The organism is Mesorhizobium jarvisii, assembly GCF_003601985.1.
Classification (GTDB): Bacteria; Pseudomonadota; Alphaproteobacteria; order Rhizobiales; family Rhizobiaceae; genus Mesorhizobium; species Mesorhizobium jarvisii.
This window is the reverse complement of sequence record NZ_QZXA01000003.1, coordinates 222,657-336,646: the sequence shown is the minus strand read 5'-3', so window position 1 is coordinate 336,646 and position 113,990 is coordinate 222,657. Positions and strand designations below refer to the sequence as shown.

Genomic DNA, 113,990 nt, shown 5'->3' with positions numbered 1-113,990 from the left:
CGGCCTCGCCGAGCGTTCGATCTTTGCCGGCCTCGGCCATATCCACGGTTTCGACGCGACGCTGCGGCATTTCTTTTCCAAGATCGTCCGGTACGCCATCCTGATCCTGGTCGTCATCATGGTGCTCGGCCAGTTCGGCGTGCAGACCGCCTCGATCATCGCCGCGATCGGCGCCATCGGCCTGGCCATCGGCTTGGCGCTGCAAGGCACGCTGCAGAACATCGCCGCCGGCATCATGCTTCTGGCGCTGCGGCCGTTCCGCATCGGCGAATCCGTCGAGGTCGGCGCCATTTCAGGTTCGATCGAGGAAATCGGCCTGTTCGCCACCAGGCTCAGGACCGCCGACGGCGTCTACATACTGGCGCCCAATTCGACGCTGTGGAACCAGCCGGTGCGCAATTTTTCGCGCAATGGGGTGCGCCGCAGCGACATCAGCTTGAGCATCGGTTCGTGGAACGACATCGACGGCGCCCAGAAGACATTGCTTGCCCTTGCCGGCGCCGAAAAGCGCATCCGTCGTGAACCGGCGCCGATCGCCTTCGTGGCCAGCCTCGGCGATACGACCGTTTTGCTTACCTTGCGCTATTGGACTTCGGCGGCCGACTACTTCTCCACGAATATCGACATGACGAAGCGTGCAAAGCAGGCTTTCGACAGCGAGGGCATCTCCATCCCACTGCCGCCACCGGAAGCGCCGGCGCCGGAGGCCCGCACACAATAGGCGATTGCGGGGCGCCCGGAGCGGTTTCCCTAAGGCCTTGCGAAGAGCAACAACCTTCAGTCCTTGGTCCGGCCTGCAATCTCGTCCGGCGCATAAGCGAGTTCGACCGGCAGCGGCGCCTGCGCCGTCATCGGTGCGAAGCTGCCGGTCTCGGTGGCAGGCACGGCCTGTGTGGTGAACACGCGCAACAGCACGAACAGGCAGAAGGCGCAGGCGATGACAACGGCCACATAGATGAAGGCCTGCGTGCCGAAGACGGCCGACAGCGCCGTCACGATGCCCGGCACCACGAACCCGGCCAGCGACCAGGCAAACAGGAGCGAGCTGGACAGCGCCACCATGTCGTCCTTGCCGGCGCGGTCGGCGGCATGCGCGCTGGACAGCGAATAGATCGATTCCGAGGCGCCGTCCCACAAGACATAGATCACCAGCAGCGCCGGCAGCGCGCCGCCGTCGAAACCGAGCGCGAACATGCCGGCCACCGCGGCCAGCGCGGATGCCCCGATCAGCACGTAGCGGCGATCGGTGCGGTCGGATATCCAGCCGAAGGGAAGCTGCAGGATCAGCGTGCCGAGCGGCATCACCGAAAGCAGCAATGCCACATCGGCCTGGCTATAGCCCTTGGCCGTGGCATGGATCGGCGCGAAACCGGAAATCGACATGGACAGGCCACCGACCGCCAGCATGCCGGCAACGCCGACCGGTGAAATCCGCCAGGCCCGGCCCAGCGCCACCGAGGCGGCCTGCGGCGCCGGCGGCTGCGCCAGCCGCGTCATGCCGACGGGCAGGATCGACAAGGCGGTGAAGGCAATGCCGATCAAGGGCGCGTCCGCGGTCTTGATGTCGACCAGCGCCAGCGTCGCATAGCCGACACCGAGCCCGGCGACATAGGCGACGTAGAAAAAGGCCATCACCCGGCCGCGTATGGCGTTGGCCACGGCATCGTTCAGCCAGCTCTGCGCGACGATGAACAGGCCGCATATGGCAAAGCCGTAGAGGGCGCGCGCGCCGATCCACAGCACGGGGTGCGGACCGGCACCGATGGCCGCGTTGGAAAGCGCGATCAGCGCCGACAGCACCATGAAGGCGCGGGCATGGCCGACCCTGCGCACCAGCGGCCCGGTCAGGATGCAGCCGGCAAGACCGCCGGCCGACAGGCCGGTGACGATCAGCCCGGCCCAGGTCGGATCGAAGCCCTCGACGCCGAGCCGCACCGGGATGTAGGCAAACATCAGCCCGTTGCCGATGGCGATCAGCGCCATCGACACGATGACACTGGCGATCGCGATCAGCGGCGTCGGCGCACTGCCATGCACCGGATCGATTTTGGTATTGTGCTTCACGGGAGTGGTCATGTTCAGACAAGATCGCCTATGCGGCAGCGAAAAGCCCCTGCAAAAACGACATCGGCGGTCTTCCCTTCTCCCCTGGGAGAAAGGAAGACCGTGCAGGTCCTACCCCTTCGCCATCTTGCGGATCGCGCTCGACGACAGCGACGAGCGCGGGCCGTGGATGAAGGTCCAGGCCGGCGCCTTCATGCGGGCGAGCAGCGGCGCGTCGCCTTCATCGATGCGGGCATAGTCGAAGGTCTTGGCGACGACCGACGACAGGAACGACAGCGTCGCGCCCGGCCGGTCGATGACCGCGATGGGGAACGTCAGCACGATCTCGCGCCAGCGCTGCCAGCGATGGAAATCGCGCAGACTGTCCGCGCCCATGATCCAGACGAAGTCGACACCCGGGTTGCGCGCCTTGACCAGCGCCAGCGTGTCGGCGGTATAGCGCACATGATGCGCCGCCTCGAAGGCGGTGACCTTGATCTTCGGGTTCTTGGCGATCTGCTCCGACAGTTGCAGCCGCTCGGCCAGCGGCGCCAATTCGCGCGTGCTCTTCAGAGGATTGCCCGGCGTCACCATCCACCAAAGCTGGTCGAGCGCCAGGCGCCTCAGCGCGATCTCGGCGACGAGGGCATGGCCGGCATGCGGCGGATTGAACGAGCCGCCGAACAGGCCGACGGCGAGACCTTTTTCGGCATGCGGCATCTTCAGGTAGGCGGAGGGGGCAGCCTGGGGGGAAGAGGATGGCATCGCGCTAGCCACCCCCCGCTGGCCTGCCGGCCATCTCCCCCGCAAGGGGGGAGATTAGCAGTTCGACTGCAGGAGCAAATCCTGCAACGCTGATGATTGGCGAAACCGGAAATTCCAGCCGATCTCCCCCCTTGCGGGGGAGATGTCCGGTAGGACAGAGGGGGGTGCCTGGGCGCAACGGTTCACGCTCTAGTGGCAAAATAAAATCAAGGCCTCACCTGTCCCGACCCGCGCACGCGATATTTGAACGAGGTCAGCTGCTCGACACCGACCGGCCCGCGCGCATGCATCTTGCCGGTGGCGATGCCGATCTCGGCGCCCATGCCGAACTCGCCGCCATCGGCGAACTGGGTCGAGGCATTGTGCAGCAGGATCGCCGAATCGATCTCGTTGAAGAACCGTTCCACGGCCTTCGCGTCCTCGGCGATGATCGCCTCTGTGTGATGCGAGGAGAAGGTCTCGATATGCTCGATCGCGCCACTGATGCCGTCGACCAGCTTCACCGCGATGATGGCGTCGAGATATTCGGTCACCCAGTCGGCATCGGTCGCCGGCTTGGCGTCGAAAAACACCTTCAGCACTTCTTGATCGGCATGGATCTCGCAGCCGGCGGCGCGCAGCGCATCGAGGATCGGTACCAGATGCGTGGACGCCACAGCGCGGTCGACCAGCAGCGTTTCGGCGGCGCCGCAGACCCCGGTGCGCCGCATCTTGGCGTTGACGGCGATCCTGACCGCCATGTCGAGATCGGCGGAGCGGTCGATGTAGAGGTGACAGATGCCTTCGAGATGGGCGAAGACCGGCACCCGCGCCTCGCTCTGCACCCGCCCGACCAGGCTTTTGCCGCCGCGCGGGATGATGACGTCGAGCGCACCGCCTAGCCCCTTCAGCATCTCGCCGACAGCGGCGCGGTCGGTGGTCGGCACCAGTTGGATGGCGTCTTCCGGCAGGCCGGCGGCCTTCAGGCCCTCGACCAGGCAGGCATGGATGGCAGCGGACGAATTGAGCGAATCCGAACCGCCGCGCAGGATCACCGGATTGCCGGCCTTGAGGCAGAGCGCACCGGCATCCGCCGTCACGTTCGGGCGGCTCTCATAGATGACGCCGACGACGCCGAGCGGCGTGCGCACGCGCTCGATCCGCAGGCCGTTCGGCCGTTCCCAGGCGGCGATCACGTCACCGACCGGATCCTTGAGTTCGGCGATTTCGCGAATGCCGTCGGCCACCGCGCGGATGCGCGCGGGATTGAGTTTCAGCCGGTCCATGAAGGAGGCGGAAAGCCCTGACTCCTCACCATTCGAGATGTCGATGGCATTGGCGTCGAGAATGTCCTGCTCGCGGGCGACGATCGCGTCCGCCATGGCAAGCAGCGCGGCATTCTTGGCGGCGGTGGTGGCGATGGCCAGCGGTCGGGCGGCGGCACGGGCGCGGCGGCCGATATCGGCCATCAACGCCACGGTGTCATCCCCGGATTTTTCATGCAGCTTCAGCATGGCTCATCCTCCGCTTATGTCGCCTCCCGCGTGACTCACCACGAGATCATCGCGGTGGATCATCGCCGAACGCGCTTCGTAACCGAGCACGGTTTCGATCTCGGCCGTCTTCAGGCCTGCGATCCTTACGGCATCGGCGGCATCATAGGCAACCAGCCCGCGCGCGATCTCGCGGCCCTCTGGCGACAGGATCGCAACCGTATCGCCGCGCGAGAAATTGCCGCTGACCAGTTTGACGCCGGCCGGCAGCAGCGATTTGCCCGATGCGAGCGCACCGACGGCGCCGGCATCGACCGTCAGCCGGCCGGCCGGTTCGAGCTGGCCGGCGATCCAGGTCTTGTAGCCCTTGACCGGATTGGCGCTCGGCCGGAAGAAGGTGGCGCGTTCGCCGCGCTCGATCGCCATCAGCGGCGACAGCCGCGTGCCCGAGGTGATGATCATCGCGGTGCCGGCGGCGGTGGCGATCTTGCCGGCATCGAGCTTGGTGCGCATGCCGCCGCGCGACAGTTCGGAGGCGGCAGCCCCCGCCATCGCCTCGATGTCCGGCGTAATGCGGTCGACCACCGGAATGAACTTGGCTTGCGGATCGCGCACCGGCGGTGCGGTGTAGAGCCCGTCAATGTCGGAGAGCAGCACCAGAAGGTCGGCGCCCATCATGGTGGCAACGCGCGCGGCCAGCCGGTCATTGTCGCCATAGCGGATTTCGGACGTGGCGACCGTGTCGTTCTCGTTGATGACCGGCACCGCCTTCATCTTGAGCAGCGTCGAGATCGTCGCGCGCGCATTGAGATAGCGGCGGCGCTCCTCGGTGTCGCCAAGGGTCAGAAGAATCTGGCCCGACTTCAGGGCGCCCTTGCCGAGCGCATCCGACCAGGCGCCGGCGAGCGCAATCTGCCCGACGGCGGCGGCCGCCTGGCTCTCCTCGAGCTTCAAGGCGCGCTTGCCAAGGCCCAAGATCGTTCGGCCAAGCGCGATGGCGCCAGAGGAGACGACGAGGATTTCGGCGCCGCCCTGGGCAAGCACCGTGATGTCGTCGGCGAGCGAGTCCAGCCAGTCGCGCTTCAGGCCGCTCGCGCGGTCGACGAGCAGCGCCGAGCCGATCTTGACGGTGATGCGCCGGTATTTTTTCAGCGACTGCATGGTCTTACTTTTCCCAGCGCGTCTCGACCATGGGCGCGGCCTCCGCGCGCGCCTCGGCAATCACCGTCATCAGCGCCCGCAGAACGGCCTCGACACCTTCGCCGGTGACGGCGGACAAAAGCATCGGCGCGCGGCCGGCGGCGCGCTTCAGCGAGGCGACCTTCTTCTTGCGCTCATCGGCATCGAGCGTGTCGACCTGGCTGAGCGCCAGGATCTCGACCTTTTCGGTCAGGCCATTGCCATAGGCATCGAGCTCGGCCCGCACGGTCTTGTAGGCCTTGCCCGGGTTTTCCTCCTGCGCCGAAACCAAATGCAGCAGCACGCGCGTGCGCTCGACATGGCCGAGGAAACGGTCGCCGATGCCAACGCCCTCATGCGCGCCCTCGATGAGGCCCGGAATGTCGGCGATGACGAATTCGCGCGCGTCGATGCGGGCGACGCCGAGGCCGGGATGCAGCGTCGTGAACGGATAATCGGCGATCTTCGGCTTCGCCGCGGTGACCGCCGCCAGGAAAGTCGACTTGCCGGCATTGGGCAGTCCGACCAGCCCGGCATCGGCGATCAGCTTCAACCGCAGCCAGATGTTAAGCTCCTCGCCGGGAAGGCCGGGATTGGCGCGGCGCGGCGCCTGGTTGGTCGAGGTCTTGAAATGTTGGTTGCCGAAGCCGCCATTGCCGCCCTTGGCGAGCAGGAAGCGCTGGCCGACCACGGTGAGGTCGCAGATCAGCGTCTCATTGTCTTCCTCGAACACCTGCGTTCCCGCCGGCACCTTCAGCGTCACGTCGGCGCCCTTTGCGCCGGTCATGTTGCGGCCCATGCCGTGGACGCCGGTCTTGGCCTTGAAATGCTGCTGGTAGCGATAGTCGATCAGCGTGTTCAGGCCATCGACCGCTTCCAGCCAGACATCGCCGCCGCGGCCGCCATCGCCGCCATCCGGCCCGCCGAATTCGATGAATTTCTCGCGCCGGAACGACACCGAACCGGCGCCCCCGTCACCCGAGCGGACATAGACCTTGGCTTGATCGAGAAATTTCATGGGATTGCAGTTTCTTTTATTGGCCTTGCGGCATTGCTCTAAACCTTGGGCCTTGCTCTAAACCAAGGCGCGGTCAAGGGCGAGACCGTTTTGTGACAATGGCCGCTTGGGGTCGGCCGGAGACATGTTGGCATGAAGCTTGTAACCTACAACATCCAGTACGGCATCGGCCTTGATGGGCAATACGATGTCGCGCGCATTGCCGACGCGGTGCGCGGCGCCGATGTGATCGCGCTGCAGGAGGTCACCCGCAACAATCCGAGGAACGGCGGGCGCGACATGGTCGCCGAGATCGGCGAGGCGCTGCCGGACTATTTCGCCGTCTATGGCAGCAATTTCGAGGCCAATATCGGCTCGCGCATCGACAACGGCCGCGCCATCACCACAACCTTCCAGCTCGGCAACATGATGCTGTCGAAGACGCCCATTCATCTGTCGCGCAACCTGCTTTTGCCGCGCAGCCGCAGCTTCGAGATGATGAACTTCCAGCGCGGCGCGCTGGAAGCGCTGATCGAGACGCCGCTTGGCTTTATACGCTTCTATTCCATCCATCTCGATCACCGCAGCCCGGTCGAACGCGCGAGCCAGATCCAGTTCCTGCGCCGGCGCCTTTTGAACTACGCGCTCGAAGGCGGCGCGCTGTCCGGCGTCGCCGAGATCGGACTGCCGGAATTGCCGCACCCCGAGGCCTTTGTCGCCATGGGCGATTTCAACATGCTGGCAGGCTCGCCCGAATATGTCGAACTGGCCGGCCGGCCGGATCACCAGTTCGGTATGCCGCTGACCGCCGACTTCGCCGTCGACGCCGCCGTGCGCCTCAACGTCGCCGGCGACGATCTCGCCAGTTGGGTCGACCCCAAGGACCCGGCGAACACCAGCCGCCACAAGCGCATCGACTACGTCTTCACCAGCGCCTCGCTTGCCAGATCGCTGAAGCGCCTGTGGGTCGACCACAAGGCAACCGGTTCGGACCACCTGCCGGTGTGGGCCGAACTGGGCTGACGCACCTCATCCGGCTGCGTTTTCGCGTTCAACGATCGCCATCATGATCGTATCGCCGTAGCGCCCGTCGATACGGATAGCGTCGCGCTGCACGCCCTCCCTGACAAACCCCACCTTGTCGTAAAGGGCGATTGCACGGGCATTGTCGGCATGTACGGACAGCTCGACGCGGGCAAAGCCGACCTTGCGTGCCTGCGCCAGGGTGGCATTGATAAGCCGCAGTCCGAGGCCACGCCCGCGATGGGAGGCAACAATCCCCATTCCGAGGCTGCCGCGATGCGCATGGATGAGCCGGTCATGGCGTGAGATATCGCACCAGCCGACCACCTCGCCGTGAACAACGGCGACGAAACCTGGATCGCCGGCCACGATACGGTCCAACACGAATCGCCGGGTTTGGTCGAGTGGCGGCGCCTCGAGGAAGGACAGGTACTTCCGCTCACGCGCAACGAGATCAAGCGCGCGATGAAAGCTTTCGATGCGACCCGGCGTTATCGGCGCGATCGCGATCGTTTCAATATCGTTGCTGTCATCGGCCATTGGCTTGCCCGGCGCCATCCATCAAAGCGCCATCCATCAAAAATGCACCCAGTTGCGCAGGCTGATCCACGTCTTCCTGTCGAGCCTGTAGCGCTCGACAGGCACCTGGCCGGCGACGATCGAGTTCAGCATGCCCTGGCCGGCATACTGGAAGCCGCACTTGTGGATCACCCGGCGCGAGGCCGGATTGATGACCCGCGTCGAGGCATGCAGCACCTGGACCGATGTCTTCTGGAAGGCGAGGTCGACCAGCGCGTGGGCGGCTTCCGTCGCATAGCCGCGCTTCCAGTAGGGTTCGCCGATCCAGTAGCCGAGCTCAAGCCCGCGATCGGTGGTGTTGAGCCCCGCGCAGCCGACGAAAGTGTCGGTGCCGGCCAGCGTCAAGGCATAGGCGATGCCGGCGCGGCGCGACCGTGTCATGGCCAGGAAAGCGCGGGCCTCGGTCTCGCCATAGGGGTGCGGCATGCGCGCCAGCATTTCGGCGACATGACGGTTGTCGGCAAGCTCGACCAGTTGCGCGATGTCGCTCTCGCGCGGCGCCCGCATCACCAGCCGCTCGGTGACCAGCACCGGGCAGTCTATCGCGTAACTTTCGTCTTCTGAGTCTTCCGCTTCGGCAACCATTTTAGTCCTCCAGGCAAGAAAAAAGGGGAGATGGAAACCCATCTCCCCTGATCCTTTTCCTGGCGTTGCCAGACACCGGTTCCCGAGATGGGCGCCGGTGTTCTAGTGCGGAACCGGCTACTCCGCGGCTTTGGTAATCGGGTTGACCGATACGTAGGTTCGGCCGTTGGCTTTTTTGTTGAAGGTGACTGCGCCGGATTCGAGCGCAAAAAGGGTATGGTCCGTGCCCATGCCGACATTGACGCCGGGATGCCAGGTGGTGCCGCGTTGACGAATGATGATGTTGCCCGGGATGACGGCTTCGCCGCCGAACTTCTTCACGCCCAGACGCTTGGAATGCGAGTCGCGACCGTTGCGCGACGAGCCGCCAGCTTTCTTGTGTGCCATCTAACTAACTCCGTTGCGCCGCAAGGCGCCTAAAAGGCCTTATGAACGCGTTCGCGTTCCGTTTCAAGTCCGATCCGGCGGATGTTTCGCCGGAAAAATTACTTCTTCGCCAGTTCCTTGGCCTGTTCGCGCCAGTCCTTGATCTGGTCGGCGCTGAACGGCATGTGCTCGTCGATCTTGGCGACATCCTTGTCGGTCAGCTTGGCGAGCTGCGCGAAGGTGATGATGCCCTGCTCGTTGAGATCCTTGGCGGCGACCGGGCCGATGCCCTTGATCACGGTCAGGTCGTCCGGCTCGCCCTTCGGCGCCTTGAACAGCGGCGCGGCGGCGGTCTCGGCCGTCACGTCTGCCTTGGGGGCAGCTTCCTTCTTGGCCTTGGCCTCCTTCGGCGCAGCCTCGGCAGCAACCTCGGCCTTGGCTTCCGCCTTCACGGCGGCCTTCTTGGCGGGCTTCGCGCCACCCAGCAGGATCTCGGAGATCCGCACGGTGGTCAAAAGCTGGCGATGGCCGATCTTGCGGCGCGAATTCTGACGGCGGCGCTTCTTGAAAGCGATGACCGTGCGGTTCTTGCCCTGCTCGACGACTTCGGCGGTGACCAGAGCGCCATCGACGAACGGCGCACCGAACGTCACATTCTCGCCCTCGCCATGCGCGAGCACGTGGCCGATCTCGACGATATCGCCGACATTGGCTTCGACTTTTTCGATCTTCAGGAGATCGTTGGCGGCAACGCGATACTGCTTACCGCCCGTTTTAATGACTGCGAACATTTTTTGCCTTTCGCTGTTCGGTCGGCCTCGATGAACCGCCTGAGGCGGTTCGGCCGTCTTTTTGTCAGTCTGCGGGTTCAAAAAACAAGCGGCGCGGAAGAACCCTCCACGCCGATTGCGCGCTGTCCCTAACCGAAGGTTGCGTGGGAGTCAAGGCAACAGCCGTTGCCGGGGAGGTCATTGGCCGGCAAAGACCAGGCATGTCGACTTGACCGACCGGCGTTGCCTTCACCTGGCGGCGGGTATGCGTGGTTGGCCCGTGAAACCGCGTGGGTTCGACCGCAAAGACCTGCCCTGTTTCAGCTGCTTGCCCGGCAGGCCGGATGACAAGCCAAATATCGGTGGATTTGGCCTTGTAACCTGCCCGTTCAGCCGTTATCTAGTGCGCCGCGCCGGCAACGGCCGACCATGACCGCGGAGAGGTGGCAGAGTGGTCGAATGCACCGCACTCGAAATGCGGCATGGGTGCAAGCCCATCGGGGGTTCGAATCCCTCCCTCTCCGCCACCAATGACCAATCGCATCGAGGATCGCGCACTCCGCGAGTGCTGATGACGCGATAAATTCGGCCAGTTGCCTGGGTTCCGTCGTCCGATTAGTCAATGGCGTCCTGTTTCAATGGATCTGTACGCCAAGCCGCTCGTTCTTCCTCCATCGCACCACCGCACGATATTCGACACCATCCGCAGGGACGTACAGGACGAACCGCTCGGGAACAACCACGCCCGGCTCCACCCGTAGCTCCGCACCATGAGCGTGCTGATTTCTGACGGAGCAAGCGATCGTCGTATCCTCCGTGATGATGGTTCCATCCTTTAGAACGGCCGCCCGGGGAAGTGAGCGTCGTTCGATTGGTGGATCATCGGGTTTGCCGCTCACCTTTTTCATTCCTCCCGAAATCTTGTGGCGAAACGCATAAACTGGCCGCGACAATCGCGATTCAATTAGCATACACTAAAATAGTTCCGAAACTTTTATTGCGACGCGAGGTCGAGCGGTCGCGACGAAGGTATTTGGTCTCCCCGGCAACTGCACGGCGGCGACCTTCCTCGAAAAAGCAGGGGACGAGCTGAGGATGCGTTCTTGCCCGGCATCGAAATGCTGGCGCCCAATAGGCAAAAAGAGCCCGCCCGGAATGGGGACCAAGGGCGGGCCAAGAGGTGGCCAGGGATCATCCCAGCTTAGGTCAACGAGCGGCGGAGGGGTTGGTTGCTTTGCGCAAGCCGTCAAAGCATTCACGCTGGTTTGATTCCTTGTATTTTAGCTAACACGATGCTGGGCCGCTTTCTAACTAAAGTTCCAACACAAAATCCCGCCGCTCATTCACGGTAGCGGCGGGTTGATCTAGCTTTTTGGGCGCGATGTGCGGAAGGCGAATTGAGGGGCAAACGCCCGCCTGACCGTCGATGGCGTCGATCCAGATGTGACGATTGCTGCAGGATCTGGTTAGGGCTTTCAGACCGATCCTTCGGACCGGTGCGCGGCAATCGCCTTCAGAAAAATCTCCCCGAACTCCTTGAGCTTGGCCCCTCCCACGCCATTGACCTCGGCAAAGGCGTCGAGGTCGCGCGGGCGGCGTTCGGCCATGTCGATCAGCGTGCGGTCGGAGAACACCACATAGGCCGGCACCTGGCGTTCCTTGGCGAGGCGCAGCCGCAGGGATTTGAGCGTCGCCAGCAGCGAAGCATCGACGCCTTCGGCACCCGAACCCTCCGCGGCTCGCATCTTGCGCAAGGCGCGGCTGCGCATCTCGACACGATAGTGGAACGGGATCTCGCCACGGCCGAGCGCATGGCCTTTCTCGGCGATGGCGAGGCCGCCATGACCGCTCGGATCCGGCTCGAGGAAACCGCCGGCGACGAGCTGCCGGATCAGCGATTGCCAGAGATCCTTCTTGTGCGCCGCGCCGCTGCCGAAGCTGGCAAGCTTCTGGTGACCGCGGGCCACGATCTTCTCGGTCTCATGGCCGAGCAGGATATCGATGACATGGGCGGCGCCGAAGCGCTCGCCGCTCTGCGCGACCGCGGCCAGGATGATGCGTGCTTCCGCGCCGCCATCGGCGCGCGGCACCAGCTCGAGGCAGTTGTCACAATTGCCGCAGGGCTCGGCTTCTTCTCCGAAATAGCCAAGCAGCACCTGGCGGCGGCACTGCGCAGTCTCGCAATAGCCGATCAGGGTGTCGAGCCGGCGATGCGCGCGCTTCTTGTGCTCGACCGCAGCATCCTCGTCGTCGATGAACAGCCGCCGCATGCGGATGTCGCCAAGCCCATACAGCATATGCGCCTCGGCCTTGCGCCCGTCACGGCCGGCACGGCCGATCTCCTGATAATAGGCCTCCAGGCTGCCCGGCATGTCGGTGTGGAAGACATAGGCGACGTCGGGCTTGTCGATGCCCATGCCGAAGGCGATGGTTGCCACCATGACGACGCCGGACAGCGTCATGAAGGCGTTCTGATTGGCCTCGCGCGCGTCCTTGCTCATGCCGGCGTGATAGGCGAGCGCGGTGACGCCGTTCTTCTCGAGGAAGGCCGCCATCTCCTCCGTCTTCTTGCGCGAAAGGCAGTAGACGATGCCGCTCTTGCCCGGGTGACGCTCGATGAAACGCAGCAATTGCCGCTTGCTGTCCTGTTTGGATTCGATCGCGAGCTTGATGTTTGGCCGGTCGAAACCCAGCACCAGCGTTTCGACCCGCTCGGCGAACAGCCGCGCCTCGATATCGCTGCGCGTGCTCTCGTCCGCCGTCGCCGTCACCGCGATGATCGGCACGTTGGGGAAGATGTGGCGCAGGCGCGACAAATCCTCATACTCAGGCCGGAACGCCGGACCCCATTGCGAGATGCAATGCGCCTCGTCGATGGCGATCAGGCTGATTTCGAGCCTGGAAAGCGCCTCGAGCATGCGCTCGGTCATCAGCCGTTCCGGCGCCAGATAGAGCAGCCGCGTCTGGCCTGATGCCACGCGTCGCCAGGCGGCGACATTGGCCTCCCGGTCGAGCGAGGAATTGATCGTATCGGCGCCAACGCCCGCCAGCCGCAAGGCCGCGACCTGATCCTGCATCAGCGCCACCAGCGGCGACACGACCAGGGTGAGCCCACCCATGACCAGCGCCGGCACCTGGTAGCAGACCGATTTGCCCGCACCCGTCGGCATGACGGCCAGCACATGGCGCCCGCCGAGCAGCGCGTCCATGACATCTGCCTGGCCGGGGCGGAAATCGTCGAAGCCGAACACGTCCTTCAGGACGCGCTGCTTGGGATCCTCCGCCCGAACACTCGCTGACTGTGCCGACATCAGGCGGACACCGGACGGGAAGCGATTTTTCGGGGATGGGAGAGGATGTGGGAATCGATCAAGATGCTCTCCGCGTGACGCTTTGGAGTAGCGCAGCCGCCCTCGGAACACAACCGGAACAGTCATCCCATGTTGACGGCGGACTGATTGGCAGCGGCTGGCGAAGGCACACCTTCCCCTGCGACACCCGCACCCTGCTGGATTCCTTCACGCGCCAGGATGTAAGCTTGGTCGGACGAGCCAGGGAGGGCGCGATGCTGCAGGTGAGACAGGATGTCCTGGGCGAACGGTTCCAGCTGCAACGCGCCGCCTTCGAAAAGCAGCCCTTTCCGGATCTAAGTGTTCGGAAAGACCGCCTGAAGCGCCTGTTGGCCCTGACCGAGCGGCATGAGGCCGACATTTGCGCCGCGATCGACGCCGACTTCGGCGGCCGCTCGGCGCATGAGACGCGCCTTGCAGAACTGTTTGTCGTGCGCGCCGGCATCCGCCACACACTGTCTCATCTGAGCGGCTGGATGCGCGAGCGTCGTATCGCCACCACCTTGCCGTTCCTGCCGGGCCGCAATCGCCTCCTGCCGCAACCGCTTGGTGTCGTCGGTATCGTCTCGCCGTGGAATTACCCCTTCCAGCTTGCCGTCGCGCCGGTCACGGCAGCGCTCGCCGCCGGCAACCGCGTGCTGGTCAAGCCGTCCGAACTGACGCCGGCCTTCTCGGCGCTGCTCGCCGGACTGGCCAGCGAACATTTTTCGCCCGACGAGTTGAGCGTCATCACCGGCGATGCCGAGATGGGCAAGGCTTTCGTCTCGATGCCGTTCGATCACCTGCTGTTCACCGGCTCGACCGCGGTCGGCCGACAGGTCGCGGTCGCCGCCGCCGCCAACCTGACCCCGGTCACGCTCGAACTCGGCGGCAAGTCGCCGGCGATCTTCGATCCCTCCTGCGATCTCGATGCGGCAACGGCCAGCATCGCCTATGGCAAGCTGCTCAATGCCGGGCAGACCTGCATCGCGCCGGACTATCTGCTGGTGCCCAAGGGACAGGCCGGCACGGTCGCCGCCAAGCTCGCTGAGGCGGTGGCGCGGCTCTATCCCACCTTGCGCGACAACCCCGACTACACCGCCATCATCAGCGACCGCCATTTTCAACGCCTGCGCGCCATGATCGCGGAAGCCCGCGATGCCGGTGCCGATGTCGTCGAAATCAACCCGGCCGGCGAAGACTTCGGCGCCACGAGCCGCAAGCTTTTGCCGACCCTGGTCAGCAATGCCGGCCCGGATTTGCGGCTGATGCGCGAGGAGATTTTCGGTCCGGTGCTGCCGATCGTCGAATACGCCGCCATCGACGAGGCGATCAGCCATGTGAACCAGGCCGACCGGCCGTTGGCGCTCTACTGGTTCGGCAAGGACAGCACCAACCGCCAGCGCATCCTGCGCGAGACCGCCGCGGGCGGCGTCACCATCAACGACTGCATGCTGCATCTGGTGCAGGAGAACCAGCCTTTCGGCGGCGTCGGCGCCAGCGGCATGGGCGCCTATCACGGCGAATGGGGGTTCCGCACCTTCAGCAAGGAGAAGCCGGTTTTCCTGCAGTCGCGCCTGAGCGCCGGCGCCCTGCTGCGCCCGCCCTACGGCAAGACGTTCGAGCGGCTTTTCGGCCTGCTCCGGCACATCACCTGACCCAGAGCAATTCCAGGAACCGCTCTGGGACAGCCATCGGTTGTACGGCGCATTAAGCTTATCTTCACCACGATGCGGCAGGCTTCACATCCTGCGGTCACGTCTTGAGTACCGCGGCGCCTCAAGCGCCCAGGCAACAACCCGCGCCTCTTTTGGGGCGCGGGTCATTCGCCCGCACTCCATCGTCCAGTCTTGGCTAGGCAAATCATCGGCCAAAGCATGATGCCGAAAAGTGTGAAGCGGCTTCGGACGACATCACGGGTTATCTCTTTGATTTATAGCAAGAAAATCAGCACGGTGCGGCGTAAAGCTATCGACCAGCCGTCCCGCTTCCAGCGCCTTGACGCCGTGCACCAGGCCGGACGGCACGATGAAGCTGCCGCCGGCTTCAAGGATCGCCGTCCTCCCGTCGATGGTCACCTCGAAACGGCCTTCGGCGACATAGCTTGACTGGACATGCGGGTGCGAATGCAAGGCGCCCACGCCGCCCTTGTCGAAGCCGAATTCGACCAGCATCAGCTCATCGGTGGAGAGGAGAACACGACGCCTGTTGCCGTCTGGCGTCGGAGTCCAGGCGCCCTCATCGGCATGCGCGAAGATCTTTGGCTTCGTCATCGTCCTCTCCTCATCGCGCCAGCCAGCCGCCATCCACCGGCACCGCCGCGCCGTGCATATAGTCGGAAGCCCGTGCCAGCAGGAAGACGGCGGCATCGCCAATGTCCGACGGCTCGCCCCACCGCCCCGCCGGAATGCGCCCGAGAATGGCGGCACTGCGGTCGGGGTCCGCGCGCAGCGCCTGCGTGTTGTTGGTCTCGACATAGCCCGGCGCGATGGCGTTGACGTTGATGCCCTTGGCCGCCCATTCGCAGGCGAGCAACCGGGTGATGCCGAGCACGCCATGCTTGGAGGCGGTGTAGGAGGCGACGCGGATGCCGCCCTGGAAACTCAGCACCGAAGCGATGTTGACGATCTTGCCCCGGCGACCTTCGGCAAGCGCGCGCCTGGCGAAGGACTGGCAAAGCAGAAAGACCGTCTTCAAATTGACGTCCATGACGTCGTCCCAGTCGGTCTCGGCCAGATCGACGGCATCGGCGCGCCGGATGATCCCGGCATTGTTGACCAGCCCGTCGAGCGGCCCGCTTTCGTCCCACACCCGATCCAGCATCGGACCGGCGGTCGCCGTGTCGGCAAGGTCGGCGCTCACCGCCTCGAACCTGGCACCGATGGCCGCGACCTTGCTCGCCGTCTCGTCCATCGACGAACGACCGACGCCGACCACCGCGCCGCCGGCGCGCGCGATCGAGAGGACGATGCCTTGTCCGATGCCGGTGTTGGCGCCGGTGACCAGGATGCGCTTGCCGGCCAGGCTGAAGGCGGAGAGACCGATGCCGGTGCTGTTCATGTCAGCCTGTCACGCTGATCCAACCACCGGCGCCGTTGGGATATTGGGCCGCCGCCATCAAAGCCGGTACGCCTTCTTCGCCAGCGTATAGGCCAATTCCCGTGCCAGCTCATGCGCCTCGTCCTCGCGCAGCCGATGCTCGGCGACGAGGCGCGCGAGGAAAGCGCAGTCGACTCGCCGCGCCACGTCGTGGCGGGCCGGGATCGAAGGAAAGGCACGGGTGTCGTCGTTGAAGCCGACAGTGTTGTAGAAGCCGGCCGTTTCCGTCGTCATCTCGCGAAACCGGCGCATGCCTTCCGGACTGTCATGGAACCACCAGGCGGGGCCAAGCTTCAGCGCCGGGTAGACACCGGCCAGCGGCGCCAGCTCGCGCGCGTAACTGCTTTCGTCGAGCGTGAAGAGAATAACCGTCAGGTCACGCTCCAGCCCGACGCAATCGAGCAGCGGCTTCAGCGCCGTCACATAGTCGGTCCGCATCGGGATATCGAAACCCTTGTCGCGGCCGAACCTCTGGAAGACAGAAGGCGAATGATTGCGCCAGGAACCGGGATGGATCTGCAGCACCAGCCCGTCATCCCGGCTCATCTTGGCCATCTCGGTCAGCATCTGGGCGCGGAACAGTTTGCGCTCGCGCTCATCCTCCGAGCCGCGGCGGATGCGGTTGAACAGCTCCTGCGCCGCCGCGTCGGAAAGATTGGCGGTCTCCGCCGTCGGGTGGCCATGATCCGACGAGGTCGCGCCATAATCCTTGAAGAAGGCGCGCCGCTGCCGATGCGCGTCGAGATAGCCGGCCCAGCCGCCGGTGTCGCAGCCGGTGATCTCGCCAAGCCGGTCGAGATTGGCCGAAAAGCCTTCGAAATCGGGGTCGATGACCGCGTCCGGCCGATAGGCGGTGACGACGCGGCCTTCCCAGCCGCTGTCGCGGATCATCTTATGCCATTTGAGATCGTCGAGCGCGCCTTCGGTCGTGGCGATGACCTCGATGTTGAAGCGCTCGAACAGGGCGCGCGGGCGGAAATTCTCCCACTGCAGCACCGTCGCGATCGTGTCGTAGTGGCGGTCGGCCGTCGTGGCATCCAGCGGGTCTTCGATGCCGAACAGATGCGCCAGCACATGGTCGAACCACAGCCGGGTCGGCGTGGCGCGAAACAGGTAATAGTGCTCGGCAAAGCGCCGCCAGATCGTCCTGCCGTCGGTCTCCACCGGCGCGCCATCCAGGCTGGCCACGCCGAGATCCTCCAGCCGCACGCCCTGGCTGAACAGCATGCGGAAGATGTAGTGGTCGGGCACGATGAGCAGTTGCGCTGGATCCGGGAACGGCTCGTTCAGCGCATACCAGCGCGGATCGGTGTGGCCGTGCGGGCTGACGATGGGAAGGTCCTTGATGCCGGCGTAAAGGCCGCGGGCAAGCGAGCGCGAATGCGCTTCGGGCGGAAACAGCAGGTCCGGATCGGTCAGCGCGACCATGGGGAAAGCGGCTCCTCCAGTCTGGATACCGGTACGTTCGGGCCTAGGCGATGTCAATGTGCGTCGGCAAAGCGGCATCCTTGCGGCAGGCTCGAACAGGTGTTACCCCGCCTGTCATCCACAGCCCCCAGCCCCGGTATGCTGATGACCAGAAGCCATCTATCCGACGCCACGCTCCACAAGCTGCCCGCCGGGACCAAAATCCCTGCTTATGACCGCGGCCGCGTTGCTCGAGGCATCGTGCATCTCGGCGTCGGCGCCTTCCATCGCGCCCATCAGGCCGCCTATGTCGACGAGTGCATGGCGGCGGGCGAAACGGGCTGGGGCATCGTCGGCGTCTCCTTGCGCAGCCCCGATACGCGCGACGCGCTGTCGCCGCAGGACGGGCTCTACACGCTGGCGATCCGCAGCAGTGGCGAGGAGGAGTTGCGCGTCATCGGCTCTATCCAGTCGATGCTGGTGGCGCCGGAAGATCCGGGCGCTGTGCTGGCCGCGCTGACCGATCCGCGCACCCGCATCGTCACGCTGACCATCACCGAAAAAGCCTATCTCAGGGCCGCGGGCGGCGGATTGGACACCGCCCATCCCGACATCATCCACGATCTGGCCAATCCGCAAATGCCGAGGACGGCGCATGGCTTCCTCGCCGAGGCGCTTACCCGCAGACTGGCCGCCGGCACCCCGCCCTTCACCGTGCTGTGCTGCGACAACCTGCCTGCCAACGGCGCCACGCTGCACCGGCTGCTGACCGAATTCGCTGCGTTGCGCGACGGCAGCCTCTCCGCAGCAGGCGACACCGGAATCGCCGACCATATCGCAAACCAGGTCGCCTTCCCGTCGAGCATGGTCGATCGCATCGTACCGGCAACCACCGACGCCGACCGGACACGCATTGCCGGCGAACTCGGTGTCGACGATGCTTGGCCGGTGATGACCGAGCCATTCCGCCAATGGGTGGTCGAAGACAATTTCTCCGCCGGCAGGCCGGACTGGGAAAAGTTCGGCGTCACCATGGTCGGCGATGTCGGCCCCTTCGAGGACATGAAGCTCAGGCTGCTCAACGGCGCGCATTCAGGCATCGCCTATCTCGGCCTGCTCAGCGGCCATGCCACCGTCGACCGCGCTTTCGCCGATCCGGCGATCCGGCGATTTGTCGACGGGCTCTGGGCCGAGGCCATCCCGACATTGCCTGAAGATGCCGGACTGGATACGGCGACCTACACAGCCGAGCTTGCCGAGCGTTTTTCAAACACCGCGCTCGCCCACCGCACGGCGCAGATCGCCAATGATGGCAGCCAGAAACTGCCGCAGCGCATCATCGCTTCCGCCATCGAGTGCCTCGAAGCCGGCACCGAGTTCGTGCATCTCACGCTGGTGGTGGCGGCCTGGATCGCCGCCTGCGCCGCGCGCGGAAAAACCTTGCCCGAAAACCATTTCACCGATCCGCTCGATGCGGCGCTGACGGCACTTTTGGACCAGCAATTGCCGGCGAACGAAACCGTAACGGCCGTGTTCGACCTGGCCGGCTTTGCCAGGGATCACGCCGAACGCCAGACGTTGATCGAGCTCACGGCGGTGCATCTGGTGCATTTGCGGCGGGACGGTCCGATTCTGGCCTTCGCCGCCTTGGGCATCTAAACGAAAAAAGCGAGGCAAAGCCCCGCTTTTCATCAAGTCATCTGATGCGGATTTCAGGCCGGAAGAATCGCGCCTTCCAGCGTGGTCAGCTGGCTGAGGAACTGCTCGGCCTTGCTGCGCGCCTGGTCGTCCTTGGCGTCGGCTGCATCTTCCTTGGCTTCCTGGATGCGGCGGGCGAGATCGGCCCGGTCGACATCTTTCACCGCGACAGCTGATTCCGCCAGCAGCGTACAGCCGGCTGGGACGATGTCGGCGAAACCGCCGAACACGACATAGCGTTCTTCGCCGCCCGAGGCGGTCTTCACCGTGACGACACCCGGCTTGATCGTGGTCATGACCGGCGCGTGATGCGCCATCACGGTCATCTCGCCTTCGGCGCCCGGAATGACGACGGATTCGACCTGCTCGGAAACCAGCAGGCGTTCCGGCGAGACCAGTTCGAATTTGAAAGCTTCAGCCATTATCGTATCCGTTCAACCCATTCGGGCGGCACCCACGCAAAATGTATGGTTGCCGATTGGCTCAGAGCGTTGGAGATCTCCAACTGACCGAGTTCCTCGTGCCACTCCTCCACAGTCCACTCCCGACCGATGAGGGTGTTTAGCTCTGCGACGTCCTCTTCTGGAAGACCAGAAAGAAACTCATCGCTGAGTCGAAGTAACCGGACCCGATCGCCTTGAGCGTATTCGGGTCCTCCATCTTTCATCAGGCCGCTTCGGCCGCCAGGCGCTGTGCCTTCTCGACCGCTTCCTCGATGCCGCCGACCATGTAGAAGGCAGCTTCCGGAAGGTGATCGTAGTCGCCGTTGCAGAGGCCCTTGAAGCCCTTGATGGTGTCGGCGAGGTCGACGAGCTTGCCCGGCGCGCCGGTGAATACTTCGGCGACGAAGAAAGGCTGCGACAGGAAGCGCTCGATCTTGCGGGCGCGGGCCACGGTCTGCTTGTCCTCTTCCGACAGCTCGTCCATGCCCAGGATGGCGATGATGTCCTGCAGCGACTTGTAGCGCTGGAGGATCGACTGCACCTGGCGGGCAACCGCATAGTGCTCTTCACCGACAACCATCGGGTCGAGCATGCGCGAGGTCGAGTCCAGCGGATCGACCGCCGGATAGATGCCCTTCTCGGCGATGGCGCGGTTCAGCGTCGTCGTGGCGTCAAGGTGGGCGAACGAGGTCGCCGGTGCCGGATCGGTCAAGTCGTCGGCGGGCACGTAGATGGCCTGCACCGAAGTGATCGATCCCTTGGTGGTGGTGGTGATGCGTTCCTGCAGCGCGCCCATGTCGGTGGCGAGCGTCGGCTGATAGCCCACGGCCGACGGGATACGGCCGAGCAGAGCCGACACTTCCGAACCCGCCTGCGTGAAGCGGAAGATGTTGTCGACGAAGAACAGCACGTCCTGGCCCTGGTCGCGGAAATATTCAGCCACCGTCAGGCCGGTCAGGCCGACACGGGCGCGCGCGCCCGGCGGCTCGTTCATCTGGCCGTACACGAGAGCCGCCTTGGAGCCTTCGCCGCCGCCCTTCTTGTTGACGCCGGATTCGATGAACTCGTGATAGAGATCGTTGCCCTCGCGGGTGCGCTCGCCGACGCCGGCGAACACCGAATAGCCGCCATGCGCCTTGGCGATGTTGTTGATCAGTTCCTGGATCAGCACGGTCTTGCCGACGCCGGCGCCGCCGAACAGGCCGATCTTGCCGCCCTTGGCGTAGGGTGCCAGCAGATCGAGCACCTTGATGCCGGTGATCAGGATCTGCGCTTCCGTCGACTGCTCGACATAGGTCGGAGCCGGCTGGTGGATGGAGCGCATTTCGATCGCGTCGACCGGACCCTCTTCGTCGACCGGCTCGCCGATGACGTTGATGATGCGGCCGAGCATGCCCGGGCCGACCGGCACGGTGATCGGCGCACCGGTGTCACGCACTTCCTGGCCGCGCACCAGACCTTCGGTGGAGTCCATGGCGATGCAGCGAACGGTGTTTTCACCCAGATGCTGGGCAACTTCGAGCACCAGACGATTGCCGACATTGGTCGTCTCGAGCGCGTTCAGGATCGCCGGAAGGTGATCGCCGAACTGCACGTCGACGACGGCGCCGATGACCTGGCGGACCTTGCCGACAACGCCGGTTGCCTTGGCGGCCACGGCCGAAGTCTTGGCCGCCGCGGCCTTGGCCGGCGCTGCCGCCGTCTTTGCCGGAGCTGCCTTCGCGGCGGCTGCCGGAGCCTTGGCCGCCTTTACGGGGGCTGCGGCCTTGGGGGCCGCCGTCTTGGGGGTCGCTGCTTTCGCCATCGTCTTTACCCTTTTTCGTCCTTTGTTTCTCACGCGGTCCTAGAGCGGGCCGATGGCCCGCGAACCGCGCCTAGAGCGCTTCGGCGCCCGAAATGATTTCGATCAGTTCCTTGGTGATCTGCGCCTGCCGCTGGCGGTTATAGGTGATCGACAGCTTGTTGATCATCTCGCCGGCGTTGCGCGTCGCATTGTCCATGGCGCTCATCTTGGCGCCCATTTCGCCGGCCGCGTTTTCGAGCAGCGCCCGGAAAACCTGCACGGAAATATTGCGCGGGATGAGGTCGGAGAGGATTTCGCCCGGCTCCGGCTCGTACTCGTAGACGGCATTGCCGCCATCCACCGCCGCGGCGGGAGCCGAAGCGACGCCGGCGGGAATGATCTGCTGCGCGGTCGGGACCTGGCTGATCACCGATTTGAACTGCGAATAGAACAGCGTGCAGATGTCGAAGGCGCCCTCGTTGAAGAGGTGGATGACCTTCTTGGCGATCGCGTCGGCATTGACGAAGCCGAGTGTCTTGACCTCGCGCAGATCGACACGGTCGAGGATCATCGAGGCATAGTCGCGGCGCAGGATATCGAAACCCTTCTTGCCGACGCAGATGATCTTGACCTGCTTGCCGTCGGCTAGAAGCCGCCGGATATGATCGCGGGCCAGGCGGGCGATCTGCGAATTGAAGCCGCCGCACAGGCCACGCTCGGCGGTGCAGACGACGAGCAGATGCACGTTGTCCTTGCCGGTGCCGGTCATCAGCGCCGGGGCATCGCCGCCGCCGCCGATTGCCTGGGTGATGTTGGCCAGCACGGAACCCATGCGCTCCGAATAGGGGCGCGCCGCTTCCGCTGCCTCTTGCGCACGGCGCAGCTTCGCCGCGGCGACCATCTGCATCGCCTTGGTGATCTTCTGCGTCGCCTTGACCGAGGCGATACGGTTACGAAGGTCTTTTAATGAAGGCATGCTTCAAACCTGATCCCGTCTTGTCGCTTCGCTCAGGCGAAGGTCTTGGCGAAAGCGTCGATCTCTGCCTTCAGCTTGGCGCGCAGATCGTCCGACAGCGCCTTTTCCTTGCGAATGGCGTCGAGAACGTCCTTGCCCGCCGCACGCATGTGGCTGAGCAGGCCATGCTCGAACTTGCCGACCTGGTTGACCGGCAGCTTGTCGAGATAGCCGTTGACGCCGGCGAAGATCACCGCGACCTGCTCTTCCGTCTTCAGCGGCGAGAACTGCGGCTGCTTCAGGAGTTCGGTCAGGCGCGATCCGCGGTTGAGCAGGCGCTGCGTGGCGGCGTCGAGATCCGAGCCGAACTGCGCGAAGGCCGCCATTTCGCGGTACTGCGCGAGCTCGCCCTTGATCGAGCCGGCAACCTGCTTCATCGCCTTGATCTGCGCCGAGGAACCGACGCGCGACACCGACAGACCGACGTTGACGGCCGGACGGATGCCCTGGAAGAACAGGTTGGTTTCGAGGAAGATCTGGCCGTCGGTGATCGAGATCACGTTGGTCGGGATGTAGGCCGACACGTCGTTGGCCTGCGTTTCGATGACTGGCAGCGCCGTCAGCGAGCCATTGCCCAGATCGTCATTGAGCTTGGCGGCGCGCTCGAGCAGGCGCGAGTGCAGATAGAAGACGTCGCCCGGATAGGCTTCGCGGCCCGGCGGGCGGCGCAGGAGCAGCGACATCTGGCGATAGGCGACGGCCTGCTTCGACAGATCGTCGTAGCTGATCAGCGCATGCATGCCATTGTCGCGGAAATACTCGCCCATGGTGCAGCCGGCGAACGGCGCCAGGAACTGCATCGGCGCCGGATCGGAAGCGGTGGCGGCGACGATGATCGAATATTCGAGCGCGCCGCGCTCTTCCAGCACCTTGACGAACTGCGCGACGGTCGAGCGCTTCTGGCCGACGGCGACATAGACGCAGTAGAGCTTTTCCTTCTCGGGGCCGTTGTCGTGCACCGACTTCTGGTTGAGCATCGTGTCGAGGATGATGGCGGTCTTGCCGGTCTGACGGTCGCCGATGACCAGCTCGCGCTGGCCACGGCCGACCGGGATCAGCGCATCGATGGCCTTGAGGCCGGTCGACATCGGCTCATGCACCGACTTGCGCGGGATGATACCGGGCGCCTTGACGTCGACGCGCTTGCGTTCGGTCGCCTTGATCGGGCCCTTGCCGTCGATCGGATTGCCGAGCGCGTCGACGACGCGGCCGAGCAGGCCCGGACCGACCGGAACGTCGACGATGGCGCCGGTGCGCTTGACGGTGTCGCCTTCCTTGATGTCGCGGTCGGCGCCGAAGATGACGACGCCGACATTGTCGGCTTCGAGGTTGAGCGCCATGCCGCGGATGCCGCCGGGGAATTCGACCATCTCGCCGGCCTGGACATTGTCGAGGCCGTAGACGCGGGCGATACCGTCACCGACGGACAGCACCTGTCCAACTTCGGAGACCTCGGCCTCCTTGCCGAAATTCTTGATCTGGTCTTTCAGAATTGCGGAAATTTCCGCGGCGCGGATGTCCATCAGCCGACCTCTTTCAGTGCAAGCTTGAGCGAATTGAGTTTGGTTTTGAGCGACGTATCGATCTGGCGCGAGCCCATCTTGACCACCAGCCCGCCGAGCAGCGACGGATCGACGGTGACGGAAATGGCCACGTCCTTGCCGGCAACACTTTTCAGCGCCGCCTTGAGTTCGGTCTGCTGGGCAGCCGTCAGCTCATGAGCCGACGTCACTTCAGCAGCGGTCTCGCCACGATGCTCGGCGGCGATCTGGCGGAACGCCTTGATCATGCCGGGCACGGCGAAGAGCCGGCGATTGCGGGCGACGACGCGCAGGAAATTACCGGTGAGGCCGGTGATCCCAGCCTTGTCGGCGATCGCCGCGATGGCCTTGGCCTGCTCCTCGCTGGAGAACACCGGGCTGTTGATCAGCCGGGTCAGGTCGGAACTGCCAGCCAGCATCGCCTCGAAACTGTTGAGGTCGGACTCGACCTTGGCCACGGAATTTGCCTGCAGGGCGAGTTCGAACAGCGAACCCGCGTAGCGTTCTGCGACACCTGAGATTGGCGATGACGATTGGGCCACGGACCGTCTTTTCTCTTGTCTGACAGGCCGCAGATTGTTGGCGCGAGCAAAAACTCTGGCTAAATCTTTGACCTTACTGCATTTTTTCAAGCACGGAGGCGCGGCTTCCGCTATCCCCGGCCGAAAGTCGATTGCCGTCTAGCACAGGCATTTTAAGACCGCAATGCGTCGTTCCGCATGCTTTTCAGGCACTATTGTCGCATCCGGCGAAAGAGTCTCGCCTCGCGCCACGGAATAGCTAGCGATTCAAGGCACAAAGCCGAAGGCAAAGGCAAGCGGCAACGCCGCCAGGACCAATTCCACCACAATGGAAACCCAATTGAAAGGTGTATTGGCGCCATCCGACATCATCGACAGCAGCCGGCCGAAGGCCGTGAACAGCCAGGAGAAGCCGAGCGCCATGTAAACCAGCGGCTGCGCCAAGAGGATGCAGCACAGGCCGACGCCGAGATAGAAGCCCGACATCCGGCCACGCCCCTCGGCGATCGCCGCCGCTTTCTCCGGCTTCGCCTGCAGGCGCAGGATGCGGAAGGCCAGGCTGGGTGCCAGGAAAAACAGAAGGCCGAGCAGCACGGTGAAGACTGCGCTCGACCAGGCCAGCCATTCGCCCTGGCTCGTCGGCCATGGAAGCGCAAAGTCCATTGTGTCCCCTCGAAATGCCTGTTTTGAAATTCCGGGCATTCTAGCCGAGGAAAAGCGCCGCGCCAGATGGCATCAGGCACTTTCAAAGCAATGCCAGGAAAAGTGTGAAACGGTTCTCCCGGGAAAAACGCGCAGCGTTTTCCCTAAGGAATTGCGTCAAAATCAAAAGAGAGCGCGTCAACCGAGCGCGAATTCCACCGCCGCCTCGGCATGGATGCGTGTCGTGTCGAATACCGGAATGTCGAAATCGTCCTGTCCGATCAGCATGGTGATCTCGGTGCAGCCCATGATGATGCTGTCGGCGGCCTCGTCGCGGCGCAGGCGTTCGGCCTCTTCGATATAAGCCGCCTTCGAGGCTTCGGTGACGATGCCTTGGCAGAGCTCCTCATAGATGACGCGATGCACCATGTCGCGCCCGGCCGTATCGGGCACCACTGGCGAGAGGCCGTATTTGTCGGCAAGCCGGCCCTTGTAGAAATCCTGCTCCATGGTGAAGCGCGTCGCCAGCAGCGCCGGGCGCTGCATGCCGGTGCGCTTGATCGCCGCCGCCGTGGCGTCAGCGATATGGATCAAGGGGATCGACACCGCCGCCTGCACCTGGTCAGCCAGTCTGTGCATGGTGTTGGTGCACAGAACCAGACCCTCCGCGCCGCCCGCCTCCAGCTTGCGCGCGGCATCAATCAGAAGCACGCCGGCGCCGTCCCAATCGCCATGATGCTGCCGCTCGGCGATCTCGGCGAAGTCGAACGACCAGAGCAGCAGCTTCGCCGAATGCAGCCCGCCAAGGCGATCGCGCACGATCTCGTTGAGCAGGCGATAGTAGATGGCGGTCGATTCCCAGCTCATGCCGCCGAGCAAGCCAAGGGTTTTCATGTGATCTTCCGTTTCTCGCTGGCCAGCAGCCTATCGCCGATATGGCGACCTTACAAAAAGCTCTGCGGGTCGATGTCGACCTGCACCCGGACCGAGCCGCGCTGCTTCGGCCCATTGGCCAGCATGGTGCGGATAAATCCTTGCATGTCGGCGCGCCGTTCGCCCTGGATCAGCAGGCGGAACCTATGGCGACCGCCGAGTAGGGAGAGCGGCGCTTCCGCCGGCCCCAGCACGAACAGGTCCGACGCCTCGGGCGCAGCGCGGCGCAGGCCGCGTGCATGCCCTTCCGCTTCCGCTCGCGTCACCGCGCTGACGATGACGCCGGCCAACCGGCCGAAGGGCGGCAGGGCCGCCCGCTCCCGCTCGGCGATCTCGCGCTCGTAAAAAGCCTCGGCATCGCCCGAGACGATCGCCCGCATCACCGGATGGTCGGGCTGGAAAGTCTGCAGCAGGCCGAGGCTCTTCTTGCCGGTGCGGCCGGCGCGGCCGGTCACCTGGCTGAGCAGCTGGAAGGTGCGCTCGGCGGCGCGCGGATCGCCATTGGCAAGACCGAGATCGGCATCGACGACGCCGACCAGCGTCATGTTGGGAAAATTGTGGCCCTTGGCCACGAGCTGCGTGCCGATGACGATATCGGCCTCGCCATCGGCGATCGCTTCCAGTTCCAGCCGCAGCCGCCGCACCCCGCCCATCAGGTCGGACGACAAGACGATGGTGCGCGCATCGGGGAAATGCGTGACGACCTCCTCGGCGATGCGCTCGACACCCGGGCCGCAGGCGACCAGATGGTCGAGCGTACCGCATTCCGGGCAGGCTTCGGGGCGGCGTTCATTGTGCCCGCAATGATGGCAGACCAGTTGGCCTCGAAAGCGATGCTCGACCAGCCAGGCCGAACAGACCGGGCAGCCGAAACGGTGGCCGCAGACGCGGCACAGCGTCAGCGGCGCATAGCCGCGCCGGTTGAGGAACAGGAGCGACTGTTCCTTCTTCTCCAGCGTCTTGCGCATATGGTCGATCAGCACCGGAGACAGGAAGCCGCCACGCGCCGGTGGCGCGCGCCGCAAGTCGATCGACTTCAGCTGCGGCAGCGCCGCCTCGGCGAAGCGGGCGGAAAGGATGGCCCTGTTGTACTTGCCTTGGCTCGCATTGACGCGGCTCTCGACCGAAGGCGTCGCCGACGCCAGCACCACCGGAAAGCCGCCAATATGGCCGCGCACCACCGCCATGTCGCGCGCATTGTAGAAGACACGGTCCTCCTGCTTGTAGGCAGGGTCGTGCTCTTCGTCGACGACGATCAGGCCAAGCTCCTTGAACGGCAGGAACAGCGCCGAGCGCGCGCCGGCAACGACGCGCACCGTGCCTTCCGCCACCTGCCGCCAGACTTTTTCGCGCATCCTGGGCGGCAGGTCGGAATGCCATTCGCCCGGCTTGGCGCCGAAGCGCTGCTGGAAGCGTTCGAGGAAAGCGTGGGTCAGCGCAATTTCCGGCAAAAGGATCAGCACCTGCTTGCCCTGGTCGAGCGCCGCCGCCACCGCCTCGAAATAGACCTCCGTCTTGCCAGACCCGGTGACGCCGTCGAGCAGCGCGACGTTGAAGGCGCCGGCCGCGACATTGGCGCGCAGCATCGATGCGGCGTCGCTCTGGTCCGGCATCAATTCCGGCACGGCATAGCTCGGATCAGGTGCTGCCACGACCGGGCGCGGCGGGATCATCACCGTCTCGAACACGCCTTGCGCCTTCAGCCCCTCGATCACCGTCGACGACACACCCGCCGCATGCGCGAGGCCCGACCGCGTCCAGGCCAGCCCGCCTTCGGCCGTTTCCAGCACGCGCGCCCGCGCATCCGTCATCCGGTCGGGAACGATAAGCGTGCGTTGCAATCCCTCGATCCAGGGCTCCGGGTCAAAGGCCTCCGGCGCTCTGAGCAGCATGCGCGCCACCATGCCCGGCGCCGACAGCGTGTATTGCGCCACCCAGTCGACGAAACGGCGCATCGAACGGTCGATCGGCGGGCAGTCGAAGACCTGTTCGATCGCGCGCAGTTTTTTCGCGTCGACAGTCTCGACCGCGCCATCCCAGACGATGCCGGCAACCTGGCGCGGCCCGAGCGGCACGCGCACGATCGACCCTGGCACGACGCGCATGCCGGCCGGCACGGCATAGGTGTAGGGGCGTTCGGCAGGCATCGGCACCAGCACCGGTGCGGCTGCGACAAAGGGCGAATCTTCGATCATGAGGCGTGACCTTGCCCCGACTTTGGTCTAGATCAAAGAGCAACGCTGAACGTGCCTTCCCAGGCACGACGAAATCGTCAGGAGACCCGCCATGAAATTTTTTGTCGACACCGCCGACATCAAGGATATCCGTGAGCTGAACGATCTGGGGCTGCTCGACGGCGTCACCACCAATCCGTCGCTGATTCTCAAATCCGGCGGCAAGATCGCCGACGTCACCAAGCAGATCTGCGATATCGTCGCCGGCCCGGTCTCGGCCGAAGTCGTGGCGACCGAATACAAGGACATGATGGCGGAGGCCGAGGTGCTGGCCAAGATCGCGCCCAATGTCTGCATCAAGGTGCCGCTGACGCTGGACGGCCTGAAGGCCTGCAAGACGATCCGCACCCAGATGAACCGCATGGTCAACGTCACGCTGTGCTTCTCGGCGAATCAGGCGCTGCTCGCCGCCAAGGCCGGCGCCTCGTTCATCTCGCCCTTCGTCGGCCGCATCGACGACACCGGCTCGGACGGCATGGAGCTGATCCAGGAGATCCGCCAGATCTACGACAATTACGACTTCCAGACCGAGATCCTGACCGCATCGGTGCGCACGGTGAACCACGTCAAGCAGGCGGCCCTGATCGGCGCCGATGTCATCACCGCGCCGCCGGCGACGCTGAAGGCGCTGGTCAAGCACCCGCTGACCGACAAGGGCCTGGAACAGTTCCTCGCAGATTGGGCCAAGACCGGCCAGAAGATCGGCTGAGATCGCACTGCTTCAATAGAAAAGGCCGGGCGACCGGCCTTTTTTATTACGCGTCGCAAGAAGCCCGATCGCCGAAAGGACCGCCGATCATTCCGTGCCGTCGTCGTCGGCCGCGGCTGCCTGCGGGCGCCGGCCCATGATGATTTCGCGCTTGCCGACATGGTTGGGCGCGCCGACCAGACCTTCCTTCTCCATGCGTTCGACCAGGGAGGCGGCGCGGTTGTAGCCAATGCCGAGCCGGCGCTGAATGTAGGACGTCGAACACTTCTTGTCGCGCACCACCACCTTGACCGCTTCGTCATAGCTGGAATCGCCGTCCTCGGCCGCGACCGATCCCTTGTCGAAGACCGCGCCCTGGTCGTCCTCGACCTCTTCCTCGTCCTCGTCGGCGGTCACGGTCTCCAGATATTCCGGGCGGCCCTGCGCCTTCAGATGCGCCACGACATGCTCGACCTCCGCGTCGGAGACGAATGGGCCGTGCACGCGTGATATCCGCCCGCCCCCCATCATGTGCAGCATGTCGCCCTGGCCGAGCAGCTGCTCGGCGCCCTGCTCGCCCAGGATGGTGCGGCTGTCGATCTTGGAGGTGACCTGGAAGGAAATTCGGGTCGGGAAGTTGGCCTTGATCGTGCCGGTGATGACATCGACCGAGGGGCGCTGCGTTGCCATGATCAGATGGATGCCGGCGGCGCGCGCCATCTGCGCCAGGCGCTGGATGGCGCCTTCGATCTCCTTGCCGGCGACCATCATCAGGTCGGCCATCTCGTCGACGATGACGACGATGTAAGGCATCGGCGCAAGATCGATTTCCTGCTGCTCGAACAGCGGCTCGCCGGTGCCCTTTTCGAAGCCGGTCTGCACCGTCATGATGACCGCCTCGCCCTTGTCGCGGGCTTGGGCGGCGCGCTCATTGTAGCCGTCGATGTTGCGCACGCCGAGCCGTGCCATCTTGCGATAGCGGTCCTCCATTTCGCGCACCGCCCATTTGAGTGCGGTGACGGCCTTCTTGGGATCGGTGACGACGGGCGTCAGAAGATGCGGGATGCCATCATAGACGGAGAGTTCCAGCATCTTCGGATCGACCATGATCAGCCGGCATTCTTCCGGCTTCAGCCGGTAGAGCAGCGACAGGATCATGGTGTTGATGGCGACAGACTTGCCGGAACCGGTGGTGCCGGCGACGAGCAGATGCGGCATCTTCGCCAGTTCGGCGATGACGGGCTCGCCGCCGATCGTCTTGCCGAGGCAAAGCGCCAGCTTGCAACTGGTCTTGCGGAAGCCCTGCGATTCGATCAGTTCGCGGAAATAGACGGTCTCTCGCGTCTCGTTCGGCAGCTCGATGCCGATGACGTTGCGGCCGGGCACGACGGCGACGCGCGCCGAAATCGCCGACATGGAGCGGGCGATATCATCGGCAAGACCGATGACGCGGGACGATTTGACGCCCGGCGCCGGCTCGAACTCATAGAGGGTGACGACCGGACCTGGGCGAACGTGGATGATCTCGCCGCGCACGCCGAAATCCTCGAGCACGCTTTCCAGCAGATCGGCATTCTGCTCGAGCCGCTCCTGCGACATGTAGAAACCCTGCCCTTCCGGCGGCTGCTGCAGCAACTCTTCCGAGGGAAGTTCGTACGCCTCGCCTGTCGTGGCCGGCACGATCTTGCCGGCCAAAGGCAGCGGCGAAGAGGGGCGCGCGGCTGGAACCTGTACGGTCTCCTCGGCGCCTTGTGCGATTTGCACCGGAGCGGCATCACCCGCGACGGCAGGGGCTGCGACCCGCGCCTGGGCTCGCTTCGGCACACCACCCGCCGCCGGCTGAACCGCCGCTTCGTTGGAGTTGGCCGGCCGGACATCCGGCAAAGCGGCAGGGGCTTGCTGGCCTGGAAGCCAGTCGATGACGCGGAACGACGCGGTCGGGTCGGCCGAGGGCGCGGCGCGGACATCGATCCGACCGGCGGCAACTGGCGCGGCGGCGCGCGGGATCGGGACGGCTCGCGACGTCTGCGACGAACCTTCGATCATGTAGGGCGCCATGAGCTCGAAGAAGACGTGATCCGACAGATAGGGCCAGCGGACGGTTTCACGGCCAGTCGTCTTGACCGGCGCCACCGTTCCCTGGGCAGACGCGGCCGGTGCGGGTGCCCGTACCGGCGCAGCGGTCCTCGGACCGGCCGTCACAACCGTCCGCGCCTTTTCGTTGGCATGCCTTGGCGGAACGGAGGCCGGTGATCTTTCATGCATCACGGCTTTGTTGCCGGCGGGCGGCCGGGCGGCTTCCACAGCGGCGTTCCGGCTTTTCATCGCCGCCGGCAATGACGGGGACGAGACCCCTGACGACGGCGCAGCCGCGGCAGGCTGTGCGACGGCTTGCCGCGCCGGCGGCGCCGGCGGTTCGCCTTGCTCGGAGGTGATCTGGCGCGGATGGCGCGGACTGGCTTCGTAGTCCGGCGTGCGGGTAAACCGCACATTGGGCGCCAGGAAGAAATACTCCTGCCAGGCGGGGCTTTCGTTGCCGCCGAGATCGACAGGTGGCGGGAAATTGCCGCCCGCGGTCGCGCCGGGCGGCTGGCCTTCCGCCTTGCCGCTCATGCCGCTGAAACGCTTTCCCTCGGGGTCATCGGGCGAAGCTGACTTCAATGAATTGACCCGAGGAAAACGCTTGGATTCCATTCTCAAGACTCACTCTGAAACGTCAGCTGAGCAATAGGGAGCGAGTGGTTAACAGTTGCTTCCCGTGAGCGCTTTTGGAGCGGCCGAAATGTATCTTTCGCGGCGATGGCGCACGAGCCGGATTCGAGCCGATGATCGTCACCCCACGATCGTCCACTCATGCATATGCTTCGAGTTAAAAAGAGAACCCTCGGCCATCGCGAAGTGGGCCGTGCATCAGGATCGAGGCAGCGTTTTCCGTGAAAAGAAGGTGGCGCTAGCTGGCCGCCTTGCCGTGCCGGACCAGATCCTGGGCGATGGACAGCTGCAGCGCCTCGGCCAGTTCGCGCGCGGCGCGGTTCTCGGCGTCGATCTGCGCCCTGTACGAGGCAAATTCCTGGCGCGGCCTGTCGAACGAAGAGGTAATCGAGCGCTTGCCGACGGTGATGACTGCGCCGCTTTTCGCATCGGTCAGCGTATAGTTGGCGGTCAGCGTCACCGAGCCGGCGGTCGGCTCGTCCTCATCGGTGCCGACCTGCACGAGGGCGGAGGATTCAACAGCTTCGGTCACGCTGAGATTAAGCGAATAGAGCGGCGACGCCGGTTCGCCGGCACCCCGCCCGAAGCCGAAGATCAGATTGTTGCGCACCTGCTGGGCATAACGCGTCTTGACCGGCTTGATGGCGATCGACGCCAGCTCGGCATTGGCGCTCGAGCCCGTCGACAACGGCGCGTTGGAATAGAGCGGCCGCACCGTGCAGGCCGAAACCAGAGCCAGCGAGCCGACAAGGCCGGCGAGCGCAACGCGGCGCAGCAAGCGGCTCAGCTCTGTCTTTTCCCGATCAGGCAACGACATTGACGATCCTCTGCGGCACGATGATCACCTTGCGCGGAGCCTTACCTTCGAGTGCTTTCTGCACGAAGTCGAGAGCCAATACCGCTTTTTCGACCGCACCTTGGTCCGCGTCGCGGGCAATTGTCAAATCCCCCCGCTTCTTGCCGTTGACCTGCACCGGATAGGTCACTTCGTTGTCGACGACCAGCGCCGGGTCGAAGATCGGCCATGGCCGTTCAGCGACCAGATCGGTGCCGCCGAGCGTCTCCCAGCACTCCTCGGCCAGATGCGGCATCACTGGCGCGATCAGATGCACCAGGATCTCCACCGCCTGGCGGCAGGCGCTCTGCAGGGCCGGCTCGGCCTTGCCTTCCGCCACCTGGTTGAGCGGCGTGGTCAGCACATTGGCCAGTTCATAGATGCGGGCGATGGCGCGGTTGAAGCCGAGCTTCTCGATATCCTCGCCGACCGCTTTCAGGATCTTGTGCGTGGCCTTCGAGACCACTCCCGCCTCGCCGGCGTCGACTGCTGCGGGCTTGACGCCGGCCAGCGTCTCGGCGGCCGTCGACACCAGCCGCCAGACGCGCTGCATGAAGCGGTGCGCGCCGGCGGCGCCATCGTCGGTCCACTCGACATCGCGCTCTGGCGGCGAATCCGACAGCATGAACCAGCGCGCCGTGTCGGCGCCGTAGCCGTCGGTGATGTCTTCGGGACTCACCGTGTTCTTCTTCGACTTCGACATCTTCTCCAGCGGGCCGATGGTGACAGCCTCGCCGGTGGCGATGTCGAAGGCGCGGCGTTCGCCGTCGACGCCCTCCAGCCGCACCTCGGTCGGCGCCAGCCAGCGGCCGTTCGAAGCCGATCCGACGCGGTAGGTCTCGTGCACCACCATGCCTTGCGTGAACAGGCCCTTGAACGGCTCGGCCAGGTCGACATGGCCGGTTTCGCGCATGGCGCGGGTGAAGAAGCGCGAATAGAGCAGATGCAGGATCGCATGCTCGATGCCGCCGATATACTGATCCACCGGCAGCCATTCATTGGCCGCCCTGGGATCGGTCGGCTCATGCGCCCAGGGCGCGGTGAAGCGGGCAAAATACCAGGACGAATCGACGAACGTGTCCATCGTGTCGGTTTCGCGCCGCGCGTCCCTGCCGCATTGCGGACACTTCACATGCCGCCAGGTCGGATGCCGGTCGAGCGGATTGCCCGGCCGGTCGAAATCGACATCGTCGGGCAGCTTGACCGGCAGGTCGGCCTTCGGCACCGGCACCACGCCGCAATCCTCGCAATGGATCATCGGGATCGGGCAGCCCCAGTAGCGCTGGCGCGAAATGCCCCAGTCGCGCAGGCGGAAATTCACCTTGCGCTCGGCCATCGGCCGGTTGCCGATCGTCTTCTGCTCCAGCAGCTTCGCCACTTCGTCGAAAGCGCGGTCCGGCTTCATGCCGTCGAGGAAGCGCGAATTGATCATCACGCCGTCGTCGACATACGCTTCTTCCGTGATCTGGAACGACTTGGCATCGCCGCCTTCCGGCATCACCACCGGGATCACCGGCAAGCCGTATTTGTTGGCGAAGTCGAGGTCGCGCTGGTCGCCGGACGGACAGCCGAATATGGCGCCGGTGCCGTATTCCATCAGCACGAAATTGGCGACGTAGACAGGCAGTGTCCAGCTGTCGTCGAAGGGATGAACAACGCGGATGCCGGTGTCGAAACCCTTCTTCTCGGCCGTCTCAAGTGCGGCCACCGACGTGCCCATATGGCGGACCTCGTCGATGAACTTCGCCAGCGCCGGATTGGTCTCGGCGGCCTTCCTGGCCAGCGGGTGATCGGCGGCGACGGCCATGAAGGAGGCGCCGAAGATGGTGTCGGGCCGCGTCGTGTAGACTTCCAGCTCATGCTCGCCGGCGATCGGTGCAGCCAGAGGCCAGCGGATCAGCAGACCTTCCGAACGGCCGATCCAGTTCTGCTGCATCAGCTTCACTTTTTCGGGCCATTCGTCGAGGCCGTCGAGCGAATCCAGCAGGTCCTGCGCAAAGTCGGTGATCTTGAAGAACCACTGCGTCAGTTCGCGCTGTTCGACCAGCGCGCCGGAGCGCCAACCGCGCCCGTCGATGACCTGCTCGTTGGCAAGCACCGTCATATCCTCCGGGTCCCAGTTGACCTTGGAGGATTTGCGCGTCACCAGCCCCTTCTCGACGAAATCGAGGAACAGCATCTGCTGGCGGTGGTAGTACTCGACATCGCAGGTCGCGAATTCGCGCGCCCAGTCCAGCGACAGGCCCATGACCTTGAGCTGCTCGCGCATGGTGGCGATGTTCTGATAGGTCCATTCCTTGGGGTGGACCTTGTTCTGCATCGCCGCGTTTTCGGCCGGCATGCCGAAGGCGTCCCAGCCCATCGGATGCAGCACGTTGAAGCCCTTGGCCCGCTTGTAGCGCGCCACCACGTCGCCCATCGTGTAATTGCGGGTGTGGCCGATATGGATGCGCCCCGACGGATAGGGGAACATCTCCAGCACGTAGTATTTCGGCTTCGGGTCGTCATTGCGCGCTTCGAACAGCTTCTTTTCGGCCCAGGCCTTCTGCCATTTGGGTTCTGACGCGCGCGGATTGTATCGTTCGGTTGCCATGGGACGTTTTTCACTTAAAAGCAGGCGCGAACCGCGGGCGACTGGCTCCGCGGTTCAGGGAATGTGGTCCGGGTGTTCACCATGGTTTGGCAAACCCGTCAACCATATGGGCTTCGCGGCGGCTAAAAACGCGGATCAAAACAGCGGGATTTGCATATGGGTGACACCGTTCAGCAGTTTTTCGCGGTCAAGGCGAAGATCGCCGCCGCCGAGCAGGAGGCCCGCCGCGAGGCCGGCGCGGTGACGCTGGTGGCCGTCTCCAAGACCTTTGACGCCGCCGACATCCGCCCCGTCATCGAGGCCGGCCAGCGCGTCTTCGGCGAGAACCGCGTGCAGGAAGCGCAGGGCAAATGGCCCGATCTGAAGCAGGCATTTCCTGACATCGAGCTGCATCTCATCGGTCCGCTGCAATCGAACAAGGCCAAGGAAGCGGTGGCGCTGTTCGACGTCATCGAGACGGTCGATCGCGAGAAAATCGCCGCCGAACTCGCCAAGGAGATTGCCCGGCAGGGACGCTCCCCAAAACTCTATGTCCAGGTCAACACCGGCTCCGAGCCACAGAAGGCCGGCATCGAGCCCCGCGCGGCGATCGCCTTCGTCGCCCGCTGTCGCGATGTCCACGGCCTCGCCATCGAAGGGCTTATGTGCATCCCGCCGGCCGACGAGAACCCCGGCCCGCATTTCGCCCTGCTGGAAAAGCTCGCTCGCGAGGCCGGCGTCGCCAAACTGTCTATGGGCATGTCCGGCGACTACGAGACGGCCATCGCCTTCGGCGCCACCAGCGTCAGGGTCGGCTCGGCGATTTTTGGTAGCCGCTGATACGCACGCCTTTGGGCCAGTTCGGCAAGCTGGCTGCGCCACGACTGGAAACGAAACGTACCGTTCCTATTTGTTTTGTGTCATCACAAATTTCTCCTGGAGCTTCGCCATGCGTTACAACCAGCTTGGAAATACGGGGATGTACGTCTCCGAACTGTGCCTCGGCACCATGACCTTCGGTGCCGCCGGCCAGAATGCCCAATGGGGGCTGATCGCCAGCCTCGACCAGAAGGGCGTCAACGAGATCGTCGGCCGCTCGATCGCCGCCGGCGTCAACTTCTTCGACACGGCCGACGTCTACTCCTTCGGTGAGTCCGAGCGCCTGCTCGGCCAGTCGCTCAGGGACCTCGGCGTCAAGCGTTCGGACGTCGTCATCGCCACCAAGGTGCATGGCGCAATGGGCCAGGGTCCGAACGAGCGCGGCTCCTCGCGCGGCCACATCATGGATTCGGTCGATGCCAGCCTCGAACGGCTGCAGCTCGACCATATCGATCTCTATCAGCTGCACGGCACCGACGCGGTGACGCCGATCGACGAGACGCTGCGGGCGCTGGACGACCTCGTTGCCAGTGGCAAGGTCCGCTATGTCGGCGTTTCCAACTGGGCGGCATGGCGCATCGCCAAGGCGCTCGGTATCGCCGACCGCAAGGGCTTCGCCCGCTTCGAGACCATCCAGTCCTACTATTCGATCGCCGGCCGCGACCTCGAGCGCGAGATCGTGCCGCTCATCAACGAGGAGAAGCTCGGCCTGATGGTGTGGTCGCCGATGGCGGGCGGCCTGCTTTCCGGCAAGTACGGTCCCGGTGCGCCCGGCAATGGCGAGGGCCGCCGTGCGTCCTTCAACTTCCCGCCGGTCAACGAGGATCGCGCCTGGGCGGCCGTCGCCGTCATGCGCGAGATCGCCAAGAAGCATGGTGTCAGCGTTGCCACGGTGGCGCTCGGCTATGTCCTGGCCAAGCCCTTCGTGATGAGCGTCATCATCGGCGCCAGCCGCATGGACCAGCTCGAACAGAACCTTGCCGCGACTGAAGTGAAGCTCGACGCGGACGATCTCGCCAGGCTCGACGAGGTCAGCGCGCTGCCGTCCGAATATCCCGGCTGGATGCTGGAGCGCCAGGCGGCCGGCCGTCGCCCGGCGCCATTCGTGCCGAAGGGGTAGTCCGTCTCCACCACGACGCGATTTTCTGCAAAGCCGCGCGTTCCTTCGGGCGCGCGGCTTTTTCGCGCTTCAAGCCGCACGGCCGCCTTGTACCGGACGCGATTGCGGCTACCGGAGCAGCATATGGGGATGTCTGGAGGTGACGATGGCACCATCCGCCGCGCAATTTCGGGACAGCATCGTTGCGATCCCGTGATGATGAGCGGACGGGGATTCCATATCCCGCCCCTGCCGGGTTGTCGAACGGACCTTGAAAACCTGCGTTTCCTCAGAGCCGTACAGTCTCGGCCAGAAAATCGAGAAAGGCCCGCACCCGCGCCGGCAGATGCCGGCCCTGGCCGACATAGACGGCATGGGTCGCCTCCTCGTCGCCCGGATTGAAATCCTCCAGCAGCGCCACCAGCCGACCGGCTGCGATATCGGCCGCGACATGCCAGCGCGCCAGCCGGGAGATGCCGGCTCCGGCCAGCGTCATCAGCCGCATCGCCTCGCCGTCACTGACCGCCGTGTTGCCGGTGATCGGGACCATGCCCGCGTTGCCGGCAGCGTCGACAAACGGCCAGCCATCAATATGCCTGACGAAGCCGAAGCCCATGCGATTATGCCCATCGAGATCGGCCGGCGTCAGCGGTTTTCCCTGCGCCTCGAGATAGGACGGGGCCGCAACCACCACCACCGGGCTTTGCCCGAGCTTGCGCGCCACCAGCCGCGATTCGCCGAGCGGCCCGGCGCGGATGGCGACATCGGCGCGTTCGGCCATCAGGTCGATGACGCTGTCGGTCAGCACCAGATCGACCGAAATTTCGGGATAGCGCTCAAGGAAGCGCGGCAGGAGCGGGATCAGCCGGTGCACGCCGAAGGGCACGTAGGTGTTGACGCGCAGCCGCCCGCGCGGTGCGGCACCCGCCGCCGCCTCGCGCTCGGCCGCGGCCATATCGGACAGGATACGCAATCCGCTGTCGTAGAATGCCGTTCCCTCCGGCGTCAGCTGCAGCTTGCGTGTCGAGCGGCTGACCAGCCGCGCGCCGAGCCGGGCTTCCAGACGCGCGATCAGCTTGCTGACGGCTGATGGCGTCATGCGCAGCGCGCGCGCAGCCGCCGAGAAGCTACCGGCCTCGACAACGCGCACGAACACTTCGATCTCGCCGGAGCGGTTGATATCGGGTCTGGCCATTTGTGAATCTATTTCACAGTAAATGTGCCGAACACAAGTCTGGTTCACAGTGCATGGCGACACGATCTTTCGGCTCGGAGCGCGGTTTGGACAAGGCGCTCGTCGTCGCCAAAGTGGGAACCGTCATGCCTCTTGCTCTCTACGCCCTCGCCGCCGGTGCCTTTGGCATCGGCGTCACCGAATTCGTCATCATGGGTCTGCTCATCGACGTCAGCAAGGATTTCGGCGTCTCGATCTCGGCCGCCGGCCAGCTCATTTCGGGCTATGCGCTGGGCGTCGTCATCGGCGCACCGCTGCTCACCATCGCCACCGGTAACTGGCCGCGCAAGACCGTGCTGCTGGTGCTGATGGCGATCTTCACGCTGGGCAATCTCGCCTGTGCGCTGGCGCCCGACTATTGGACCCTGATGGGCGCTCGCATCGTCACCGCCTTTGCCCATGGCACCTTCTTCGGCGTCGGTTCTGTCGTCGCCACCGGCCTGGTCGCGCCCAACAAGAAGGCATCGGCGATCGCGCTGATGTTCACGGGGCTGACCATCGCCAACATCCTCGGCGTGCCCTTCGGCACCTGGCTCGGCCAGGCCTTCGGCTGGCGCGCGACCTTCTGGGCGGTGACCTTGGTCGGCCTAGCGGCCTTCGCCGTCATCCTGGCCCTGGTGCCGCGCAGCCAGGCAGCACCCGAAAAGAGCGACCTGCGCGCCGATCTCGCCGTGCTGCGCCGCGCGCCGGTGCTGCTCGGCCTCGCCACCACCGTGCTTGGCTATGCCGGCGTCTTTGCCGTCTTCACCTACATCGCCCCGCTGCTGACCGAGATCAGCGGCTTCAAGGAAGCGGCAGTGTCGCCGATCCTGCTCGTCTTCGGCGGCGGCCTCATCGCCGGCAACCTCGCCGGCGGCAAGGTTGCCGACCGCTGGCTGGTGCCGGCCGTGCTGGGCAGTCTCGTGGCGCTGGCCGTGGTGCTGGCGACCATGAGCTTCGCCATCCACAGCCAGGTCCTGGCCGTCATCTATGTCGGCCTGCTGGGGGCCGCCGCCTTCGGCACCGTGGCGCCGCTGCAGATGTGGGTGCTGGACAAGGCGCAAGGCGCCGGCCAGAGCCTCGCCTCCTCCTTCAACATCGCCGCCTTCAATCTCGGCAATGCCGCCGGCGCCTGGCTCGGCGGCGCGGTCATCGCCCATGGCCTTGGGCTGGGTTCGCTCACCTGGGTCGCCGCTTTGCTGCCGGTCGCGGCACTCGCCGTGGCGGGATTGGCGCTGCGCCTCGACAGACATGAAGAACGGCTGATCCCAGCTGCTGCCGGCACCGTCTCCATGAAGTGATGGCAGCACCGATATCGACCCGTCGACAGACGCCCCGAAACGAGACCGAGAGGAGAACCTATGACACTTCCGATCCACCGCACCACCGTCGCCCTTCTGGCAACGCGCCTGACGCTCGGCGCGCTCGCGTTGGCGGCTTCGTCGATGGTCAGCCCGGCAATTGCCGGCGAGAAACAGGACTGGGTGGGCACCTGGACGGCCAGCCCTCAACCGACATGGGGGACCGATTTTGCCTTGCCGGTGAAAATGATGCCAAAGCTTGAGAACCAGACCATACGCCAGACAGTCAGGACCAGCGTTGGCGGCAGGCGGTTCCGCATCGTCCTGTCGAACGAGTATTCAAACGTGCCGATCCAGATCGGCGAAATACGTGCGGCGAGAGCTGGCAAGGACTCGAAAATCACCGCCGGCACCGATCGTGCCGTCACATTCGGCGGTCAGGCAAAGGCAACAGTTCCGGCAGGCGCGCCTTTGGTCAGCGATCCGGTGGAATTGCCCCTCGACGCCTTGAGCCGCCTTTCGATATCGGTCTATCTGCCGCAGCCCACACCAATCTCCACCTTCCATTGGGACGGTAAGCAGACCGCCTATATCGGCGACGGCAACCAGACGGCTTCCGAAACCATCGCGGCTGCGCAGACCACCGACGCGCGTACCTTGGTCAGCGAGATCCTGGTCGATGCGCCGGCAAATGATGGCGCCGTGATCGCCATCGGCGATTCGATCACCGACGGCAACGGCGCCACGCTGGACGCCGACAACCGGTGGCCCGACGTCCTCGCCGAGCGTCTCGTCTCGAAGCACGTGTCGGTGCTTAACGCAGGCATATCCGGAGCGCAGCTGCTGGATGATGCGATGGGCGTGAAGGCTTCGGCCCGCTTCGACCGTGACGTGCTGGCTCAGCCCGGCGTCAAGGCGGTCATCCTGCTCATCGGCATCAACGATATCAGCTGGCCCGGCACGCCATTCGCACCTGAGAAATCCCTGCCCTCTCTGGCGGCACTCACCACTGGATACCTGCAACTCGCAGCCCAGGCCCACGCCCATAATCTGATCATCGTCGGCGGCACGTTGACGCCCTTTGAGGGCGCGCTGAGCGGCACGCCGCTTGATGCCTACTACACGCCTGAAAAAGAAGCGTTGCGCCAGAAGGTCAACAACTGGATCAGAACCAGCGGTGCCTTCGATGCGGTCGTCGACTTCGACCTGCTGCTCCGCGATCCCGTGCACCCGACACGCCTGCTGCCGGAGTTCGATTCCGGCGACCACCTCCATCCGGGCGACAAGGGAAACCGGGCCATGGCCGCGGCCATCGATCTCGGCCAACTGATCAAGAATTGAGCAGCCGGCAACTGACTTCATCCAGCAATTGAAAGGACAAAATCATGGACTATCGACGTCTCGGCGCGTCGGGCCTGAAAGTGCCCGCACTCTCCTTCGGCGCGGGAACCTTTGGCGGCTCCGGCCCGCTGTTCGGCGCCTGGGGCAACAGCGACGCCAAGGAAGCGCGGCGGCTGGTCGACATCTGCCTCGAGGCCGGCGTCAATCTGTTCGACACCGCCGACGTCTATTCGAACGGCGCCTCCGAAGAGGTGCTCGGCGAAGCCATCAAGGGCCGGCGCGATGCCGTGCTGATCTCGACCAAGACGTCCTTGCCGATGGGCGACGGGCCGGCCGATTACGGCTCCTCGCGTTCGCGCCTGATCAAATCCGTGGACGCCGCGCTGAAGCGCCTCGGCACCGACTACATCGACCTGTTGCAACTGCATGCCTTCGACGCCGGCACGCCGATCGAGGAGGTGCTGTCGACGCTGGACGAGCTCGTGCGCGCCGGCAAGCTGCGCTATGTCGGCGTCTCCAACTTCTCCGGCTGGCAAGTGATGAAGTCGCTGGCGGAGGCCGATAAGCACGGTTATCCGCGCTATGTCGCGCACCAGGTCTACTATTCGCTGGTCGGCCGCGACTATGAGTGGGAACTGATGCCGCTCGGCCTCGACCAGGGCGTCGGCGCGCTGGTGTGGAGCCCGCTCGGCTGGGGCCGCCTGACCGGCAAGATCCGCCGCGGCCAGCCTCTGCCGGAAAAGAGCCGGCTGCATGACACCGCAGGCTTTGGCCCGCCGGTCGAGGACGAACATCTCTACCGGGTGATGGATGCGCTGGACGCGGTGGCGCAGGAAACCGGGAGGACCGTGCCGCAGATCGCCATCAACTGGCTGTTGCAGCGCCCGACCGTTTCCTCCGTCATCATCGGCGCCCGCAACGAGGAGCAACTGCGCCAGAACCTGGGCGCCGTCGGTTGGTCGCTGACGCCGGAGCAGGTGAAGAAACTCGACGCCGCAAGCGAAGTGACTGCGCCCTACCCGTATTTCCCCTATCGCCGCCAGGAAGGTTTCGCCAGGCTGAACCCGCCGGCCGTTTGAGCGCCGGCTGAGTCAGCGCAAGCGCTGGTAGTTGGCCACGGTCTCGGAGGTTCGTCATCCTAGGGCGAAGCAGGAGCGCAGCTCCGTCGCGGAGACCCTAGTATCCATGCCGCGACTTCAAGGCGTTGCAACGGTGCAGAATTCTGCTCCGTTGCACTCCACGGCAAAGGTCACTGCATGGATCCTCGGGTCAGGCCCGAGGATGACGAAACGATGGGCGCATTTCCGCTAACCACCAACGCATGCGATACATCACGCAAGCACTCCGTCAACACTTCTGCGCCTTAATGCAGTACGAACTCGCCATCCACCTTGCGCCATTCATTCGGCGCGATCAGCTTCTGGTGGGTGTAGACAACCGAGTGCAGCGGTCCATCCAGCTTGGCCTTCCAGAATTCGATGAATTTGATCAGCACCGGAAACGTCGGAGCGATGTCGTAGTCCTGCCAGATGAAGCTCTGCAGGAGATGCGGATGATCGGGGAAATGATAAAGAATCTTGGCCGTGGTCAGGCCATAGCCTTTGAGCATCAGGTCCATTTCGGCATGGTCGCGCATTGCTGCCCCCTTGGCGGTCCCTTGGTTGAATCTCCTTTCCTCCCAACGTCAGATTGTGCGCGCCGTTGCTTAACTGTCTATTGATTTTTCCTGATCGAAACAGGCTTTTCGACGCGAAAACATACAGTTAGCAGCGAGCCAACCTGAGTGCTGACAACGCGAGCCCGTGCCCCTGCGGCATCCCGCCACGCAAACCCAACGTCTAATATTGCCGTAAGGCCGGAACTGGTAATAATGCCGCCGAATTCGCGGCCGCTTCGCCGCGATCCCGCCGGCGGTTCAAGCCGGCGTATGGTTTGGGAGGAAAGTCAGGAATGTCCGAGGTTCATGTCCATCGCGTCCAGCCGACGTGGAAGAAGAATGCGCTGATCGACAACGACACTTACCTGAAATGGTATGCCGACAGCATCAAGAACCCGGACAAGTTCTGGGGCAAGCACGGCAAGCGCATCGACTGGTTCAAGCCGTTCAGCAAGGTCAAGAACACCTCCTTCGACGGCAAGGTCTCGATCAAATGGTTCGAGGACGGGCTGACCAATGTTTCCTACAACTGCATCGACCGCCATCTGAAGAAGCGCGGCGACCAGACCGCCATCATCTGGGAAGGCGACAACCCCTACGACGACAAGAAGATCACCTATAACGAGCTCTACGAGCATGTCTGCCGGCTCGCCAATGTGATGAAGAAGCACGGCGTCAAGAAGGGCGACCGCGTCACCATCTACATGCCGATGATCCCGGAAGCCGCCTATGCGATGCTGGCCTGCACGCGTATCGGCGCCATCCATTCGATCGTCTTCGGGGGCTTCTCGCCCGATGCGCTGGCCGGCCGCATCGTCGACTGCGAATCGACCTTCGTCATTACGTCGGATGAAGGCCTGCGCGGCGGCAAGTCGATTCCGCTGAAGGAGAACACCGACAAGGCGATCGACATCGCCGCGAAGAACTTCGTCATGGTGAAGAACGTCCTCGTCGTGCGCCGCACCGGCGGCAAGATCGGCTGGGCGCCAGGCCGCGACCTCTGGTATCACGACGAGGTCGCGACGGTGAAAGCCGAGTGCAAGCCCGAGAAGATGAAGGCGGAAGACCCGCTGTTCATCCTTTACACCTCAGGCTCGACCGGCAAGCCGAAGGGCGTGCTGCACACCACCGCCGGCTATCTCGTCTATGCGTCGATGACCCACCAATATGTCTTCGACTACCATGACGGCGATATCTACTGGTGCACCGCCGATGTCGGCTGGGTCACCGGCCACAGCTACATCGTCTATGGCCCGCTCGCCAACGGCGCCACCACGCTGATGTTCGAGGGCGTGCCCAACTACCCGTCGCAGTCGCGTTTCTGGGAAGTCATCGACAAGCACAAGGTCAACATCTTCTACACCGCCCCGACCGCGCTGCGCGCGCTGATGGGCGCCGGCAACGACCCGGTGACGAAGACCTCGCGCAAATCGCTGCGCGTGCTCGGATCGGTCGGCGAGCCGATCAACCCGGAAGCCTGGGAGTGGTATTTCAACGTCGTCGGCAACGGCAAGGTGCCGATCGTCGACACCTGGTGGCAGACCGAGACCGGCGGCATCCTGATCACGCCGCTGCCGGGCGCCACCGACCTCAAGGCAGGCTCCGCGACGCGGCCCTTCTTCGGCGTCAAGCCGCAGCTGGTCGACGGAGAAGGCAAGGTGCTGGAAGGAGCCGCCGACGGCAATCTCTGCATCACCGATTCCTGGCCGGGCCAGATGCGCACCGTCTATGGAGACCATGACCGCTTCGTGCAGACCTATTTCTCCACCTACAAGGGCAAGTACTTCACCGGTGACGGCTGCCGCCGCGACGCCGACGGCTACTACTGGATCACCGGTCGCGTCGACGACGTCATCAACGTCTCCGGCCACCGCATGGGCACGGCCGAGGTCGAATCGGCGCTGGTCAGCCATGACAAGGTGTCGGAGGCCGCCGTCGTCGGCTATCCCCACGACATCAAGGGCCAGGGTATCTACAGCTATGTCACCTTGATGAAGGGGGTGGGGCCGACCGAGGAGTTGCGCAAGGAGCTCATCGCTCATGTCCGCAAGGAGATCGGCGCCATCGCTTCGCCCGACAAGATCCAGTTCGCCCCCGGCCTGCCCAAGACGCGTTCCGGCAAGATCATGCGCCGCATCCTGCGCAAGATCGCCGAGGACGATTTTGCCACCCTTGGCGACACCTCGACGCTCGCCGATCCGGCCGTCGTTGACGATCTCATCGCCAACCGGCAGAACAAGAAGGGCTGAAAACGACTGGTCGAAGGTCGCGGGAAGCCCGGCGAACGAGAGACCAACGCAATGAATGATATCGGCACTGTCGCGCAGCTCTGGCGCTATCCGGCAAGCTCGCTCGCCGGCGAGCGCCAGGACGCCATTCTGGTCGAACCGGCGGGCATGGCAGGCGACCGCATGTTCGGCCTCGTCGGTGTCTCGGACAATGAGATCGCCAGGCCCGACCGCGAGGCGAAATGGCACAAGGTGCCGCGAATCCGCACCCGGCTGGCCAATGATCGCAACCTTGAGATCGCCGTCCCTGACGGCGACTGGCTGAGCGCCCCCGGGGTCGAATGCGACCGCGCAGTATCGGCCTATCTCGGCTTCGCCGCCTCGATCCGGCCGTTCGGCCGGGAGAATGCCCCGCCTGCCTATGCCGGTCCGGTCACCGCCGCCCGCTACAGCAAGGCGCCGATCCACCTCCTGACCACGGCGTCGCTGGCGCGGCTGACGGCGCTGCATCCGGATGGCGCCGCCGACCCGCGCCGCTTCCGCCCCAACATCGTCGTCGATATGGCGGCGGTCGATGGCTCGTTTCCCGAAACGGAATGGATCGGCCGCAAGCTCGCCATCGGCGAATTGCTAGTGACCATCTCGGAGCCTTGCCGCCGCTGCGGTTTCACCATCATCGCCCAGGACGGCTTCGATGACGACCCGGCGATCCTGCGCAATCTGGTCCGCCACAACGCGCACAATCTCGGCGTCTACTGCACGGTGGATCGGCCGGCCGGTATCAAGGTCGGCGACGCGATGCGTTTTCTGTAGCTACCGATAAAGATCCGCTCGCGTCGGCGGCAGGCCGCTTGGCCCCCGCGCTCGCTTGGTGACGACTGTCTGGAAAATCTGCGCCGAGCCGCGATCGAAGGTGATCGAACAGCCGGTCAGATAAAGCAGCCACAGCCGTGCCTTGGGCTCGCCGACCTCGGCGATCGCCTCATCGAAACGCGCGTGCAGGCGCTCGGCCCACAGCCTGCAGGTGCGGGCATAGTGCTCGCGCAAATTCTCGACGTCGGCGACGAGGAACCCGTGCGCCTCGAGATTGCCGAGTGTCATGCCGATCGTGTCGACCTCGCCGCCGGGGAAGATGTATTTGATCAGCGCTTTGTATTCGGCGCCCTTGCGCAAGGTCTTGCGCGTGCCGCCCTTGCCGCGCCTCGTGATGGCATGGTGCAGGTAGATGCCGCCCGGCTTCAAGAGCCGGTGGACGGTCGAGAAATAGGTGGCGTGGTTGGCGAGGCCGACCGCCTCGAACATGCCGATCGACGAGATCTTGTCATAGCTGCCGTCGAGCTCGGTGTAGGATTTGATGTCGATGGTGATCCTGTCCTCCAGCCCCTCGGCACGAATGCGCTCGCGCGCCAGCCGGGTCTGTTCCTCCGACAGCGACACGCCATGGCCGATGGCGCCATAGTGCTTGGCGGCGTGGATCAGCATCGCGCCCCAGCCGCAGCCGATATCGAGCAGCCGGTCGCCCGGCTTCAGCCTGAGCTTGCGGCAGATATGGTCGAGCTTGTCCTTCTGCGCCTGGTCGATGCCGTTGGTGAAATCGGTGAAATAGGCGCAGGTGTAGACCATGCGCTCGTCGAGGAAGAGCCGATAGAAGGCGTTCGAAATGTCGTAGTGATGCTCGATCGCCTGCTTGTTCGAGCCGCTGACGAAAGGGTTGCGCCCGGCAAGATCGGCCCGTTTCGTCATCTGCCGCCGCGAAAACAGTACGGCCGGCAGGTCGCGCAGGATCGCCAGTTTGGGCAGCGCCTTCAGCCTCAGCTTGCCCTGTGACGGCAGGGCATAGAGATCGAACAGCGAGCCGTCCTCGACATCGATCGTCTTGGAAATCCACATTTCGAGCAGCGTCGAGAAATTCGGCCGGCGGGCCAGTTGCCACACGATGTCCTGGTCGTTGATGGCAAGCACCGGGCCGCCGGCTGGGCCGATCCGTTCCCCGGTCCACAGCCTGACGGCAAAACCCGGCTTCAGCGCCCCGATCACGGTTCGAACGATGCGCGCGGCTCTCTCGGTGGCGTCCATGGTCCCTCCCGTGACCGATAACGCCATGTTGTCTGTTTGGGCTGCGGATCGCAAGCCGAAGCACGCTGGCCCGACTGCGCCGCATTTTCCGGCGGGACGCCTTTTTCAGCCCGCCATCTTGTCATCTGCTGCGACGCACCCCATCATGAGGATGTGTTCAACAAATCGAAAGGAGGTGATCCGATGTCGAGTGATTTCGTTTTCCAGAACGTGGCCTCAGCGGATTGCACTTTCGGGAAGCAGTCTTCCCGTTAAGGCGCGAGATGCGCGGCAGGTAACCCGAAGGGTTGTCGCCACAGGCCGCGCCATGGACGGAAACACGGAAGGCCGCCGGCTTCGAAAGAAGCGGCGGCCTTTTCCTTTTGCGGATTACTGGGTCAGTGCGACCTTTTCGGTATTGCGGATGATTTCCTGGAAGGCGGCGTCCAATTCCACTCCGGTGGACACCTCAAAATAATGCCTGTCCGCGGCGGAGGCGTCTTTCGACGAACAGCCCTTCAGCACCGCCTTTGCCTGGTCCCGCTCGGTTGGTGACATGTCCTTGTCATTCAGATCGAAGCCGATCGCGAAAATCTCGATGCCATCATTCTTCATGTTGCCACACAGGGCTTCGGCGTTGCCACGTGCAAGGTTGCCCTGGCCATTGTAGTTCCCCCCGGCTCCGGCGAAGGCCGTATTGAACTGGCCGTCGGTCATCAGGATCGCGACTTTGGCAATCTTCTTCGCATTGGCATCCGAGGCGCCGTTGCCGAGACCGGCATTCTTGATCGCAGCCCGCCATTGCGGTGACAGCATATAATAGGTCCACTGGATGGCGATCGCGCCGGCCGTATAACCATCGGCCCGGAAGGCACCAATCGAATCAAGCAAAGCGCCGGAATCGGCCGTCAGCGGGATCACTTCTGCGTCTGGGCATCTGTTCATGCTCCCGCCACCCAGATGATCATCCCTGTTGACCAGGGCATAGTAGTTCTTGCCGGTCTTGTCGGTGCGAACCGTGTCCGGGCCGTCATCACTCAAATCCGCATTGCCGTTCTTGTCCTTCCTCTCCGTCGCGCAATTGTCGGTCTTTGGCATTGCCGCGCCGACAATGGATTTGTAGTCGCCGAAGGACGGCAACGTCGTCTTTCCCGTCTTTGCGACGAGAAGCGAACTGCCGGCGACCGGCGGCAGATCAGAACTCGCCTGCCCCTCGGCGTAGACGTTCTCCGCCAGATTGCCGACGTTCACGCCAGATGCGTAAGGCACAATCGCGACGCGGATGCGGGGGTTCTTCGGGTCCTGGTTCTGGAGCATCGTCTGGACCGCGTTTTTCGCCGCCGCTTTCAGATCGCCGATCTTGTCGACGTTGCCTCTTTTCGCCATCGATCCCGTGATGTCGAGCATCATGGCGACCTCGACCTGCTTGTCCGAATAGAGTGCTGTGGTGGAAGCGCCGACGCGCCGCATGTCGCTGATGCCGAACAGCGGAAAATAAAGGCTGACATCGACATGGACATCCGCCTGCACGGTTCTGGCCGTCGGGTTGACGGTGAGCCTGTCCAGCACGACTTGGTCAGCCGTCAGGATGCCGGCCATGCTGTTGGCCACGAGAAAGTTCTGCACCGCCTTGTTGGCGTCGGCCTCCTTGATGACCCCGGTCGTCAGGTCGCGCGCCGTCGATGTCACCGCGGCGTCGACCACGCCTTGCAGGCTCGATCTGGCATTATAGAGCTGCGCGACGTTGACCGAGAAGCCGGCGGCTAGCACCAAGACCGAGGCAGCAAAGCTGAACAGGATTGCGAAATTTCCACCCCTGTGTCTGGCGAACCCGCCGACCGCGTGAACAAGACCCCCGTAATTTCGCATCCAACAGCCTCCGCTTGCCTCGGCCTCGTCGCCGCAATGATGGCAATGCAGGATTCCGGCCGGAAGTCGCCGGTCGAGCGCCGGAAACGCGCTGTGACCCGTCAACCTATTGTTTTTGTTGAATTTCGGCTGCTCCGAAGGTGAATGACTGGTAAACGGAAAGTCACGGATTCATCCGCGTTTACGGACTGCTTACCATGCTGGAATCGAAGCAATCGCGGACTGCTCCGCGACGTCCTGTTGCGGCACAGGCCTTCTGTGCCGAAGAGGAGCAGTTGTCCCGAGATAGCTGAGTAAGTTGGGGCGCGAACGGAACCAAGGTGCGTTGAGATTCAGGTCAGGCCGAGCCGAAAACGGTTGATGCCGAGAACCGGAGCGGAGCGTACTTTTCGTACGTGAGCACCGGAAGCGCAGGTATCAGCCATTTGCAGGCCGGCATCACCTGAATATCAACATGCCTTAGGCCAGCATTTGTGCGCTGACCGTCCTGTCGATACCGTGATGGGGCGGATTGAACAGATTGCCTTCCTGCTCATAGGTCCACACCTTGAACAGGCTGAGCCGGTGTGGACCAAAACTGTGCAGCAAGGGCACGTCGGTGGCGTCGCGGCCGCGTGCGATGACGACACGACCGGTCCTGGGCCGGTTGTGGCGTGGATCGAACGTGTACCATTTGCCGTCGAGGAACACTTCCATCCAGGCCGAGAAATCCATCGGCGCCGGATCGATCGGCACGCCGATATCGCCGAGATAGCCGTTCACATAGCGCGCTGGAATGTTCATGCAGCGGCAGAGCGTGATCGCCAGATGGGCGAAGTCGCGGCAGACGCCAACCCGCTCCTCATGCGCCTGCGCCGCCGTGCGGGTCGAACGCGCATAGCCATAGCCGAACGACAGCCGGTTGTGGACATAGTCGACGATCGCCTGCACCCGCGCCCAGCCGGAGGGAAGATGGCCGAACAGCTGCCAGGCGAGACTGCTGAGGTGATCGGTCTCGCAATAGCGGCTGCCCAGGAGATAGAAGAGCACCTCGTCGGGCAATTCGGCCACTGGCACTTCCCGGGCCAGCGTGTTGACCTCGTCCGTCTCGCCACTGTCTTCGATCACTGCGTCATAGAGGATGCGAAAGGTGCCGGCTGGTGCGGTGAAGCGGCGGCAGCCATTGCCATGCAGGTCATGGTAGAGCTTGGTCGGCACCGAAGGCGATGTCAGCACCCGCGTCTGCCGCTTGATGTCGGCTTGCCTGTCCTTGTGGATCTCAAGCAGCGAAATCACCGGTGTGGCCTCTGCGCATTCAATGGCGATTTCGTAGCCGAGCCGGATCAGCATCGCAGGTCCCCTTCGATCGTCATGAAAAAGAATGCCGTTGAAACGTCGCGAGGTGGCTGTGGTTCCCTGGACCGCCACAAAATACGCCCTCATGCCTTTCCATGTCCGCGCCTTGACGTTACGGTTGCGCCCTCCCTCGACACGCCCCCCGGACTTCAAGGAAAATCATGCTTGCTGGCAGAAAATTCGCGGCCTTCCTTTTCGACATGGACGGCACGCTCATCAATTCCATCGCCTCGGCGGAACGGGTGTGGAGCGATTGGGCGCGTCGCCATGGCCTTGACGTCGCCGCCTTCCTGCCGACGATCCACGGCGTGCGGGCGATCGAGACCATCACCAACCTTGCCCTTCCAGGCGTCGACCCGGCGCATGAGGCCGACCTGCTGCTGAAGGCCGAGGCGGCCGATCTCGACGGCATTGTCCCGATCGCCGGCGCCGTGGCGTTTCTCAAGGCGCTGCCTGGCGAAAGCTGGGCGATCGTCACCTCGGCGCCGCGCTCCCTCGCGCTAGCGCGCATGGAGGCTGCCGGCATTCCTGTCCCCGCGGTCATCGTCGCGGCTGAAGACGTCTCCCGTGGCAAGCCGGCCCCCGACTGCTTCCGGCTTGGCGCACAACGGCTCGGCTTCGATGCGCGCGACTGCCTGGTGTTCGAGGATGCTCCGGCCGGCATCGCGGCGGCCGAGGCCGCGCAAGCCGCAGTCATGGTGATCAGCGCCACACATTCGCATCCGCTGCCGACGCCCCATGCCGCGATGGTGGGCTATGACAATGTCGGCATCACCATCGACGAGCGCGGCTGGCTGGCGCTCGAGGCCCAGCGCGACGCTGCTTGAGAGCAGTCCCTAAAAATCGCTGGTCAGGCCTTTGACCTCCCAGTCGCCATAACGGCCAGGTTCCTTGCCGCCCCGGCCGCCGATTTCTTTCGGCAGGCCGGTTTCCTTCTCGCGATACGCGGTGCGCCGTGCCTCCGCCTCGGCCAGTGCGCGCCGCGCGGCGGGCGACAGGTCTCTTGCCGGCACATCGTCATCCGTGCCGGCTGGCGTTTTACTGGTTTCGTCGGTCATGCGATATTCCACGCGGATTGAAACAGCGTCAGGTGTTTCCCATCATATAGCCATGAACCCACGCATGACCCCGAAAATCGGAATCGATTTTCGGAAAGGATCATGCGCAAATAAAACCTTACAGCGTCCTTTGCGCGTCCGAAAGGACGCGCGGCGCTGCAACGATCGACCCCTTTTTGCCACCACCACGACAGGAGCAGACGATGAACACACTTCGCACCGCCATGCTTCTTGCCGCGATGACGGCGCTGTTCATGGGCGTCGGCTTCCTGATCGGCGGTTCGGGCGGCATGATGATCGCGCTGCTGATCGCCGCCGGCACCAATCTGTTCAGTTACTGGAACGCCGACAAGATGGTGCTGTCGATGAACCGCGCCGTCGAGGTCGACGAGAAGAACGCGCCCGAATATTACGCCATCGTCCAGGCGCTGGCCAAGCAGGCCGGGCTGCCTATGCCCCGGACCTATCTGATCGACAATCCGCAGCCCAATGCCTTCGCCACCGGCCGCAACCCGCAGAACGCGGCGGTCGCCGCCTCCACCGGACTGTTGCAGCGGCTGACCCATGAAGAGGTCGCGGCCGTCATGGCGCACGAGCTTGCGCACGTCCAGCACCGCGACACGCTGACCATGACCATCGTCGCCACCTTTGCCGGTGCCATCTCGATGCTCGGCAATTTCGCCTTCTTCCTCGGCGGCAACCGCGACAACAACAACCCGTTCGGTTTTGTCGGCGTGCTGGCGGCGATGATCGTGGCGCCTTTTGCCGCGATGATCGTGCAGATGGCGGTCAGCCGCACTCGCGAATACGAAGCCGACCGGCGCGGCGCCGAAATCTGTGGACACCCGCTGTGGCTGGCATCGGCGCTTGACAAGATCGCTCGCGGCGCCGAACGCATTCCGAACCCCGATGCGGAGCGCAATCCGGCGATGGCGCATCTCTTCATCATCAATCCTCTGCACGGCGAGCGTATGGACAATCTGTTCTCCACCCACCCCAGCACTGAGAACCGCATCGCCGCGTTGCAGGAGATGGCGCGGCAGATGGCGGGCGGCACCCAGGCCGCCCCGCGCCCTACGCCTCGGCACGCCGAAGAACAGCAGCCGTCCGGCCCGTGGGGCCAGGCCCCTCAAGCGGAACAGCCGGGGGAGCCGGAAAGGCCGAAGGCCAACCCATGGGGGCGCAACCCGACCGGGCCCAAGGGCCGATGGTCGTGAGCGTGGGAGCACCTCGACGCACAGGCTCACGCGATCAGGACCATAGAGACGGCGGCGAATTCGTCGCCGGTCTCGCCGCCCGCAAGGCGGCGGCGCGGCTGCTTGCCGCCGTCATCGACGCCAGGACACCGCTCGACGGACTGACCGACCACGAGAACGGCCACCCGCAATACAAGGCGCTCGATTTGCGCGACCGTGGCTTGGTGCGGGCCATTCTGGTCACCGCGCTGCGCTTCCGCATGACCATCGTCGGGCTGCTGGCGCGACGCCTGGAAAAGCCGCTGCCGCCCAACGCCACGGCGCTGTCGCACATCTTGCATGTGGCGGCGGCACAGATCCTGTTCCTCGACATTCCCGACAGCGCCGCCGTCGACCTCGCGGTCACCCATGCCAAGTCCGATCCGCGCACCCAGCGCTTTTCCGGCCTGGTCAACGGCGTGCTGCGCACGCTGGCGCGTGCCAAGGAGACGGAACTGCCCGCCGCCCTTGCCGCCACCGACGAAGCGCCAGAATGGTTCTCCGACCGGCTGAAGGCCACCTATGGCGCCGACAAGGCGAAGCAGATCCTCGCCGCGCACCGTTACGAGGCGCCCGTCGACTTCTCGGTCAGGGCCGACCCCGCACTCTGGGCCGAAAAGCTAGGCGGCATCGTGCTGCCGACCGGCACGGTGCGCGTGGAAAATCTTGCCGGAGCCGTCACCGACCTGCCCGGCTTCGCCGAAGGTGCCTGGTGGGTTCAGGATGCGGCTGCCAGCCTGCCGGCGCGGCTCTTCGGCGATGTCAGCGGATTGCGTGTCGCCGACCTCTGCGCCGCGCCCGGCGGCAAGACCGCCCAGCTGATCCTGGCCGGTGCCAGGGTCACGGCGGTCGACACATCGAAGAACCGGCTGGCCCGGCTGGCGCAGAATCTCGACCGCCTCGGCCTGTCGGCCGAGATCGTCCAGGCCGACTTGCTCAAATACGAGCCGGCGGAGCTGTTCGACGCGGTGCTGCTCGACGCGCCCTGCTCATCGACGGGCACGGTGCGACGGCATCCCGACGTGCCATGGACCAAGACGGCGGCCGATGTCGAAAAGCTCGCCGACCTCCAAAGGCGGTTGCTCACCCGCGCCGTCACGCTGGTCAGGCCCGGTGGCCGGATAGTCTTTTCCAATTGTTCGCTCGACCCGCTCGAAGGCGAAGATTTGCATCGTGCCTTTCTCAACGAAACAACCGCAGTCGACGATCCGCTGCGGCAAGGCGAGGTCGCCGGCATCGACCCTTTCTTGACGGCGCAAGGCACGCTGCGCACCACGCCCGCCGACCTTGATCTCGGCACGCCGGAGCGCTCGGGGCTGGACGGCTTCTTCGCTGCGCGCATGCGCCGCGCTCTTTAGAGCAATCTTTCACGACCGCGAAAACCGTTCGCCCAGCGAGTTTCGCCGCCGCCGCAAGAGGACATAAGTCGCGGCAGAGACGACTTTTTTAGGGACGATCCCGGCCATGGCCGCGTGAAGTGGGTCGGTTGGAAGAAATCCGCCTTCGCATAAGTTCTTGAATCATATAAGCTTGCGCCGGGATAGAGGACGGACCAGGAGGGCTTTTGGCACTGGCTGCCAGCAACACGACGCGTCTGTGGACGCTTGTCGCGAAGGAGTTCTGGCGCAAGACGCGCCGGCGCTTGCGCGCCGGGCCGGTCTATCGCTGGCGCTATTCCGGCCGCACGCCCGAACGCGTGCTGATTGCACCGCCGGACTTGCGGCTGGCCGACCCGCAGATCGCGCTGGAGATCTATTACGGCCGCTATCCCCTGTCGGGGCACCTGGTAGAGACCGGCGGCAAGTCGCCCTTCCAGATCAACGTGCCCAATCACGGCTGGCAGAAGACGCTGCATGGCTTTCGCTGGCTGCGCCACATGCGCGCCGCCGGCACCGAACTTGCCGCCGCCAATGCGCGTGCCCTGGTGTCCGACTGGATCGCCATGCACGGAAACAACATTGCCGGTATCGCCTGGGAGCCCGGGACGACGGCCAAACGCATCATCGCCTGGCTGCAGCATTCCTCCGTCGTGCTGCAGGGCGCCGAATTCCCCTTCTACCGTGCCTTCCTGAAGTCGCTGGCCGTCCAGATCCGCTACCTCAGGTCGATGGCGCGCGAGATGCCCGACGGCAAGGACCGGCTGCGTGCCCGCATAGCACTTGCCTTCGCCGCCCTTTCCCTGCCCGCGCCGGCTTCGGCGCTGCGCGGCGCCACCCGCAACCTCGCCGAGGAACTCAACCGCCAGATCCTCGCCGATGGCGGCCATATCTCACGCAATCCGATGTCGGTGCTGGAAATCCTCGCCGACCTTTTGCCGCTGCGCCAGACCTACGCCAACCAGGCGGAAACCCCGCCGCAGGCGCTGATCGGCGCCATCGACCGCATGCTGCCGGCGCTGCGCTTCTTCCGCCACCAGGATGGCAGCCTCGCCCGTTTCAACGGCATGGGCGCCACCATCCATGACCGCATCGCCACCATATTGCGGCATGACGACACCGCCGGCGCGCCGCTGCTGCACGCGCCGCATTCGGGCTATGAGCGGCTGTCGATGGGCGGGGTCACCGTCATCGCCGACACCGGCCTGCCGCCGCCGGTCGACGTGTCCAACGCGGCGCACGCCGGCTGCCTTGCCTTCGAGCTGTCGTCCGGCCGCCAGCATTACATCGTCAATGCCGGCATCGACACCTATGGCGCCGCCGAGTTCCGGCCGCTGGCGCGCGCCACCGCCGCGCACTCGACCGCCACCATCAACGACACCTCGTCGGCGCGCTTCAGCCATTCGCTGCGCGTCAACGGCCTGCTGGGCTCGCCGCTGATCGGCGGCCCGCAGCAGGTGCAGTGCAAGCGCATCGACCAGAAGGGCATCCAGGGCTTCATCGCCCGCCATGACGGCTACGTCGCGCGCTTCGGCTTCCTGCACGAGCGCGAGCTTAAGCTGTCGTCGAACGGCAATGTCCTGGCCGGCAGGGACCGGTTCCAGCGGCCCGGCAATGCCGCGATCCGCAACAATGGCCGCGACTTCATCACCGTGCGCTTCCATGTCCATCCCGACATCAACTTGCTGCAGGACGAACATGACCGGCTGGTGCTGACCGCCGACCAGGCCGACAGCTGGGTGTTCACCTCAGGCGAAGTGGTGCCGGAGGTCGAGGAATCGATCTATTTCGCCGGTCTCGGCGGCCCGCGCCGCAGCCGGCAGATCGTGCTTGCCTTCAAGGCCTCCGACGTATCCGAAGTCCACTGGCAGCTGACGCGCACCAGCATTGCCGGCTATCCGGAAAACAACTGAGAGTGCCGGCCACCACCAAGCTTGCCGCTTGATTTCCTGATGTCATGTGCTACGGCGCGGGCTTGCCCCTCCAGCCGTGAAAGGCCGCCAGCCCATGGCCGTCGCCGCCAAGAACATTCCCGCCCCGGACCTCGTTCCCGTACGCCGTGCCTTGCTTTCGGTGTTCGACAAGACCGGCCTCATCGACTTCGCCACGGCATTGGCCGCGGCCGGCGTCGAACTGGTCTCGACCGGCGGCACCGCCAAGGCGATCGCCGAGGCCGGCCTGGCGGTGCGCGATGTCTCCGAGCTCACCGGCTTCCCCGAGATCATGGATGGCCGCGTCAAGACCTTGCACCCTTCCGTGCATGGCGCGCTGCTTGGCGTGCGCGACGACCCCGAGCATGCGGCGGCGATGCGCAAATACGGCATCGAGCCGATCGACCTCCTCGTCTCCAATCTCTATCCGTTCGAGGAAGTCCGCCGCTCCGGCGCCGACTATGCAGCAATCGTCGAGAACATCGACATTGGCGGCCCGGCGATGATCCGCGCCTCGGCCAAGAACCACGCCTATGTCGCCATCGTCACCGATCCAGGCGACTACGCCTCGGTGCTGAACGCACTGGAAATGAACATCGGCTCGCTGTCGCTGGATTTCCGCAAGAAGCTGGCGGCCAAGGCCTTTGCGCGCACCGCCAGCTATGACGCGGCGATTTCCAGCTGGTTCGCCGAGGCGCTGGAGATCGAGCACCCGACCTGGCGCGCCTTCGGCGGCAGGCTGACCGAAGTGATGCGCTACGGCGAAAACCCGCACCAGAGCGCCGGCTTCTACGTCAATGGCGACAAGCGCCCTGGCGTCGCCACGACGCGGCAGCTGCAGGGCAAGCAGCTCTCCTACAACAACATCAACGACACCGACGCCGCCTTCGAACTGGCCGGCGAGTTCGATCCCAGCCGCTCCGCCGCGGTCGCCATCATCAAGCACGCCAACCCGTGCGGCGTCGCCGAGGGCACATCGCTGAAATCGGCCTACGCCAAGGCGCTTGCGTGCGATCCGGTCTCGGCCTTCGGCGGCATCGTCGCAATGAATCGCACCCTCGACGCCGAAGCGGCGCAGGACATCGTGAAGACCTTCACCGAGGTGATCATCGCGCCCGATGCCACGGACGAGGCCGCGGCGATCGTTGCCGCGAAGAAAAACCTGCGCCTGCTGGTCACCGGTGGCTTGCCCGACCCGCGCTCGCCCGGCACGACCGTCAAATCCGTTGCCGGCGGCCTGCTCGTCCAGAGCCGGGACAACGCCGTGGTCGACGATCTCGAACTGAAAGTCGTGACGAAGCGCGCGCCGACGCCAGCGGAGATGGCCGATCTCAAATTCGCCTTCCGCGTCGCCAAGCACGTCAAGTCGAACGCCATCGTCTATGCAAAAGACGGCGCCACGGTCGGCATCGGCGCCGGCCAGATGAGCCGCGTCGATTCCTCCCGCATCGCCGCCCGCAAGGCGCTGGACGCGGCCGAGGCCGCCGGTATGGCCGAACCGCTGACCAAGGGCTCGGTCGTCGCCTCCGATGCCTTCTTCCCCTTCGCCGACGGCCTGCTTGCCGCGGTCTCCGCCGGAGCCACCGCCGTCATCCAGCCGGGCGGCTCGATGAACGACAAGGACGTCATTGCGGCGGCCGATGAACATGGCATCGCGATGGTGTTTACGGCCGTGAGGCATTTCCGGCACTGAGCACGTTTACCCTCCCCTTGATGGGGAGGGTCGGTGCGCTCGCTTGCGAGCGCGCCGGGGTGGGGTGATGGCGCTGACCCCCACCCCGCTCCGCTTCGCGGATCCACCCTCCCCACAAGGGGAGAGTAAGGCGCTATTCCGCCGGCCGATCCGCCGGATAGGGCGTCCTGACCAGGATCGCCATGCCGATGCCGAGGAACAGGATGATCACGGCCATGCCGAGCCGCGCCGAATCGCTGAGCGCGGTGATGGTCGCCACCAGGAACGGCGCCAGGAAGCTGGTCGCCCGCCCGGCCAGCGCATAGATGCCGAAATAGCGGCCGGATTCCGCCGCCGTGACGCTGCGCGCCATGTAGGAGCGTGACGACGCCTGCACCGGGCCGAAGGCAAGGCCAATCAGCAGGCCATACATGATGTAGGCCTTTTCGGCCGCCGTGCCGAACAGCCCGCCCGAATCGGTGGTCGGCAGCTGGATCAGGCCGAGCAACGTGAAGCCTGGGCCGGTCGAGACGACGCCGATGGTGGCGACCGACAGCATGACCAGTGCGATCATCACCACGGCCTTGGAGCCGAGCGCGGTGTCGAGGCGTGCCGCGATCCAACAGCCGAAGATGGCGACGACATTGAGGATGATGCCGAACATGCCGATCTCTGTGATCGACCAATGGAACATGCCAGCCGCGAACGTGCCGCCGAGCGCCAGCAGCGCGTTGACGCCGTCCTGGTAGATCATGCGGGCGACGAGGAAGCGGAAGATGCCGCCGCGCCTGCGCACCTCGGCCAGCGTGGATTTCAGTTCCAACAGGCCCTCGCGCACCGCCGGCCCGATCGGAATGCCCTTGATGGCGTCCGGCGTGAAGAAGAACATCGGCAGGATGAACAGGAAATACCAGCCGGCCGACAGCGGCCCGGTGGCGCGCGCATCCTCGCCAAGCTTCGGGTCGAGGCCGAACAGCGGGTCGATGCCGATGATCGTCTTGCCGGTCTCGGGCGAGCCGGCGAGGCAGGTGACGACGAAGATCAGCGCGATCATGCCGCCGAGATAGCCGAGCCCCCAGGCCGTGTTGGAGATGCGGCCGATCTCGCTCTTCGGCACCAGCCGCGGCATCATCGAATCGTTGAACACGGTGGAGAATTCCGCCGCCACCGAAGCCAGCGAAAACAGCGCAACGACCAGGAACAGGTTCGAGCCGGGTGCGGCAAACCAGAGCAGAGCGAGACTGGTGATCTTGATCGCGGCGAAGAAAGCGATCCACGGCTTGCGCGGCCCGGTCTGGTCGGCGATCGAACCGAGGATCGGTGACAGAACGGCGATGACCAGCCCTGCCGCGGCGATCCCGTAGCCCCAGACCGCTTGGCCGGTGTTGGGATCGCCAGCCATGCGCGAGACGAAATACGGACCGAAGATGAAGGTGGTGACGACCGTGAAGAACGGCTGCGCCGCCCAGTCGAAGAACATCCATCCCCAGATGCCGCGCCCGGACGCCCGCTGCATTGTCTCTACCGCCATGATGATTCCCTCGGCCCCACCCGCGTCGGGCGCCATGTCTGCATGTTTCTGATGCCCATGCAAATGACAAGCGTTGCGCCGCCCCTCATTGTCCTGCCGGACATTTCTCCCCGTATAGTGACGGGGAAAAAGACGCTGTCGCGAAGGCTTTCGCCAATTGTCGACGTCGCAGAATGGGCGCCGGCCTTGCGACCAGTTCCCTTCTCCCTGTCACTATACGGGAGGTGAGGAGTGGCTCGCGTAGCGGACGAAAAGCCAATTGCTTGGCTTTTCGAACAACGAACGGCGGCAGCCGGATGAGGGGCGGCGCCAACCTCCGCAAGAACCCTCACATCCCGGTCAGATCGCTCATCAGCCCAGACGCCACGGACAGCCGCGACACGGTGATCTCGCCGCCTTCGGTGAGCGCCTGCAGACGCTCGCGGATGCGCGCCACGCGCTCGCCGCCGGCTTCCAGCCAGGCCGCCACCGGATCCGCTGCCTTGGCATGGCCGGTGAGCGCCGCCACCGCAATGCCGCGACGCGCCGCGCCTATCGTGTCGGTGGCGCGCGATAGCGCCAACTGGTCGTAGTAGTCCGAAGGCGTGATCGAGCGCGCCGCGTCCTCGACACGCGGGATGCGGAAGGCATCGCTGACCGCGAAGAACGCTCGTGCCGCCGCGACGATGTCAGCACCGGCCGTGCGCGCCGTCAGCGCGATGTCGGGGATGAGTTCGGCCACCTCGCTCAGCGCCAGCTGCTCGGCCAGCTTTTCCGGCGCGCCAGCCTTGAACAGCCCGTGCCGCTTCTCCTCGATCCGCTCGCGCGAGAAAGCCGGCAGCAGCGAAACGAGCTTCGGCTCCAGCGCCTTGCGCGCGTCCTGCAGCTCGGCGATGCGCTGGCCGAGCGGCGCCGTGCCGGCATCGTTCTTCAGATACCAGCCGCTGGTCACGTAGATCAGCCGGCTGACCATCTGGTAGAGATCGAGCTGCACCTGGCCGTCGATCTGACTGTCGAGCGCATCGATCTCGCTATAGAGCGCCGGCAGCGCAAAGCCGTCTCGCACCACGGCGAAGGTGCGCACCACGTCGGCGGCGGTGCGCCCGGTGGCTTCCTGCAGCCGGTTCACGAAGGACGGGCCGCCGCGATTGACCAGGTCGTTGGCGACGACGCGGGCGATGATCTCGCGGCGCAGCCTGTGGCCGTGGATTTCGGCGGCGTATTTCTTCGCCATCCGGTCAGGGAAATAGCCCATCAGGTCACGATCGAAATGCGCATCGTCAGGCACATCGCTGGCGACGATGTCGGAAAACAGGACGATCTTGGCATAGGCGAGCAGCACGCCGAGTTCGGCCCTGGTCAGCGGCTCGCCGCGCGCCTCGCGCTCGGCAAGGGCAGCCGGCGACGGCAGCGTCTCCACGGCGCGGTCGAGCAGGCCGCGCGCTTCGAGCGCTGACATGAAGCGGGCCTGGTGCGCGATGTCGGCAAGGCCGCGCTTGCGGGCGATCGAAAGCGCCAGCGTCTGCTGGTAGTTGTTGGAGAGCACCAGCCCGCCGACCTCGCCGGTCATCTCGGCCAGCAGCTTGTTGCGGGCCGGGCGCGTCAGCGATCCCTTGCGCATGGCCGACGCCAGCGCGATCTTGATGTTGACCTCGACGTCGGAGCAGTTGACGCCGCCCGAATTGTCGATGGCGTCGGAATTGCAGCGACCGCCATTCATGCCGAACTCGATGCGGGCGCGCTGCGTGACGCCGAGATTGGCGCCCTCCCCGATCACCTTGGCGCGCACGTCGAGCGCGATGATGCGGATGGCGTCATTGGCGCGGTCGCCGACCTCGGCATTGCTTTCGGTGGAGGCCCTCAAGTAAGTGCCGATGCCGCCGAACCACAGGAGGTCGACCGGCGCCTTGAGGATGGCGGTCATGATCTCGGCCGGCGTGGCGGTGGTCTTGCTGAGGCCGATCGCCGCCGCGGCGGTCGCCGGCAAGGTGATCGACTTCTGGCTGCGCGAGACGATAACGCCGCCTTCCGACAGCTTGGTCTTGTCATAGTCCTGCCAGCTCGAACGCGGCAGCGCGAACATACGCTCGCGCTCGGCCATCGAGGCCGTCATGTCGGGATCGGGATCGATGAAGATGTCGCGATGATCGAAGGCGGCGATCAGCCTTGTCTGCGGCGACAACAGCATGCCATTGCCGAAAACGTCGCCCGACATGTCGCCGACGCCGACGACGGTGAAGGGCGAGGTCTGGATGTCGCGGTTGATCTCGCGGAAATGCCGCTTGACCGCTTCCCAGGCGCCCTTGGCGGTAATGCCCATCTTCTTGTGGTCATAGCCGGCCGAGCCGCCGCTGGCGAAGGCATCGTCGAGCCAGAAGCCATGTTTCTCGGAGATGGCGTTGGCGGTGTCGGAGAAGGTCGCCGTGCCCTTGTCGGCGGCGACGACGAAATAGGGATCGTCCTGGTCGCGGCGCACGACCCCGGCCGGAGGAATGACACCGTCCAGCCCGATATTGTCGGTGATCGACAAAAGGCTTGAGACGAAATTCTTGTAGGCCGAGGTACCGGCCTCGAAGATCGCGTCGCGGCTGCCGCCCACCGGCAGGCGCTTGGGGAAGAAGCCGCCCTTGGCGCCGACCGGCACGATGACGGCGTTCTTGACCTGCTGCGCCTTGACCAGGCCGAGCACTTCGGTGCGGTAGTCCTGGGCGCGGTCCGACCAGCGCAGGCCGCCACGCGCCACCGGGCCGAAGCGCAGATGCAGGCCTTCGACCTCGGAACCGTAGACGAAGATCTCGCGCCACGGTCGTGGCGCCGGAAGACCCTCGACCGCCTGCGACTCGAGCTTGATCGCCAGCGACTGGCCCTTCTGCTTCGTATCGGCAACGAAATGATTGGTGCGCAGCGAGGCTTCGATCAGATTGAGGTAGCGCCGGATGATGGTGTCGTCATCGATGTTGGGCACATCTTCCAGCGCGTCCTTGATCTTGGCCTTGAGGTGCTTTGCCGCCACCACGCCCTCGGTTACCGCCGTCGGGCCGAGCCGGGCAATGAACAGCGCGTGCAGGCCGCGCGCGATATCGGGATAGCGGTTGAGCGCCGCGGCGATGAAATCCTGGCTTTGCGGAATGCCTACCTGCTGCAGATAGCGGCCATAGGCGCGCAGAATGGTGATTTCACCGGACCACAGGCCGGCGGTCTGGGCCAGGCCATTATAGCCGTCATTGTCGACATCGCCACGCCACACCGACAGGAAGGCGTCCTCGAACAGCGCGCCGCCATCGGTAAGGTCGATCGGCTTGCCGTAGCTGTTCTCCAGTTCCATGTCGTGGATGAAGACCATGTCGGTCGCGTCGCCGCCGACCTCGAAGGTGCGCTCGCTGATGACGCGGAAGCCGATGTTTTCCAGCACCGGCACGCGCCGCGACAGCGCCACCGGGCTGCCATGGTGATAGATCTTCAGCGCCGCCTGGTGCGGCTTCTGCTCGGCATGGCGATAATAGTCGATGGCGATGGGATTATCGGCGCTAATCCTGGCGATGCGCCCGGCATCGGCCAGCGCCACCGCCGCGCTGAACGTGTCCCGGTAGCTTTCCGGCAGCCTTGCGGCGATGGCCTTCAACGCCTGATCGCCGCCACCCGCATCCGCCGCGTCGGAAAGGGCATCCTCCCATGTCCGCACGATGTCGCGGATCGCCGCCTCGATCGTCGCCTGCTCGACCTTCGGCGTCTTGCCGCCGGAGCGGCCGATGATGAAATGCACGCGCGCCAGCCCGCCTTCGGGGAAGGCCGGGTAATAGGCCGACAGCCGGCCTTCGAACACGTTTTTCAGATAGGCGCCGATCTTCTCGCGCACGACGCTGTCGTAACGGTCGCGCGGCACGAAGACGAGGATCGAGACGAAGCGGTCGAACTGGTCGGCGCGCACCAGCGCCCGCACGCGCGGCCGCTCTATCAGGCCGAGAATGGCCGCGGCATGCTTGCGCAGGATCGGCACCGGCACCTGGAACAGTTCGTCGCGCGGATAGCTTTCCAGCACGTTGATGAGCGCCTTGCCGGAGTGGTCGTGCCGGTCGAAGCCGGACTTGGCGATGATGGTTTCGGCCTTGGACCTGAGATAAGGGATCTTCATCACCGAGCGCGTGTAGGCGGTCGAGGTGAACAGGCCGACGATACGCAGTTCGCCGGCAAGCGTGCCCTTCGGGGTATAGGTCTTGACGCCGATGTAGTCGAGATAGATGCGCCGGTGCACGGAAGACTTGGCATTGGCCTTGGTGACGATCAGCGGCTCCGGCCCATGCAGGAAGGCGCGAATCTCAGGGGTCGTCGTCACCGCTTCGGTGCCGCGCCTGAGCACCAGCACATCGGGATCGGACAAAATGCCGAGGCCGGGCTTGTCGGCCCGCTCGAGATTGCCGCTTTCCTCGCCGCCGGAGTATTTGAACTCGCGCATGCCGAGGAAGGTGAAATTGTCGTCGCGCAGCCATTCCAGGAAGGCGATCGCCTCGGCGACGCTGTTCTTGTCGAGCGGTACCGCCGAATAGCGGAATTCCGAGATCGCCTGGTCGAGACGGGCGAGCATCGGCTTCCAGTCCTTGACGGCGGCATGGACCTGGCCAAGCATCTTGCGCAGCCGCTCGGTCAGGGCGTTTGCCGCTTCCACCGTCAGCCGCGGTATGTGGACATGGATGACGCTCAGCCGGTCGTGGCTGCCATCGTCCTTGGCGAAATTGCCGTCGCCGAGGATTTCCTCGACACCGCGTTTGCCATGGCGAACGGTGATGACCGGGTGGGTGACCAGGGTCGGCTCGCCGGATGTCTCGGTGATCTCGCCGAGGATGGAATCGAACAGGAACGGCATGTTGTCGTTGACGACGGTGATGACCGTGACCGGGCGGCCTTCGCGGACGACGCCCGAATCGGTCTCGACGGCAACCACGCACGCGCCCTTCTTGTGGCCGGCGACCGCTTGGCCCGCGAGGTCGGCGGCGCGTTCGAGATCGGCCGCCTCATAGGCGGCGATGTCTTCCGCCGGTGCCCGGGCGAGCAGGTAATCGGCAAGCCTGGCTGGCCTTTCCTCGGTCTTTGTCGCCGATGTGGCTTTTTTCTTCGGCTTCGCTGCGGATTTCACGCTGGCCATGACGCTATTCCCTCCCGTCGAATGCTTTTACGACTATCGTAGCAGATGACCGCTGTTTGGCGACAAAGGTTTGACGGCTTGCCATGAATTATCGGAATTCGATCACAAGATAGCGCCCGACGAGGAGAAGTGACCCATGACCGGCAAAATTTCAGCACTGGATCTGGCCTCGGGAGAGCTGAGCGAGCCGACAAAGGCCTATTTCGCCAAATGCCAGGAGAAGCTCGGCCTGGTTCCCAACGTGCTCAAGGCCTATGCCTTCGACGACAAGAAACTGCGCGCCTTCACCGACATGTACAACGACCTGATGCTGGGCGAGTCCGGCCTGTCGAAGCTGGAGCGCGAGATGATCGCCGTTGCCGTGTCCTCCATCAATCATTGCTACTACTGCCTGACCGCGCATGGCGCCGCGGTGCGACAGCTGTCGGGCGACCCGGCGCTCGGCGAGATGATGGTGATGAATTTCCGTGCCGCCGCGCTTTCCCCCAGGCAGACAGCGATGCTCGAATTCGCCGTCAAGCTGACCGAGGAGCCGGCCAAGATCGTCGAGGCCGACCGGGCAGCGCTGCGAAAGGCCGGCTTCAGCGACCGCGACATCTGGGACATAGCCTCGACCGCGGCCTTCTTCAATATGTCGAACCGGGTGGCGGCGGCAATCGACATGCGGCCGAACGACGAGTACCACGCCATGGCGCGTTGAGGCGGACCCTAGCCGCGCCTTATACTAGCCACCCCTCATTTCCGTTGCGTGTTTGCCGGTTTGGTCGGATGATCGGCAGGCGGCATGACCGCATGCCGGTTCAATGCCGCTCATCAAGGGAGGAGAACATGGCGAAGTTTCTCTACGTCTATCACGGCTCCGGCAAGATGCCGACGAGCGAAGCCGAGCGAAAGGCGATGACCGACGCCTGGACAGGCTGGTTTGGAAAGCTTGGCTCGGCCGTTGTCGATCCAGGCAATCCAGTCGGCATGTCGAAGACCGTCCTGCCTGGCGGCAAGATAGAAAACAACGGCGGTAGCAACCCGACCGGCGGCTACTCGATCATCGAGGCCAAAGACATCGACGATGCCGCCGAAAAGGCCAAAGGCTGCCCGATGCTGGCCATGCCGAACTGCAACGTCGAGATCGCACCGATCATCAATATGATGGCCTGACGCCTCGCCTCAGGATCATGCTCAAGAGCGCGCCGCGATGGCAGCGGCAGCGCCAGCCATCGTCGTGGCGCTGACGCGGTTGGCGATCTTCATGGCGCGCTTGCTTCTGAGGAGCTTGCGCGCCTGCGAGGCGGCAAGCACCCAGGCGAGATCGATGGCGATCAGCACCACCGCCATGGTCACCGTCAGCTCGACCCAGCCGACGATGCTGACCGAAGCGAGGTCGATGATGGTCGGCAGCAGCGCCAGGTAGAACATCATGATCTTGGGGTTGCCGAGCGTCACGGCCATGCCGGCGAAGAACAGCTTCACGGCTGAATCCTCGCGCGGCATCTCGCCTTCTTTCGCGTCGACGGGCGCCGTCCACATCTTCCAGGCGAGGTAAGCGAGATAGGCGACGCCTGCCCATTTCACGACAACAAAGGCAAAGTGAAAGGTCTGCGCCACGACGGCAAGTCCGAACACCGCCAGCGACAGCCAGATGCCCTCGCCGATCCACATGGCGAGAAGGAACGGGAACACGTCGCGAAAGCCCTTCGCGATGACGCGTGCGACCAGTGCCGCGATCGACGGACCGGGCGAGCCGGCGGCAACGAACAAGGCGGCGGCGAAGATCAGGAGCGAGGTGAGATGCATGGCACTGCCTTCCAAGCGGTTGAAGGGCAGACGATATCCGATCGACATCGCCGCTTGCAACGTCGGTGGCTTGCAGTCAGGTTGATCTTGCCGAGCAGGCGGGAGGAGGAGTTCTCGTGGCTGTGCAAAGTTGGCGCGCTGTCCTTCGACGGTTCTCCATGCCGGCTGTCCTGGTAGCCGTCATGACGCTGACCGGAGCGCCGCAGGCTGTAGCATCGTCAAGGAAGCCGCCGAAATATGATCACGTCGTTGTCGTGATCATGGAAAACCACACCTTTGAGCAGATTTCTCTGGCGGGGCGAGATGCTCCCTATTTGAACAGGCTGGTAAAAGGCGGCGCTCTGTTCGATCGATCCTACGGGGTTGCTCACCCCAGCCAACCCAATTACTTCGCCCTGTTCAGCGGCTTGACACAAGGCGTCCATGACGATGGCATGCATAGCTTTGCAGCACCGAACCTGGCCGCTCGTCTTCGAGCTCACGGCAAGACGTTCGCGGGCTACGTCGAAGCCAGATCGCCGCGAAAACACAATCCTTGGGAATCGTTTGCGGATTCAAAGGGATTTGAGAAGCCTTTGGCCCAGTTCCCTCGCGACTATGCGAAGCTACCATCCGTTAGCTTCGTAATCCCCAATCTCGAAAATGACATGCATGATGGCACAATAGAGGCGGCGGATGCCTGGTTAAAAACTTACCTTGGGGGCTACGGGGCTTGGTCGAAGAAAAATAACAGCCTTTTTATCGTGACATTCGATGAAGACGACTACCATACAGAGAATCATATATTTACTTTATTCTACGGATTTCGAGTTGAACCAGGGCGATACTCCGAAAGGATCGATCACTATTCGGTCTTGCGAACCATTGAAGACATAGAAAGCGTACCTCCCCTGGGCACCAGCGCCATCAGATCGGTGATCGCCAGTGCATGGAACCGACGGCAGTTTCCCGCCGGACGTCTCCGAATGCCCCGAATAAAGTCGGAAGCCATCATTCGTTGGCCTGCCTTGCCGTCCTCGTTGGCTACGGCTAGAAGACCTGCCACGAAACAATTTTGAGCTTCACTTTGCCTCAGTAACCGCCGGTCTCGTCAACTCCCCCAACACACTCGCGTGGCGCCGCATCCGCGGTGCCTGTCTTATATTCATGTGTTCTTCTGGGCGGCGGTTCGAGACCGGTTTGGCACTGCTGAACCGCTGTCGCGCGCTTTCCGCCGGCGACACCTGACCATCCCCACAGCCTACCGCCACGCCGCGCCCGCATGGGCATCTCGATCGTGCCGACCTGATGAACTTCCCGACGGGAAGGGCTTACCGGCATGTCCGGCACTTTACGCATCCACTGGACGATCGCGCCCCAAATCGCACCTCAACCGCTGATCAACTGCAATCGCTGCGGCGGCATGAAGGCCTATCGCTGCAGCGGAAAATTCCGCGTCAACGCCAACGGCAAGCGCATCGACGTGTGGCTGATCTACCGCTGCGTCGACTGCGACAATTCCTGGAATTTAGGCATTTTCGAACGCTGCAACCGCCGCGACATCGAACCGGCCCTGCTGCAGGCGTTCGAAAGCAATGACCCGGGACTGGCGCGGCGCCATGCCTTCGACATGGTCGCCTTGCGCAACCAGGTCGGGCGCGTCGAGGAGTTTCCCGATGTCGCCGTGCATAAACGGTTGCTAGGCGGCGCCAGGGACCGCGCGGCGGCGCTGGAACTCCGGCTTGGGCTGGAAATGCCGACATCGCTGCGGCTTGATCGTCTGCTCGCCAGCGAACTTGGCATCTCGCGCTCGCGGCTTCTGGCGCTGGAGGAACGACGCCTGCTGATCGTCGATCCGGACGGCGCCAAAGCCCTACGCAAGCCGGCCCGCCAGGGGATGACGATCCGGATCGACCTGGCCGGCGAGCCGGACCACGAAGCGATCATCTCCGCAGCCGGCGGGTAAAACGAGAAAGGGGCGGAGCACCTGGTGCCCCGCCCCTCTCGGAAATCGTCGGAAGAAGAAATTACGCCGCGCCGACCGCCTTGGACGACTTCTCGAAACGCTTGCGCTCGTTCGGGTCGAGATAGAGTTTGCGCAGCCGGATGGTCTTCGGCGTCACTTCGACCAGTTCGTCGTCCTGGATCCAGGCCAGCGCGCGTTCCAGCGTCATGCGGATCGGCGGGGTGAGCTTGACCGCCTCGTCCTTGCCGGCGGCGCGGATGTTGGTCAGCTTCTTGCCCTTCAGCACGTTCACTTCAAGGTCGTTGTCGCGGGAGTGGATGCCGATGATCATGCCCTGATAGACCTTGACGCCCGGATCGATGACCATCGGGCCGCGGTCTTCCAGGTTCCACATGGCGTAGGCGACCGATTCACCCTGCTCGTTGGAGATCAGCACGCCGTTGGTGCGGCCGGGCAGTTCGCCCTTGTAGGGCTCGTAGGCATGGAACAGCCGGTTCATCACGGCGGTGCCGCGCGTGTCGGTCAGAAGCTCCGACTGGTAGCCGATCAGGCCGCGCGTCGGCGCGTGGAAGACGATGCGCTGGCGGTTGCCGCCGGAGGGGCGCAGTTCGACCATCTCGGCCTTGCGCTCCGACATCTTCTGCACGACCACGCCGGCATGCTCTTCGTCGACGTCGATGACGACTTCCTCGACCGGCTCCAGCAATTCGCCGCTCTCGCCCTTCTGCATGACCACGCGCGGGCGCGACACGGCGATTTCAAAGCCTTCGCGGCGCATCGTCTCGATCAGCACGGCGAGCTGCAATTCGCCACGACCGGAGACGAAGAACGAATCCTTGTCGGGCGATTCCTCGATCTTCAGCGCGACATTGCCTTCGGCCTCGCGCAGCAGGCGGTCGCGGATGACGCGGCTGGTCACCTTGTCGCCTTCGGTACCGGCGAGCGGGCTGTCATTGACCAGGAAGGACATGGTCACGGTCGGCGGATCGATCGGCTGCGCATGCAGCGCCTCGGTCACCGCTAGGTCGCAGAACGTGTCGGCGACGGTACCCTTGGACAGGCCGGCGATGGCGACGATATCGCCCGCCTGGGCTTCCTCGATCGGCTGGCGCTCGAGGCCGCGGAAAGCCAGGATCTTCGAGATGCGGCCGGTTTCGATCTGGGTGCCGTCATGGTGCAGCACCTTGACCGCCTGGTTGGCCTTCAGCGTGCCGGATTCGATACGGCCGGTAATGATGCGGCCGAGGAAGGGGTTGGCTTCCAGGATGGTGCCGATCATCCGGAACGGACCGGGATGGACGGTCGGTGCCGGCACATGCTTGATGATGAGATCGAACAGCGGCCCAAGCTGCTGGTCCTTCGGGCCTTCCGGATTTTCCGAAACCCAGCCATCGCGGCCAGAACCGTAGAGAATCGGGAAGTCGAGCTGCTCGTCGGTGGCGTCGAGCGCGGCGAACAGGTCGAACACCTCGTTGACCACCTCGACATGGCGGGCGTCCGGGCGGTCGATCTTGTTGATGACGACGATCGGCTTCAGGCCGACCTTGAGCGCCTTGCCGACGACGAACTTGGTCTGCGGCATCGGGCCCTCGGCGGCGTCGACCAGCACGATGGCCGAATCCACCATCGACAGGATGCGCTCGACCTCGCCGCCGAAATCAGCGTGGCCGGGTGTGTCGACGATGTTGATGCGGGTGTCCTTCCAGTCGACCGAGGTCGCCTTGGCCAGGATGGTGATGCCGCGCTCCTTTTCCAGGTCGTTGGAATCCATGGCGCGCTCGGCGACGCGCTGATTGTCGCGGAAGGAGCCGGACTGCTTCAAAAGCTGGTCGACAAGGGTGGTCTTTCCATGGTCGACGTGCGCGATGATCGCGATATTACGGAGTTTCATGTTCTGGGTCTCGGAAGCGTTGCAGGCAGCAGGCCAAAGGCGCTGCCTCTTTCGGTTGCGCGGCTCATACAGGGTTTTTCGCAGTTGCGAAAGGGGAAGCGCGACACCAAATACTCATCAAATCTTAAGCATCTGCGTGTGAGATGATTTTGTTAACCAAGGCGGGAACCTTTCAGGGCCCGGGCAGTTCGACCGTCATGACCGATAAACTCAACAGATTTTGGCCGCTCATCGCTTCGGTGGCCTTTGCCTTGCTGCTGGCGGCCAACGCCGCGCAGTCGGCTGCCGCGACCCAGAAAGGCGCGCGCGCCGTTGCGCAGTCAGACACCCAGACCGCCGAACAGGCCTTTGCCGATGCGCCTGATGGCGTTGACCCGATGGTGACGGGACCGGTCAGCACCGCCTTCAAACAGAGGCAAGTCAGCGCCAACTGCGACAGCGCGGTGTGGCCGAACATTCCGATGGTCTGCTACCCGGATTGACCGCCCATAATTGCCGTCCCTGACAGCGGCAACCATTGACACGCCCTGGAACAGTCATGCGATCTGACGGCCGTCAGATCGCCTTGACTGAATTTAGCCTTATCCCGCCTTAGGCGGCTTGCGGTTCCGGGTCGAACGCCGGCCGGCTGGTGTTGATCAGCAGCGAGATACAGGCCGCCGCGATGGCCGTCATGCCGGCGATGAGGAAAGCGAGCTCGTAATTGCCCTGCAGCTCGCGCATCGTGCCGCCGAAGGCGGCCGCAGTGGCCGCACCCACCTGATGGCCGGCGACGATCCAGCCGAACACGATCGGGCCGCTGCGGTCGCCGAACGCTTCATTGGCAAGCCGCAGTGTCGGCGGCACGGTGGCGATCCAGTCGAGGCCGTAGAGCACGGCGAAGATGATCAGGCTGGTCGCCGAGAAGCCGGAATAGGGCAGATAGATCAGCGACAGACCGCGGATGGCATAGTAGACGCCGAGCAGCTTGCGCGGGTCGAAACGGTCGGTGAGCCAGCCCGACAGCGTTGTGCCGATCAGGTCGAAAATGCCCATCATCGACAAAAGGCCGGCGGCCTGCACCTCGCCGATGCCCATGTCACCGCAGAAGGCGATGAGATGCGTGCCGACCAGCCCGTTGGTGGTGAAGCCGCAGACGAAGAAGGTGGCGAACAGGTACCAGAACACCCGCGTGCCGGCGGCGCGGCGCAGCGTATTGAGCGTATGCGCCAGGAAATTGCCTTGCGATGCCGCTGGCACCGGCGGCACGTCGTCGGCCTCGGCGCCATAGCGCACCATGCCGATCGAAGCCGGACGCTCCGGCACCAGCAGCCAAACCAGCGGCAGCAGGCAGGCCGTGGCGACCGCGACGGCGATGGCGACCGGCTTCCAGCCGCCCGATTGCGCCAGCGAGGCGAGCAGCGGCAGGAACACCAGCAGGCCGGTGGCGCTGGAGGCCGACATCAATCCCATGACCAGGCCGCGATTGGTCTTGAACCACCGGTTGACGATGGTGGCGCCAAGCACGCTGGCAACAGCGCCGGAGCCGATGCCCGAGAAGACGCCCCAAGTGATGAAGAGATGCCAGGGCTTGGTCATCAGCAGGCTGAGAGCGGTCGAGCCCGACATCACCAGCAGCGATGCGATCAGCGTGCGCCGCAGCCCGATCCGCTCCATCAACGCGGCGGCGAACGGGCCCGTCAGACCATAGAGCAGGATGCCGACGCCTGCGGCCAGCGAGATGACATCGCGCCGCCAGCCGAAGCTGTTTTCCAGCGGCAGCATCATGACGGCGGGCGCCGAGCGCAACCCGGCGGCGATCAGCAGGCAAAGGAAGATCACACCGACCACCACGAAGGCGTAGCGCTGGCCAAACGGACGGGATTGAGCTATCATGTTACTGACCGGTACGTTGCAACGATGGGAGCTCGTATACGTACCGATCGGTAACGTTGTCAATCGAGTTCCATGATGCCAGGCGACAAAAATATTGAACTGTCCATCAGCGACGATCATGCATCGGCGCCGCCGAAGGCGGCCAAGAAGATCCTCGACGTGGCGTATGACCTTTTCTACCGGCGCGGCATCAGGGCAATCGGCGTCGACGAGATCGTCAAACGCGCCGGCGTCACCAAACCCAGCCTCTACCGGAGTTTCCCGTCGAAGGACGAGCTGGCGGCGTCCTATCTGCGTCAGTATGACCACGAATTCTGGGAGCGTTTCGACGAGGCGGTCGACGCCCATCCCGGCGACCCGCGCGCGCAGATCGGCGCCTTCCTGACCCGCGTCGGCAAGCGCACGCAAAAGCCCGACTACCGCGGTTGCGGCATGACCAACGCGGCCGTGGAATATCCCGAGCGCGGCCATCCGGCGCGTGTCGTTAGCGAGGCCAACAAGCAGGAGCTGCGCCGCCGCTTGCGCGCCATGGCCGCCGCGATGGGCGCGCAGGACCCCGACACTCTGGGTGACGGGCTGCTGCTTTTGATCGAAGGCGCCTATATCAGCGGCCAGCTGTTCGGTCTCGGCGGTCCCGCCCAGTCGGTGGCGACGAACGCCGATCTGCTGATCGAAGCGAGCTTGAAGAAATAGCGTTTGGCGATACGTTGCTCCGGCCTAACTGGAGATTGTCGTCATGCGTGCCATTCTGATCCCGCTTGCGCTTGCCGGCCTGTGTCAGGTGGCTCGTGCCGGCGACATATCCAGCACCTATACCGACCTCGATTCGAAGAAGGATTGCGTGACCTATGCGCAGGCCGCAGAAGGCGATGGCGACTGGGCCGATCTCGCCTGTTCGGGCTATCGCGGCTATCCCGTGCTCATCGCCTATGACGACGCCCGTGAATCGCTGTTCTACGGTTTTCCGCCCGGCGGCGACATGACGTCCGTCTGGGAGAGTTTTTCAGGCTTCAATTCGTCCGCGGCCAAAGTTGAATGGCGCATCGAAACCAATGGCGACAAGGCCGTGCCCTTCGCGGTCATCCACCGCCGCACGATCAGCAATGCCGAGGATCAGAACAAATCGACAGACGTGCTGCTTGTCGCCAAGGTCGGCCAGATGGATGCGCGGGAAAGCTGCACGGTCGGCCTTGTGCTGGCCACCGGCAACCCGCAAGCCAACGACCAGGCGCGAAAACTCGCCGACGAGAAGGCGCGAACCTTCGCCTGCGGCAAGGACCGGCACACCGTCATCGGCAATGTGCCGGCTTTCGGCCGGGTGGATAACTGACCGTTCGGACTCGGACTACTTGCTCTTCTTCGCCCGTTCGATCGCGTCGACGATCATCTTCTTGGCATATTTGGAATCGTGCCAGCCTTCGATCTTGACCCATTTGCCGGGCTCGAGATCCTTGTAGTGCTCGAAGAAGTGCTGCACCTGCTGCAGGGTGATGTCGGGCAGCTGCGTATACTCGGTAACGTTCTCGTAGCGCAGCGTCAGTTTGGGTGACGGCACGGCAATGACCTTCTCGTCCTGGCCGGCATTGTCTTCCATGATCAAGACGCCGATTGGCCGCACATTGATGACGCAGCCCGGCACCAGCGCGCGCGTGTTGCAGACCAGCACGTCGATCGGATCGCCGTCGCCCGACAGCGTGTGCGGCACGAAGCCGTAATTGCCGGGATAGCGCATCGAGGTGTGCAGGAAGCGGTCGACGAACAGCGTGCCGGCCTCCTTGTCCATCTCATACTTGATCGGTTCGCCGCCGATCGGCACTTCGATGATGACGTTGACGTCTTCGGGCGGATTCTTTCCGGTGGCTATGGCTTCAATGCGCATGGATTTGTCCCTCTCTCGGTCGGGAGGAGATAGCGGGCGGCGCCCAATGGCGCAATGCGGCGAATGGTGCTGGTGAACGTCAGGCGGGACGCGATGGCGTCACATGCGTTCAATCATCGCCACAAGATGTTTCAGCGTCGTGATTTCACGGGGATATGCACCACGTACGGCCTTGCTTTGCGCGATCGGCGGTCATTCCCAGACGAAGGCGACCTTCTTCAGCGCTTTCTGCTCGAAGATCTCGACGCCCTCGGCGACATCGCGGCCGCCGGCGCCGGCATAGAAGGCCAGCGCGTTCTGGTTGTCTTCCAGCGCCCACACCACCATGCCCTTCAGGCCATGGTCGGCAAGACGCGCCCTGGCCGCCGAAAACAGCCGCCGGCCAAGACCGATGCCCTGATATTCCGGGCGCAGGTACAATTCGTAGATCTCGCCCTGCTGCTTGAGTTCCCGGGCGCGGTTTTTGCCGATCGTCGCATAGCCGGCGATGGTGCCGCCGATTTCGACGACCAGAACGGTGGCGGCGCGGCGAATCGCATTGGCCCACCAGTCGGCGCCGCGGCGGTTGATCATCGACGTCAGCGTGCGGTGTGGAATGATGCCGGAATAGGCGCCGCGCCATGCTTCCAGATGCACTTCGGCAATGGCGCCTGCATCGCGCGGGTCGGCTTTCCGGATGTCGATCGTCAGCGTATTCATGATTTGTTAACCATAAACCCGCATCGGCCGATTGCAAGAGTCCGGGTGACCCGCCGGCCGCTTTCTCACAGCCGATCCTGACATCGCTGACATTGCGCAAAGCCTGTCCGCAAACAGGCCGGATCGGTAAAGTGGTGTCTACCAGCAGGCTCTCAAATTTCGACCAGATGGTCGTCCAGCTCGTTGGTATCGCCAGACGTGACCGGGAAATGCTCGGCCAGCACCGACCCCACCTGCTCGATCGCCTTGACGAAGCCGTCGGCAAGCCGGTCGTCGCCGGCATGCGCCGTCAGGTCGCGCACCACGCCGTCCCAGACATCCTGGCCGACCTTGGCGTCGATGCCCGAATCGGCGACCACCTCGGCATAGCGTTCGGCGATCGAGACGAAGACCAGCACGCCGGTGCGCGCCGCGGTGCGATGGACGTTGCGGGCGAGGAACTGCTTGATCGCATTGGCGTGCGCCGCCTGATAGCGCAGCCGCCTTGGCACCATATGGATGCGCAGCCCGGGAACAGCCCACAACAGGGCAAACACGCAGGCCAGCGCCAGCAATTGCGCGACGACGAAATGCGGCAGGCGGATGGTGAGCCACCATGCCTCCAGCCCATAGGCGACGGCGAGGCTGACGATCAGCATGCCGAGCGTCGCCATCATGGCGGCCGGAGCGAAATAGCCGTCGCTGGCATGGGCGACGACGCAGTAGATCTCGCCGTCGGTTTTGGTTTCCGCGGCGCGGATTGCATCGGCGATGCGCTCATGATCCTGCGGGCTGATCGGTCGTGTTGCCATTGTCTCACCAGCTTCCTGAAGAACCGCCACCACCGGACGAGCCGCCGCCCCCCGAGAACCCGCCGCCGCTGCTCGACCCGGACGACCAGCCGCTGGAGCTTCCCGACGACCAGCCGCCGCCCGACGAACCCGTCGTCCAGCCGCTGGAGCCGGACGATCCGCTTGGCCCCCGGCCGTAACGAAACGTCATGCCCAGCCATCTATACACGCCCGGCGACAGCTTGGTGCCGAACATCGGCGGCAGGAACGCCATCGCCAGGCCGCCGAAGAACATCGTCGCCCACAGGATCAGGAACACCGCGACGATCGGATCGATGGGGGTGCTGCTGTCGGCTGGATTGCGCTTGCCGCGCGCTTCCAGTTCCTCGGGATGACCTTCGAGCACCATGACCATGTCGTCGACGGCCTTGGAGATGCCGCCTGGGAAATCGCCGGCGCGGAACGCCGGCACCATGTCGTTCTCGATGATCAGCTTGGTGTGCAGGTCGGTCAGCGTGCCTTCCAGCCCATAGCCGACCTCGATGCGCATCTTGTGGTCGTTCTTGGCGACCAGCAGAAGCACGCCGTTGTTCTCGCCGGCCTGGCCGAGTTTCCAGAAGCGGAACAGCCGGTTGGCATAGGGCTCGATCTCCTCGCCGTCGAGGCTGGGAATCGTCGCCACGACGAGCTGGTCGGAGCCCTTGGTCTCGAAGTCGGCGAGTTTTTGTGTCAGCGCCGCCTTGGTGCCGGCATCGATGATACCGGCATTGTCGACGACGCGGCCGGTGAGCGCTGGCAATTCGGCGGCAAAACCCGCGAAACAGGACAACAGCAGCGCCAGAACAGCCAGGACAACGTGGATCGTCGGGTTGAAATAGCCGGGCCTCGGCAGGCGGCGTGTCGTCATGCCGTCACCAGCTTCCCGAGGAGCCGCCGCCGCCGGACGAACCGCCGCCGCCGGAAAAGCCACCGCCGCCCGAAGACCAGCCGCCGCCGGAACTGCCGGAGGACCAGCCGCCGCTTGAGGAGCGCCGGCCGGGCTCGAACGTCATGCCGAGCCAGCGATAGCGGCCGGGTCCAAGCTTCTTGCCGAAGATCGGCGGCAGGATGGAGGCGGCGATGCTGCCGAAGAAGATGATCGCCCAGATGCTGATGAAAATGGCGAAGAACAGGTCGTCTGAATTGAACGGCGCCTGCTGGTTGCGCTTGCCGCGCGCTTCCAACTCCTCCGGATTGCCTTCCAGCACCATGACCATGTCGTCGACGGCCTTGGAGATGCCGCCGGAAAAATCGCCGGCGCGGAACGCCGGCACCATGTCGTTTTCGATGATCAGCTTGGTGTGCAGGTCGGTCAGCGTGCCTTCCAACCCATAGCCAACCTCGATACGCATCTTGTGGTCGTTCTTGGCGACCAGCAGAAGCACGCCGTTGTTCTCCTTGGCCTGGCCGAGCTTCCAGAAGCGGAACAGCCGGTTGGCGTAAGGCTCGATCTCCTCGCCGCCGAGGCTGGGGATGGTGGCGACGACGATCTGGTCGGAGCCCTTGGTCTCGAAGTCGGCGAGTTTTTGTGTCAGCGCCGCCTTGGTGCCGGCATCGATGATGCCGGCATTGTCGACGACGCGGCCGGTAAGCGCCGGGAGATCGGCGGCGAGGGCAGTTAGGGGGAGGAAGAAGACAAGGAGGAAAAGCGGGCCAAGAAAATTGAGGGCGGCGTTCCTTCGCCCCCCCCTCTGGCTTGCCGGCCATCTCCCCCGCAAGGGGGGAGATTGGCAGCTTTGCCGTCGGCCCAAACCTTCAAACGCCGAAAATTGGCGAAAGCCGAAACGCCAGCTGATCTCCCCCCTTGCGGGGGAGATGTCCGGCAGGACAGAGGGGGGTGTGACGGAACTCAAGGTCAACAAGGACCAGACCCGCTAATTTGATCGTTCACCCGCCCTGCTTCGTGCCGAAATCGACCTTCGGCGGCTGCATCTTGTCTTCGTCGACGGTGAAGTTGGCGAAGGGCTCGTTGCCGCGGAACCAGAAGGTAGCCCACAGCACCGACGGGAAGGTCTTGAGCGTCAGATTATAGTCCCTGACCGCCTGGATGTAGTCGCGCCGCGACACCGCGATGCGGTTCTCGGTGCCCTCGAGCTGCGCCTGCAGCGCCAGAAAATTCTGGTTGGCCTTAAGGTCGGGATAGGCCTCCGACACCGCGATCAGCCGCGACAGCGCGCTGGTCAGCCCGGCCTGGGCATCCTGGAACTTCTTGAGGGCTTCAGGATCCTTCAGCGTTTCCGGCGTCACCGTGATCTGCGTGGCCTTGGCGCGCGCCTCGACCACCGCGTCCAGCGTGTCCTTTTCATGCGAGGCATAGCCTTTGACCGTCTCGACCAGATTGGGGATGAGGTCGGCGCGGCGCTGATACTGGTTCAGCACCTCGCTCCAGGCCGCCTTGGCGTTTTCCTCCGCCGTCGGGATCGTGTTGTAGCCGCAGCCGGCAAGCAGCGGCAGGACGATTGCCATCATCAGGAAGGCGGGCAGCGTGCGGAATGGCGATGGGCGAGCAAGGCGCTGGGCAAGCATGATGGGGTCCCTCGATAGAAGTTGCATGCGAAGCATTACCACAATCGGCGCGCAAGAAAACGGCCTCGGCCTCTGGACCAGCGACGGCATCCATCGCCTTGCCGCAAGGCCCTGTGATTGGCCGCGCGAACGCGATAAGGTCCGGTCAAAACGGGACATCATCATGGCGCAACGCCACGACAGCGACAGGGAATCGCGCCGCATCCTCGAGCGCGTCGCGCAGGAGACCGATCCGGCGGGCGCCTCCTTCGTGGCGCGGACGACGAAAGGCGTGCGCGACCATGTCGCCGCCGCCGACGCCGACCGCACCGACCCGATCGAGGTCTGGGGCACGCGCATTGGCAGGATACTCGGCCTGCTTCTGGCGCTGGGCCTGATGGTCTGGCTCGTGCTTTTCCTCACCCGGGGCAGCTAGGAATCAAAAGACAATGAGCGCCGAAAAACCCGACGCGCCGCGTGCGGTCATCGTCATTTCCAGCCATGTCGCCCGTGGTTCGGTCGGCAACCGCGCTGCCGTCTTTGCGCTCGAAACACTTGGCTTTCCAGTCTGGGCGGTTCCGACGATCATCCTGCCCTGGCATCCCGGTCATGGGCGCGCGACGCGCATCGTGCCGCCGCTCGACCAGTTCAAGGCGCTCATGGCCGACCTCGAGCGCGCGCCATGGCTGGGCGAGGTCGGCGCGGTTCTGTCGGGCTATCTCGGCGAGGCCGGCCAGGCCGAGGCCGTCGCCTCGCTGGTCGCCGCGGTCAAGGCCAGGACGCCTGATGCCGTCTATATCTGCGATCCGGTGATGGGCGATTCCGGCGGGCTCTACGTGCCTGAGCCCACCGCCGCCGCCATGCGAGACCGGCTGATGCCGATCGCCGACATCGCCACGCCCAACCGCTATGAGTTGGAATGGATGGCCGGCGCGCCGCTGCCAGACCTCAAATCGGTGATCGCGGCAGCACTCCACGCCGGGCCGTCGACAATGCTGGTCACCTCGGCACAATCGATGATGATTGGCGGCACCGGCAATCTGCTTCTCGACGGCACCCAGGCGCTGCTGGCCGAACATCGCCTGATCGACAAGCCGCCGAACGGCCTGGGCGATCTGACGGCGGCCATCTACCTCGCCCGCATCCTTTCCGGCCAACCACCGATCAAGGCGCTGCAATCGACCACCGCGGCGGTCTACGAGATCCTGGCGCGCACGGCAAAACGCGGCGGCGACGAGCTGCAGCTCGAAACCGATGCGCAGAGCCTGTCGCACCCGATGGCCATGGTGCAGCTGCGCCATCTCACGCATCCGGGGCGGGATCGCCGGGCGTGACTTCGGCCGGGGCCGTACTCGTCGGCGCCGACGGTTGCAAGGCCGGCTGGATCGCCGTGCGGCGCCAACTCGGTTCGATACGTCGTAACCCCGGTTCGACACCTCGTAACCCCGGTTCGACACCTCGTAACCCCGGTTCGACACCTCGTAACCCTGGTTCAGCGCCATCGGTTGAAATCTTCGCCAGTTTCGCGGCGCTGCTCGCGGCAACTCCCGACAATGCGGTTGTCGCCGTCGACATGCCGATCGGCCTGCCCGAATTCTCCAGCAAAGGCGGCCGCGGACCGGAAGCGCTGGTCAGGCCGCTGCTCGGCGCGCGCCAGTCCAGCGTGTTTTCGATCCCGTCCCGCGCCGCGCTCTATGCCGACACCAGCGATTTCACCACAATCGAAGCCTGGTATGCCGCGCATCGCAGGGCAAGCGCGGTGGCAAGGGCCACATCCGACCCGCCGCGCGGCGTTTCGATCCAGGCCTTCGGCATCTTTTCGAAGATCCGCGAGATCGACGCCCTGCTGATCGCGCGGCCCGATCTGCGCGGCCGCGTCTTCGAATCGCATCCCGAAGTCGCTTTCTGCCGCCTGAATGGCGACCAGGCCATGCAGCTGCCCAAGAAGATCAAGGGCAGCGTCAATCCGGCCGGCATGGCGGAGCGCAAGGCGCTGCTGTGCCGGCATGGCTATGCCATGGACTTCCTCGACCAGCCGCCGCCGCGTGGCGCGGCCGCCGATGATTTCCTCGATGCGGCGGTCATGATGCTGATCGCCGGCCGCATCGCCAGCGGCAGCGCGAAGCCATTTCCCAACCCGCCACTCGCTGACGGTTTTGGCATACCGGTCGCCATCTGGGCATGACAATGTCGGCGGACGTCCCGCTTATACGCATGGCGTTTATGGCCAGACCCCACAATTCTGCATTGCTCGTGACAGGCTTTTACCGCTAGAGCCTTTCTCGACCGCAACGAGCTGCCGCCTCCAACCCCGGAAAGGCCTTAGCCGCCCATGCCTCATCTTCCCGATCACCTCCTCGCCGGCTATCGCAATTTCATGAATGGCCGCTATCTCACCGAGAGCGGCCGCTATCGCGAGCTCGCCCGCGAGGGGCAGGCCCCGGAAACGATGATCGTCGCCTGCTGCGACTCGCGCGCGGCCCCCGAAGCGATCTTCGACGCGGGGCCGGGCGAACTCTTCGTGCTGCGCAATGTCGGCAATCTGGTGCCGCCCTACGAGCCGGACGGCGAGTTCCATTCGACCTCGGCGGCGCTCGAATTCGCGGTGCAGAGCCTCAAGGTCAAGAACATCGTCGTCATGGGCCATGGCCGCTGCGGCGGCATCCGCGCCGCGCTCGACCCCAATGCCGCGCCGCTGTCCCCCGGCGATTTCATCGGCAAATGGATGAGCCTGATCGCGCCCGCCGCCGAAACGGTCTCTTCCAGCACCTTCATGACGGCGGCCGAGCGCCAGACGGCGCTCGAGCGCATCTCCATCCGCTATTCCATCGCCAACCTCCGGACCTTTCCCTGTGTCTCGATCCTCGAGGGCAAGGGGCGGCTGTCGCTGCACGGGGCCTGGTTCGACATTTCGACCGGTGAGCTCTGGGTGATGAACAAGGAGACTGGCGATTTCGAGCGGCCGGTGCTGGAATGAACGGTAAGGCGCGCCCGGTGAGGAACGTCCGGCCGGTCGTCTTCGCCGCCGCCGCATTGCTGATAGCGATCGTTGCCGCGCGCGCCGATGACGGCGCCATCATCAGCCGCTGGTATTCTGCGCTGCTGGTCGCCGACCGCACCGAACTCGCCGACCTGCTTGCCGACGACGTCCGCATCAAGCTCGAAGACCTCGGCGTCGTCCAGAGCAAGCAGGAATTCATCGCCGCGCTCGACGAATGGAAAGGCGCGGTTGCGGGCGCCGCGATCCGCCACCGCATCGAGAAGAGCGAGGACGGCGTCACCACGGTGATCGCCTGCTACGACTTCCCCGACAATGACATGCTGATGCAGGAAACCTTCGCGGTGACCGACAACCGCATCACCGCCAGCTCGCAGGCGGCCATCGCCGAAAACTGTGAAGCCTATTGAGGCGGGTCGGCCAACTGCCATATTGCGGGCACGCGGACCGCGTCCTACATCGGTGACACCCTCCTCCTTGACGCCAGCGAAGGACCCTTCATGCCCTCCACGAAAACCGTCGACCTCGCCGCCCATCCGCTGACCGCGTGGCAGGGGCCGCTCGGCCTGCCCGATTTTGCCCATATCGGTGACGGCGATTTTTCCCCGGTCTTCGACGCGGCGTTGAAGGCGCATGAGGCGGAGATCGATGCGATGGCCGGCAACAAGGACGCGCCGACCATCGAGAACACGCTTGCCGCGCTGGAACTTGGCGGCGAGGCACTCGATCATGTCTCGTCGATCTTCTGGTGCCGCGCCGGCGCCTACACCAACGAGACCATCCAGGCGCTGGAGCGCGACATCTCGCCGAAGATGTCCAGGCATTTTTCGGCGATCTCGATGAACGAGAAGCTGTTTGCCCGCATCGACGACCTCTACCAGCGCCGCGAGCACCTCGGCCTCGACGCCGAGACCCTGCGGGTGCTGGAGAAGACCTGGAAGGGTTTCGTCCGCTCCGGCGCCAAGCTCGATGCCGAAGGCAAGAAGCGGCTTGCCAGGATCAATGAGGAGCTGTCTTCGCTCGGTACGGCTTTCGGCCAGAACGTGCTGGCCGATGAGCGCGACTGGGCGCTGTTCCTCGACGAGGCCGACCTTGCCGGCCTGCCGGATTTCCTGAAAAGCTCGATGGCAGAGGCGGCCGAGATGCGCGGCCAGAAGGGGCGCTACGCCGTCACTTTGTCGCGCTCGATCTACGAGCCGTTCACGACCTTCTCCGAACGCCGCGACCTGCGCGAGATCGCCTTCAAAGCCTTCACCATGCGCGGCCAGAATGCCGGCGCCAGCGACAACACCGAAGTGGTGCGCGACATGCTGAAACTGCGCGCCGAAAAGGCCAGGCTGCTCGGCTACGCCTCCTTCGCTGCGCTGAAGCTCGACGACACCATGGCCAAGACGCCGAAGGCGGTGCACGACCTGCTCGATCCGGTCTGGGAAAAGGCGCTGGAAAAGGCCGCCGCCGACCAGAAGGAACTGGAGCGCCTGGCGGCGCAAGCCGGCAGCAACGAGAAATTCGCCGCCTGGGACTGGCGCTTCTACCAGGAGAAGCTGCGCGCGGAAAAATTCGCCTTCGATGAGGCGGAGCTGAAACCCTATCTGCAGCTCGACCGGGTGATCGACGCCTGCTTCGACGTCGCGACCAAACTGTTCGGCATCACCTTCGAGGAGAAAAAGGGCATCGTCGCCTGGCACCCCGACGCACGCGTCTTCGTGGTGAAAAACGCCGATGGCAGCGAGCGCGCACTGTTCCTCGCCGATTATTTCGCGCGGCCCTCGAAGCGTTCCGGCGCCTGGATGAGCGCACTGAAGTCCGGCTATAGCCTCGGCCACGGCTCGAAGCCGGTGATCTACAACATCATGAACTTCGCCAAGCCGCCGGCAGGCGAGCCGGCCCTGCTGTCGGTCGACGAGGCGAAGACGCTGTTCCACGAATTCGGCCACGCGCTGCACGGCATGCTGACCGACGTCACCTGGCCGTCAGTTGCGGGCACTTCGGTCAGCCGCGATTTCGTCGAACTGCCTTCGCAGCTCTACGAGCATTGGCTGACGGTGCCGGCGGTGCTTGAAAAGCACGCCCTGCACGTCAAGACCGGCAAGCCGATGCCGAAGGCGCTGCTCGACAAGATGCTGGCCACACGAACCTTCGGCGCCGGCTTCGCCACGGTGGAATTCACGTCTTCCGCCTTGATGGACATGGCCTATCACGCTCGGCCCGATCCTCCGGCCGAGCCGCTTCGTTTCGAAGCCGAAACGTTGGAAAAACTCGACATGCCCGACACTATCGCGATGCGCCACCGCACCCCGCATTTCGGCCATGTCTTCTCGGGCGACGGCTATTCGGCCGGCTACTATTCCTACATGTGGTCGGAAGTGCTGGACGCCGATGCCTTCGCCGCCTTCGAGGAAACCGGCGATCCCTTCAACCCGGCACTGGCCGAAAGGCTGCGCAAGAACATCTACGCCGCCGGCGGCTCGAAGGATCCGGAAGAGCTGTACACGGCGTTTCGCGGCAAGATGCCTTCGCCGGAAGCGATGATGGTGAAGCGCGGGCTGGTGTAGCGCCGGCTTTTTCCTTCTCCCCCTGTGGGAGAAGGTGGATCGGCGCGCAGCGCCGAGACGGATGAGGGGTGTTCCAGGGAACGCTAACGCCTCACTCCGCTGGAGTACCCCTCATCCGTCGCCTTCGGCGACACCTTCTCCCACAAAGGGAGAAGGGGGAGCCTCATCCCTCCACGGATCGGCCACCCTAGGCCACACCGGCCGCCTCAGCTTCTTGTAATCCGTCACCGCCGGATTGCTGGGATACGAACTCGGCGCCGTGACGTAGATGATCTCCGCGGCGATCGGCTCGAAGCCGGCGTAGAAATGATTGGTCGACTTGATCAGCAGCATATCCTTGGCCAGCGGATCGACGCCGATATTGGAGAAAATGTCCGGCTCGAAAGTTTGCGTGCGGTTGGTGTTGAGGATGATGTCGACCTCGGTGCCTTCGATGCGCACCAGCGCGGTCGGCCCGAGCGTCACCCGGCTCGGCCCGAAACTCTGCCAGCCCTCGGCAACGGCCTTCAGCACCTTGACGCGGGCGTCGATCGGCTCACCCGCCTGCGGCCCGGCCTTGCCGCCGAAACGCAGGTCGATGACCGCGCCCTCGCCGGCCGCCAGGCAGAAGGTCACCGCGATCGGGTCCCAGATCGTCGCCACGCCGAATTTGTCGAGGCCGCGCGCCAGCATCTGGCGCAGCACGAAGGTGCCGTCGCCGGGAACGCCGCCGCCGGGATTGTCCCAGATGTCGGCGATGACCACCGGCTTGCCGGGGTTCTCTGCACGCACCGCCAGCGCCCGGTCGATACCGTCGGCGGTATCGAGCATCGTCATCGCCGTCTTTTCGCGCAGTTCGTAGAGCTCGCGTCCCAGCCTCTCCGCCAGCGCGTCGCCCCTGGCCTTGTCATTGTCCGTGACGACAAGGATGCGCGTGCCCATTTCCGGCACGTCGGCTGCCATGAAGCCGTGGATGACGGAAACCGACAGCACGCCGTCCTTGCCGTGCAACGCCTTGATGCGGTCGACGAAGGAGCGCATCGGTTCGCGGCTGGTCGGCAGCACCTGGATCATCCGGCAGTCGAACGTCGAAATGACCGGCTTGATCTCGCCGCGCGCGGCCGCCAGCCCAAGCTCGACAACATGTTCGCCGCGCTCGTAGAAATCGGTGTGCGGGAATTCGAGGAAATAGGCCATGATATCGGACGCCGCCACGCGCTTGGGCGTCAGATGGCTGTGCGGATCGAATTCCGAGGCGATCACCACGTCAGGCCCGACAATCGCCCGCACACGCTCCAGCAGATCGCCTTCGCAATCGTCATAGCCTTGCGCCACCATGGCGCCGTGCAGCCCGAGAATGACCGCATCGACCGGCAGTGCCGCCTTCAACTGGTCGAGGATCTCGTCGCGCAGCGCCTCGAAGGTCTGCCGCTGCACCAGGCCGCCGGGCTCGGCCCAGGTCGCGGTGCCTTCGATCACGGTCAGCCCTTCCTTGGCCGCACGCCGGCGCAAGGCGACGATCGGCGACGAGCACAGCGTCGGTGTCTCCGGATGCTTGCCCGGTCCGGCATAGAAGGCCATCTCGAACGAGGCCCGGTCCGTCGGCACCGGCGAAAAGGTGTTGGTTTCCGTCGCCAGCGAGGCGGTGAAGATGCGCATGAAAACTCCACGATATCCGGCTATTTGACGGCCCCGAGCGCCAGGCCCCGGACGAGGTAGCGCTGCAGCCAGATGAACAGGATCGCTACCGGCAATGTCGCCAGCAGTGTCGCCGCCATGACGTGATGCCACTCGATCGTGTAGCGACCGGCGACGAGAGAAAAGACCTGGATCGGCAGCGTATAGCTTTCCTGGCTGCGCAGCATGGTCAGCGCCACGACGAACTCGTTCCAGGCATTGATGAAGGTGAAGATGGCGGTGACCGCGATGGCCGGCAGGCAGAGCGGCAGGAACACTTTGCGCAAGGTCAGCCAGCGGCCGGCGCCTTCCATCCAGGCGGCCTCTTCGAGGTCGCGCGGAATGGTGTCGAAATAGCTCTGCAGCATCCACACGGTGAAGGCGACGTTGAAGGCCATGTAGATGAAGCCGAGCGCCGTCGTCGATTCCACCAGCCCCCATGCGGCCATCAGCCGGAACAGGCCGAGCACCAGCACGATCGGCGAGATCATCTGCGAGATCAGCAGGAACTGGCGGAAGGCGCCGTAGCCGGCAAAGCGAAAGCGCGACATCGCGTAGGCCGCGGGAACGGAGATAAGGATGGCGCCGACGGTGGCGATGACCGAGACATAGAGCGAATTGGCCAGTGCCTGGCCGAAGCCGGTCGCCACCCACATGTCGGCAAAATTCGACCAGCGGAACTCGCTCGGCCACCATGTCGGCGACAGCACCTCCTGGCGCGGCTTGACCGCGGTGAGGAACATCACCGCGAAGGGAAAGATCGTCACCACGATCAGCGGCGCCAAAAGCAGCCAGGCGATGACGGTGCGTTTGAGCTTGCCCGTCATGAGCTTGTTTGTCATGCGCGCTGCTCCCGCATCGCCAACCGCACATAGATCATGGTGAAGACCAGCAATATGGCGAACATCACCAGCGACACCGCCGAGGCCTCGCCCAGTTTGCCGATGCGGAAGGCGAGCTTGTAGAGGTGGGTGACCAGGATGTCGGTCGAGTTGGCCGGCCCGCCCTGCGTCATCACCCAGATGATCGGGAAGGAGTTGAAGACGTAGATGGTGTTCAGCACGATGGCGATGTTGATGAACGGCTTCAGCAGCGGAAAGGTGATCTCGCGGAACTGCTGCAGCGGCGTGGCGCCCTCGAGCGCCGCCGCCTCGTAGAGATCGTCCGGGATCGACGACAGGCCGCCGAGGAAGATCGTCGTGGTGAACGGCACCGTCACCAATATGCCGATCAGCACCTGCATCGGGAACGCCGTCTCGGCGCTGGCCAGCCACTGGATGTTGTGGTCGATCAGGCCAAGGCCAAGCAGCGCCGAATTCAGCATGCCGCTTTCGCCGCTGAGCGCCCAGCGCCAGACCACCGCCGTCATGGTCAGCGACACCGCCCAGGGCAGCATGATGATGACGCGGGCAAGGCCGCGGCCGTAGAAATCGGTGTTGAGGATCATCGCCACCGGCACCGACAAAAGCAGCGCACCGCCGACCACCAGCACGGTCCACACACCGGTGCGCCAGAGTGCCGCGACGAAATCGGGATCGGCGGCAAGCGACGCGAAATTGGCAAGGCCGCTGAACTCGCGCAACTGGCCGAAGCGATTGACGTCATGCGTCGATATCTGGATCAGGTCCCAGACCGGCCAGAAGATGACGACCGCCGCCAGGAACAGGCTGGGCAAGGTCAGGAGATAGGGCAGGAAACGATTTTGCATCGGCTGGCCTGGCTGGCGAATCCAAAATTCGCATCTGCAAGATGTGGCGCGCCCCGCCTGAGTCTGGGGCGCGCCACGGGGCGCAGGGAGATACGCCCTATTTCTTCAGCACTGCATTGGCCTTCGCCGCCGCGTCCTTCAAGCCTGCCTCCGGGTCACCGCCGAGATAGATCTTCTGCATGGCATCCGAAGTGATCTGGGCAACCTCTTCCCAGCCCGGGATGACCGGCGCGAAGCGGGCGTCGGGCAGCAGCGCGGTGAAGGCGGCCAGATCGGCGTTGTTGACGTAATAATCCATCTTGGCCTCTTCCTTGTTCACCGGCAGGAAGCCTTCGCCTTGCGTGAACTTGGCGCGCTGTTCCGTGGTGAACAGGAAGTCCATCAGCTTCCAGGCCTCATCCTTGTTCTTGGAGTTCTTGAACATGATCATGGAATCGGTGACGCCATAGGTACCGCGCGCCCCGGTCGGGCCGGCCGGAATGGCGGCGACGCCGTATTTGAGCTTCGGCGCCTCGTCCTTGATCTGGTTGGACAGGAAGGGCGCGGTGATCATCATGCCGACCTTGCCCTGCTTGAACAGGTTCTGCACGTCCTCCCGGTTGTTGGAGGTCACACCTGGTTCGGTCAGCCCCTCGTCGATCATCGACTTGTAGAGCTTGGCGGCTTCGAGCGCGCCCGGCGTGCCGAGGCCCGACGTGCCGTCCTTGTTGAGGATTTCCGAGCCTTGCGACCACATCGCATAGTAGTAATAGACGTCGGTCTCGATCTCCTTGCCCTGCAGGCCGAACCCGAAGGCGCCGGATCCAAGCGCCTTGATCTTGCGGGCATCGTCCTGCAGCTCGGTCCAGGTCGCCGGCGGCTTGGCGATGCCGGCTTTCTCGAACAGTTCCTTGTTGTAATACATCGCGCGCGCCGAAGCGGCGATCGGCAAGCCGTAGGTCTTGCCGTCCATGATCGAGGGCGACAGGAAGGTGTCGATGAAGCGGCCCTTGAAGTCTGGCGTGATGTAGCTGTCTAGCGGTTCGGCGACGCCCTGCTGGACGAAGTCGATCAGCCAGCGCGTGCCGATGATCGACAGATCCGCATTGGTGCCGGCGGTGATGTCCGTGGTCAGCTTCTGCAGCAGCACATCCCACGGCACGACCTCGAACTTTATGGTGATGCCGGGGTTCTTGGCCTCGAACTCCTTCTTGACCTCTTCGAAATACGGACCGGTCTTGGCGCTGTATTCGGCGACGGTTACGCGTACTTCACCCGCATTCGCCTGCGCCGCGAAGGCCAGCATGCTCATTCCGGCCATCAGGCCGACAGTCCATTTGGCAAGGCTCATCTGATCTCTCCCATTGTTCCGCGCATTTGCGCTCCTTGTGCCGATACAGGCACAAGATTTATGTGACTTTCCTACATTATCGAGGAATTCACGGCATGCAAGCGGATTATCATGTTGCTTAATTACATTCCTTTCGGTAGCCTGCCGACATCTGCCTGACCTGCGGGAGGAGCAAGCGCCGTGGTTTCGAAAGCCGAATTCGAAGGCCGCACTGTCGTCGTCACCGGTGCCGGCGGCGGCCTTGGCTCGGCGATCGTCGCATTGCTGGCCGGAAGGGGCGCCCGGGTGGTTGGCTGCGACCAGTCGCAGGAGGCGCTGGCAAGCCCGCACCTTGCCTCGCGCCATGTCTTCAACCTTCTCGACCGGGCTTCGATCGAGGCGGGGATCGCCGCCGTGCTGGATATTGACGGCGTGCCCGACATCCTGATCAACAATGCCGGCTGGACGCGCGCCGAGACGATTTCCGCGCTCGATGCCGACAGGATCGAGCACGAGCTCGACCTCAATCTGACCGGGGTGATGACTTTCGCCGACCCTATCGTCAAGGCAATGGCGGCGCGCAGGTCAGGCAGCGTCGTCTTCATCTCCTCCGTCAACGCCATCGCGCATTTCGGCAATCCGGCCTACGCCGCGGCCAAGGCCGGCATCAACGCCTATGCCAAATCGATCGCCGTCGAACTCGGCCGCAGCGGCGTGCGCGCCAATGTCGTCTGTCCCGGATCGATCCGCACCGCCGCCTGGGACCATCGCCTGGCCAAGGACCCGGAAATCCTGGGCAAGCTCAAGCGCCTCTACCCGCTCGGCCGCATCGTCAACGCCTCGGAAGTGGCTGAAGCCGTGGCTTTCCTTGCCTCTGACCGTGCATCGGGCGTAACAGGCGTAGTGATGCCCGTGGATGCCGGACTGACCGCCGGCTGCCTGCCATTCATCGACGACATATTGGGAGCGTGACCATGACCGACGTCCTGTTTCGCAACCTGTCGAAATCCTTTGGCCAGCACAAGATCCTCGAGGACATCAACCTCGACATCAGGAGCGGCGAGTTCGTGGTGCTGGTCGGCCCGTCCGGCTGCGGCAAGTCGACCTTGCTGCGCATGCTGGCCGGCCTGGAGACGATCAGTTACGGCGACCTCATGATCGGCGGCACGCGCGCCAACGATCTGCCGCCGCAGCAGCGCAACATCGCCATGGTGTTCCAGTCCTATGCGCTGTTCCCGCATTTGAAGGCCTCCGACAATATCGGCTTCGGCCCGAAGATCCGTGGCGAGAGCCGTGCCGCCATCGACGACAAGGTCAAGAGGGCCTCCGGGGTGCTCAACCTCTTCTCCTATCTCGACCGCTACCCCCGCCAGCTCTCGGGCGGCCAGCGTCAGCGTGTCGCCATGGGCCGCGCCATCGTGCGCGAACCCTCGGTGTTCCTGTTCGACGAGCCGCTCAGCAATCTCGACGCGCAGTTGCGCGTCCAGATGCGCACCGAGATCAAGGCGCTGCACCAGCGGCTGAAATCGACCATCGTTTATGTCACCCACGACCAGATCGAAGCCATGACCATGGCCGACCGCATCGTCGTGATGGACCGCGGCCGGATCCAGCAGGTCGGCGCCCCGCTCGAACTCTATGACCGGCCGGCCAACAAGTTCGTCGCCGGCTTTCTTGGCTCGCCGTCGATGAGCTTTGTCTCCGGCGCCCTCAAGGCGACGCCCGAGAAAAGCTGGTTCGAATCGGCCGGCGGCGGACGGCTTGCGCTTGCCGGCAAGGCGGCACCGGCTGGCAATGCGGTGGAGGCCGGCATCCGGCCCGAGCACTTCATCATCGGTGAGGCCGCCGATGCCATGGCGCTCAAGGTGGATGTCGTCGAGCCGACGGGCTCCGAGACCCATGTCTATGGCGCCATCGGCACCGATACGGTGCGCGCCGTGTTCCGCGACAGGGTGCCGGTCAAGCCGGGTGACCTGCTGCCGGTCTCGGTCGATCCCGGCAACATCCATCTGTTCGACAAGGCGACGGGCCTGCCGCTATAAGGCCTGCCCCGAGGGCAACGGCATGAAGACGAAACAACAGACATGAAGACGCCGGCCGACATCATCACGCGGCTGCAGCTGATGTCGCAGGACGGCACCAAGTCGGATCGCCGGCTGGCCGGCCTTGTGCTGTCCGATCTCGATTTCGCTTCCAAGGCGGCCATCTCCGAGATTGCCGCGCGCGTTGGCGTCAGCGAACCGACGGTGACGCGCTTTTGCCGCAATCTCGGCTGCGAGGGCCTGCGCGACTTCAAATTCTACCTGGCGCAGGCCATCGCCATTGGCGGCCAGTATCTGTCGCCCGAACCGTTGAGCCGCGACGCGCGTGAGCAGCGCATCGCCTCGGCCATCACCGAAGCGGCGATCTCGGCCATCCAGCGCGCCAGCGAGAACCTGGACATGACGACGCTGGTCGCCGTCGCCGAGCGGCTTGCGACGTCAGGCAATGTGCTGTGCATCGGCTCTGGCGGCATCTCCTCGATGATGGCGACCGAGATGCAGAATCGGCTGTTCCGGCTTGGCCTGCCGGTGCTGGCGCAGATCGATGGGCAGTTGCAGCGCATGTACGCCGCCGTAGCCACGCCGGAAACCACGCTGGTCGCTTTTTCGGTGTCCGGCTATGCGCGCTCGGTCATCGAGGCGGTGCAGGTCGCCCAGCAATATGGCGCCACCACGGTCGCCATCACCGCGCCCGATTCGGCGCTGGCCAAGGCCGCCGACACGGTCATCCATTTGCAGCCGCTCGAGGACGGCAACATCTACAAGCCGACATCGTCACGCTATGCGCTGCTGGCGATCGTCGACATGATCGTGACATCGGTTGCCGAGACGCGCGGTCCGAAAGTGCTGGAGAATTTGCGCCGCATCAAGCAGAGCGTGAACACGCTGAAGGTCGACGATCCAAGGCTGCCATTGGGGGATTGAAGGCGTCCCCGGGGTGATCGCGCCGGGCGAAGCCCCTCACCCGGATTGCCAACCGAATTGCAAAAGACAATTCGGGGCAATCCGACCTCTCCCCAAGCGGAGAGGAGGTAGCCACCGCCGGCGCTTTCCTCGTCTCCCCTGGGGGGAGAAGGTGGCCGCGAAGCGGCCGGATGAGGGGGCACCGCCTAGCAGAACTAGGCTCTATAGGCCGAGCGCCTCAACGCGCTGCGCCAGCGCCTCCGGATCGCCCACGATGCGCACAGTCTTCAGCCGGCTCGTGCCGCCAGCGACAACCGAAACGGCCGATGCCGGCACGCCCAGCGTCTTGGCGACCAGTCTCTCCAGCGCGTGATTGGCGGCGCCGTTTTCCGGCACGGCGCGGACCCGCGCCTTCAAATGGCTTCGCCCGTCCGCCGCCGTTTCGACGCCTTCCAACCTGTCCATGGAAGATTTTGGTGTCAGCCGCACGAACAGGTCGATGCCGTTCTCACGGATGCGGAACGGCGCACTCATGCGATCGTCGGGCTCAAAGCACCAGGGGTGCTACCGTGGTGAGAATGAACTGCCTGACGAAGAACAGGATCAAGAGCAGGATGATCGGCGAGATGTCGATGCCGCCAAGGTCCGGCATGAAGCGGCGGATCGGCCGCAGCGCCGGCTCGGTCAGCCGGTAGAGCATGTTGCCGATGCTGCCGACGAACTGGTTGCGCGAATTGACGACGTTGAAGGCATAGAGCCAGGAAAAAATCGCCGAGGCGATGATGATCCACCAGTAGAGGTCAAGCGCCATGACGATGGTTTGAATGAGGGCGAGCATGCCGGTCTCCAATTGTTGCCGACATGTAGCCATTGCACGCCAAACCGGCAAGGGCCGGCAACCGAAGCATCGGGCAACAGGGATTTTCGGCAAAACCCCGCCTTGACAGAAATCCGCCGTGCCAGATAAATGCGCCATCCGTTGGACGGGGCTGTAGCTCAGCTGGGAGAGCGCGTCGTTCGCAATGACGAGGTCAGGAGTTCGATCCTCCTCAGCTCCACCAGCGGAATAATTGGTTTTCTGCTTTTTCCGCCGCGCCGCCAGGGCGAATGGTCGTCCCATGCCTCGTCATGCGGCGCTGCGTGCCAATTCCACTCCAAAGAAAGCCGCACGCAATTTCGCGACCTCCGGGGCTAGGCAATTGTCAATTGGACTTATGGCGATGGCCGTTGCCGGATCGCCGCTATTTTTTTTGGAAGCCGCCCCATTAGAGTGGCGTTCTCAAATCGGTTTTTTCTGTGTGTTGTGACAAGGCGTTTCGGCGGGGGCGACCGAAGGCGCTACAGGGATTCCGAGTTTGAAATGAAGAATTCGCCTGCGAAAGCAAAGACGTGTCCATTCGCGAGAACCTCGCTGCAAATCTCCGACGACTCTGCAAGGACCATGCCTCCGTTAGCGCGGTATGCCGTGAGTTGGGCATCAACCGCACGCAGTTTGAGCGATACCTGCAAGGGCAGACCGTTCCAAACAAAGCCACCGCCAAGCTGATCTGCGACTACTTCCGCATCGACGAGGCCGAACTCTACCAGGACCCTGGTACCCCCGAGCACAGGGCTCCCGGTCTGCCGCCGATTTCCGAAAGTCTGTTCAACCAGATGATCCGCCCGCCCGCCCCGTCGATCGCGGGCGGTACCTATTTCACCTACTTTTCCATCCCCGCCCGTCCCGACCTCCTGATGCGGTCGGTGACCTTCGTGCGTCGCGAGGCCGAACTGGTCACATTCCGCAGGGTCACCGGGTGGTCGGAGCGCCGTGGCTCGACATGGGCGCGGGCGCGCGGCAACCACTATGGCGTGGCCATCTCGCGCCTGAACTGGATCTATTTCAGCGGCGTCAACCGTCGCCAGACCGGCGAACCGTCGCTGATTTCCGTGCAGTGGGCTCCCATCTCCGAACCGGTGTTGACGGGCAAGGCCATGCTTCTGACAGAGGCCGGGCCGGCATTCGTATCGGTCATCATGCGGCAGGATATGTCCGGCATCCGGCCACGGCATGCGATCCGCATGGCGCATGTCGTCAGGCTCGACGATCCCGGCATCGATCAACTCGTCGCCAGCCTCGCCCGGGACGGACTGGCTTAGTCGCCAGGTTACGCTAAATAAGAATAAGGATATCCCGAAAAAGCGTATGGTGACGATTGCCTACTCCATATCTGAGCAAAATCGATATTTTAGACTTTATCGCCAAGAAAGATATTTTAGATAACACTGCCTTTACTACAATTTTAACAAACCATTAACTCTTTCGACCTTACCTTTCTTCACGCGGATCCCGCTGCCGGGGTCTTTCAACAGATCCCATTGGGGGTCGGGAAAGGGATAAAAATGGCCAAGAAAGTGAACAATGCCCCGAAGCTGACGGTCGCCGCGGGCACGCAGACCGTCTTCTTCTCGCAGGGCATGCACTACAACAAGCGCTGAAGCCGTTCGGCGCCGATGGGCGGTTCGCCTGTCGGCGCCTCGCATTCACAAAACGGCATTCAGCATCATGAAAATGCGCTCTTCAAAAACGCTCGTCCTCTATCCCGGGACCAACAAGGTCACGGCCTGCAATTTCCTGACCCGAAGCGTCTTCGAATGCAGCCCCGAGGTGATCGGTCTCCTCGCATCCTGGGACGAATGGGCCTCTCCCGCGGAAATCTCGCGCGCTCACGGATGGTCGACGTCCGACCTGAGCGCCGTCGTCCCGCAATTGCTCGATTTTTCCGCCCTGGTCACCGCCGGCTCACCGCTGGCCGAACAGGAAACAAGATTTTCCGGACAGTGGAACTGGGGCATCCCGACCGCGCTGATGCACTTCTGCGTCCAGGACTCGGAGTTCATGACCATTGAACAGGCCGAGGCCCGCCAGATCGAACGCGCCGGCCATGTCGCACAGCCCGACCTCATGCTCAAGAATGCCGCCGGCGCCATTCGGCTGCCAAACGCACTCGACGACAACGAACTCCTGACCCTGATGGCGCGGCGCCGCACCAACCGCACCGCGGCCGCCCCCACCATCACCGCGCGGCAGCTTTCCGACTGCCTGTTCGCGGGCATGGGCATTACCGGCGAGACCAGCAACTGCGTCGGCGCCCTGCCGCTGGGCATGACCCCTTCGGGCGGCGCACGCAACCCTTATGAGGCCTATGTGGTTGCGCTTGGCGTCGAGGGCCTGGAGCCCGGCGTCTACCACTATTCCGCCGCCGATCACGACCTCGGCAGGATCTCGGCCAACCATCTGCCGAAGATTTCCGAACTGGTCGGCGGTCAGGAATGGGCTGATGCCATGCCTTGCCTGATCCTGCTTTGCGCCAGGCTCGACCGCACCATGTGGAAATATGAGGATGCCAACGCCTACCGCGTCGTGCTGATCGAGGCGGGCCATATCGGCCAGAACATGATGCTGGCGGCGACCAGGCATGGTCTGTCGGCCTGCCCCACGGCAGCGCTCAGCCATTCGGCGATCAAGCGTCTTCTCGGCCTCGACCGTCTCACCGATGCACCCATCTATGCGTTGACCCTTTCGACCCCGGAACCAAACCCGCATTCGGTGGGTCAGTCCGTTAATTAGCCGTCTTAGTATGTCCGTGTAGCCAATACGCGTTCCCTGAGTTCCATCCGATGACAGGAGAAGCACGTGGCCAATCAGTCCCTACGTCAGTCAGAGATCGATAGCCTTCAATATATCGCGACAATGAGCAATGAGCTCGTGCAGATGGCCGAAGCAAGCCGTTTTCCCATGATCTCCTACCTGCTCGGCATGGCCTATGCCGAGGCCTTCGACGTCCTGCGCGGCGCGCAGCCGGCAAGGCATGCGCAGCTCAGCGGCAACCCGATGCATACCAAGCCGAAGGACAACCACGCTCTGCAAAGGAGAGCGTAGCGGATGCAACACGCAGCCGTGTGCGCGCCGGCGCTGCGATCCCCGCCTTGATCGCCCGCGGCCCGCAAATGGACTTCATGCATAGAGATTCGAGGGGGACCCGCCAATGAACATGATCGCACCCATCAGGAGCGCCGACGCCAGGAACAGCATCTTCGGCCGGCTCCAGACCCTGATCGCCAGTCGGCCGGCATCGCCGGATGCCGCACGCGCCGAGGCCCGGCATCTGATTTCCCTGGCGATGGCCGACACCTGGCAGGCAGACGGCCTGTGGGGCGCGGCGGACGCCTTCCACGCCCATTTCGACTTCATGATGCAGACCATCGAGATCAACGGCGCCGACGATCCAAACCTCAGGACACTGCGCACGAAATGCCGCTTCTACCTGGATCAGGTCGAAGCGCTGTGCCAGTCGATGAGCCATTGACTGCGGTCCTCACAAAGATCGGACAGCACGGGTCGGGCCTCTGCTCTAATCCCGCAAATTGAACACGAACGGCGCCGTGCGGCTGACGCGGGAACCGAGCTCCGGCGGCGGTGCCGGCACCGTTGCGCCCTGCAGCACGGCGAGCGCGGCGCGGTCGAGGTCGGGATCGCCCGAAGAACGCGCCACGCGCGCCGACACCACCCTGCCGGATGCGTCCACCGCGAAGGCCACGTTCACATTGCCCTGCGCTCCCCTGGATTTCGCAGCACTTGGATAACGCTTGTGCCGATTGATCCATGCCGCCAGCCGGGATTCCCACTTGGCCGGGCTTATGCCCGAGAACCCTGCCGCCGCTTTCGGCGCGGCCGCCCTTGCCGCCGGCCTTGTCTGCGCGCTTGCGGTGGCAACCGTCCTTGCCGGCTCGGCCTTTTCCTTCCTTGGCCGCGGCTTGGGTTTCTCAGCCGGGTTTTTCGCCTTGGCCTGGACCAGCTTCTTTTCCTTGGCTTCTTCGACCGGCTTCGGCTGCGGCAACGGAACGACGACCTCGGGCGTGACGGCCTCGACGACATCGGGAATGACCTCGTCCGACGGCGGCTGATCGGCCGGTTCGGGCTCGGCTGTCGTGGTCAGCTCGGTCTCGTCGGGCGGCGCCATTTCCGGTTGCTCGGCTGTCGGCTCGGTCTGTTCGGTCATCTTCTCGGGCTCGGCTTCGGCGACCCTCTCGGCCTCCTCGACTGGTTCGGCCTGGTCGGGCATCGCTGCTTCAAGCATCGCCGCCTGTTCGGGCACGGCCGGCATCACCGTCATCGGCACCATTTCGATCATCGGAGCCCGCAGCGGCCCGCCATCCGTCTCGATCGGACTGAAGCTCTGCACCGCATAGGCGACTGCGACATGGGCGCCAAGCACCAGCACCGCCGCACCCGTCCACAAGCCAAGATCGCGCCAGCCGAAGCGCGACAGGTAAGTCGTGGGCGGGGCCGCCGCCTGCGTCATGGCGCGGCCGTTCCCGCGGGAGCGGGTGCCGGCGCATTGGTCGCGGGCGCCGTCTCCAGGCCGACCAGCGCGATCTTCAGATAGCCGGCGCCGCGCAGCAGGTTCATGGTCTCCATCAGGTCGCCATAGGCGACCGCCTTGTCGGCGCGCAGGAAGATGCGCGTCTGCTTGTCGCCCCTGGTCCTGCTGTCCAACGTGGCCGCGAAGGCCGGGCGCGGCACGCTGTCGTTGTCGATAGCCAGCGTAAGATCATCCTTCAAGGTCAGGAACAACGGCGTTTCGGGTCGCGGCGCGGGCGTCGCCGTCGAGCCCGGCAGGTCGACATTGACGTCCACCGTCGCCAGCGGGGCGGCGACCATGAAGATGATCAGCAGCACCAGGATGACGTCGATGAAGGGCGTGACGTTGATCTCGTGGCTCTCCTCGAGATCGTCGTCCAGGGTCTGGCGGATTCTGCTTCCCATGGCGTCGCTACTCCGCCGTCGGCGCCGTCGCCGGCGCGACCGTGCGGAAGTCCAGGTCGCGGCTGACCAGCCTCTCGACGCCCGCCGAGGCGTCGGCGATGATCTGCCGGTAGCCGGCTATCGAGCGGGCGAAGACATTGTAGATCACCACTGCCGGAATTGCCGCGACGAGGCCCATCGCCGTGGCTAGCAGCGCTTCGGCGATGCCCGGCGCGACCACTGCCAGATTGGTGGTCTGCGCCTGCGAAATGCCGATGAAGGCGTTCATGATGCCCCAGACGGTGCCGAACAGGCCGACGAAGGGCGCCGTTGACCCGATCGTCGCCAGCACGCCTGTGCCGCGCGACATGCGCCGCGACGCCGCCGCCTCGATGCGCGACAGGCGCGAGGCGACCCTTTCCTTCAGCCCGTCGCCGCCGGCATGGTCGAGCGCGCCGGCCGAGAGCGCGGTCTCTTCTTCCGCTGCCTTGACCAGAAGCATGCCGGGGCCGCCACTGCGGTCGAGCGCGCGGCTCGCCTGCTTCAGCGTCGCGGCATCGCCGATCGCGCGGACGGCGCGGCGGATACGCAGTTTGCCGCCAAGAATCTCCAACGATTTGGCCAGCCATATCGTCCAGGTGACTAAAGAAGCGAAGGCCAATCCGATCATCACCGCCTTCACGATGATGTCGGCGGCCATGAACATGCCCCATGGCGACAGATCGTGCGGCAGGTTCAGCTCCATTGGCTTTCTCCAACGCGGTCGCCGATTTCCTATTCTGGCCTCGGCAGTCCGATGTCTGGGTTGATTATTAAACATGACTATGCAAGTCAACATTGAAGATGACTGCAACAGTCAACAATTCGCCGGGACAGCCGATGACGTTCGCCTGCGGCAGCGCGATGCCCGCAACATCCTGCTTCTTCGCGTCAGAGCCGCGGCCTGAGTGGACGACTTGAGCTTCGCCAGTCAGGATGGCTCTCGCGATAGGCAAGGAGACACCCTCGGATGATCAAGGCAACGCCCTTCGACTTCCCGTATGACGGCAGGCTGGTGGCCAAAAACACGGCACTCGTCGTCATCGACCTGCAGCAGGATTTCCTGTCGACCACGGGCTATTTCGCCAGAAAAGGATATGACCCTTCGCCGCTGCGGGCGATCCTGCCCACGGTGAACCGGCTGATATCAGCCGCGCGCAAAGCCGACGTCACGGTCATCCACACCAGGCAGGGCTATCGCGCCGACATGGCCGACATGACGCCCTATGAGAAATGGCGCCGCAAGCGCTCCGGTCTCGACGGCACCGACATACTGCTGCGCTCGGGCGCGGGGTTCCAGATCGTTCCGGAGATCGACGTCGCGCCGCAGGACATCATCGTCGACAAGACCTGCAACAGCGCCTTCACCTATACGGATTTCGAGCTTGTGCTGCGCGCGCAAGGCATCTCGCACCTGATGTTTTCCGGCTGCACGACCGACGTCTGCGTGCACACCACGCTGCGCGAGGCCTGCGACCGCAACCTTCAGTGCCTGACGATCTCCGATGCCTGCGCCAGTGGCGACCAGAGAGCTCACGAGGCGGCGCTTCACATGGTGACGGTCGAGGACGGCGTGTTCGGCGTCCTGGCCGATTCAGCCGCCGTCATCGATGGCCTGTCGCGGCTTGGCAACAGGCATCACGCAGACGATTGACGTCACCGTGCTGCAAGCGTCTCCAGTCCCGTGCGAGGCGCGTAGGCCCCCGGCTGGAAAACATCATGTTCGCGGCGCGCCAGCGAGTTGCGCAGCAGCGCGATCGTTTCCCGGCCGGCCGTCGCGATCTCGCGCGGCGTGTCGACGCCGACGATCATGAACTCATCGATCCCGAGCCCGGCATAGGCCAGCAACGACAACGCGACCTGGGCGGGCGGCCCGGACAGGTCGACCGCCTTGTGGCCGGTGGCGGAAGCGCCCTGGTGGATCCGCACCGGAAGCGCGAAGCGCAGCTTGCCGGCCCGGCCATGTTCGGCGGCAGCGCTACGCACCCGCTCCATCAACTGCCTGACATCGTCGATCGAGCCCGGCGCCAGTTCGAAGACATCGGCATGCCGGCCGGCCACTTTCAGCGCCGTTCCCGATTGCCCGCCCATGCGGATGGTCAGGTCGGCGCCGTGCGGCCCTTTGCGCGGCACGTAGCCGCCCTTGATGCTGTAGAAGGCGCCTTCATGATCGAAGGGCCGGTCGTTCGACCACAGCCGTTTCAAAAGCACGAGATATTCGTCGATGCGCTGCCAGATGACGCCATGCCCGGCCGGCCGCGACTCGGCATCGTCATCGTTCAACGGCTCGCTGATCATCCGGAGCGCCAGCCGACCGCCGCTTTTTCGATCCATCGATGCCAATTGGCGCGCCGCCACGGTCGGCTCGACGACACCTGCCCAGTGGGTCAGCACGACCTCGAGCGAGGCGGTGCGGTCGAGCACCTGAGCGGCAAGATCCATATTGGTCAGCAGCCCGGCCGAATCGTCGACGACGATCTTCTGAAAGCCGCCATCCTCGATCAGTCCGAGCTTGGTCGCCGTCTCGGCAAAATCATAGAAAAACGGAATGGCGGCGTCGGCGGTCTTGCCGGGAACATGGGTGAATTCGATCGGCATTGTCATCTCCTCCATCGCTGGAATCATGGATGCGCTGAAATTCGAATCGCGGCCGCGCGCAAACGCACCGGGATCCGGTTCATTCAACTCCGATTGCCTGATACAGCGGGGCGGTTGGCCCCTGTCGATGCGGTGCCCTAGGGAATAAGGCCCAGAACGACGGCCCCGGTGAACACAAACGCAAGGGCAAAGACGAGATAGGCGAAAGCTCCGGCATAGGCCGGGCGAAAGGTCTGGGCATTGGCCAGCCTCTGGCCGGTGCTGTCAGTCTGAGCGTTCTGGATATAGGACATATCGACCTCCGTCTCGCCGGTTAATCTATAAAACTTGTAGACTTTGTCGATTGCTATTTTTGGGCTGTAGGCAGAATATTTTTCTCTCCCCAGGGATTAAGTTGGTTGTGAGTTGCTGGGATCGCTTGCCGGCGCGATTGATCGGCAGGCATGAGCCTTGCTCTGGACGCGTCCGAATGGACCTATGGCCTTGTTCGCGCTGCACCCAATTCGTCCATTGGCCGCCTTGTGCGGGCGCGGTAGCATCGCGCGACAAACAAATGCGAGCTGGGTCGAACAGGGGAACAAAAATGGGCGAAAGACTAACCGGCAAGGTTGCCATCATTTCGGGCGGCGCGACGGGCATGGGCGGCGCGGCTTCTGAGTTGTTCGCGGCCGAAGGCGCCAAGGTCGCGATCATCGATCGCAACGGCGAGGCAGCGGCCGCAACGGCAGCGGCGATCCGTGCGCGCGGCCATGTCGCCGAGCATTTTGTCGCCGACGTGTCCGACGAGGCGCAGGTTCAGGCGGCGGTGAAGGGCGCGACCGAAAAACTCGGGCCGGTCACGGTGCTGTTCAATCACGCCGGCACCATCGTGATAAAGCCGTTCCTGGAGACGACCGTGCAGGAATGGGACTGGCTGCATGCCGTCAATGTGCGTTCGATGTTCCTGATGACGCGTGCCGTGCTGCCCGGCATGATCGCGGCGGGCGGCGGCTCGATCGTCTGCACCTCGTCGATCTCGGCGGTAGCGGCCACACCGATGGAGGTGCTCTACGACACCACCAAGGGCGCCTGCCACATGTTCGCGCGCGCCATCGCGGTGGAGTTCCGCGACCGCAACATCCGCTGCAATGCCGTCTGCCCCGGCTTTATCAGGACGCCGCACGGCCTGCGCGAGGTCGCCGACCTCGGCAAGCTCGGCGTCGATGTTTCGGATGCGGCGCTGGCGGCGCAGCAGGGGCGCATCGGTGAGCCGGAGGAGGTGGCGAAGGCCGCACTGTATTTGGCCAGCGACGAGTCGAGCTTCGTCAACGGCGCGCATCTGTTCGTGGACAATGGTTTTACGGCGATGTGAGGCTTTCAGAATCTAGGTTCCTCGCCCCCACGCGAGTGGGCGAGAGGTGGCTCGGCGAAGCCGAGACGGAGAGGGGGAATGGCTCGACTTTCCTTGGACTCGTAAACAATTCACCAGCGTCGCAGGCCCCCTCTCCGACCGCTTCGCGGCCACCTCTCCCCGCTTTTGCGGGGGCGAGGAACCCAAGCCTTGCTAACGCTCTTCCCTGCGAAACGGCTTCAACAACGCCGAGGGCGCCACCGCATTGCGCGACATCACAGCCATGGCGACGATGGTGAAGATGAACGGCAGCATCAGGAACGCTTCGTAGGGGATATGCCCCAAGCCGCTGGCCTGCATGCGCAGTTGCAACGCATCGACGAAGGCAAACAGCAGTGCCGCGCCCGCCGAACGCCACGGGTCCCAGCGGCCGAACACCACCAGCGCGATCGCCACCCAGCCGCGCCCCGACACGACGCCGAAGGTGAAGGCGTTGAACTGCGCCATCGACAGGAAGGCGCCGGCCAGCCCCATCAGCGCGCCGCCGAGGATGACGGCCTGGAAGCGCGTGGCAATGACGCTGACGCCAGCGGAGTCCGCTGCGCGCGGGTTCTCGCCGACCATGCGGACCGACAGGCCCCAGGGTGTGCGGTAAAGCACGAAGGCGGCGAGCGGTATGGCAACGATCGCCATGTAGACCAGTGCGAACTGGTTGAACACCGCCGGTCCGAGCACCGGAATGTCCGACAGAACCGGGATCGGCAGCGTCTGAAAACCCTTGATGGCAGGCGGCACCGATTGCTGGCCGAAGATCAGCCGGTAGAGGAAATAGGCAAGGCCCGACGAGAACAAAGTCACGCCAATGCCGCAGACATGCTGGCTGAGGCCCAGCATCACGGTGAACAGCGCATGCAGCGCGCCCATCAGCATGCCGGTCAGCACTGCCACCAGGACGCCGAGCCACAGGCTGCCGCTGAGGCTGGTGGCGGTGAAGCCGGTCATGGCGCAGAGCAGCATGATGCCTTCGATGCCGAGATTGAGCACGCCGGCCCGCTCGGAGAACATTTCGCCGAGCGTGGCGAAAGCCAAAGGCGTGGCGATGCGGATGATGGCGGCCAGGAAGCCGACCTGGAAGATCTGTTCCAGCACCACGCTCATGTGGCGACTCCAACGCGGCGGATGCGATAGGCGGTAAACAGCAGCGCCACCAGCATGGCCAGCAAGGCAGTGCCCTGGATGACGTCGCTCAGGAAGGCCGGCACGCCTGTCGCGCGCGACATCGCCTCGGCGCCGGTCATCACGGCGGCGAGGAAGATCGCCGCTGGCACGACGCCCAGCGGATTGAGCCGCGCCAACATGGCAACGACGATGCCGGAATAGCCGTAGCCCGGCGAGATGTCGCTCATCACCTGGAAATGCACGCCGCCGACTTCGCCGACGCCGGCGAGCCCCGCCAGCGCGCCGGACAGCAACGCGGTCGAGAGCAGCACCCGCTCGACATGGATGCCGCCATAGCGGGCGGCTTCCGGGTTCTCGCCGGTGACCCTGATGCGGAAACCAAGCGTCGTGCGCGCGATGAGGAACCAGATCAGCGGTGCTGCGATCAGCGCCACGATGACGCCCAGATGCAGCCGCGTGCCTTCAATCAGCACTGGGAAATTGGCCGAATCCTCGATCGGCGGCGAGATCGGATAGCCGCTGAAACTGTCCTTCCACGGTCCTTCGATCAGCGCCATCAGCGCGTAGTAGATGACCGAGTTGAGCAACAGCGAGCTGACGACATCGTCGACCTTGAATTTGACCCGCAGCGTCGCGGGCGCCAGCGCGACGGCCGCACCGGCGGCGGCGCCGGCGATTGCCATCAACAGCATGGCGAGCGCTCCCGGCATCGGGATGGCGCCGACAAAGCAGCTGGCGACGGCACCGGCCAGCAACTGCCCCTCGGCGCCGATGTTCCAGAATTTGGCGCGGAAGGCGACGGCGACCGCCAGCCCGGTGAAGATCATCGGTGCGGCGCGCACCAGCGTTTCGGTGATGGCGTAGCTGTCGCCGAGCGAGGCGGTGAACATCACGCCGTAGGATTCCAGAATGCCGGCGCCGGCCAGCGCGATCAGGCCGCTGCACAGGACAAGCGTTGCCGCGATCGCCAGCAACGGCAGCGCGAGATTGAACCAGGTCGGCGTCGAGGTGCGAACTTCCAGGCGAAACATCAGCTGTGGCCCTCCGCACTCGGCGCAGCAGCCCAACCGACGGATCCGGCGTTGGCGCTGCCCCTCATCCGCCTGCCGGCACCTTCTCCCCGTATAGGGACGGGGAGAAGGGAACTGCCCGCGACCTCGGCACTTTTCGTGCAACGTCGGTGGTTGGCGAAAGCAGCGATGAGAGCGCCCCTCTCCCCGTCTCTATACGGGGAGAGGATGCCGGCAGGCAGGTGAGGGGCGGCGCCGACATTCAAAGTCAGCCAAAAGCGGGCGATATCCTTTGAGGTCCGTGCGAAGAGCCGCGGCGGAAAATCCATGCTATGCCCTCCCCTCCGCCCCGGTCATCAGCAGGCCGAGCCGCGCGATCGTCGCATCAGCACTGTCGAGCGTACCGACGATGCGGCCCTCATACATCACCGCGATGCGGTCGCAGAGCACCAGGAGTTCTTCCAGATCCTCGCCGATGACGATGATGCCGCAGCCCTTGGCCCGCATGTCGAGGAATTTTTCGTGGATGAAGCGCGCCGCCCCAATGTCGAGGCCGCGCGTCGGCTGCGAGACGATCAGAACCTTCGGATCGAAAGCGAGTTCGCGCGCCAACAGCGCCTTCTGCAGATTGCCGCCCGACAGCGCCCCGGCACGTGTCATCGGCCCGGGGCACCTGATATCGTAGGCCTTGATCTGTTCTTCGGCGAAGGTGCGGATCGCATCCGGCTTGAGCAGGCCTTTGCTGCTGAACGCGGCGGTACCGATGCGTGGCAGCACCATCGAATCGGCAAGCGGCAGATTGGTGACCAGACCCGTGGTCATGCGGTCCTCCGGGATGCGGCCGAGGCCGAGCGCCTGCACCTCGCGCGGCGAGAACCGCGAGACCGTCTGGCCGGCGATCGTCATCCGGCCGGCATCGGGCGAGCGCACGCCCGAAATCACCTCCGCCAGCGCCCGCTGGCCATTGCCGGACACGCCGGCAATGCCGAGGATTTCGCCGGAGCGGACGGCAAGCGACACACCGCGCAGCACCGTGCCTGCATGGTTCGAGGTGGAAATGCCATCGAGCGTCAGCACCGCTTCGCCCGGCGTTGATGGCCCCCTGGCCGGCGGCACGATCTCGTGGCCACACATCAGCTGCGCCATGGCGGCGGATGTCGTGTTGGCCGGATCGTCGACGCGACCGGCGACGCGGCCATGCCGCAGCACCGTGCAGCGATGGGTGAGCGCCCGCACCTCGTTGAGCTTGTGCGAGATGAAGATGATGCCGAGGCCTTGCGCCGCCATCGAGCGCAGCGCCGAAAACAGCCTGTCGACCTCGCTCGGCGCCAGCACCGCCGTCGGCTCGTCGAGGATCAGAAGCCTCGCGCCGCGAAACAATGCCTTGACGATCTCGAGCCGCTGCTGTTCGCCGACCGACAGCGCCGAGACCGGCAGGTCGGGATCGAGCGTCAGTCCATGCTGGCGGCCGATTTCGGCCAGCCGCGCCAGCCCGCCGGCGCGGTCGATCCGCCCGCCTTTGCCCGGAATGCCGATCAAGAGGTTCTCCAGCACCGTCAACCGTGGCGCGAGGTGAAAATGCTGATGCACCATGCCGATGCCGGCGGCCAGCGCATCGGCTGAACTGGTGATCCGTACCGGCTGCCCCTGGACCAGGATTTCCCCGGCATCCGGCGCGTAGGCGCCGAACAGCACATTCATCAGCGTCGTCTTGCCGGCGCCGTTCTCGCCCAGCAGGCCGAGGATTTCACCGGGCGCGACGCTGAGGTCGACAGCCTCGTTCGCCTTGACGGCGCCGAAGCTCTTGGTGATGCCGCGCATTTCGATGAGTGGGGCGGACAAGGGTCAGAATGCTCCGATGAGATGGCGCGGCTCCTCACCCTCCCCCTTGTGGGGAGGGTCGGCTTACGATCGCAGCGAAGCCGAGATCGTGAGCCGGGGTGGGGGTGCGGCGCTGAAGACCCCCACCCCGCTCCGCTTCGCGGATCGACCCTCCCCACAAGGGGAGGGTGAGCAAGGCTCAATCCGAAACCGGCGTATTTTCATCCACGTCGACGCGGAAATTGCCCTCAAGAATCTCGGCCTTCTTCTTCTCGACCAGATCCTTGACCTCGGCCGGCAGCGTCTTGTCGAACTTGTGGTAGGGGGCGAGATAGGAACCGCCCTTGGCCATGCGCGAGAAGTCGCCATAGTCCTGCGCGGTGTAGACGCCGGCCTTGACCAGTTTGATCGCCTGTTCGACCGTCGGATACATGTCCCACACCGGGCCGGTGATGACCGTGTCGGGGCCGAGGCTCGACTGGTCCGACATGTTGGAGATGGCGAGGATCTTCTTCTCGACCGCCGCCTCGATGACGCCGAAGCGCTCGGCATAGATGACGTCGACGCCGGCATCGATCTGCGCGACCGCGGCTTCCTTGGCCTTGGGCGGATCGAAGAAGGAACCGATGAAGGCGACCTTCTTCTTGACGTTCGGGTTGACCTCCTTGGCGCCGGCGAAGAAGGCGTTGACCAGCCGGTTCACTTCCGGAATGCCCATCGCCGCGACGGCGCCGACGGTGCCCGACTTCGACATCTTGCCGGCGATCATGCCCGAGAGATAGGCGGGCTCATGGATCCAGTTGTCGAAGACGCCGAAATTGGGTTCGGCCGGGCCGGCGCCAGAACCGAACAGCCAGGCGGTCTTCGGGAACTGTTTTGCGGTGCGGCGCGATTCACGTTCGGCGGCGAAGGCGTCGCCCAGCACCAGCTGGTAGCCGCCTTGCGCATATTCGCGCATGACTCGGCTGAAGTCGGCTGTCTGCACCTTTTCCGACCATTTGTATTCGATGCCGAGTTCCTTCTCCGCCTTCTGCAAGGCGACATGGATCTGGTTGTCCCAGGGCTCCTCGATCGGCGTCGCGAAGATCGCCGCGACCTTCAGTTTCTTGTCCTTGGCGAAGGCCGCACCCGGCAGCATGGCCGCTGCCAGGCCAAGCGCGCCGAGCTCCAGCACATTGCGTCGCGAGAGACCTTCGCGTGTCGACGAAAATTTGTTCTTCCGGTTTTCCATTGCAGTCCCCTCTGTTTGACAGCCGTGTCGAGCCGGCCGTTCTAAAAATCAGACGGGGAACTATGGAACGGGTCCGGACTTTTGTCCACATGGTCAAATTTGGCGACACGCCGAATCCAACCCTGATTCTCGCTGGCCAAAGGGAAGGCGGCGGTCAGGCCCGTTCGAGCGCGATGGCGATGCCCTGGCCGACGCCGATGCACATCGTCGCGAGAGCATAGCGGCCGCCGCGTTCGCGCAGTTCCAGCGCCGCCGTGCCGGAGATGCGCGCGCCCGACATGCCCAAGGGATGGCCGAGCGCGATGGCACCGCCATTCGGATTGACATGCTCGGCATCCTCGGCGATTCCGAGCTGGCTCAGCACGGCGATGCCTTGCGAGGCAAAGGCCTCGTTGAGCTCGATGACATCGAATTGCTTTGGCGTCAGGCCAAGTCGCGCGCACAGCTTCTGCGTCGCCGGCGCCGGGCCAATGCCCATGATGCGCGGCGCAACGCCGGCGGCAGCCCCACCGAGAATGCGGGCGATCGGCGTCAGGCCGAATTTCTTTATCGCAGCCTCCGAGGCAACGATCAGCGCCGCCGCGCCGTCATTGACGCCGGAGGCATTGCCGGCGGTCACCGTGCCGCCCTGGCGGAACGGCGTCGGCAGCTTGGCCAGCGCCTCGACCGTCGTGCCGGCGCGGGGATGCTCGTCCTTCGACACGACGACCGGATCGCCCTTGCGCTGCGGGATCGTCACCGCGGTGATCTCCTTGGCCAGCCTTCCATTGCCCTGCGCCGCGACCGCCTTGTCCTGGCTGCGCACGGCAAAGGCGTCCTGGGCCGCGCGCGAGACGCCAAAATCCTCGGCGACGTTCTCGCCGGTCTCCGGCATCGAATCGACGCCATATTGCTTCTTCATCAGCGGGTTGACGAAGCGCCAGCCGATCGTGGTGTCGTAGATCTCGGCATTGCGCGAAAACGCCGTATCGGCCTTGGGCATGACGAAGGGCGCCCGGCTCATCGATTCCACACCGCCTGATATCATCAGTTCCGCCTCGCCGGCCTTGATGGCCCGCGCGGCGATGGTCAGCGCATCCATGCCGGACCCGCACAGGCGATTGACGGTCGAACCCGGGATTTCCTTGGGCAGGCCGGCCAGCAGCAGCGCCATGCGCGCCACGTTGCGGTTGTCCTCGCCGGCCTGGTTGGCGCAGCCATAGACGACGTCGTCCACCGCCTGCCAGTCGATGCCGGCATTGCGCTCGGTCAAAGCCTTCAGCGGAATGGCGCCGAGGTCGTCTGATCGCACCGAGGACAGCGACCCGCCAAAGCGGCCGATCGGCGTGCGGATGTAGTCGCAGATATAGGCCTCGGCCATGTCATGCAGCCTTTGCTTTTCCGGTTCCCTCATGCGCCGCCTTGGTGCGGGCCTGCAGGTCACGCAATGTATTGAGTTCGAGTTCGCTTGGCGCCGGTGTTTCGTCAAGCGCCTCGGCGAACTTTACGATCCAGCCACAGCTCTCCTGCACCTGCTGGCGGGTGACGCCGGGATGCAGTGACACGACCGTGAATTCCTTGGTCAGCGGATCCGGCTTCCAGATGGCGAGATCGGTGATCAGCAGCGTCGGCCCGGCGGTGTCGATCCCAAGCCGCTTGCGGTGATCGCCGCCCTCGCCATGGCCGAAGGAGGTGAAGAAGTCGATCTTCTCGACCATGCCGCGCTTGCTCTGCGCCATGGTGATGTAGATCTCCTTCGACGAGGTCGCGATCTCCGGCGCGCCGCCGCCGCCGGGCAGCCTGGTCTTGGGATGGACATAGTCGCCGATGACGGTGGTGTTGATGTTGCCGAACTTGTCGAGCTGTGCGGCACCGAGGAAGCCGATCGAAATGCGGCCGCCCTGCAGCCAGTAGCGGAACATTTCGGGCACCGCGACGGTGGTGACGGCGGTCTCACACAATTCGCCGTCGCCGATCGACAGCGGCAGCACATCAGGCGCGGTGCCGATCGTGCCGCTCTCGTAGATCAAGGTGATGTCGGGCGCGTGCGTCAACCGCGCCACATTGCAGGCGGCGGACGGCGCACCGATGCCGACGAAACAGACATCGTCATTCCGCAGCGCGCGGCTGGCGGCAATCGTCATCATCTCGTTGGGGGTGAAGCCCGGATTGTCGCTCATGCCGCTTTCCTCAGATGGTCGACGCGGCCGGCGAAATCGTCGGCGCTCTTCTCGATGACGTTCGCTTGCATCCAGGCCTGGAATTTCTCGCGGTCGGCGGCGATCTCGTCCCATTCGAGATAGGCGGCGTTGTCGCGCGCATAATAGCCATGCGCGTAGGACGGGTGCGAGCCGCCAGGCACGACGGATATCGCCGCGATCGTCCACCGGGGTAGCACGGTCAGGTTGGGGTGCAGATCGTCGAAATTGTCGACCACCTCCTCCACCGTCACCACAGCGCGCTTGGCCGCCAGGACGGCCTCCTTCTGGATGCCGATGATGCCCTCGACCAGCACATTGCCTTTTTTGTCGGCCTTCTGCGCATGGATGAAGGTCACGTCAGGCCGGATCGAGGGAACGGCCGCCAGCACCTCGCCGGTGAACGGACAAGTGACCGACTTGATGTTCGGGTTGACCGCAGCAAGGCCTGCGCCGCGATAGCCGCGGAACACCGCGCAGGGCAGGCCGGCCGCGCCCGCCTCATAGGCGTTGGCCATGCCGGCATGGCTGTGCTCCTCGACCTCGATCGTCCGGGGAAAACCGTTCTCGATGGAATCGCGGGCGCGCCGCAGCAGGCCGACGCCGGGATTGCCGACATAGGAGAAGATTAGTCTTTTCGCCATGCCCATGCCGATCATCTGGTCGTAGATCAGGTCCGGCGTCATGCGGATCAGGGTCAAATCTCGAAATCCCTGACGGATCGCCTCATGCGCTGCGGCTGTCGGGATCAGATGGGTGAAGCCCTCGAAGGCGACGGAATCGCCATCGTTCAAATTCTCGGCCACGGCCTGTTTGAGCGGCAGGAACTTGACCATCGATCGGCTCCGGATTCAAAAAGTTCGTATTGCGAACTTTTGTTTTGTATGCGAAACTTTCTACGCCGAGTGAGGTCGTGGAGTCAATCCTGGCGGCGATGCCGTTTGGCGGAGGTGAGATGGACGAAGAGGCCGCTTCCCGTGATCATGTCGGCTCGCTCGAGCGCGGCCTTGCCGTCATGGAGATCCTCGCCCGCCACCCCTCTGGCATGACGCTGACCGAGATGGCCGAGGAAGCCGGCCTGACCCGTGCTGGCGCCCGCCGTTTCCTGCTGACGCTTGTCGCCACGGGCTATGCCACCCAGGACGGCCGTGTGTTCTCGCTGTCGCCGCGCCTGCTGGCCGTTGCCCGCACATGGCTGGGCGGCGGCTCGCTGTGGAGCTTCGCCGCGCCGATCATGCGCGCGGTCGCCGCGCAACTGAACGAGGCCTGCTCGGCCGCGATCCTGTCGGGCCAGGATGTCGTCTATGTCGCCCGCATTCCCGGCCGACGCATCCTCAGCGTGTCGCTCGATGTCGGCACCAGGCTGCCCGCCTATTGCACCTCGATGGGGCGCATTCTGCTCGCCGGCCTGGCGCCTGAGGAACTCGACGAGTTTCTGCACCAGGCGACCATCGAGAGACGGACGCCGAAGACGATCACCGACATCAGGCTGCTGGCCGAGGCCATCGGCAAGGCGAAAGCCGACGGCTTTGCCATCGTCGACGAGGAGCTGGAGCTCGGCCTGCGCTCCATCGCCGTGCCGATCCGCGACCGCGCTGGCGGCACGGTCGCGGCGATCAATGTCTCGACGCAGTCGGCGCGATTTTCGGTCGCCGAGATGGAGCGGGAAATCCTGCCGGCGCTGCTTGAGGCCAGGGAGCGGATCGAAGATTTCTTCGTCGTCTAATCAAATCGCCAAAGCTTTCAACGCCAGCGCCGCCCCTCATTGCCCTGCCGGGCATTTCTCCCGTATAGAGACGGGGAGAAAGTGGCTGGCCTCAACGCCATCGCCTTTTGTTGGAACGTTGGTGATTGGCGAAATCGCCGATGGTAGCGCCCCTCTCCCCGTCACTATACGGGGAGAGGATGCCGGCAGGCAGGTGAGGGGCAGCGCAAACTTCGATGCGTAACTGCGCCAACCTTCAATGCTTGATGCGATCCCGCATCGCGTACCACAGCATGCCCAGCACATAGAGCGGCCCGCGCAGCGTCGTGCCACCGGGGAACGGCATTGGAGTCAGCGTCGAGAACAAATCGAGCCGCGAGGCGTCGCCTGTAATCGCCTCGGCCAAAAGTTTGCCCGACAGCGTCGACAGGATGACGCCCTTGCCGGAATAGCCATGCGCGAAATAGACCTCGCCATAGTGCCCGACATGCGGCAGCCTGGATGTCGTCACAGAGACCAGCCCGCCCCAGGCATGATCGATGCGGCAGCCCTTGAGCTGCGGGAAGGTGCCTTCCATGTGCGGCCGCACGAAGCCGGCAATGTCGGCCGGCGGCGACGGCGTGTAGCGCTCGCCGCCGCCGAACAGCAAGCGTCCATCCGCCGACATGCGGTAGTAATTGACGACGAAGCGCGTGTCGGACACCGCGACATTGGCCGGGATGACGTTGCGCTTGCCCTCCAGCGGCTCGGTGGCGACGATGTAGTTGCCGACCGGCATGATGCGGCTGTTGACGCGCGGCTCCAGCCCATTGAGCAGGGCATCGCCCGCCAGCACGACATGTTTCGCGCGCACCGAGCCCTTTGCTGTCGAGACCCGGATCGAAGGCTCGCGCTCCAGTTTCACCGCCACCGAATTCTCGTGGATGACGACGCCGGCGGCCACGGCTGCGCGGGCAAGGCCGAGCGTATAGTTCAGCGGATGCATGTGGCCGCCGAGCGGCTCGTACATCGCGCCATGATATGAGGTGTCGACCTTGGCGCGTGCATCCGCCGCCGAGAGGATCTCGACGTCGCGGAACTTCATCACGCTGTCGAGGCACTTGGCCTCTTCCTCCAAATCCTTGAGATCGGAACCGTTGACCGCGCCGACCATATGGCCGGTGAGCCTCAGATCGCAGTCGATGGCGTGGCGCTCGATGATATCGAGCACTAGGCCGCGTGCTTCGAAGGCAAGGTCGAATAGCACCTTCGCCCGCTCCGGCCCGTAAAGCTTGACCAGGCCCTTGGCGCCCTTGCGCAGGCCGGGGATCATCTGGCCGCCATTGCGCCCCGATGCGCCCCAGCCGATCTTGCCGCCTTCGAGCAGCACCACCTTCAGGCCGCGCTCGGCGGCGTGAAGGGCAGCCGACAGGCCGGTGCAGCCGCCTCCGACAACGACCAGATCGGCTTCGACATCGCCGACAAGCGCCGGATGGTCCTGCGCCGGATTGGCGGTGGCGACATAGTAGGATTTGCCGATATCGAGACCGGAATTGAAACCTGTTGAAGATGCCATGATCACACCTTCAGCAGCAGGTGATCGCGTTCCCAGCTCGTCACCACGCTCTGGAACAGGTCAAGCTCGATGCTCTTGACGCGCAGATAGGTCTGGAAGAAATCCTCGCCGAGCAGTTTGCGCACCGGCTCGCAGGCGGTGAAGCGGTCGAGCGCCTCCTCCATGGTCTTCGGCAGCGTGCTCTTGATCTTGTAGGCATTGCCCGTGGCTTCCGCCGAGCGCGCCAGCTTCTGCTCGACGCCGAGATAGCCGGCGAGCAGCGAGCCGGCGATGGCCAGATAGGGATTACAATCGGCGCCCGGCAAACGGTTCTCCACCCGCCGCGCCGAGCGGCCACCGGCCGGTACGCGCAGGCCGCAGGAGCGGTTGTCGTGCGACCATTCGATGTTGGCCGGAGCGCTGTGGTTCGGCCTTATGCGGCGGAACGAATTCACGTTCGGCGCGAACAGCGGCATGATTTCCGGCACATATTTCTGCAGGCCGCCGATGAAATGGCCGAACATCTCGGTGTCGGCATCATCGTCGCTGGCAAACAGTGCAGTGCCCGTCTTCTCGTCGATGACGGACATGTGCAGATGCATCGAGCTGCCCGCCTGGGCCGCGATCGGCTTGGCCATGAAGGTGGCGTGCATGCCGCATTGCTGCGCGGCCTGGCGCGTCAGCCGCTTGAACAAAAGCACCTGGTCGGCGAGCGGCAGCGCGTCGCCATGCAGGAGATTGATCTCCAGTTGCGCCGTGCCCGATTCATGGATCAGCGTATCGAGCGGCAGGCCGGCCGCCGCGGCATAATCATAGACGCGCCGGATCACCGGCTCGAATTCTTCCAGTGCCACCATGTCGTAGGGATGCTGCACAGTTTCCGCGCGGCCATTGCTGCCGACCGGCGCGGTCAGCGGCCTGTCCGGATCGGGGTTGGGCGCGGTCAGATAGAATTCGACCTCCGGCGCCACCACCGCGCGCCAGCCGCGCTGGCGGTAGAGATCGAGCACGGCGCGCAGCACATGGCGCGGCGAGGCCATCCATGGCCGGCCGTCCATGTGGAAGGCGTCGGCGAAGACATAGGCTTTGCCGGCCCCGGCACCCGGCGCCAGGCACAGCGTCGAAACGTCAGGCACCATGCGCATATCCGGATCCGAATAGGCAAAGCCCTCGTCGATCGAGCCGGAATAGCGGCCGTCGATGCTGACCAGGAAGGCGCTGCTCGGCAGATAGAGCGCGCGGTCTTCCAGCGCCTTGAGGAATTTCACCGTCGGCAGCGCCTTGCCGCGCAGCACGCCGTTCATGTCGGGCACCAGGCATTCGACCTCGGTGATGCCGTGCTGGGCCAGCCAGGCCTTGGGATCGTTGGCGCTGGAGAGAGAGGTCTTGGTGTTTTTATCAAGCATGTCGTTCAAGTCCGTATCAGAGAGAGTATGGCTTGCGCGGCCACGTCCGTTCCGGGTTTCAGCGCCATCTGGGCTGCATTGTCCCTCAAGCGGGCGCGCATGGCGTCGTCGGCCAGCAGGCCGAGAATGGCTCTCTCCAATACTCCTTCGGTCCAGCCGTCACGGCCGATATGGTCGCCGGTGCCGGTCTCTTCGGCGCGGCGTGCATTGTCGTGTCCGTCCCAGCAATAGGGCATGATCAGCGACGGCACGCCGAAGCGCAGCGCCTCGCAAAAGCTGTTGTTGCCGCCGTGATGGATGAACAGGTCCGACTTCGCCACCACCGAAGGCTGCGGAAACCAGGCGTCGAGATAGACATTGTCCGGCACCGCGCGATAGGCGTCGCGCAGGCCGCCGACATTGACGATGAAGCGCGCCGGCAGCCTGTCGAAGACTGCGAGCATGCGCTCGATCAGCCCGACATCCATGGCGCCGAGACTGCCGAAGCTGACATAGACCAGCGGCCCGCCATTGCGCGGAAACACCGGCACCTCGAACGGCCCTTCCGAGCGCACGCAGCCTTCGAGATAGACGAAGCGGGCCGGATCGAGCGGTTCGGCCCGCTCGCGCCGCACGATCGCTGGCGTCAGCAGCAGATTGAGATCGGGCGAGCTTTCCAGGAACAGGCCCTTCGGCAACGGTCCCAGGCCGGCATCGGCACGAAAGCGGTTGAAGCGGTCATGTGCCGGCGCCGAAGCCGAGAGATAGCGCGCCTCGAACGCTGCGCGTTGCGGGTCATCGGCAGCCATCCCGGAAAGGTAGGGTGGCACCTCGGCGTCCGGCAGCTCGGTCTCGGCGCAGGAGACGACGCGCACCCAGGGGCAGCCGGCGGCGGCGATCGCCGGAAACATGATGACATTGTCGAGCACCACCGCGTCCGGCTTCAGCCGCGCCAGCAATTGCCGCAGCGGCGCCTCGGCATTGACCGCAGTGTCGACGATCGCTTGCCAGGTCGGTGCGACATAGGTTTCGAGTTGGTCGATCGGGCTCAGCCGGAAATGCGGCAGGTGCCGGCGCACGAAGGCCTGCCAGTAGCTCTGGCGCTCGCTGTCGCTCAGCGGCTCGTCGGTGGGCAGTTGATATTCCTGGAAACCATAGTCGGCAAAGACACCGGAGAAACCAGCATGGCAGATGAAGACGGGCCGGGCGCCCCGCGCTCGCAAGGCCTGCGCGATGCCGACGCAATTCAACGCGGCGCCGAAGCTGGCTTCGGGAAACAGCGCGATGGTCGGGCTGGCTTTGCGCGTCAATTAATCCTCTTCATTCCGGCCGGCTGATCATGCCGAACAGGGCGGGCGCCCCGCGGCTGGCCGCTTGCGGTCGCTGGTTGCGGGAGAGCCTCAGGTGGATGCGAAGCAGATCGGCAGCCACCTCATACTGCCGGCTTTCGAGATGGTCGAGTATGTTCAGGTGTTCCAGCAAGGATTGCCGCAGCCGG

At 64.3% G+C, this 113,990-nt stretch carries 104 protein-coding genes and 2 tRNA genes (2 of these 106 cut by a window edge); 42 read left to right on the top strand and 64 right to left on the bottom strand.

What is annotated here, in order from left to right:
- Positions 1–721, top strand: the 3' portion of a protein-coding gene (locus D3242_RS09180; protein ID WP_064981299.1) for a mechanosensitive ion channel family protein. It extends 131 nt beyond the left edge of the window; the window shows 721 of its 852 coding nt (coding positions 132–852); its start codon lies beyond the left edge, outside the window; the stop codon is at positions 719–721.
- A 56-nt stretch (positions 722–777) separates the two neighbouring features.
- On the opposite strand, the gene D3242_RS09175 is transcribed toward D3242_RS09180, so the two are convergent.
- The 5 genes from D3242_RS09175 to obgE all read right to left on the bottom strand — a co-directional run bounded on the left by D3242_RS09175 (position 778) and on the right by obgE (position 6,477).
- Positions 778–2,076 (bottom strand): MFS transporter, encoded by a 1,299-nt coding sequence (locus D3242_RS09175; protein WP_019861820.1) that lies wholly within the window; start codon positions 2,074–2,076, stop codon positions 778–780.
- Between the two features lie 99 nt (positions 2,077–2,175).
- Complete coding sequence (locus tag D3242_RS09170) at positions 2,176–2,763, bottom strand: nicotinate-nucleotide adenylyltransferase (protein ID WP_019861821.1); 588 nt, start codon at positions 2,761–2,763, stop codon at positions 2,176–2,178.
- A gap of 251 nt (positions 2,764–3,014) precedes the next feature.
- On the bottom strand, positions 3,015–4,301 hold the full coding sequence (locus D3242_RS09160) for a glutamate-5-semialdehyde dehydrogenase (protein ID WP_064981300.1): 1,287 nt from the start codon (positions 4,299–4,301) through the stop codon (positions 3,015–3,017).
- A 3-nt stretch (positions 4,302–4,304) separates the two neighbouring features.
- Positions 4,305–5,441, bottom strand: a complete 1,137-nt coding sequence (proB, locus tag D3242_RS09155; RefSeq protein WP_064981302.1) for a glutamate 5-kinase — start codon at positions 5,439–5,441, stop codon at positions 4,305–4,307.
- Positions 5,442–5,445: 4 nt separating this feature from the next.
- Entirely contained in the window at positions 5,446–6,477 is a 1,032-nt protein-coding gene (gene obgE, locus D3242_RS09150) for a GTPase ObgE (RefSeq protein ID WP_019861827.1), read from the bottom strand.
- Positions 6,478–6,609: 132 nt separating this feature from the next.
- On the opposite strand from obgE, the gene D3242_RS09145 reads away from it, so the two are divergent.
- Positions 6,610–7,479 carry an endonuclease/exonuclease/phosphatase family protein gene (locus D3242_RS09145; protein ID WP_064981303.1) on the top strand — a complete coding sequence of 290 codons (870 nt, stop codon included), beginning with the start codon at positions 6,610–6,612 and terminating at the stop codon, positions 7,477–7,479.
- Positions 7,480–7,485: 6 nt separating this feature from the next.
- Here D3242_RS09145 and D3242_RS09140 read toward each other — a convergent pair whose 3' ends face one another.
- The 4 genes from D3242_RS09140 to D3242_RS09125 form a co-directional block, all read right to left on the bottom strand.
- Entirely contained in the window at positions 7,486–8,019 is a 534-nt protein-coding gene (locus tag D3242_RS09140) for a GNAT family N-acetyltransferase (protein WP_064981725.1), read from the bottom strand.
- Between the two features lie 36 nt (positions 8,020–8,055).
- Positions 8,056–8,643: a GNAT family N-acetyltransferase gene (locus D3242_RS09135; protein ID WP_032932124.1), complete on the bottom strand. Its 588-nt coding sequence runs from the start codon at positions 8,641–8,643 to the stop codon at positions 8,056–8,058.
- A gap of 117 nt (positions 8,644–8,760) precedes the next feature.
- On the bottom strand, positions 8,761–9,030 hold the full coding sequence (rpmA, locus tag D3242_RS09130; protein WP_010912120.1) for a 50S ribosomal protein L27: 270 nt from the start codon (positions 9,028–9,030) through the stop codon (positions 8,761–8,763).
- A gap of 98 nt (positions 9,031–9,128) precedes the next feature.
- Positions 9,129–9,800 carry a 50S ribosomal protein L21 gene (locus D3242_RS09125; protein ID WP_010912121.1) on the bottom strand — a complete coding sequence of 224 codons (672 nt, stop codon included), beginning with the start codon at positions 9,798–9,800 and terminating at the stop codon, positions 9,129–9,131.
- Between the two features lie 416 nt (positions 9,801–10,216).
- Here D3242_RS09125 and D3242_RS09120 point away from each other — a divergent pair.
- Positions 10,217–10,306: transfer RNA gene (locus tag D3242_RS09120), tRNA-Ser, on the top strand.
- Between the two features lie 108 nt (positions 10,307–10,414).
- On the opposite strand, the gene D3242_RS09115 is transcribed toward D3242_RS09120, so the two are convergent.
- Positions 10,415–10,687 (bottom strand): PilZ domain-containing protein, encoded by a 273-nt coding sequence (locus D3242_RS09115; RefSeq protein WP_223217844.1) that lies wholly within the window; start codon positions 10,685–10,687, stop codon positions 10,415–10,417.
- A gap of 567 nt (positions 10,688–11,254) precedes the next feature.
- A complete protein-coding gene (recQ, locus tag D3242_RS09110; protein WP_064981305.1) occupies positions 11,255–13,090 on the bottom strand; it encodes a DNA helicase RecQ in 1,836 nt (611 codons plus the stop codon).
- Between the two features lie 254 nt (positions 13,091–13,344).
- On the opposite strand from recQ, the gene D3242_RS09105 reads away from it, so the two are divergent.
- Positions 13,345–14,766 (top strand): coniferyl aldehyde dehydrogenase, encoded by a 1,422-nt coding sequence (locus D3242_RS09105; RefSeq protein WP_064981307.1) that lies wholly within the window; start codon positions 13,345–13,347, stop codon positions 14,764–14,766.
- A 255-nt stretch (positions 14,767–15,021) separates the two neighbouring features.
- Here D3242_RS09105 and D3242_RS09100 read toward each other — a convergent pair whose 3' ends face one another.
- Genes D3242_RS09100 through uxaC form a run of 3 tightly spaced genes read right to left on the bottom strand, consistent with a single transcriptional unit; the run spans position 15,022 to position 17,635 of the window.
- Entirely contained in the window at positions 15,022–15,381 is a 360-nt protein-coding gene (locus D3242_RS09100) for a cupin domain-containing protein (RefSeq protein WP_064981729.1), read from the bottom strand.
- A gap of 10 nt (positions 15,382–15,391) precedes the next feature.
- A complete protein-coding gene (kduD, locus tag D3242_RS09095; protein WP_064981308.1) occupies positions 15,392–16,168 on the bottom strand; it encodes a 2-dehydro-3-deoxy-D-gluconate 5-dehydrogenase KduD in 777 nt (258 codons plus the stop codon).
- 57 nt (positions 16,169–16,225) lie between these two features.
- The gene (gene uxaC / locus D3242_RS09090) at positions 16,226–17,635 is read right to left on the bottom strand and encodes a glucuronate isomerase (RefSeq protein WP_064981310.1); all 1,410 of its coding nucleotides are present in this window, start codon (positions 17,633–17,635) and stop codon (positions 16,226–16,228) included.
- A 138-nt stretch (positions 17,636–17,773) separates the two neighbouring features.
- On the opposite strand from uxaC, the gene D3242_RS09085 reads away from it, so the two are divergent.
- Positions 17,774–19,273, top strand: coding sequence for a mannitol dehydrogenase family protein (locus D3242_RS09085; RefSeq protein WP_064981311.1), 1,500 nt, complete (start codon positions 17,774–17,776; stop codon positions 19,271–19,273).
- 53 nt (positions 19,274–19,326) lie between these two features.
- Here D3242_RS09085 and D3242_RS09080 read toward each other — a convergent pair whose 3' ends face one another.
- The 8 genes from D3242_RS09080 to D3242_RS09040 form a co-directional block, all read right to left on the bottom strand.
- A complete protein-coding gene (locus D3242_RS09080) occupies positions 19,327–19,734 on the bottom strand; it encodes a F0F1 ATP synthase subunit epsilon (RefSeq protein WP_010912151.1) in 408 nt (135 codons plus the stop codon).
- Between the two features lie 244 nt (positions 19,735–19,978).
- A complete protein-coding gene (gene atpD, locus D3242_RS09075; protein ID WP_032932130.1) occupies positions 19,979–21,559 on the bottom strand; it encodes a F0F1 ATP synthase subunit beta in 1,581 nt (526 codons plus the stop codon).
- Positions 21,560–21,629: 70 nt separating this feature from the next.
- A complete protein-coding gene (locus D3242_RS09065; protein ID WP_010912153.1) occupies positions 21,630–22,514 on the bottom strand; it encodes a F0F1 ATP synthase subunit gamma in 885 nt (294 codons plus the stop codon).
- A 32-nt stretch (positions 22,515–22,546) separates the two neighbouring features.
- Positions 22,547–24,076, bottom strand: a complete 1,530-nt coding sequence (gene atpA / locus D3242_RS09060; RefSeq protein WP_019861845.1) for a F0F1 ATP synthase subunit alpha — start codon at positions 24,074–24,076, stop codon at positions 22,547–22,549.
- Positions 24,076–24,636 (bottom strand): F0F1 ATP synthase subunit delta, encoded by a 561-nt coding sequence (locus tag D3242_RS09055; RefSeq protein WP_064981313.1) that lies wholly within the window; start codon positions 24,634–24,636, stop codon positions 24,076–24,078. Before D3242_RS09055 ends, atpA begins: the two co-directional genes overlap by 1 nt.
- 246 nt (positions 24,637–24,882) lie before the next feature.
- On the bottom strand, positions 24,883–25,278 hold the full coding sequence (locus D3242_RS09050; RefSeq protein WP_064981315.1) for an AGROH133_08824 family phage infection protein: 396 nt from the start codon (positions 25,276–25,278) through the stop codon (positions 24,883–24,885).
- 177 nt (positions 25,279–25,455) lie between these two features.
- Positions 25,456–26,151: an aspartate/glutamate racemase family protein gene (locus D3242_RS09045; protein ID WP_064981316.1), complete on the bottom strand. Its 696-nt coding sequence runs from the start codon at positions 26,149–26,151 to the stop codon at positions 25,456–25,458.
- Between the two features lie 50 nt (positions 26,152–26,201).
- Positions 26,202–28,385 carry a primosomal protein N' gene (locus D3242_RS09040; RefSeq protein ID WP_064981318.1) on the bottom strand — a complete coding sequence of 728 codons (2,184 nt, stop codon included), beginning with the start codon at positions 28,383–28,385 and terminating at the stop codon, positions 26,202–26,204.
- A gap of 91 nt (positions 28,386–28,476) precedes the next feature.
- Between D3242_RS09040 and fsa the strand changes: the two genes are divergently transcribed.
- Positions 28,477–29,133, top strand: a complete 657-nt coding sequence (fsa, locus tag D3242_RS09035; protein ID WP_019861850.1) for a fructose-6-phosphate aldolase — start codon at positions 28,477–28,479, stop codon at positions 29,131–29,133.
- 87 nt (positions 29,134–29,220) lie between these two features.
- Here the strand turns inward: fsa and D3242_RS09030 are convergent, their stop codons facing one another.
- From D3242_RS09030 to leuS, 3 genes are all read right to left on the bottom strand, one after another.
- A complete protein-coding gene (locus D3242_RS09030) occupies positions 29,221–31,806 on the bottom strand; it encodes a DNA translocase FtsK (protein ID WP_064981320.1) in 2,586 nt (861 codons plus the stop codon).
- 256 nt (positions 31,807–32,062) lie between these two features.
- Positions 32,063–32,641, bottom strand: a complete 579-nt coding sequence (gene lptE, locus D3242_RS09025; protein ID WP_019861852.1) for an LPS assembly lipoprotein LptE — start codon at positions 32,639–32,641, stop codon at positions 32,063–32,065.
- Complete coding sequence (leuS, locus tag D3242_RS09020; protein WP_064981321.1) at positions 32,628–35,252, bottom strand: leucine--tRNA ligase; 2,625 nt, start codon at positions 35,250–35,252, stop codon at positions 32,628–32,630. The genes lptE and leuS overlap by 14 nt, the downstream gene beginning before the upstream one ends.
- Positions 35,253–35,408: 156 nt before the next feature.
- Between leuS and D3242_RS09015 the strand changes: the two genes are divergently transcribed.
- Both D3242_RS09015 and D3242_RS09010 read left to right on the top strand, forming a co-directional pair.
- Positions 35,409–36,071 carry a YggS family pyridoxal phosphate-dependent enzyme gene (locus D3242_RS09015; RefSeq protein WP_064981323.1) on the top strand — a complete coding sequence of 221 codons (663 nt, stop codon included), beginning with the start codon at positions 35,409–35,411 and terminating at the stop codon, positions 36,069–36,071.
- A gap of 109 nt (positions 36,072–36,180) precedes the next feature.
- Positions 36,181–37,230 carry an aldo/keto reductase gene (locus D3242_RS09010; protein WP_064981325.1) on the top strand — a complete coding sequence of 350 codons (1,050 nt, stop codon included), beginning with the start codon at positions 36,181–36,183 and terminating at the stop codon, positions 37,228–37,230.
- Between the two features lie 268 nt (positions 37,231–37,498).
- Here the strand turns inward: D3242_RS09010 and D3242_RS09005 are convergent, their stop codons facing one another.
- The gene (locus tag D3242_RS09005; protein WP_064981327.1) at positions 37,499–38,404 is read right to left on the bottom strand and encodes a LysR family transcriptional regulator; all 906 of its coding nucleotides are present in this window, start codon (positions 38,402–38,404) and stop codon (positions 37,499–37,501) included.
- Positions 38,405–38,529: 125 nt separating this feature from the next.
- Between D3242_RS09005 and D3242_RS09000 the strand changes: the two genes are divergently transcribed.
- The 3 genes from D3242_RS09000 (at position 38,530) to D3242_RS08990 (ending at position 42,143) form a co-directional block, all read left to right on the top strand.
- Positions 38,530–39,723 carry an MFS transporter gene (locus D3242_RS09000; RefSeq protein ID WP_064981731.1) on the top strand — a complete coding sequence of 398 codons (1,194 nt, stop codon included), beginning with the start codon at positions 38,530–38,532 and terminating at the stop codon, positions 39,721–39,723.
- A gap of 345 nt (positions 39,724–40,068) precedes the next feature.
- Entirely contained in the window at positions 40,069–41,064 is a 996-nt protein-coding gene (locus tag D3242_RS08995) for an SGNH/GDSL hydrolase family protein (RefSeq protein ID WP_244839717.1), read from the top strand.
- Between the two features lie 44 nt (positions 41,065–41,108).
- The gene (locus tag D3242_RS08990) at positions 41,109–42,143 is read left to right on the top strand and encodes an aldo/keto reductase (RefSeq protein ID WP_064981331.1); all 1,035 of its coding nucleotides are present in this window, start codon (positions 41,109–41,111) and stop codon (positions 42,141–42,143) included.
- Between the two features lie 284 nt (positions 42,144–42,427).
- Here D3242_RS08990 and D3242_RS08985 read toward each other — a convergent pair whose 3' ends face one another.
- Positions 42,428–42,700 (bottom strand): usg protein, encoded by a 273-nt coding sequence (locus D3242_RS08985; protein WP_019861862.1) that lies wholly within the window; start codon positions 42,698–42,700, stop codon positions 42,428–42,430.
- A 314-nt stretch (positions 42,701–43,014) separates the two neighbouring features.
- On the opposite strand from D3242_RS08985, the gene acs reads away from it, so the two are divergent.
- Together acs and D3242_RS08975 are read left to right on the top strand one after the other, a co-directional pair.
- On the top strand, positions 43,015–44,970 hold the full coding sequence (gene acs, locus D3242_RS08980) for an acetate--CoA ligase (RefSeq protein ID WP_064981332.1): 1,956 nt from the start codon (positions 43,015–43,017) through the stop codon (positions 44,968–44,970).
- Positions 44,971–45,021: 51 nt separating this feature from the next.
- The gene (locus D3242_RS08975; RefSeq protein ID WP_064981334.1) at positions 45,022–45,762 is read left to right on the top strand and encodes an MOSC domain-containing protein; all 741 of its coding nucleotides are present in this window, start codon (positions 45,022–45,024) and stop codon (positions 45,760–45,762) included.
- On the opposite strand, the gene D3242_RS08970 is transcribed toward D3242_RS08975, so the two are convergent.
- The 3 genes from D3242_RS08970 to D3242_RS08960 form a co-directional block, all read right to left on the bottom strand.
- Positions 45,763–47,025 carry an SAM-dependent methyltransferase gene (locus D3242_RS08970; RefSeq protein WP_064981336.1) on the bottom strand — a complete coding sequence of 421 codons (1,263 nt, stop codon included), beginning with the start codon at positions 47,023–47,025 and terminating at the stop codon, positions 45,763–45,765. It lies immediately after the preceding gene.
- 369 nt (positions 47,026–47,394) lie between these two features.
- Positions 47,395–48,873 carry a pilus assembly protein TadG-related protein gene (locus tag D3242_RS08965; RefSeq protein WP_064981734.1) on the bottom strand — a complete coding sequence of 493 codons (1,479 nt, stop codon included), beginning with the start codon at positions 48,871–48,873 and terminating at the stop codon, positions 47,395–47,397.
- A 459-nt stretch (positions 48,874–49,332) separates the two neighbouring features.
- A complete protein-coding gene (locus D3242_RS08960; protein ID WP_019861867.1) occupies positions 49,333–50,202 on the bottom strand; it encodes a transglutaminase-like domain-containing protein in 870 nt (289 codons plus the stop codon).
- Positions 50,203–50,369: 167 nt separating this feature from the next.
- Between D3242_RS08960 and D3242_RS08955 the strand changes: the two genes are divergently transcribed.
- A complete protein-coding gene (locus tag D3242_RS08955; protein ID WP_064981338.1) occupies positions 50,370–51,035 on the top strand; it encodes an HAD-IA family hydrolase in 666 nt (221 codons plus the stop codon).
- A 9-nt stretch (positions 51,036–51,044) separates the two neighbouring features.
- Here the strand turns inward: D3242_RS08955 and D3242_RS08950 are convergent, their stop codons facing one another.
- On the bottom strand, positions 51,045–51,266 hold the full coding sequence (locus D3242_RS08950; RefSeq protein WP_064981736.1) for a DUF1674 domain-containing protein: 222 nt from the start codon (positions 51,264–51,266) through the stop codon (positions 51,045–51,047).
- Positions 51,267–51,469: 203 nt separating this feature from the next.
- On the opposite strand from D3242_RS08950, the gene htpX reads away from it, so the two are divergent.
- The 4 genes from htpX (at position 51,470) to purH (ending at position 57,501) form a co-directional block, all read left to right on the top strand.
- Positions 51,470–52,483 (top strand): zinc metalloprotease HtpX, encoded by a 1,014-nt coding sequence (gene htpX / locus D3242_RS08945; RefSeq protein WP_064981340.1) that lies wholly within the window; start codon positions 51,470–51,472, stop codon positions 52,481–52,483.
- Positions 52,474–53,859 carry an RsmB/NOP family class I SAM-dependent RNA methyltransferase gene (locus D3242_RS08940; RefSeq protein WP_064981342.1) on the top strand — a complete coding sequence of 462 codons (1,386 nt, stop codon included), beginning with the start codon at positions 52,474–52,476 and terminating at the stop codon, positions 53,857–53,859. The genes htpX and D3242_RS08940 overlap by 10 nt, the downstream gene beginning before the upstream one ends.
- A gap of 206 nt (positions 53,860–54,065) precedes the next feature.
- On the top strand, positions 54,066–55,790 hold the full coding sequence (locus tag D3242_RS08935) for a heparinase II/III family protein (RefSeq protein WP_019861872.1): 1,725 nt from the start codon (positions 54,066–54,068) through the stop codon (positions 55,788–55,790).
- Positions 55,791–55,884: 94 nt separating this feature from the next.
- Complete coding sequence (gene purH / locus D3242_RS08930; RefSeq protein ID WP_064981343.1) at positions 55,885–57,501, top strand: bifunctional phosphoribosylaminoimidazolecarboxamide formyltransferase/IMP cyclohydrolase; 1,617 nt, start codon at positions 55,885–55,887, stop codon at positions 57,499–57,501.
- A gap of 133 nt (positions 57,502–57,634) precedes the next feature.
- Here the strand turns inward: purH and D3242_RS08925 are convergent, their stop codons facing one another.
- The gene (locus D3242_RS08925) at positions 57,635–59,011 is read right to left on the bottom strand and encodes an MFS transporter (protein WP_027047513.1); all 1,377 of its coding nucleotides are present in this window, start codon (positions 59,009–59,011) and stop codon (positions 57,635–57,637) included.
- Between the two features lie 328 nt (positions 59,012–59,339).
- Positions 59,340–64,130, bottom strand: coding sequence for an NAD-glutamate dehydrogenase (locus tag D3242_RS08920; protein WP_064981345.1), 4,791 nt, complete (start codon positions 64,128–64,130; stop codon positions 59,340–59,342).
- 136 nt (positions 64,131–64,266) lie between these two features.
- Here D3242_RS08920 and D3242_RS08915 point away from each other — a divergent pair, with 136 nt between their 5' ends.
- Both D3242_RS08915 and D3242_RS08910 read left to right on the top strand, forming a co-directional pair.
- Positions 64,267–64,830, top strand: a complete 564-nt coding sequence (locus tag D3242_RS08915; RefSeq protein ID WP_064981347.1) for a peroxidase-related enzyme — start codon at positions 64,267–64,269, stop codon at positions 64,828–64,830.
- A 128-nt stretch (positions 64,831–64,958) separates the two neighbouring features.
- A complete protein-coding gene (locus tag D3242_RS08910) occupies positions 64,959–65,285 on the top strand; it encodes a YciI family protein (protein WP_027047514.1) in 327 nt (108 codons plus the stop codon).
- 21 nt (positions 65,286–65,306) lie between these two features.
- Here the strand turns inward: D3242_RS08910 and D3242_RS08905 are convergent, their stop codons facing one another.
- On the bottom strand, positions 65,307–65,921 hold the full coding sequence (locus D3242_RS08905; RefSeq protein ID WP_027047515.1) for a LysE family translocator: 615 nt from the start codon (positions 65,919–65,921) through the stop codon (positions 65,307–65,309).
- Positions 65,922–66,103: 182 nt separating this feature from the next.
- Here D3242_RS08905 and D3242_RS08900 point away from each other — a divergent pair, with 182 nt between their 5' ends.
- Together D3242_RS08900 and D3242_RS08895 are read left to right on the top strand one after the other, a co-directional pair.
- Entirely contained in the window at positions 66,104–66,979 is an 876-nt protein-coding gene (locus D3242_RS08900; protein ID WP_223217842.1) for an alkaline phosphatase family protein, read from the top strand.
- A gap of 260 nt (positions 66,980–67,239) precedes the next feature.
- The gene (locus tag D3242_RS08895) at positions 67,240–67,866 is read left to right on the top strand and encodes a DUF1062 domain-containing protein (protein WP_064981349.1); all 627 of its coding nucleotides are present in this window, start codon (positions 67,240–67,242) and stop codon (positions 67,864–67,866) included.
- 61 nt (positions 67,867–67,927) lie between these two features.
- On the opposite strand, the gene typA is transcribed toward D3242_RS08895, so the two are convergent.
- Positions 67,928–69,757, bottom strand: a complete 1,830-nt coding sequence (gene typA / locus D3242_RS08890) for a translational GTPase TypA (protein WP_064981351.1) — start codon at positions 69,755–69,757, stop codon at positions 67,928–67,930.
- A gap of 197 nt (positions 69,758–69,954) precedes the next feature.
- On the opposite strand from typA, the gene D3242_RS08885 reads away from it, so the two are divergent.
- Entirely contained in the window at positions 69,955–70,239 is a 285-nt protein-coding gene (locus tag D3242_RS08885) for a hypothetical protein (RefSeq protein ID WP_223217841.1), read from the top strand.
- Positions 70,240–70,348: 109 nt separating this feature from the next.
- Here D3242_RS08885 and D3242_RS08880 read toward each other — a convergent pair whose 3' ends face one another.
- Positions 70,349–71,632, bottom strand: coding sequence for an MFS transporter (locus tag D3242_RS08880; RefSeq protein ID WP_064981353.1), 1,284 nt, complete (start codon positions 71,630–71,632; stop codon positions 70,349–70,351).
- Between the two features lie 75 nt (positions 71,633–71,707).
- Between D3242_RS08880 and D3242_RS08875 the strand changes: the two genes are divergently transcribed.
- Together D3242_RS08875 and D3242_RS08870 are read left to right on the top strand one after the other, a co-directional pair.
- Positions 71,708–72,325: a TetR/AcrR family transcriptional regulator gene (locus D3242_RS08875; RefSeq protein WP_064981738.1), complete on the top strand. Its 618-nt coding sequence runs from the start codon at positions 71,708–71,710 to the stop codon at positions 72,323–72,325.
- Positions 72,326–72,368: 43 nt separating this feature from the next.
- Positions 72,369–72,962 (top strand): hypothetical protein, encoded by a 594-nt coding sequence (locus D3242_RS08870; protein WP_064981355.1) that lies wholly within the window; start codon positions 72,369–72,371, stop codon positions 72,960–72,962.
- 15 nt (positions 72,963–72,977) lie between these two features.
- Here D3242_RS08870 and ppa read toward each other — a convergent pair whose 3' ends face one another.
- The 6 genes from ppa to D3242_RS08835 form a co-directional block, all read right to left on the bottom strand.
- Entirely contained in the window at positions 72,978–73,511 is a 534-nt protein-coding gene (gene ppa, locus D3242_RS08865; protein ID WP_038650389.1) for an inorganic diphosphatase, read from the bottom strand.
- A gap of 192 nt (positions 73,512–73,703) precedes the next feature.
- Positions 73,704–74,210: a GNAT family N-acetyltransferase gene (locus tag D3242_RS08860; RefSeq protein ID WP_010912199.1), complete on the bottom strand. Its 507-nt coding sequence runs from the start codon at positions 74,208–74,210 to the stop codon at positions 73,704–73,706.
- Between the two features lie 152 nt (positions 74,211–74,362).
- Positions 74,363–75,001, bottom strand: a complete 639-nt coding sequence (locus D3242_RS08855; protein WP_064981357.1) for a TPM domain-containing protein — start codon at positions 74,999–75,001, stop codon at positions 74,363–74,365.
- A gap of 4 nt (positions 75,002–75,005) precedes the next feature.
- The gene (locus D3242_RS08850; protein WP_064981359.1) at positions 75,006–75,887 is read right to left on the bottom strand and encodes a TPM domain-containing protein; all 882 of its coding nucleotides are present in this window, start codon (positions 75,885–75,887) and stop codon (positions 75,006–75,008) included.
- Between the two features lie 4 nt (positions 75,888–75,891).
- On the bottom strand, positions 75,892–76,737 hold the full coding sequence (locus D3242_RS08845) for a TPM domain-containing protein (RefSeq protein WP_064981360.1): 846 nt from the start codon (positions 76,735–76,737) through the stop codon (positions 75,892–75,894).
- A 169-nt stretch (positions 76,738–76,906) separates the two neighbouring features.
- The gene (locus tag D3242_RS08835; protein WP_019861892.1) at positions 76,907–77,545 is read right to left on the bottom strand and encodes a LemA family protein; all 639 of its coding nucleotides are present in this window, start codon (positions 77,543–77,545) and stop codon (positions 76,907–76,909) included.
- A gap of 163 nt (positions 77,546–77,708) precedes the next feature.
- On the opposite strand from D3242_RS08835, the gene D3242_RS08830 reads away from it, so the two are divergent.
- The 6 genes from D3242_RS08830 to D3242_RS08805 all read left to right on the top strand — a co-directional run bounded on the left by D3242_RS08830 (position 77,709) and on the right by D3242_RS08805 (position 83,077).
- Positions 77,709–77,960, top strand: a complete 252-nt coding sequence (locus D3242_RS08830; RefSeq protein ID WP_027047520.1) for a hypothetical protein — start codon at positions 77,709–77,711, stop codon at positions 77,958–77,960.
- A gap of 13 nt (positions 77,961–77,973) precedes the next feature.
- Positions 77,974–78,858 (top strand): pyridoxal kinase PdxY, encoded by an 885-nt coding sequence (gene pdxY, locus D3242_RS08825; protein ID WP_064981362.1) that lies wholly within the window; start codon positions 77,974–77,976, stop codon positions 78,856–78,858.
- On the top strand, positions 78,855–79,709 hold the full coding sequence (locus D3242_RS08820; protein WP_064981363.1) for a DUF429 domain-containing protein: 855 nt from the start codon (positions 78,855–78,857) through the stop codon (positions 79,707–79,709). The genes pdxY and D3242_RS08820 overlap by 4 nt, the downstream gene beginning before the upstream one ends.
- A 147-nt stretch (positions 79,710–79,856) precedes the next feature.
- On the top strand, positions 79,857–80,501 hold the full coding sequence (locus D3242_RS08815; RefSeq protein WP_010912207.1) for a carbonic anhydrase: 645 nt from the start codon (positions 79,857–79,859) through the stop codon (positions 80,499–80,501).
- Positions 80,498–80,932 carry a hypothetical protein gene (locus tag D3242_RS08810; protein WP_064981365.1) on the top strand — a complete coding sequence of 145 codons (435 nt, stop codon included), beginning with the start codon at positions 80,498–80,500 and terminating at the stop codon, positions 80,930–80,932. The genes D3242_RS08815 and D3242_RS08810 overlap by 4 nt, the downstream gene beginning before the upstream one ends.
- 90 nt (positions 80,933–81,022) lie before the next feature.
- Positions 81,023–83,077 carry a M3 family metallopeptidase gene (locus D3242_RS08805; RefSeq protein ID WP_064981367.1) on the top strand — a complete coding sequence of 685 codons (2,055 nt, stop codon included), beginning with the start codon at positions 81,023–81,025 and terminating at the stop codon, positions 83,075–83,077.
- A 111-nt stretch (positions 83,078–83,188) separates the two neighbouring features.
- Here the strand turns inward: D3242_RS08805 and D3242_RS08800 are convergent, their stop codons facing one another.
- The 4 genes from D3242_RS08800 to D3242_RS08785 form a co-directional block, all read right to left on the bottom strand.
- Positions 83,189–84,715, bottom strand: a complete 1,527-nt coding sequence (locus D3242_RS08800; RefSeq protein WP_064981369.1) for a M81 family metallopeptidase — start codon at positions 84,713–84,715, stop codon at positions 83,189–83,191.
- Between the two features lie 20 nt (positions 84,716–84,735).
- Positions 84,736–85,560, bottom strand: a complete 825-nt coding sequence (locus D3242_RS08795) for a carbohydrate ABC transporter permease (RefSeq protein ID WP_038653518.1) — start codon at positions 85,558–85,560, stop codon at positions 84,736–84,738.
- A gap of 11 nt (positions 85,561–85,571) precedes the next feature.
- Positions 85,572–86,441 (bottom strand): carbohydrate ABC transporter permease, encoded by an 870-nt coding sequence (locus D3242_RS08790; protein WP_010912213.1) that lies wholly within the window; start codon positions 86,439–86,441, stop codon positions 85,572–85,574.
- Between the two features lie 97 nt (positions 86,442–86,538).
- Positions 86,539–87,771, bottom strand: coding sequence for an ABC transporter substrate-binding protein (locus D3242_RS08785; RefSeq protein ID WP_019861903.1), 1,233 nt, complete (start codon positions 87,769–87,771; stop codon positions 86,539–86,541).
- A 180-nt stretch (positions 87,772–87,951) separates the two neighbouring features.
- Here D3242_RS08785 and D3242_RS08780 point away from each other — a divergent pair, with 180 nt between their 5' ends.
- The 3 genes from D3242_RS08780 to D3242_RS08770 are packed head-to-tail and all read left to right on the top strand — an operon-like array spanning position 87,952 to position 90,716.
- Complete coding sequence (locus tag D3242_RS08780) at positions 87,952–88,722, top strand: SDR family NAD(P)-dependent oxidoreductase (protein WP_064981371.1); 771 nt, start codon at positions 87,952–87,954, stop codon at positions 88,720–88,722.
- A 2-nt stretch (positions 88,723–88,724) separates the two neighbouring features.
- On the top strand, positions 88,725–89,792 hold the full coding sequence (locus D3242_RS08775) for an ABC transporter ATP-binding protein (protein ID WP_064981373.1): 1,068 nt from the start codon (positions 88,725–88,727) through the stop codon (positions 89,790–89,792).
- A 42-nt stretch (positions 89,793–89,834) separates the two neighbouring features.
- On the top strand, positions 89,835–90,716 hold the full coding sequence (locus tag D3242_RS08770) for a MurR/RpiR family transcriptional regulator (protein WP_019861906.1): 882 nt from the start codon (positions 89,835–89,837) through the stop codon (positions 90,714–90,716).
- 201 nt (positions 90,717–90,917) lie between these two features.
- Here the strand turns inward: D3242_RS08770 and D3242_RS08765 are convergent, their stop codons facing one another.
- Positions 90,918–91,229: a DUF167 domain-containing protein gene (locus D3242_RS08765; RefSeq protein ID WP_064981375.1), complete on the bottom strand. Its 312-nt coding sequence runs from the start codon at positions 91,227–91,229 to the stop codon at positions 90,918–90,920.
- 13 nt (positions 91,230–91,242) lie between these two features.
- A complete protein-coding gene (locus tag D3242_RS08760) occupies positions 91,243–91,533 on the bottom strand; it encodes a YggT family protein (RefSeq protein ID WP_027047523.1) in 291 nt (96 codons plus the stop codon).
- Between the two features lie 147 nt (positions 91,534–91,680).
- Between D3242_RS08760 and D3242_RS08755 the strand changes: the two genes are divergently transcribed.
- From D3242_RS08755 to D3242_RS08730, 5 genes are all read left to right on the top strand, one after another.
- A tRNA-Ala gene (locus D3242_RS08755) sits at positions 91,681–91,756 on the top strand.
- 328 nt (positions 91,757–92,084) lie between these two features.
- Entirely contained in the window at positions 92,085–92,834 is a 750-nt protein-coding gene (locus D3242_RS08750; RefSeq protein WP_019861910.1) for a helix-turn-helix domain-containing protein, read from the top strand.
- Between the two features lie 412 nt (positions 92,835–93,246).
- Positions 93,247–94,305 (top strand): SagB/ThcOx family dehydrogenase, encoded by a 1,059-nt coding sequence (locus D3242_RS08740; RefSeq protein ID WP_223217840.1) that lies wholly within the window; start codon positions 93,247–93,249, stop codon positions 94,303–94,305.
- A gap of 66 nt (positions 94,306–94,371) precedes the next feature.
- The gene (locus D3242_RS08735) at positions 94,372–94,617 is read left to right on the top strand and encodes a hypothetical protein (RefSeq protein WP_064981379.1); all 246 of its coding nucleotides are present in this window, start codon (positions 94,372–94,374) and stop codon (positions 94,615–94,617) included.
- A 106-nt stretch (positions 94,618–94,723) separates the two neighbouring features.
- Positions 94,724–95,044: a hypothetical protein gene (locus D3242_RS08730; RefSeq protein ID WP_064981381.1), complete on the top strand. Its 321-nt coding sequence runs from the start codon at positions 94,724–94,726 to the stop codon at positions 95,042–95,044.
- Between the two features lie 45 nt (positions 95,045–95,089).
- Here the strand turns inward: D3242_RS08730 and D3242_RS08725 are convergent, their stop codons facing one another.
- The 3 genes from D3242_RS08725 to exbB are packed head-to-tail and all read right to left on the bottom strand — an operon-like array spanning position 95,090 to position 97,228.
- Complete coding sequence (locus D3242_RS08725) at positions 95,090–96,040, bottom strand: TonB family protein (protein ID WP_064981383.1); 951 nt, start codon at positions 96,038–96,040, stop codon at positions 95,090–95,092.
- Positions 96,037–96,504: a TonB system transport protein ExbD gene (gene exbD / locus D3242_RS08720; RefSeq protein WP_038650413.1), complete on the bottom strand. Its 468-nt coding sequence runs from the start codon at positions 96,502–96,504 to the stop codon at positions 96,037–96,039. Before exbD ends, D3242_RS08725 begins: the two co-directional genes overlap by 4 nt.
- A 7-nt stretch (positions 96,505–96,511) precedes the next feature.
- Positions 96,512–97,228 (bottom strand): tonB-system energizer ExbB, encoded by a 717-nt coding sequence (gene exbB / locus D3242_RS08715; RefSeq protein ID WP_223217839.1) that lies wholly within the window; start codon positions 97,226–97,228, stop codon positions 96,512–96,514.
- Positions 97,229–97,492: 264 nt separating this feature from the next.
- Between exbB and D3242_RS08710 the strand changes: the two genes are divergently transcribed.
- Entirely contained in the window at positions 97,493–98,176 is a 684-nt protein-coding gene (locus tag D3242_RS08710; RefSeq protein ID WP_064981384.1) for a cysteine hydrolase family protein, read from the top strand.
- A 2-nt stretch (positions 98,177–98,178) separates the two neighbouring features.
- Here the strand turns inward: D3242_RS08710 and D3242_RS08705 are convergent, their stop codons facing one another.
- Positions 98,179–99,120 (bottom strand): LLM class flavin-dependent oxidoreductase, encoded by a 942-nt coding sequence (locus tag D3242_RS08705; protein WP_064981742.1) that lies wholly within the window; start codon positions 99,118–99,120, stop codon positions 98,179–98,181.
- Positions 99,121–99,257: 137 nt separating this feature from the next.
- Complete coding sequence (locus D3242_RS08700) at positions 99,258–99,413, bottom strand: hypothetical protein (protein ID WP_019861925.1); 156 nt, start codon at positions 99,411–99,413, stop codon at positions 99,258–99,260.
- Between the two features lie 290 nt (positions 99,414–99,703).
- Between D3242_RS08700 and D3242_RS08695 the strand changes: the two genes are divergently transcribed.
- The gene (locus tag D3242_RS08695; RefSeq protein WP_019861926.1) at positions 99,704–100,471 is read left to right on the top strand and encodes an SDR family NAD(P)-dependent oxidoreductase; all 768 of its coding nucleotides are present in this window, start codon (positions 99,704–99,706) and stop codon (positions 100,469–100,471) included.
- A gap of 192 nt (positions 100,472–100,663) precedes the next feature.
- Here the strand turns inward: D3242_RS08695 and D3242_RS08690 are convergent, their stop codons facing one another.
- From D3242_RS08690 to D3242_RS08655, 7 genes are all read right to left on the bottom strand, one after another.
- Positions 100,664–101,608, bottom strand: a complete 945-nt coding sequence (locus D3242_RS08690) for an ABC transporter permease (protein WP_019861928.1) — start codon at positions 101,606–101,608, stop codon at positions 100,664–100,666.
- Positions 101,605–102,660 carry an ABC transporter permease gene (locus tag D3242_RS08685; RefSeq protein WP_064981386.1) on the bottom strand — a complete coding sequence of 352 codons (1,056 nt, stop codon included), beginning with the start codon at positions 102,658–102,660 and terminating at the stop codon, positions 101,605–101,607. Before D3242_RS08685 ends, D3242_RS08690 begins: the two co-directional genes overlap by 4 nt.
- A 309-nt stretch (positions 102,661–102,969) precedes the next feature.
- Complete coding sequence (locus D3242_RS08675) at positions 102,970–104,481, bottom strand: ABC transporter ATP-binding protein (protein WP_064981390.1); 1,512 nt, start codon at positions 104,479–104,481, stop codon at positions 102,970–102,972.
- Between the two features lie 178 nt (positions 104,482–104,659).
- Positions 104,660–105,691 (bottom strand): BMP family protein, encoded by a 1,032-nt coding sequence (locus D3242_RS08670; protein ID WP_019861931.1) that lies wholly within the window; start codon positions 105,689–105,691, stop codon positions 104,660–104,662.
- A 154-nt stretch (positions 105,692–105,845) separates the two neighbouring features.
- Positions 105,846–107,051, bottom strand: a complete 1,206-nt coding sequence (gene pcaF, locus D3242_RS08665) for a 3-oxoadipyl-CoA thiolase (protein ID WP_064981392.1) — start codon at positions 107,049–107,051, stop codon at positions 105,846–105,848.
- Between the two features lies 1 nt (position 107,052).
- Entirely contained in the window at positions 107,053–107,850 is a 798-nt protein-coding gene (locus D3242_RS08660; protein WP_038650421.1) for a CoA-transferase subunit beta, read from the bottom strand.
- Positions 107,847–108,704, bottom strand: coding sequence for a CoA transferase subunit A (locus D3242_RS08655; RefSeq protein ID WP_038650424.1), 858 nt, complete (start codon positions 108,702–108,704; stop codon positions 107,847–107,849). The genes D3242_RS08660 and D3242_RS08655 overlap by 4 nt, the downstream gene beginning before the upstream one ends.
- Positions 108,705–108,823: 119 nt before the next feature.
- On the opposite strand from D3242_RS08655, the gene D3242_RS08650 reads away from it, so the two are divergent.
- The gene (locus tag D3242_RS08650) at positions 108,824–109,594 is read left to right on the top strand and encodes an IclR family transcriptional regulator (protein WP_038650427.1); all 771 of its coding nucleotides are present in this window, start codon (positions 108,824–108,826) and stop codon (positions 109,592–109,594) included.
- Positions 109,595–109,829: 235 nt separating this feature from the next.
- On the opposite strand, the gene D3242_RS08640 is transcribed toward D3242_RS08650, so the two are convergent.
- The 4 genes in view from D3242_RS08640 to D3242_RS08625 are tightly spaced (at most 10 nt apart) and all read right to left on the bottom strand, a layout consistent with a single transcriptional unit that may run on beyond the window.
- Positions 109,830–111,128 carry an NAD(P)/FAD-dependent oxidoreductase gene (locus tag D3242_RS08640; protein WP_064981394.1) on the bottom strand — a complete coding sequence of 433 codons (1,299 nt, stop codon included), beginning with the start codon at positions 111,126–111,128 and terminating at the stop codon, positions 109,830–109,832.
- 2 nt (positions 111,129–111,130) lie between these two features.
- On the bottom strand, positions 111,131–112,513 hold the full coding sequence (locus D3242_RS08635; protein ID WP_064981396.1) for a glutamine synthetase family protein: 1,383 nt from the start codon (positions 112,511–112,513) through the stop codon (positions 111,131–111,133).
- 5 nt (positions 112,514–112,518) lie between these two features.
- Positions 112,519–113,802 carry a glycosyltransferase gene (locus tag D3242_RS08630; RefSeq protein WP_038650434.1) on the bottom strand — a complete coding sequence of 428 codons (1,284 nt, stop codon included), beginning with the start codon at positions 113,800–113,802 and terminating at the stop codon, positions 112,519–112,521.
- Between the two features lie 10 nt (positions 113,803–113,812).
- A protein-coding gene (locus tag D3242_RS08625) for a GntR family transcriptional regulator (RefSeq protein WP_064981398.1) crosses the window boundary here: on the bottom strand, positions 113,813–113,990 show its 3' end. 761 nt of this gene lie beyond the right edge of the window; only the last 178 of its 939 coding nucleotides appear in the window; the start codon falls outside the window, past its right edge; the stop codon is at positions 113,813–113,815.

Bases quoted from the DNA above. Each gene is read 5' to 3' on its own strand.
- D3242_RS08905 (WP_027047515.1), bottom strand. From the start codon at position 65,921: ATGCATCTCACCTCGCTCCTGATCTTCGCCGCCGCCTTGTTCGTTGCC.
- D3242_RS08770 (WP_019861906.1), top strand. From the start codon at position 89,835: ATGAAGACGCCGGCCGACATCATCACGCGGCTGCAGCTGATGTCGCAG.
- D3242_RS08985 (WP_019861862.1), bottom strand. From the start codon at position 42,700: ATGCGCGACCATGCCGAAATGGACCTGATGCTCAAAGGCTATGGCCTG.
- D3242_RS08810 (WP_064981365.1), top strand. From the start codon at position 80,498: ATGAACGGTAAGGCGCGCCCGGTGAGGAACGTCCGGCCGGTCGTCTTC.
- exbD (WP_038650413.1), bottom strand. From the start codon at position 96,504: ATGGGAAGCAGAATCCGCCAGACCCTGGACGACGATCTCGAGGAGAGC.
- pcaF (WP_064981392.1), bottom strand. From the start codon at position 107,051: ATGGCCGAGGCCTATATCTGCGACTACATCCGCACGCCGATCGGCCGC.
- D3242_RS08940 (WP_064981342.1), top strand. From the start codon at position 52,474: ATGGTCGTGAGCGTGGGAGCACCTCGACGCACAGGCTCACGCGATCAG.
- D3242_RS08765 (WP_064981375.1), bottom strand. From the start codon at position 91,229: ATGAGTGCGCCGTTCCGCATCCGTGAGAACGGCATCGACCTGTTCGTG.
- D3242_RS09000 (WP_064981731.1), top strand. From the start codon at position 38,530: ATGCCTCTTGCTCTCTACGCCCTCGCCGCCGGTGCCTTTGGCATCGGC.
- D3242_RS08800 (WP_064981369.1), bottom strand. From the start codon at position 84,715: ATGCGCATCTTCACCGCCTCGCTGGCGACGGAAACCAACACCTTTTCG.
- D3242_RS08855 (WP_064981357.1), bottom strand. From the start codon at position 75,001: ATGGCAACACGACCGATCAGCCCGCAGGATCATGAGCGCATCGCCGAT.
- D3242_RS08635 (WP_064981396.1), bottom strand. From the start codon at position 112,513: ATGCTTGATAAAAACACCAAGACCTCTCTCTCCAGCGCCAACGATCCC.
- D3242_RS08885 (WP_223217841.1), top strand. From the start codon at position 69,955: ATGACCGATAAACTCAACAGATTTTGGCCGCTCATCGCTTCGGTGGCC.
- fsa (WP_019861850.1), top strand. From the start codon at position 28,477: ATGAAATTTTTTGTCGACACCGCCGACATCAAGGATATCCGTGAGCTG.
- pdxY (WP_064981362.1), top strand. From the start codon at position 77,974: ATGAGCGCCGAAAAACCCGACGCGCCGCGTGCGGTCATCGTCATTTCC.
- D3242_RS09115 (WP_223217844.1), bottom strand. From the start codon at position 10,687: ATGAAAAAGGTGAGCGGCAAACCCGATGATCCACCAATCGAACGACGC.
- D3242_RS08950 (WP_064981736.1), bottom strand. From the start codon at position 51,266: ATGACCGACGAAACCAGTAAAACGCCAGCCGGCACGGATGACGATGTG.
- D3242_RS08725 (WP_064981383.1), bottom strand. From the start codon at position 96,040: ATGACGCAGGCGGCGGCCCCGCCCACGACTTACCTGTCGCGCTTCGGC.
- D3242_RS08915 (WP_064981347.1), top strand. From the start codon at position 64,267: ATGACCGGCAAAATTTCAGCACTGGATCTGGCCTCGGGAGAGCTGAGC.
- D3242_RS08955 (WP_064981338.1), top strand. From the start codon at position 50,370: ATGCTTGCTGGCAGAAAATTCGCGGCCTTCCTTTTCGACATGGACGGC.
- D3242_RS09085 (WP_064981311.1), top strand. From the start codon at position 17,774: ATGCTGATGACCAGAAGCCATCTATCCGACGCCACGCTCCACAAGCTG.
- purH (WP_064981343.1), top strand. From the start codon at position 55,885: ATGGCCGTCGCCGCCAAGAACATTCCCGCCCCGGACCTCGTTCCCGTA.
- D3242_RS08830 (WP_027047520.1), top strand. From the start codon at position 77,709: ATGGCGCAACGCCACGACAGCGACAGGGAATCGCGCCGCATCCTCGAG.
- ppa (WP_038650389.1), bottom strand. From the start codon at position 73,511: ATGCGCATTGAAGCCATAGCCACCGGAAAGAATCCGCCCGAAGACGTC.
- D3242_RS08895 (WP_064981349.1), top strand. From the start codon at position 67,240: ATGTCCGGCACTTTACGCATCCACTGGACGATCGCGCCCCAAATCGCA.
- D3242_RS08880 (WP_064981353.1), bottom strand. From the start codon at position 71,632: ATGATAGCTCAATCCCGTCCGTTTGGCCAGCGCTACGCCTTCGTGGTG.
- D3242_RS08900 (WP_223217842.1), top strand. From the start codon at position 66,104: ATGACGCTGACCGGAGCGCCGCAGGCTGTAGCATCGTCAAGGAAGCCG.
- D3242_RS08795 (WP_038653518.1), bottom strand. From the start codon at position 85,560: ATGACGGGCAAGCTCAAACGCACCGTCATCGCCTGGCTGCTTTTGGCG.
- D3242_RS09005 (WP_064981327.1), bottom strand. From the start codon at position 38,404: ATGGCCAGACCCGATATCAACCGCTCCGGCGAGATCGAAGTGTTCGTG.
- D3242_RS08710 (WP_064981384.1), top strand. From the start codon at position 97,493: ATGATCAAGGCAACGCCCTTCGACTTCCCGTATGACGGCAGGCTGGTG.
- D3242_RS08960 (WP_019861867.1), bottom strand. From the start codon at position 50,202: ATGCTGATCCGGCTCGGCTACGAAATCGCCATTGAATGCGCAGAGGCC.
- D3242_RS08705 (WP_064981742.1), bottom strand. From the start codon at position 99,120: ATGCCGATCGAATTCACCCATGTTCCCGGCAAGACCGCCGACGCCGCC.
- D3242_RS08920 (WP_064981345.1), bottom strand. From the start codon at position 64,130: ATGGCCAGCGTGAAATCCGCAGCGAAGCCGAAGAAAAAAGCCACATCG.
- D3242_RS08790 (WP_010912213.1), bottom strand. From the start codon at position 86,441: ATGCAAAATCGTTTCCTGCCCTATCTCCTGACCTTGCCCAGCCTGTTC.
- D3242_RS08650 (WP_038650427.1), top strand. From the start codon at position 108,824: ATGGACGAAGAGGCCGCTTCCCGTGATCATGTCGGCTCGCTCGAGCGC.
- D3242_RS08970 (WP_064981336.1), bottom strand. From the start codon at position 47,025: ATGGACGCCACCGAGAGAGCCGCGCGCATCGTTCGAACCGTGATCGGG.
- D3242_RS09145 (WP_064981303.1), top strand. From the start codon at position 6,610: ATGAAGCTTGTAACCTACAACATCCAGTACGGCATCGGCCTTGATGGG.
- acs (WP_064981332.1), top strand. From the start codon at position 43,015: ATGTCCGAGGTTCATGTCCATCGCGTCCAGCCGACGTGGAAGAAGAAT.
- D3242_RS09170 (WP_019861821.1), bottom strand. From the start codon at position 2,763: ATGCCGCATGCCGAAAAAGGTCTCGCCGTCGGCCTGTTCGGCGGCTCG.
- D3242_RS08860 (WP_010912199.1), bottom strand. From the start codon at position 74,210: ATGAATACGCTGACGATCGACATCCGGAAAGCCGACCCGCGCGATGCA.
- D3242_RS08785 (WP_019861903.1), bottom strand. From the start codon at position 87,771: ATGAGCCTTGCCAAATGGACTGTCGGCCTGATGGCCGGAATGAGCATG.
- D3242_RS09160 (WP_064981300.1), bottom strand. From the start codon at position 4,301: ATGCTGAAGCTGCATGAAAAATCCGGGGATGACACCGTGGCGTTGATG.
- D3242_RS08660 (WP_038650421.1), bottom strand. From the start codon at position 107,850: ATGAGCGACAATCCGGGCTTCACCCCCAACGAGATGATGACGATTGCC.
- htpX (WP_064981340.1), top strand. From the start codon at position 51,470: ATGAACACACTTCGCACCGCCATGCTTCTTGCCGCGATGACGGCGCTG.
- D3242_RS08760 (WP_027047523.1), bottom strand. From the start codon at position 91,533: ATGCTCGCCCTCATTCAAACCATCGTCATGGCGCTTGACCTCTACTGG.
- proB (WP_064981302.1), bottom strand. From the start codon at position 5,441: ATGCAGTCGCTGAAAAAATACCGGCGCATCACCGTCAAGATCGGCTCG.
- D3242_RS08690 (WP_019861928.1), bottom strand. From the start codon at position 101,608: ATGAGCGTGGTGCTGGAACAGATCTTCCAGGTCGGCTTCCTGGCCGCC.
- leuS (WP_064981321.1), bottom strand. From the start codon at position 35,252: ATGGCAACCGAACGATACAATCCGCGCGCGTCAGAACCCAAATGGCAG.
- D3242_RS08990 (WP_064981331.1), top strand. From the start codon at position 41,109: ATGGACTATCGACGTCTCGGCGCGTCGGGCCTGAAAGTGCCCGCACTC.
- D3242_RS09050 (WP_064981315.1), bottom strand. From the start codon at position 25,278: ATGGACTTTGCGCTTCCATGGCCGACGAGCCAGGGCGAATGGCTGGCC.
- D3242_RS09080 (WP_010912151.1), bottom strand. From the start codon at position 19,734: ATGGCTGAAGCTTTCAAATTCGAACTGGTCTCGCCGGAACGCCTGCTG.
- D3242_RS08695 (WP_019861926.1), top strand. From the start codon at position 99,704: ATGGGCGAAAGACTAACCGGCAAGGTTGCCATCATTTCGGGCGGCGCG.
- D3242_RS08640 (WP_064981394.1), bottom strand. From the start codon at position 111,128: ATGGCATCTTCAACAGGTTTCAATTCCGGTCTCGATATCGGCAAATCC.
- D3242_RS08850 (WP_064981359.1), bottom strand. From the start codon at position 75,887: ATGACGACACGCCGCCTGCCGAGGCCCGGCTATTTCAACCCGACGATC.
- D3242_RS08775 (WP_064981373.1), top strand. From the start codon at position 88,725: ATGACCGACGTCCTGTTTCGCAACCTGTCGAAATCCTTTGGCCAGCAC.
- D3242_RS08655 (WP_038650424.1), bottom strand. From the start codon at position 108,704: ATGGTCAAGTTCCTGCCGCTCAAACAGGCCGTGGCCGAGAATTTGAAC.
- atpD (WP_032932130.1), bottom strand. From the start codon at position 21,559: ATGGCGAAAGCAGCGACCCCCAAGACGGCGGCCCCCAAGGCCGCAGCC.
- D3242_RS09125 (WP_010912121.1), bottom strand. From the start codon at position 9,800: ATGTTCGCAGTCATTAAAACGGGCGGTAAGCAGTATCGCGTTGCCGCC.
- D3242_RS08835 (WP_019861892.1), bottom strand. From the start codon at position 77,545: ATGCTTGCCCAGCGCCTTGCTCGCCCATCGCCATTCCGCACGCTGCCC.
- exbB (WP_223217839.1), bottom strand. From the start codon at position 97,228: ATGGAGCTGAACCTGCCGCACGATCTGTCGCCATGGGGCATGTTCATG.
- D3242_RS09065 (WP_010912153.1), bottom strand. From the start codon at position 22,514: ATGCCTTCATTAAAAGACCTTCGTAACCGTATCGCCTCGGTCAAGGCG.
- D3242_RS09100 (WP_064981729.1), bottom strand. From the start codon at position 15,381: ATGACGAAGCCAAAGATCTTCGCGCATGCCGATGAGGGCGCCTGGACT.
- D3242_RS08700 (WP_019861925.1), bottom strand. From the start codon at position 99,413: ATGTCCTATATCCAGAACGCTCAGACTGACAGCACCGGCCAGAGGCTG.
- rpmA (WP_010912120.1), bottom strand. From the start codon at position 9,030: ATGGCACACAAGAAAGCTGGCGGCTCGTCGCGCAACGGTCGCGACTCG.
- D3242_RS08805 (WP_064981367.1), top strand. From the start codon at position 81,023: ATGCCCTCCACGAAAACCGTCGACCTCGCCGCCCATCCGCTGACCGCG.
- typA (WP_064981351.1), bottom strand. From the start codon at position 69,757: ATGAAACTCCGTAATATCGCGATCATCGCGCACGTCGACCATGGAAAG.
- D3242_RS08730 (WP_064981381.1), top strand. From the start codon at position 94,724: ATGAACATGATCGCACCCATCAGGAGCGCCGACGCCAGGAACAGCATC.
- atpA (WP_019861845.1), bottom strand. From the start codon at position 24,076: ATGGACATCCGCGCCGCGGAAATTTCCGCAATTCTGAAAGACCAGATC.
- D3242_RS08815 (WP_010912207.1), top strand. From the start codon at position 79,857: ATGCCTCATCTTCCCGATCACCTCCTCGCCGGCTATCGCAATTTCATG.
- D3242_RS09140 (WP_064981725.1), bottom strand. From the start codon at position 8,019: ATGGCCGATGACAGCAACGATATTGAAACGATCGCGATCGCGCCGATA.
- kduD (WP_064981308.1), bottom strand. From the start codon at position 16,168: ATGAACAGCACCGGCATCGGTCTCTCCGCCTTCAGCCTGGCCGGCAAG.
- D3242_RS09040 (WP_064981318.1), bottom strand. From the start codon at position 28,385: ATGATCGAAGATTCGCCCTTTGTCGCAGCCGCACCGGTGCTGGTGCCG.
- D3242_RS08685 (WP_064981386.1), bottom strand. From the start codon at position 102,660: ATGTTTCGCCTGGAAGTTCGCACCTCGACGCCGACCTGGTTCAATCTC.
- obgE (WP_019861827.1), bottom strand. From the start codon at position 6,477: ATGAAATTTCTCGATCAAGCCAAGGTCTATGTCCGCTCGGGTGACGGG.
- D3242_RS08870 (WP_064981355.1), top strand. From the start codon at position 72,369: ATGCGTGCCATTCTGATCCCGCTTGCGCTTGCCGGCCTGTGTCAGGTG.
- uxaC (WP_064981310.1), bottom strand. From the start codon at position 17,635: ATGGTCGCGCTGACCGATCCGGACCTGCTGTTTCCGCCCGAAGCGCAT.
- D3242_RS08965 (WP_064981734.1), bottom strand. From the start codon at position 48,873: ATGCGAAATTACGGGGGTCTTGTTCACGCGGTCGGCGGGTTCGCCAGA.
- D3242_RS09175 (WP_019861820.1), bottom strand. From the start codon at position 2,076: ATGACCACTCCCGTGAAGCACAATACCAAAATCGATCCGGTGCATGGC.
- D3242_RS08670 (WP_019861931.1), bottom strand. From the start codon at position 105,691: ATGGAAAACCGGAAGAACAAATTTTCGTCGACACGCGAAGGTCTCTCG.
- lptE (WP_019861852.1), bottom strand. From the start codon at position 32,641: ATGTCGTTGCCTGATCGGGAAAAGACAGAGCTGAGCCGCTTGCTGCGC.
- D3242_RS09045 (WP_064981316.1), bottom strand. From the start codon at position 26,151: ATGAAAACCCTTGGCTTGCTCGGCGGCATGAGCTGGGAATCGACCGCC.
- D3242_RS08925 (WP_027047513.1), bottom strand. From the start codon at position 59,011: ATGGCGGTAGAGACAATGCAGCGGGCGTCCGGGCGCGGCATCTGGGGA.
- D3242_RS09015 (WP_064981323.1), top strand. From the start codon at position 35,409: ATGGGTGACACCGTTCAGCAGTTTTTCGCGGTCAAGGCGAAGATCGCC.
- D3242_RS09030 (WP_064981320.1), bottom strand. From the start codon at position 31,806: ATGGAATCCAAGCGTTTTCCTCGGGTCAATTCATTGAAGTCAGCTTCG.
- D3242_RS08975 (WP_064981334.1), top strand. From the start codon at position 45,022: ATGAATGATATCGGCACTGTCGCGCAGCTCTGGCGCTATCCGGCAAGC.
- recQ (WP_064981305.1), bottom strand. From the start codon at position 13,090: ATGTCGGCACAGTCAGCGAGTGTTCGGGCGGAGGATCCCAAGCAGCGC.
- D3242_RS09105 (WP_064981307.1), top strand. From the start codon at position 13,345: ATGCTGCAGGTGAGACAGGATGTCCTGGGCGAACGGTTCCAGCTGCAA.
- D3242_RS08875 (WP_064981738.1), top strand. From the start codon at position 71,708: ATGCCAGGCGACAAAAATATTGAACTGTCCATCAGCGACGATCATGCA.
- D3242_RS09010 (WP_064981325.1), top strand. From the start codon at position 36,181: ATGCGTTACAACCAGCTTGGAAATACGGGGATGTACGTCTCCGAACTG.
- D3242_RS08740 (WP_223217840.1), top strand. From the start codon at position 93,247: ATGCGCTCTTCAAAAACGCTCGTCCTCTATCCCGGGACCAACAAGGTC.
- D3242_RS09135 (WP_032932124.1), bottom strand. From the start codon at position 8,643: ATGGTTGCCGAAGCGGAAGACTCAGAAGACGAAAGTTACGCGATAGAC.
- D3242_RS08910 (WP_027047514.1), top strand. From the start codon at position 64,959: ATGGCGAAGTTTCTCTACGTCTATCACGGCTCCGGCAAGATGCCGACG.